Raw genomic sequence first — 106,939 nt, forward strand, 5'->3', positions numbered from 1 at the left:
GCTTATAGCTTATAGCTTATAGCTTATAGCTTATAGTTTATAGTTTATATAATTTTTAAAAATCTTTTTAACATATAGCGAAATTTTATAGCATTATAGAAACCAATGAAACTAGTTAATAATGCTATAGATTTTTTCTTTTTTAAATTTGATATAGGAACTTCAAGTCTAGTTATCGCATCTTTTGCTTCGTTGAATAAACTGGGATAATAAGCATCTATAAAGTCAACATAGCACTGCGCGAGTCCCTGTTTTAAATTTAAGTCTAAGTTAGCCTTAACATGCTTATGGTATAAATCATATGTTAGCAATATTGACTTCAAAGCTTCTTCTTTTCGAGAGTATGAGATTGAACCTTCTCCTGTGACTCTATAATATACTGAACTTTCTTCAGTGAAGACTATTTTATTAGCAATCGTCATACAACGACAAAAAAACTCACCATCTTGGTTTTTCAGGACCCTTTCGTCCCAAAGACCAGCTTCCTCAACAACGTTACGATGAACTAACCAAGTTGATGTTTGCCCCATTGAGTTATTATTCCATGAACACTTCAGCCAGTCGATTCCACTCTCGAACCCTCTATCTGTAGCTAAGTTTACCTTTCTTGCATTACTTATTTTGTCCTTAAAACGATAAAGGCTACATGAAGCAACTTCATAATAATTATTCAAATTTAATGATTTTAATTGTGCAGAAATTTTATTAGATGATAAACAATCGTCCGCATCAAGAAACTGAATATAAAGTCCTTTGGACTTTGAAAAACCATAATTCCTAGCGCTAGGCGCACCTGCATTTTCTCTAGTGAAGGCAAATATATTAGAGTGTTTATTTGAATACTCTAAAGCTATTTCAAAACTTTTGTCGGAAGAGCCATCATCTACAACAATTATTTCAATGTTTTTATATTCCTGGTTAATGCAAGACTCTAACGTTATTGGTAGATATTTATCGGAATTGTAGACAGGTATAATAACTGATACCAATGGTAGACTTGTCATGCTAATCAAAATCCTTAACTTTATAAAACATACTACATTAATCACTTTATTACTAAGCAAGAAACAACTTAAAATGTATAATTAAACCTTAAGCTGGTAAAGCTGGTTTACTCTACCATATCATTATTCTGAATTTATTATGCTTTAATTACTAGGTTCATTCTACTGGCTAGATCTTTATCATAACTAACAGGAAGGAACTTTATATAACCATTCCCTGGCGTAAAAGTTAATTCTCCAAAATATACTTTATCTTGTATATACAGATCCACCCTGACAAAAGAAAAATCTTTAGACAAAAGCTCAACCAATTCAACAGCCTCTTCAAATTTAGAGGGTTTAGGTGCAACTTCGCCTACAGCGTATTCTTCTCTTGATATATTTAACGGCTTCCAGTCTTTTGAGTAGTAATTATGCTTTGTCGCACCATTTTGCCTTTCACCTATTACTTGCACGAACTCAATAACACCGTCTATACAGTAAAACTTATAATCCTTTAAATCGCCTTTAGACTCAATATATTCCTCGCATAAGACGACCTGCTCTACACCTTTATACTGTCTTTCTCTGCTAGTTGAATAGAAATCGGACTGAAGCCAATGAGCCATTAATTCCCTAATTTCATTGTTAGAATATTGACTTTTATCTGTGACGACCAAATTAAAGCCACAACCATTATTTAATTTAATAACAAACTTTACAGGCATATCCGCTATATCAAAATCGTCGGTCGTCTTGCACACTTTAATCAATTTAGGTAGGTAATCAGCACCAGCTTTTCGATTTACAAAGTCTCTAACTTTGTACTTATCTACATATACAGAATAATCAGAGAGCTTTTTATCCATTTTCCAAGAAAATATTCTATCGCTAAAAGTTTCAATCCTATTTTTTGAAAATACTCGGCCAGTATATTTATAATATTCATATCTTATGTAGAGTGAAGTTGGTAACAACGGCCTAATAGATGATTTAATAAACTCATAATAATCTGCTAAATTCCTCATTTTAAGCTTCCCCTTCGTACCTTAATTTCTAATGCATTCCTCGTAACATAATAATAAGCCTCATTTCTAATAAGATGCATAGCAGCAAGCTCTCTGCTAAGAGCTTTAGGGCGGCCTAATACTTTATTCAAAAGCTCCCTGATAGTCCCTTTAACTGTTGTATCTATTGGAAAGTCGGTTACAGCACAGACTAATTGCTTTTTAAATTTATTGTAAGCTTCCATGACCATTACCTCGTGCTCTTGGTAGTAATTCTCATTTAATAGTTTACTAAGATAATCCAGGTCAATTTTTTTATTGTCTCTTGCTACATCAACTAAACCATTTGAAGTATAGTGGTAAACTGGTTCAAAACTTATGGGTAAATTTTTCTCAATCTTTAATAGTACGGCAAACGATTGATTCTCCGAGTTGGCAGAACGACCACCATCAAAATAGAAATTTCCTAAGCTATAAAAAATCAAGCTAGACCCATACTCTTCTATTCCTTGAGGAACATGAGGATGAGAACATATGATAGCATCCGCCCCTAAATCACAAAAATGCCTATAGCGCGCTCTCCATTCCTTCAAAGGAATTGGATAATTTTCTAAGCCAGCATGAGCAAAAACTAAAACAAAGTCACATATAACTTTCAAGTCCAAAATAGTTTGGTCTATTACTGGACTATTAACCCACGCAAAACCAGCTTCTGTAACTCTATCAAAATCATTAATTACACCAAACTGTGCTTCACAAGCGTTGATTATGCCAATTTTCATCCCGCCTAACTTTTTTATCATCGGAGCATAGGCTGACTCTTTATCAAGACCTGCTCCAATGGTTTCAAGTCCACATTTATGAGCTAAGTTAATTGTTGCATTTAAGCCTTCATAGCCATAATCAAAAATATGATTATTTGCTAGGAGAGCTAAATCAAACCCCTGCACCTTCAACCCCTCTAAAGTTTTTGGTCTTTGTGCATGATGAGGACCACTTTTTAGTTGAGGAGTACCAACCCCCTGGATGGGAGCTTCAAAATTAAAAACCGAGTAATCTGCAGCTTTTACTATTTCTTCAAGTTCAGGTGAAAGTAAAGAACAATTAACATTATTGTAATTAACAATATCTCCGCAAGCGAAAATTTTAATCATTTAAATATCTCCCTATATTAAATTTATGGCTTTTCCATAAAACGATAGTAATAATTGCTATATTGATTACTGCTCCTGTTATACTAAAAAGCATGACAGAAATCACATCACTCTTAAAAACAAAATAACCTACTAATAGGGCAATTAAACGAAGAAATATTGTAAAAAAAGTAAAAAACAAGTAAAACCCTTGGATTTCTAATATTGGAATAGCTTTATTACTAGGTGGATTCATAAACATGAAGTAAATCCACACAGATAACCACCTTGCATATTCACCAGCCAATACCCACTCTTCTCCAAAAACAAATCCAAATAACCACGGCCCAAATAGTATAACCGACATAAATGGTAAAAACCCTAGAGCAGCCAAAGCGAAAGTTGCTTTCTTTATCAGTTGATAGAGATTTTCGTTATTGTGGGCAGCTTCAGTTATTCGAGGATAAAACACATCGCCAACGGCTTTACCCACTAACGTTGATGGTATAGCCATTACTGTTTTAGCCAATGTATAAAACCCAGCAGATGCAGGGCCAAAAAAACTAGCTAACATAAGTATTGGTAAACTTTGTGAAAGTGCATTTATAAACTGTTGTGGGGCTCTATAAAGTGGAAAATCCCTATAAATTAACGCAACTTCTTTTACGCGCTTAAAGTCTATTTTTTTGTATGTGATCCTATCGTTAGGAGCTGTTGTTTTATAGGAGCCAATCCATAATTGAAACGCATAAAGAGCATTTCCTAAAGTAGCAAGTATTACTAGAACGAATCCTAGTGGGGAAAAATATCCAATTCCGACTTTACTGCTATTTAAAATTAGCGATTGACTGACAGCTACTCTTGCCATTATTTTAAACTGCTTTTTCCTAATTAGCCATTGCTGCATAACTTGTTCCGCAGCCGCAAAAAATAAAGCAAATGGAACCAATATTAGATAGTTCTCTATAGTCTGAATATTTAATAAATCTGCTATATCATTGCTAAATAAAATTATACTTACTAAGATAATTGTAGACACAAGCATTGATATATAAATACTCAGTTTTGCTATTGCTCTGGCGTAATCATCATTTTTTGGTAAAACTATAGCTATTGGATAAGCAAGCGCTGCAATTGGTACAAGAATAGCAAGAACTGCAGTAAATGTTCCTAATAGTCCAAATGCTTCAGCACCATAAAATCGAGTTATAATAGGAGCAAAAAGCATAGTGAGCACCTGAGCACCAGCTGTCCCAGAAACAACCATTATTACGCTACGGATAAAAGAACTTGTCGCAAACTTCTTATACATTATGTATTCCTTCAATCTTCAAAGTGATTCCTTTTATTTGAATTAATAAGTTTTACTTTATGTATTAGTTAGTAAATTTAAAATTAAATAATTCACTATGCATTAAACTACAAAAATACAACTAACTAACTTACATAGGCATTTTAACCTTTATTATTTAAGGTGTAGAACATAGCTAAAATCATTCTAAAATATTTTATTAATTAACGTCTCACCTAAAAAATTAGTAACTCAATCAATTTAAGACATTAATTTCAGCCATAATCGATTAAATAAAAACCATGTTCTAAATTAACTCCACAATATATTATTAATAGAAAATATAACTATGTGTATTTACTAACTCGGCCTTTACTAAATAGACCATAAAAGAAACCAACTCCGTGAGATAAATCACATAAGGAGTTCAATAATGAGCTCTTAGACGAAATTAAATGGTAAGGTAATAAACACAACCCTTTCGCCAAATATAGTAAACCTTTTATTATACAAGTTATATAGTTTTCAAAAGAGGTTCTCACTGCAGACTCAATCATAAAACCTGTAGCGCCAATTCTAAATGTTCTCCGCATGGCCCACGCAACTGACAAACGACTACTTGCAATATATTCGCTTACAACAGAACTTTCACTCCATATAATCTTGCCACCTAATTTATTAACCCTTAGAAACAGCTCTTTGTCCTCTCCGCCATTAATAAGTTTCGGATTAAAACTCAAGTTATTAATATTCATAAAATTTACATCTATCAGTACATTGTTAGTAGCTGACCATTTTATTTCTGCTCCATCAGCTAATTTTCGTTCTTGGTATACAGTAGCGTTACAATAAAATAAACTTGTCCCTTCAGGAAATATAGCTAATTGAGGACCAGAGGCAACATTAGAATATTTATTAGCATTAACCAGTGTTTCTATCCAGCTTGGGGAAGCAAAGGCGTCATCGTCAATAAAAGCCAAATAGGTATAGCCTCTCTGTTTTGCATATTTGAGTGCCGCATTTCTTGCACTTGGAATACCTTGCACTGGCTCTAATAAATGATTCACTCTTTTATCACTATTGTCATAGTTACTGATTATTTTCTTAACTTGATCATCAGGTTGTTGGTTATTCTCTACAACTAATATTTCTATTTGATATCCATTTATATTAGTTAACGCCTGCAAGCTTGCTAAACACTCGTTAAAGGTATTATTCCGGGCGCCAGTTGTTAAAGTTGTAACAATAATTTTATCCATGGGCATTTACTCTTCTATATTTTTTAGTAATTATTGGTATAATTTTAAAAAAGGACCTTTCATCTAAAACTATTAATATTAATTACTCTTAACAAATATGAAACTCAAAAAGTAACGAGGATTCAATTCGTTATATAACTACATTATCAAGCAAATAAATTCTTCATGCAAATTATTAAACTATCCTGATATTTATATTTTCGCATTAACCAACCAACTAACTTATTAAATAATTAATTCGGCTTTCCATTTTATCTACTATCCGCAATGTAAACTTATAATAAAGACAAAATAGCTACTCTGAGCTACTAATCCTTAAACACCTAGACTAATTTACTACTCATATACCCTCACGTAATCAATCAAAAACTGCTGTGGAAAAATAGTGTTATCTATTCCTTTTCTTCCTCCCCAGCCTCCGCCAATAGCTAAGTTAATTATTAAGTACATTGGTTGTTCAAATGGCCAAGAACTGATGGAATCACCTTCTTTTTGATAGCTAAAATGTAGTAAATCGTCAATATAAAAATCGATACGTTCAGAAGTTTGTTCGACACTATATATATGAAACTCATTTGCAAGATCATAAACTTTTATAGATGTATTGGCTGCATTGTTTTTTTTATGATTTCGAGTACCAGTATGGATAGCTGAATGAATTTTATTTGGATCAAAACCAACATATTCCATAATGTCAATTTCACCTGATTTCGGCCAACCAACTTCTTTTATATTACTTCCCAACAACCAAATTGCAGGCCAAACACCACGCCCCTGTGGTAGCTTAGCCCTGACCTCAATTCGACCATACCGAAATCCGGGTAAATGCTCTGTGGTTAAGCTTGCTGAGCTGTATCTATCTTTTGGCTGTTCATCAAACAAATACTGCCATAGACTTTCTGGTTTTTTAGCAGGTTGATAATGCGACTCTATTATTAAAAATCCATTTTCTATTCGGCTATTTGAGCTATTTGCTTTTTCATATCGTTGAGCTTCGCCATTACGAACATACCCTTGTTCGTAATGCCATTTACTACTATCAGGTAGCCCATCAACGTTAAATTCATCATTCCAAATTAAGCTTCCAACACTTGCAAACACGCTCTGTGAAAAAAAAAGACATACAAATAGTGAGGTAAAAAAACGGAAATTTATAAACATAATAGATTAATACAACTCAATATTTTTCACACCAAACAGCTTAGTTACCACCCCAAAATGTAAACACCCTCTGAGCAACCAGTTGTATCGTTTAACAGGGTGTAAGCAAAATAACACCATCATAATTAAGCAAAATGTAAACTTTGAGAATGCTTTAAACATAAGTTGAGTAATAAAAAACTTACTACTAGTCGCGTTAAATAGAGTAAGTGCATAAGTTTGACCTACCCTAAACTTACGTTTTATCAACCAGTTCAAAGTTGCTCGCTCACTTGGAACAGGCTCATGAACTATGGCGTTCTCAGCAAAAGCTAATTTTGCCCCTTTTTTGAAAGCTCTTGATAGATAATCTGTATCTTCGCCACCACTTTTACCAAGCGACAAATTAAACATTTCGTTTTCAAAATATTGAGAGCTTAATTTCAACAAGGTGTTTCCTGTGTACCCTGTTTCAATTACGCCATTAACAAATACAGGTTTAGTTGAATGGAAATCACATTTAACTATCCAATTTGGTGCGTTGCTTGGGTAAACCGATATTACTGGACCTAAAACAACATCGGCATTTTCATTTAATGCAGTTTTATATAATTCAGATAGCCACGTATTTGAGGCTGTTTCATCGTCATCAATAAAAACTAGCCACTGAGTTTCACAATTGATCAAACACGCATTTCTCGCAATGGATATATTTCGAGATGGTGCATGGATGTATGTAAGTGTAATATCTAAACTTTTAGCTGTTTCTTCGATGAGTTGACGCATAGTAGGCTCAACATCATTGTCAGCAACAACTACTCTTACTTGCATATCCTCAGGTAATACCTGTTCAGCTATTGAAGCTAATGTTTCTTTTATTTCTACACGCTTATATGTACAAATAGCAATTGTAATTTCAACCATCATGACTTACCCGTAACTAAAGAAAGTGAGTTGGTAATCAATTTTTTGCAAAACCCAATTGACCAACCAAAATGCATAGTAGCTGCAATAAATCCTGATAGAAGATTAGTTAATGAGCGGCTCTTTAAAGCGAGCAACGCTCCATAAGCTAAACACACGCTTAGCCAGCCAATAAAGGGAATAGTAAATACCCAGCTAATTGGAGCAAGTAAAAAAATTAACAAGCATGGAAATACTGATAAGGGTATTAACTGTCGTATTTTGGGGATTTGTTTGTGCTTTAAAGCATTACTCGCACGCCCTACACCATAACGATAATATTGAACAAATAGGCGATAAAAAGAATCGCGTGGGAAATATTTCATCTTTGTTTTCCCAGTTAACCAAATTCTATACCCTGCAGAAGTTAGCCTAAAATCAAGCTCTGCGTCTTCGTTTGCAATAAATGCATCATCATAGCCACCTACTTTTTGAAATGCTTCAATGTTCATTAGCGCATGATGTCCGTGAATAACCCACTTACCCTCATTATTATCATTGCGATGAGCAGATCCGCCATTACCTAATTTAGAGTTTTGTGCGCAGGCAGCAGCTTTTTGAAAACTATTTATTCCGACTGTATCCATGCTTATCACGACAGAATCTGCCTTGACTGCTAACGCTTCTTCATAAAGTGTTTTTAAAAAGCTTGACGGATATTCCCCATGTGCATCTACTCTTGCAAAATAAGTAAAATCGTTGCCAAATTTTTCTACAGCTAAATTAATTCCAGCACTTTGAATTTTTTTCGGGTTATTGATTAATTTTATATTTGGATAATTTTTACAATAACTATTAACAATAGCTAACGTGTTATCGCTGCTTCCACCATCAGCAACAACTATAAGCTTTGCCGATTCACTAGTAAGCTGCAGTAGCAATTTTTCTATATGCGCTTCTTCGTTTAAGCAAGGTATTACCACTAATAAATTTAATTCACTCACTTAAAGCTCCCATTAGTATCTTGGGCCCATTTAGCGAGTGCATTTTTAAGGCCATTATCAAATAACAAGCCTTCATCTTCGAGCCACTGGGGGTATACATCAGTGGAGTTTATTAGTTTTAAAATACGTTCAGGGTGAATACCTATATCTAGAAAGTTCACTGCTTTTAATAATGAAGCACCAGCCAACATTACACTTTTAGGAAATAGCATGGTTTTTACATTTTGAAAGTGCTGATCTTGAAAAGCATTTACAATATTCTCTAATGTATAGCGAGTGGTATACGCACCATTAAATAAAACAAAGTGAGTGTTTTTATTTCGGGCGTGTTCTATTGCATAAAGTAAATCATCAACGTAAATACATGATTTTATAGTGTCTTTTCTTCCAGGATATATAAAAAAACCTTTATCTAACAAGCTAGCAAGGCGGGTAAAGTTGCCCCCCTCACCCGGACCAAACACAACTGCAGGCCTAACAATGATCAGTTTTGAGCTTTTATTACGCTCATGCCATGCTTTATGAATTTGCTCTGCCATCATTTTAGAAAAACCGTAAGACGAAACGGGTGTTGGTGTTGATGCCTCAGTTTTTCTGCTCTCGCCTGCTCCATACACTGATATAGAACTAGTAAAAATAATTTCATTTATGCCATTATTTTCAGCAAACTTAGTTATCTCATTCGCACCCAAAATGTTAGTTTCATAATATTCATGGTGTTCATGGCCTGGGGTTGTATGTATAGCCGCAAAATTATAGATAGTGCTGATAATTTTACCATTAAGCGAAAACGCACTTAAATCCCTCACATCTGCATTTATATAAGTAACCCCATCAACATTTACTTTTGGTGGTTTTATATCGACTGAAATTATTGATGATATATTGCTCTCAACTAATTTATTAATAAGGTGTGAGCCAATAAAGCCAGAACCACCAAATACTAAAACGCCACTCATACATTCCACCTTAATTTTATAGACTTTAATTCAGTTGTTTGTTTTAAGTAAACCCATGCAGCACATATTAAAAAATGTGAAATTGTAAATTGTGAAAACCAACCTGCTTCCAAAAAGGTCTGCAAAAACATATACAAGAACACCATCAGTGCAAATCCTTCTTTACTACCAAGTTCTAATATTTTTTTGTTCGCTAATAACCGAATAAACTTGCCAAGTAACAAAATAAAAATAAAACCACCTAGTAGCCCCATTTCTACCGTTATATCGATATACATATTATGGAAGTTAAATCCGGCACCTGAAGGGACATGAGCAAATTCCCAAATTTCTTCTGCTAATGGGTTGCCTACATAAAAGGCACTTTGAAACCCCAATCCAAAAATTGGATTTTCAGTAATACTCTCTAACCCACGTGACCAAATAAATGTACGACCTGTTAATGTTGGATCTTTACCCAGATCGTACATAACATTATCAAATGTGCTGGTATTACCTATAACAATCAAACCAAAAACTAGCATTAAAAAACTTAATACTATTAGCCAATTAAACTGACTTCTTATTAACTTTGGTAACTTTATTTTTTGATAAAAAATATAAAACAAAGCCACTATCAACACTAAAGCTGTAGTTACAATTGAGCCTAGACTTTTAGTTTTGAGCAAAACTGATAATGATAAAATGACTAGCGTCAATCCAAATATTTTGTCTTTTTGCGTAAAGTTATGATTTAGATAAATAGCGACCCCTACAAAAACACTAAAAGCAGCATTCATTGATAAAAAGTTTTTACTATCAAAGATACCTATTAGATTGTACTCACCTGTTAAGCCATTTACGACATATCTGTCAGATATGAGGCATAAAAACATAGTTATAAAAAAGCATATTCCTGTTATTTTAATAAATAAATCAAAGCGCACTACCGCAGCAATAATCATTGCAAACACTGTCGTCAGTAACAGCTGAATTCCCCCCCGCAAAGTTAAAAGTGGGATATCGGACCAAATACTAGATACTATGGCTAATAATGGTATTGCTAAAAGCAGTTTGTTTTTAACAAGCAAGTCTAATAACTTATTTTCATACATTAAACAAAACAGTACACCACTAATTAAAAAGCTTAACGCGGCAATAGTACCAAATAAAATATTAAATAATATACCCATAAAAGATACTAACAATAAAATATTAACTACCTTTTGCTTACTTATTTTAAGCATTTAATTTCACCGCATTTTGAGTCATGTAATTAACCTTTATATATTAATCAACCATAAAAATAAGAAGTATAATCGCTTCATATCTAAAACTTGAAATTAAATTAATGTAAAATTAACCAGGTATAGTATTACGCCTTCTCTTTTCACCTAAAAAGAGCATGGACATCAAAGAATGCTTTTTCAGAATGGAGTTCAGCAGCATAGGTCCAACCAAACCAAATACTAAGCCGGTTAAAACATTAAATAAAGTATTATCTACCCCAATGTAATTTAGAATGACGCGTGACAAAACTAGAAAATATAGGTGGTACAAATATATAGTGAATGAAAAACCACCTATAAAAGCAAGAGTTTTAACTTTAATCTTACTGAAGTAAAATAATGAACACCCAAAAAAACCAACAAGTAAACCAAATATACTGATCCTACCGAAGTTATTACCTTCTTGAATACGAAAATACTTAAATACTAATAAGCAAATAAATACAAAAGTTAACCCTCCGATTAAAGCTAGGTTAACTTTCTCGTTGTGTTTTTCGTGCGAAGCTAATAATGTACCCAGGGCGAAATATGGAAGTAGAAAGAAGAAGCCTGATAAAGAGAAAAAAGTAATGTCTTCCGGCAAAAACATAGACAACACAGTTCCTATTACAAATAATAATAAATACGTTGTTTTTACTGTTAGCTGCAAAAATGATATTGCCCCATACAGAAAAAATATTAAAAACATTGCTTGTAGAAACCAAAAGTGAAATTTAGACTCCCAGAAAACAGAGATGTAATATAAATAACTATTAACCTCTACTGTTTGATTTGCCACAGGTGCATTAGCTTGAATAATTAAATAAAGAGGTCCGAGTATAATTAATGGAACTAAAAGGCGAAAAAACTTACCCTTCAAAAGTATATTAAATTGACTTGGTTTAATCCCCCTAAAGGAAAATATTATACCGCTTAAAAAAGCAAATAAAGGCATCCTGAAATTCTCAAGCATTGTATTAAACAAAAAATAGATATTTCCTTCAGGAAGCCTTAAGCCTGCAACAACAGGCATACCTACTAAGTGGTTAAGCACAAGTAAAAAACATGCCAATCCTCTCAACGTCTCCAGACTTTGAACTTTGTTTCCCTGCACTTTCATCCCTAAATACTTTTATTCAAAAAAACACATTAACTAGGCTATTTTATAACATTAAGTTCTTAGCTAACCTTGTAAATTCTTCACCCATATGACTTGACTGCATAGCATATTCAACATTGGCAAGCATATAACCTAATTTAGAACCACAATCATGCGACTTCCCTTTTAGGTGGTAGGCTTCAAGCGTTTCTAGGTGGCGCAATTGTAATAAGGCATCAGTAAGTTGTATTTCACCGCCAGCACCTGGTGGGGTGTATTCAAGTAAATCCCAAATTGCTGTAGATACAACATAACGCCCTGTAATAGCTAAATTACTCGGTGCTTCATCGTTATTTGGTTTTTCGACCATGTTTTTAATTGCAGCATTTTCGCCTGCATTTATTTTTTTACCTGCTAAATCAACCACACCATATTGATGCACCTGCTCTTGCGGTACGGGCTCCACCATTACTTGGTTGTAGCCCGTTTTGTCGAATCGGTCGATCATTTGGCTTAAATTATCGGTTTTTGAATTTGATTTATATTTATCAATAATTACGTCGGGTAGCATTACTGCAAATGGGTTATTACCAACAATTGGGCGCGCTGCTAAAACAGCATGGCCTAAGCCTAGTGGTGCCGATTGGCGAACCGAAATTACGGTTACATCTTTTGGTACTATTGAGCGAACCTCTTCTAGTAAACTACGCTTTACGCGCGCCTCTAGTGTGGCTTCTAGCTCAAAGCTTGTATCAAAATGGTTTTCAATTGAGTTTTTTGAAGCATGTGTAACAAGCACAATTTCTTTAATGCCAGCAGCTACAGCTTCGTTAACTACGTATTGAATTAAAGGTTTATCTACCAGAGGAAGCATTTCTTTAGGGATGGCTTTTGTGGCTGGTAACATACGCGTACCAAGACCAGCTACAGGTAATACTGCTTTTAAAACTTTCACTTTAATTCCTTTCATTATTTTTGTTAAACAACAAAAAAAGGAATTGCTAAGCTAAAATCCCTTTTTGAGCGCTTCACATGCCGTGTGAGCTTGCTATTATACACAACACAATAATGCACTCAATAATTAAAGAGTACTTTTTGATTGTTTTTTTGTTAACTTCATGTTGCACAACATTGGGTTGCATCGCACTATTTCAGTGCTCTCATACTTTTTAGTGATCTACCTTTTCAAAGCTACCAATACTATACTAGGCTTGTTTGGTTATTAAGGAACACAGACTTAAGGAACATTTGTGCGTTTAGGGTTTTACATTTTATTATTAGTGTCTTTTTTTGTATGCGCACAAAATACGCTTTTGTATTTACGCAATAGCGATATAATTGCGCGCGCTCAAAAACAGTATGGTGATGAAGGGCATAAACGTATAAAAAGTTGGCTAAGCTTTATAGATGAGTCTGCTGATAAAAGTGAATGGCAAAAAATCCATTTAGTGAATGACTTTTTTAATAAACACATTAAATACAAAACCGATGATGAGCTTTGGCACCAAAAAGATTATTGGGCCACCCCACTTGAAAGTTTAGGCGTGGGTATGGGGGATTGTGAAGACTACGTAATTGCCAAATACTTTACATTAATAGCACTTGGTGTACCCGAAGATAAAGTTCGTTTAATGTATGTACGCCAAAAAACAGTTAATCAACCTCATATGGTACTTATATATATTGAAACTCCAAATCAAATCCCCTTTGTTTTAGGCAATTTTAACACTAAACTACTGCCCGCTAATAAGCGCCCTGACTTAACACCTATCTATAGTTTTAATGGCCAAGGTTTATGGTTAGCCAAATCAAAAGGGTTAGGTAATAAAGTAAAAAATAGCCGTGGTGTTTCTGCCTGGAATACCATGCTAGAGCGAATTGAACAAGGTGAGCTTGCTCCCATTAAAAGTAACATTAAAGGAACTACCAGTTATGTCTCGACTTTTTAAAAACGGATTGAGTCTTAAAACCCAAGTTTACGGTTTAATAATCGTTGTTTCGGTTGTTTCATTTGTGGTTAGGATAGTTACAGATGTTGAAGCCACCCGCGATTACTTACAAACACAAATGGGTAGCCACGCGCAAGATACAGCAACAAGCTTGGGGCTTTCAATATCGCCCTACCTTGAAGAAGATAGCTTAATGATTGCCCAAACCATGGCAACCGCTATTTTCGACTCCGGTTATTACAAACAAATAAAATTTACTAACGCCGATAATAAAATAGTTTTTGACCTAACAAGCCCAAAACGCGTTGAATCTGTACCTAATTGGTTTATTACAGCAGTAAAGCTTAAAGCCCCTACTATGCAATCAGAATTAAACAATGGCTGGATTATGGCAGGAACCCTTGAAGTAACAAGCCATGTTGGGCAATCGTATTTAACGCTATGGGAACATACTAAACGCAGCTTTTATGGTTCTTTATTATTATTGGTAGCGTCGCTTGCAGTAGCATATTTAATACTACGTGCAGTGTTTAAACCTTTAAAGGCAGTAGAAAACCAAGCACACTTGGTTACGCGTAAACGCTTTACATTAAACGAAGAAATACCAGTTGCACGCGAGCTACGTACTGTGACTAAAGCCATTAACAATATGGTAATGAACTTACAAAGCACCTTTGACTCCTTAACAAAGCAAACACAAGCACTTACCGATGAAGTATATGTAGACTCACTCACGGGGCTGGGTAATCGCCGTTCGTTTGAGAACCACTTTAACTCAGTGGTTGACGCCATTACTAGCGACACTCCAATCACTGCAATGATGGTTACTCTCCCCTCACTTGCTAATATCAACCAAACTGTAAGTTACCAAGATGGTGACGAGCACGTACATGATGTAGGCGTTACTTTGCAAAATGTGTTTGGTGCTTTAACCAACTCTAAAATATTTAGACTTAACGGTAGTACTTTTATTGCTTTAGTCCCATTCGATATGCAATTTTTAAATAGAACACGCCTCGATATAAATGATGCTTTTAGTAAAAAGAAAAACAGCTTACACGTAAATGGTTTTGCTAACTTAGCGTTAGTAAGTGTTGATAAAGGCTCGTCTATTGGGAGTGTGCTTTCGGCGCTTGATACTGGCTGTACTATTGGCGATTCGGCTGTAAATAAAGTAGATAAAGATACTTTGTTTAGTGTTAAAGAGTGGCGTTCGCTTATTCAGTCAATTATTGCTACTGGTGAAGTTAGTTTTTCGGTGCAGCCAGTTAAACGCACTAACTCACAAAACAAGCAGTGCTACTTTGAGGTGTTTGCTCATTTTACGCATGAAGGCGAAAAGGTTAATAATGGCCATTTATTTGCTATGGCCGAAAAGCTTAACTTAACCGAAGAGTTAGACAAAAAGATAATTCGTAACTTTGTAAACGTTAAAGAGCAACACCCAGACGATACATTTGCGTTAAATATTAGTAAGGCTTCGTTGTATTCAACTGACTTTATTGAATGGCTTACTCTTTATGCACACACTAAACCAATTATTAAAACAAACTTGATTTTTGAATTGCATGAAATTAGCTTACTTTACAACGTACATGTTGCCTCTTTACATATAGATACAATAAAAGATATTGGCATAAATGTGTGTGTTGAACACTTTGGTACTAGTTTAACCTCGTTTAGATATTTACAAGGGTTAGACATTGAATATATAAAAATAGATGGTAGCTATATTCAAGATTTATTAGATAACACCCAAAGCCAATTTTTTATTCAAACAGTTAATAATATTTGTCATGGCTTTGGTATTAAAGTTTTAGCTTGTTTGATTGAAAAACCTGAAACTTTAAAGGTACTTGAAAGTTTAGGTTGCGATGGCGTGCAGGGTAATTTAATAATGCCGCCAACCAAAATAATAAAAACTAGTGATAATGGCGTAAATAAAGAGTTTACTTTTTGCACCGATGCGCTAAAATTTTGTAATTAATACTCTACCAAGGGACAAGAGATGAAATCATTTATATTAGCCGGCTTAATAGCAGGTGCATCTTCACTTACAGTTTTACCAAGTTATGCACAAACGGATACTGATGCAGTAGTACAAACTGAAGGCATGGCTAATTTAGTCAACGTTTTAAATAGCGCAACTGCTGAAACAGCTCCAGATCAGCTAAAGGCAGATTTAGTAGCAGCTATTAATGGCGTATGTACAAATTGTACTGCTGCTCAAGTTGATTCTATGATGAATGTAGTTGTGGATGCTGTGGGTGCCGATAGCCCACTTATTGCTGATTTTTTAGCTGCACTTGTAGCTGCTGGCGTTGACAGCGATACTGTTACACTTGCTGCTATTACAGCTGGCGTTGATGCCACTGTTGCCTCTGAAGCAACAGCAGCTGGCCCAGGTGGCGCACCAGCTCCTGCTGCTCCGGTAATTGTTACTTTACCAACAACTGCAGTACCGCAAGGTGCAGGCGGCACTGGTGGCGATGCAGGTATATCTGAAGTCGGTAACTAACCGTTAATAAAATAATAAAAACGCAGCCTTTTGGCTGCGTTTTACTTTATATGGCTTATTTGTTTAGCCCTTCTTTTAGGCTCTTAGTTTAGAGAACCCTGTGAATCGTTTTATATTTTTTTTACTCTGTGCAATTTTATTTTTGCTGCCCTTACCACTAGGTAGTTACCGCCCTTGGGCAATTTTAGCGATGGGGATATTAATTAGCGCTACTTTTTTCATCCATTTAGTTTACAGCAGTATTAATAACAAGCACCCTTTATACCCTCCGTTATATTCTTGGCCCTTATTTACTGTACTCGGTATAGTTGCGGGCGTATCCGCAGTACAAATATTTACCGTAAGTGTTGACCCTTTTCAGACCAAACAAATGCTTATTAAAACAAGTTTTATGATTTTATTTTGTTGGCTATTATTTATTTATTGCAATACTGAAAAGCGTATTAAAAATTTAATATATGCAATTATAAGTGCCGGCGTGTTTCAGGCTTTGTATGCCACTTATTTAAACCTATCGCCCGATATAATTAGTCCACTATTTGGCTATAAACATACCGACCGTGCTATTGGTACGTTTACTTACTCTAACTTTTTGGCTAACTTTTTAGCTTTATGTTTATGTTTAGGTATTGGTGTTTTAGTTAGCGAATTAAAGCGCTCTACTAGCGATTATAAACAAACATTAAAACAAACGCTTCGGGCGTGGACTGAGATACTTTTAAGCTCAAAAATAATTTTACGTATTTCGTTAATTATTATTATTGTTGCGTTAATTTTAACCCGTAGCCGAATGGGTAACTCTGCATTTTTTATTGCATTAATGGTTGTTAGCTTACTCGCGTTTTTTATTTACAGGCAAAAACCTAAAGCGTTTAAACTACTTATCATTAGTTTTTTTATAATCGATTTAATTATTATCGGCGCTATATTTGATGTAGAAAAAGTTAAACAGCGTATAAGCGAAACCAGTATTTCATCAGAAACCCGTGACGAAGTTGTACGTGATTCAATACCCCTCATTTTAGATAAGCCTTTGTTGGGCTCTGGTGGTGGTACATTTTATACTGCGTTTCCGGCGTATCAGTCTGAGCCTTATTCAGGTTACTACGATAATGCCCATAACGATTACGTACAGTTTGCAGTAGAGCTGGGTATACCCACAACAGCCGCACTGGGCTCACTTATACTTTATTGTTTATGGTTATGTATAGCGACTATGCGAAAGCGTAAAACAGCGTTGTTTCAGGGCGTTGCTTTTGGCTGTGCCATTGCAATTATAGATATGCTGCTGCATTCATTGGTAGATTACTCTTTACAAGCAGGTGCAAACTCAATGTTGTTTATGACTATTTTATGCTTGGCAATATTGAGTAGTAAGTTACCTGCGTCTAAACGAAGCAGAAAAGAGCATGGTTAAATACAAAGCCAAGTAATTAGCTAATATAGACTGATTAGAAGCTGCGCTTCTCACGCGAGCAAGCTCAGCGTCTACCGCCAAGGTTAAATTTACGGTTAACTTGTTGGCGTGACAAGCAAAGCCTTTAATAAGTAATTTATGCACTAAGAGGTTATGAGGCGCTGTGCTTTTAGAAAAGGAAATAAACACCAAACGCAGTTTTTATTAGTATTATGTCTTCTCATTTACTCCTCTTTCGCTTCTCTTTGTGCAAATAGATCTTTAGCTGGTTTTTAAATAAATTAAGCGTTGCTTTCGTAACAACCTTACCCCGTGTAAGTAATTTATTCACTAAGAGGGTATGAGGCGCTGCGCTTTTAGAGAAGGAAATAAACACCGAAACTGTATTATGATTGGTATTGTGTCTTCTCATTTACTCCTCTTTCGCTTCTCTTTGTGCAAATAGTTCTTTAATTGATTTATTGGTGAATAGACTAAATAATTTAAGCGTGGCTTTCGTAACAATCGAACCCGTTATAAGTGATTTTTTTACTAAGAGGTTAAGAGGCGCTACGCTTTTAGAGAAGAAAATAAACACCGAAACTGTATTCTGATTGGCATTGTGTCTTCTCATTTACTCCTCTTTCGCTTCTCTGTGTGCAAATAGATTTTTAATTGATTTTATTAGTAAATAGCTCAACAAACGAGTGACAACTTAATAAATTGCTTCATATAGCCTACAAGTATTCAATTTTATTATTTTATTTGTACTACACTTAAGTCTTATTTTAGAACTCTTTCTTAGTTGATTAAATGCTTGTAAATTAAGCAAAAGGATACCTATGGATACTGATACATTAACAAAAACAGTAATAGGTTGCGCTATAGAAGTACACAGGAATTTAGGCCCAGGGTTATTAGAATCGAGTTACGAAACTTGCTTAATATATGAATTAAGTAAAATTGGCTTATCTGCTAAAAACCAAGTTGAGCTGCCGATATATTATAAAGATCAATATATACATACAGGTTACCGGTTAGATATTTTATTACCTAATAAATTAATAATTGAACTAAAGGCGGTTGATAAGCTTCTTCCAATTCACTCTGCACAATTGATAACTTATATGAAACTTGCAGAAATAAGTACTGGTTTACTAATAAACTTCAATGTTCTAAAGCTAGTCGATGGTATAAAGCGCTTTAATGCATAAAAATTATTTACTTAGGTTTTAAGTCGTTATCCAAAGGGCTATAAGTAACTGTACATTAAATTTTTAAGCGATTTATTCACAAAGAGGTTATGAGGCGCTGCGCTTTTAGAGAAGAAAATAAACACCAAACGCAGTTTTTATTAGTATTATGTCTTCTCATTTACTACTCTTTGTGCAAATAGATCTTTAGCTGATTTTTATAAATAAATTGAATAATTTTAAGCATTGCTTTGTAACAGCAGCGCCTGTAATTAGTGATTTTTCACTAAGAGGTTATGAGGCGCTGCGCTTTAAGAGAAGGAAATAAACACCGAAACTGTATTCTGATTGGTATTGTGTCTTCTCATTTACTCCTCTTTTGCTTCTCTTTGTGCAAATAGCTCTTTAATTGATTTATTGGTGAATAGATTAAATAATTTAAGGGTGGCTTTCGTAACAATCGTACCCGTTATAAGTGATTTTTTCACTAAGAGGTTAAGAGGCGCTACGCTTTTAGAGGAAGTAATAAAACCGAAACTATATCCTGATTGGCATTCTGTCTTCTCATTTACTCCACTTTCGCTTCTCTTTGTGCAAATAGATCTTTAGCTGGTTTTTATAAATAAATTGAATAATTTTAAGCATTGCTTTGTAACAGCAGCGCCTGTAATTAGTGATTTTTTCACTAAGAGGTTAAGAGGCGCTACGCTTTTAGAGGAAGTAATAAAACCGAAACTATATCCTGATTGGCATTCTGTTTTCTCATTTACTTCTCTTTCATTTCTCTTTGTGCAAATAGATCTTTAGCTGGTTTTTACTGTAACAGCAGCGCATGTAATTAGTGACTTTTTCACTAAGAGGTTAAGAGGCGCTGCGCTTTTAGAGAAGGAAATAAACACCGAAACTGTATTCTGATTGGTGTTGTGTCTTCTCATTTACTCCTCTTTCGTTTCTCTTTGTGCAAATAGATCTTTAATTTATTTAATTAATTATTGATTAAAAATTACTGCTCTTCTAAATCGAACTCAGTTAAATGCCCTTCACCGTGTATAAGTTGATATCGGGCTAAATTCCCTTGCTCTAGTGTTATTAAACTAATAGCTGAGTCGCTTACTAAGTATTTTTGCCCTTCACCTATGGTTTGGTGTTTATCTACTTCCATATGCCAGCGTTTAGTAAAAAAGTTTAAAGGGCTTTTTGGGCCGTATAAAATTGAGTCGAGCTTATCGAGTATGTTTATTAATTTACGCGGGAACTCGTTTTTAATACCGCTGGCGGTAAGCTGCCAAATTCGATTGTGGTGATCGCCAAAACGCTTTTGCACCGAAAAGCAAAATGAGTAATGTACGTCTCCCGATAAAATAAGCGTTTCGTTTGGGGTGTCGGTGCGTCTAAAAGTATCGAGTAGCTTTTTGGCTGAGCCTTCGTGCGCCATCCAGTTTTCTACGTCAACCATAAGCGGTTGCCCGCAAATATTAAACATGGCTTGAATGGCTTCTATTGATTTAACACCAAATACAGGGGCTGGCGATACAATAATAACCTGATCGTGGCTTAATAGGCTTTCTTCAAGCTCTGTTAAACGCTCCCAATCAAGTAGACCTGAAGGCTCGTTAAAGTTTTGCTCATTTCGCCAACGGTGCGTACGTGTATCTAGCACCACTACTTTTGGGGTTGTAGTTAACTCATAATGCCAAAAACTAAAATCGTTTAGTGGTTTATCAAATGCTTTAAACTGCCACAAATTATTAGCTGTACGGCTTTGCTTAAAAGGTGTGAGTAGCTCGCCTGTTTTATTTAGTGCATCGTTCCCCATTCCTTGAAAAAGCCAATAACTAATTAAGCCGTTATTGATGATCCGTTTACTACTTGGGTTTTCATTTATAGCTTGCTCCCACCCAGCGGTGAGGTTCCAATCATCAGTTACATCGTGATCGTCAAACATCATTAGCGTAGAGACATTGGCAAACAACCGCTCTACTTCACCTAAGCCTTTTGCATAATCAATCAGTGCTGTTTTTTCAGCGTCAAAAATAGTTTTGTTTTGCTTGTTTTGACCTGAATACGTTGTGTTTTTTATATCAACGCATTGCCAAACAGCAGCACTAAAATTTAATAAATAAAGTGCTATATATTCTTCAAAATGGATAAGGTGATTGTAGGCTTTTACGCTTGAAAAATGAGGTTCGTCTTTTTTTAGCCAGTAACCAACACCTAACTTTGAGCGTTTTTGCCAAGGCGTTTTTGGTAAAAACAAATGGCGATTATAAAGTTGCTCATTTATATCGCCCGGTAGCTCAATGGCAAGTGGTTGCTCTTTATAGATACCTAAGACTTTAATTAACTGATGAATAGCTAATAACATGGGTCCTGCTACATCATCGGCGTAAACCTGGTCACCGCTCAGTAATAATAATTGTGCGCCTTGGCTATTATTACCGCGCTGAGTATTTTGCCACTGACTTGCAGACACTAAGCTGTCTTTTGCTGGATGATGTGCATTACGGCACGAGCCATGCAAAATATCACTCAGTTTGTTAGGAATTACAAATGCAGGTGTTGTTTGATTGCTATAGCACCAAGGCGATAAATCAATTATTGCATCATCAATGATGAGCTCATAACTTAATAATTTATCTACAGGAAACAGATTGTCTACTGGTTTTATAACAATAAAATGCAGGTATAAATACTGGCCTAAAGCAATTGTTTGTTGTTCGCTATAACACTCAGTATTTAATAAGTTTATTTGGCAGCTAGCAGATTTGGAGGTAGCAAACTGAATACAGACTCCAGTTTGCTCTGCACGGCGCACCATTGGCCCCATTAGTAAAATAGGAAGGTTTGCCGTGTGAGTAATCATGTATTTAGCCTTTAGCTGCTAATTTAAATAAAGAATAAAAGTTTTCGGTAGTCGCTTTAGCAAGTTCATTAAAGCTAATGCCTTTAAGTTCGCTAATGTAATAAGCTACATCTTCTACGTATGCTGGCTGGTTTGTTTGCCCACGATACGGTACCGGTGCTAAATAAGGCGAGTCGGTTTCTATTAATAATCTATCTAGCGGTATTTGCTTTACTACTTCTTTTAGCTCAATAGCATTTTTAAAGGTAACAATGCCCGAAATAGAAATATAAAACCCCATGTCTATGGCTTTTTTTGCCATATCCCAATCTTCGGTAAAGCAATGTAATACACCACCGCAGTTTTCGGCCTTGTGCTCACGCATTAAATTAATGGTATCGCTGCGGGCATCACGTGTATGAATAATTAACGGCTTTTGTAATTCGTTAGCCACTTCAATATGCCCAACAAAGCTTGCTTGCTGCACTGCGTGGGTATCTTTTGAATAGTAGTAATCAAGACCCGTTTCGCCAATAGCGACAACTTTTTCGTGTGAGGCTAAGTCGATTAGTTGCTGTTTATTAAGGGCGTCTTTTTGATCAAGTGGATGTACACCGCATGAGGCTGAAACATCGTCGTAATGCTTAATTTTATCAAGCATGCTTGGAAACTGATCAAGCGTTACGCTTACACATAAAAAGTGCTCTATTAGCTTTGCACGCGCTTTATCAAGAACTTGGTCAAGGTTTAAGTCTAGTTTATCAAAATCAAGACGGTCTAAATGGCAATGAGAATCTACAATCACTATAAGGCCTGTATTATGTTCAGGGTTTAAATTTGTTCGTTTAATTTATTATGTTAGTAATTAAAAGAACCCAATATAGGGCGGCGTTAATCTCAATGAAAAACCGACCCTATAACTACATGGTATATGTTTGATCGCCTGAGTTTAACATAGTCCCAAGCAGCTTTTCGATTTTAGCGTTTAGGTTTGTTTTATCGTCTAAAAAACTAATACCAATACCTGGAGGATTAGAGCTTTGTGCACCTTGTGGCGTGATCCACGACACTTTACCTGTCACTACGTCATCTTCTAAGGCATCGGGCAAAGTAACTCTAAGCGCTAATGAATGCCCTGCTTCGTAACGCATATTAGTGCGTACAAATAAGCCACCTTTTTTTAAGTAAGGCATATAACAACGGTATAACTCGTCTAAATCGTCTATGTCTACTAGTAGTTCTTGCATGATTAATCCTTTTAAGAATTTCGCAATGTGTATGCTAATCGTGATACAGCAAGCGATAAATTAAGGCCAAGTACTTGTGTGTTATTTTGTAAAAACTCGCCTAATGCATTTTGCGCACTTTGATAAGCGTCAAAACTCATGCCTTGCAGTAATTGCTGCTTTAGTTGCACGCTTAAAAACAAAGTAAATATACGAACAAGTTCAGGCTGTTTGTTTATTATATCGACTAACGCTTTGAAATTATGGCTTTGTTTAAACTCAGTTGCAAACTTATACAGTGTATCAATATTTTTTAGCTGGTCTTGCTGTTGCCAATGCTTTACTTGCAGCGGTTGGTTATAAAAAAGTGCTAACCAACTATAATTAGGAATATCTAATGTCTCTAGCCATTGCTGAGCAAGTGCTGTATTAGTTATTTTTACGTCACTTTTAGCGCATCGACTTAAAATAGTTGCAGGGAGCTGCTCTGGTTGGCTTGTGGTTAATATTAAAAAGCGGCTATTAGTTGGCTCTTCAAGTGTTTTTAATAATGCGTTAGCTGCTGCTGTGGTCATTTTTTCGCAATTTTCGATTATCGCGACTTTATTGCCATTTTGCGCTGCTGAGTGATTCATAAAATCACTAATGCCACGAATATCATCTACACCAATACTTTGCCCATCAACTTGCGTTAAACGTTTGTCGGGGTGAGTGCCAGCCAGGGTAAGTAAACAACTTTTACACTGTCCGCAAGGTTTTAGCACGCTGTTTTGCGCAGCTACCTGCTTAGCTATATTTTGGCATAACAAAGCATTCCCAAGCTCATCACTTAGCTCAAACTTACCTACGCCAACAGGCCCACAAAATAATTGCGCATGATGAAAACGCTCTGCGCGATAACTTTTCGCTAAACGTGCTTGAGTATCATGTAGCCAAGGCAATGGCATATTATTTTAAGCCTTCAAAAAATGAATGCAGTACATTGGTAATATCGCGATGTACTTTATCAATACTTTGGTTTGCATCAACGGTTTTAATTGTATTGTCGTCATTAGCAAGTTCAACATAACGCATACGTGTACGCTGAAAAAACTCAATGGCTTCTTGTTCAATACGGTCAAGCTCGCCACGCCCTTTTGCACGCTCAAGACCTGTCACTGGGTCAATATCAAGGTAAATAGTTAAATCTGGCTTTAAACCTTTTAACACCATTGACGAAAGTGAAGCTAATGTATTTGAGCTAATGCCACGCCCACCACCTTGATACGCCTGAGACGATAAATCATGACGATCGGCAAGTACCCATTGGCCTTTATCAAGCGCTGGGGTAATAACATTGTGCATTAGCTGCGAGCGAGCTGCGTACATAATAAGCAACTCGGTTTCAAAGGCAATTTCTTCTTCGTGTTCTGCTTTTACAAGCGTACGAAGCGATTCAGCCAGTGGCGTGCCGCCAGGTTCGCGGACGTTAATGAAGTCTATTTTTTGTTTGTTTAAAAAGTCTTGGCATAACGAAATAGCGGTTGATTTACCCGCGCCTTCTAGCCCTTCTATTACTATAAATTTTGGTTTCATAAAATATTAATTCTTTTTATTTAATATATACGTTTTAACTGCTGCGTTATGCTGTTTTAACGTGGTTGAAAATTGGTGGCTACCATCGCCTTTTGATACAAAGTAAACATATTCACTTTGCGGCGGATTAACTGCAGCTAAAATAGCGGCTTTTGATGGCATTGCAATCGGTGTTGGCGGTAAACCATTAATACGATACGTATTGTAAGGCGTATAATCGCGCAAATCTTTACGTTTAATATCACCATCAAAGTCAGCGCCTAGCCCGTATATTACGGTTGGATCGGTTTGCAGGCGCATATTAGTGTTTAATCGATTAACAAATGCTGATGCAATTAACGGACGTTCACTGGCAAGGCCTGTTTCTTTTTCGATAATTGAAGCCATTATTAGTGCTTCGTATGCTGTTTTATAGGGCAGATTAGCAGCGCGCTGCTGCCAAGCATCATCTAATGTTTGCTGCATTTTTTGTGCTGCACGTTTTAATACACTGCTTGCAGTATCGTTATTATGATAATGGTAAGTGTCGGGGAATAACCAGCCTTCTAAGTGCGTGTCATTACCCAGTATTTGAGTACTTAGTTCGTCAGCTTTTAAATCGTTTTGTAAATTATCAGCTTTTTTAATAGCACTTAGTACTTCACGTAAGTTTTGCCCTTCAATTATGGTAAAACTAAAACTAATTTGCTGACCTTGGTTAATTTTTTTTACGTTGTTAATAACACTATCGGGTGTTAGCTCGTAAAGCCCCGCTTTTAAGTCGGTAAGCGTGGGATCTAATTTGGCAATTACCTGATAACGCCAACAACTTTCCACCCAGTTATTAGCTTGCCATTGTTGGCATAACTTATTAAAGCCAGTGCCATGCTTAACTTCAAATTGTGTGTTTTGTGCTACCTTTAACGGGCTATTTATTGTTGCTTGTAATTGATGGTAACCAACAGCAGTGGTTATAACAGCTAAAAAAAGTACCGATAAAACAACTTTTAACACTCAGCCTCCTTGGCTAATAATTTAGTTAGTAATGCGTGGCTATCGTCTGTATTAAATACCTGTTGCTCAATACGTTTTACAGGTACTGCTCCCATTAAGCTATTACACACAAATACGGCGTCTGCTTGGGTTAAGTCTTCTACTTTCACGCGTTTAAATTCAACAGGCAATTTATCACATAACGATTGTAGATAAACGCCCTTTATTCCGCACTCATCAAGCAATGGCGTAAACACACACTTATTTTTAATCGCAAAAATATTAGCAGCTGAAGCTTCAATTACATTGTTATTGTAATCAAGCACTAATACATCGTCGCAGTTTTGCGTTTGCATTGCTTTTTTAACTAGTACTTGCTCAAGCCGGTTTAGTGTTTTAAGACCCGCTAAATAAGGCTGTGCTGCTAATTTAATTGGGCTTATTTCTAGATTTACACCCTTTTTAACAAGCGCTTCGTAATTATTAGGGTAATCTAATATGCTCAATAAAATAGTAATATTACACTCACTTGGCAGCCCATAGCCACGTCCGCCTTCGCCTCGCGTTACAAGTATTTTAAGCACGTTGAGTGGTGCAGCTTTTATATGCAAAGCAATTTGATTTTCAAGGCGATTAAAGTCTAGCTCAGGAAACCCCAGGCGCTGTGCGCATTCAATCAAACGCGCTTTATGATGAGCCCAATACTGTACTTGCCCATTAACAACTTTAGCCGTTGTAAAAAAGCCGTCACCGTAATTTAAGCCTCTGTCACGCGTGCTTAAAGTGCTGTTTTGATCTACTGCTATTATTGTTTGCATTTTATTTGGCATAAAAAAAAAGCCCAGTTAAACAACTGAGCTCTTATAATTTGATTCGTTGTTAAAAAAGATTATACCTTTTTAAATAGCAACGAGCCATTAGTACCACCAAAACCGAACGAGTTACACAGTGCAAAGTCTAATTTTGCATCACGTGCAGTGTGAGCAATATAATCTAAGTCACACCCTTCATCTGGGTTATCAAGGTTGATAGTTGGCGACACTTTTTGATCTGTCAGTGATAAAATCGAAATAATCGATTCAACCGAGCCTGCAGCACCTAACAAGTGACCCATCATCGATTTAGACGAGCCTACCATTACATCTTTAGCTGCATTACCAAAAATAGACTTAACAGCGGCAGTTTCTGCTTTATCGCCTGCATTTGTAGATGTACCGTGTGCGTTAATGTAACCAATTTGCTCAGCGTTTACTTGCGCATCATTTAGTGCGTTTTGCATTGCAAGGGCAGCACCCGCTCCATCTTCTGGTGGTGATGTCATGTGGTACGCATCGCCGCTCATACCAAAGCCAACAAGCTCAGCATAAATTTTAGCGCCACGTGCTTTAGCATGTTCGTACTCTTCAACTACAACAACACCTGCACCGTCAGAAAGCACAAAGCCATCGCGGTCTTTATCCCAAGGGCGAGAAGCCGCTTGTGGATCGTCATTGCGGGTTGAAAGTGCACGTGCAGCATTAAAGCCACCCATACCAATAGGCGTACAGGCTTTTTCTGCACCGCCAGCAACCATTGCATCTGCATCACCATAGGCAATCATACGCGCGGCATGGCCAATATTATGCAAACCAGTAGTACAGGCAGTTACAATTGAAATATTTGGACCACGAAGTCCATGCATCATTGATAAATGACCTGAGATCATATTAATAATGGTAGACGGCACATAAAATGGCGATAACTTGCGCGGACCACTATTTAATAACTTAATGTGGTTTTCTTCGATAAGCGTTAAGCCACCAATACCAGAGCCCACAGCTACACCTATACGTGTTGCGTTTTGCTCAGTAATTTCAAGGCCTGAATCTTTAAAGGCTTGAACACCCGCTGCAATGCCGTACTGAATAAACAAGTCCATTTTTTTAGTATCTTTCGCTGACATGTATGCAGTTGCATCAAAGTCATTTATTAAACCAGCGAATTTAGTACCAAATTTTGATGTATCAAAGTGGGTTATTGTTTGAATGCCACTTTTGCCATCTAATAAGCCTTGCCAGGTTGATTGAACATCATTACCTAGCGGCGTCAACATTCCTAAGCCAGTTACGACGACTCGACGTTTAGCCACGGTTTGCCTCCAATAAGGGATATTTTACAAGGGGATGATCATACCCAAGCTACCTCAAAGTGCTAGTCCCAAAATAGATTAAAAACGCATAACACAATCAAAATTAATTTTTAGCTAAAATTGAGCATTGAGGCTTAAGTTTTGAATCACGAACTTTGAGGTGGTTTGGATATAAAAAATTAAAGGCAGCGGATGCTGCCTTTAACGTGCGATTAATTACTCAGCGTGTGCTGTTACGTAATCGATAGCAGTTTGTACTGTAGTGATCTTCTCAGCTTCTTCATCTGGGATCTCAGTATCAAACTCTTCTTCAAGAGCCATTACTAGTTCAACAGTATCAAGAGAATCTGCACCTAGGTCATCTACGAAAGAAGATTCATTTTTAACTTCTTCTTCTTTAACACCTAGTTGTTCAATGATAATTTTCTTTACGCGTTCTTGGATATCGCTCATTCTTCTTTCCTTTATTAAAAACGCCGATGCGTTATTTTCAGATTGCCGCGTAGTTTACGCGGCATAATTCTCTGATTCAATGATTTGACCATAAATAATTGTCTGGTCAAACCTCTGAGTGTGTGTTTTGTCTTTTATCGCTTATTTTCGCAGCGATTTCAAGTATGTTTAAAGCAAGTTCACAAATAATTCAATGTTTTTGAGGTAACTTACTTAACTTTATTAGGTAACAATGTGGGTACAATGGTTATTAAACCATGTACATCGCGCCATTTACATGCAAAGTTTCACCTGATACGTACGCAGCCGCGTCAGATGCTAAATAACATACCGCAGCTGCAATTTCGTCTGGTTGGCCTAAACGCCCTGCTGGAACATTTGCAAGTGTTGCTGCTTTTTGCTCGTCAGTTAAATCATCAGTCATATCAGTTTGAATAAAACCAGGTGCCACTACGTTTACTGTAATACCACGTGATGCCACTTCGCGTGCAAGTGACTTAGAAAAACCAATTACGCCTGCTTTAGCCGCTGCATAGTTAGCTTGCCCTGCATTACCCATAGTGCCCACTACTGAGCCAATATTGATAATACGACCTTTCTTTTTCTTCATCATTGGACGAAGTACTGCTTTAGATAAACGGAAAATCGAGCTTAAGTTAGTGTCGATTATATCGTCCCACTCAGTCTCTTTCATACGCATTAATAGGTTATCACGTGTGATACCTGCGTTATTAACAAGTACGTCAATATCGCCAAAATCAGCTTTTATTGCGGCAAGTGTCGCTTCAATAGATGCAGGATCCGTTACGTTTAATGCATAACCTTTACCATTGTCACCTAAGTACTCGCTAATTTTAGCAGCGCCTGACTCGCTTGTAGCAGTACCTGCAACTTTTGCACCTTGCGCAACTAATGTTGTTGCAATTGCTTTACCAATACCACGGCTAGCGCCAGTAATTAGGACAATTTTGCCCTCTAAAGAAAATAAATTAGACATTTTATATACTCTTATTTAGCTGCAGCGATTGAAGCGGCATCGTTTACTGAGCCACAAACCATTGCTTTATCAATTCGTTTCGCAAGCCCTGTTAATACTTTACCAGGACCAAATTCGTAGCTTTGCGTTACATCTTGTGCAACCAAGGCTTGTACTGTTTCTGTCCAGCGAACTGGGCTGTATAGTTGACGTACTAGTGCATCTTTAATTGCATCAGCGGTCGATTCAGCTTTTACATCAACATTATTAATTACATCACACTTAGGTGTATTAAATGTTAAAGCGGCTAAGTCTACCGCTAGCTTATCAGCTGCTGGCTTCATTAGTTCACAATGTGAAGGTACGCTAACCGAAAGTGGTAATGCGCGTTTAGCACCAGCATCTTTACATGCTTGTGATGCTCTATCTACTGCCGCTTTATGCCCTGCAATAACAACTTGACCAGGAGAATTGTAGTTAACTGGAGATACAACCTCACCTTGCGCTGAGGCAGCACATGCCGCTTTTATTTCTTCATCGCCTAAGCCAATAATCGCAGCCATTGAACCTACGCCTGCAGGTACAGCTTCTTGCATGTATAAACCACGGTTTTCAACAAGCTTAACAGCTTCGCTCAAGCTTAGTACGTCGCTACATACTAGTGCTGAATATTCACCTAAGCTGTGCCCGGCCATAACAACGTCTGCATCTGGGTTTGATGCAAGCCAATCACGGTAAATAGCAACACTTGCAGTTAATAATGCAGGTTGTGTACGATGAGTTTGATTTAATTTTTCTTCTGGGCCATTAAGAACTAGCTCTGCTAAGTCGTAACCCAGTGCATCTGATGCTTCTGCAAATGTTGCTTTAACAATGTCAGAACTCTCTAGTAGCTCTTGTAACATACCAACGCTTTGCGAGCCTTGACCTGGGAATAGAAGTGCAATTTTTTGTGCCATACTTTGCTCTTTTTAATTAAACAAATAAATAATGAAATACACGGCACATCAATTATTGATTAACCGCCGTGTCTTTAGAATGTGTTTTTTCGAAAATAGCGGCTATTTTATCAGGAAGTTGACGTTCAACCTCTTTTACCGCTTCATCAATTGCTGCTTGAAATGCTTTAGCTGACGCATTTCCATGACTTTTAACGACAATACCGCGCAATCCTACCAGAGAAGCACCGTTATACTGGTCGGGGTTCACCCTTTTATAGAGTTTTTTTATTATTGGACGCAATATAAACGCCATACATTTATACAAAAGGTGCTTTTCGAGTGCAGCTGTAAACTTATTCATAATAAGCTTGGCAATGCCTTCGCATGTTTTAAGCGCCACGTTACCCACAAACCCTTCGCATACAATAACATCAGCCTTACCAGAAAAAATATCACTTCCTTCGCTATAACCAATGTAATTAATATATGGGCTTTGCTGCATTAATTGTGCAGCCTGTTTAATATCATCGTGGCCTTTAATGTCCTCAGCGCCAATATTTAATAAGCTAACGCGAGGGTTATCACAGCCAAGTGCTTGACCAGCAACTACAGAGCCCATAATGCCAAACTGATACAGCATTTGCGCATCACAATGCACATTAGCACCTAAGTCGAGTAAATATACTGGGTTTTGGCTTTCTGTAGGAACAGATGAAATGAGTGCGGCACGTTTAACACCTGGCAGCATTTTTAATACGTAGTGAGCCATAAAAAATAAAGCGCCGGTATTACCTGAGCTAACACACGCTTGTGCTTCGCCCGATTTAACTAAATCAAGGGCAACACGCATAGATGAATCTTTTTTTGAACGTACAGCAATCGCAGGTTCGCAGGCGTTAGTGACTATTTCACTACAGTGACGAATTATGAGTCTTGGATGAGATAAAGAATCGAGGGATTCGAGTTCTTTAGATATAACGTCTTCATTGCCACATAAAATGAGACTTAAATTGGCATGAGCGTTTACCGCATGAACGGCAGCAGGAATAGATGAACGGGGGCCGTAATCGCCCCCCATCATATCTAACGCTATGGTTAGATCTTTCAGCATATAAGTAATCTCTTATTTAGAAATTACTTGAACGCCTTTGTAGTAACCATCTGCAGTCACATGGTGACGACGATGAGTCTCACCAGATGTTTGATCTACAGTTAAAGTTGGACCACTGATCGCATCGTGTGAACGGCGCATGCCGCGTCTTGCACGAGACTTTTTGCTTTTTTGTACAGCCATAGTCTTCTCCTAAGAATCTTTCTTAAGTTGTTTCAAAATATCAAATGGATTAGGTTTATCATCTTCCGCCTTTAATACACCAAAGCTGGCAGGCTTTGCTGAATAACTGCATGAAGCTTCGTTGTGGGTAGCCACTAATGGAATTGCTAAAATTAGTTCGTCTTCAATTAAATCAAAAACGTTAACTTCACCATTTTCATCAAGTGCTACTTCGTCGTAGTCTTCAGGAAAAATATCTAACTCTGTATCTTCACCTACTGGTGAATATGCAAAGTCTTGAACCAAATCCAACCCTAAATCACCATTACAACGTTGACAAATGACAGTAACATGTGTGGACAAATTGCCTCTAATCACAGCGAAACCTTGATCATCGTTTTTGCAATGTATTTTTACCGCTATTTCACCTACTTCTTCCTGCACAACTTTCTCTAAACGAGTAAGTTTTTCAAGCGGTACAATTCCGTCATACTTTAAACGGTGCTGCGCTGCTTTGCCTGGATGAAGAGTGATGGGAATTTTCACCTTTTGCATAGGGGCTGCATCATATAGATAGTTAGTTTGTTAGTCAAAGTAAAAAACCATTTTTACTTGGTTTTTAACGTGTTTTACTCTCGGATCTGATTTATCCTAACTCAATCTGAATTATCGTAGGAAAACAGTCCATGAAGCTTCCACTCATTTTAGCGTCAAGCTCGCCTTTTAGGCAGTCTTTATTACAAAAATTTAATTTACCCTTTGATAAGTTTTCACCCGACGTTGACGAATCAGCACTTGAATGCGAAACACCTACTGAACTGGTTAAGCGTTTAAGTGAGTTAAAAGCCTCAGCAGCTAATAAACACTTTAAAAAAGGGTTAGCAATTGGATCAGACCAAGTCGCTGTGTTTAACAATCAAATTTTAGGTAAACCGCACAATAAACAAAATGCTCTAAAACAACTAAATTTATTTAGCGGTAATACTGTAACATTTTTAACTGGGCTTTGTGTTTACGATATTGTAACTGGAACAAAAAAAACCTGCGTAGAACCTTTTAATGTGACGTTTAAAACACTCAGTGATGCACAAATTAGTGCTTATTGCGATGCAGAGCAGCCTTATAATTGTGCTGGCAGCTTTAAAAGTGAAGGGTTGGGTATCTGTTTATTTGAAAAGCTAAGCGGAGACGATCCTAATAGCTTAATTGGATTACCATTAATTAAACTCAGCCAATTACTGGCTGAGTTTGGTATTGATGTACTTACTGCTCAAACAAGTTCTAGTTAAATAAATTAACCAAGCAAAACCTGTTGCAATTGCAGATAATTATCTACCGTTGCAACAGGGCTAAGCTCATTTAGCTGCTGTGCGTTATGTACACCCATTGTTACGCCGATTCTATCCATGCCTGCAGCTTTTGCCATTGTCATGTCTATTTGGGTATCACCAATCATTACAGCGTCTTGAGCGCTTATGCCAAGCTCTTCAAGTAATTGATACAGCATATCTGGAGAGGGCTTAGACAGTCCGTCATCGCTTGTACGTGTTGCACTAAAAAAATGTCTAAGTTGGCTTTGATCAAGCAAACGCTCTAATCCATCTCGACCTTTACCTGTTGCAACCGCTAAAACAATGCCCTGCTCTTTTAAGGCACCTAAAACGCTGACAACATTATCAAATACAGGAGTTGGCGTGGTATCAACACTATATTGGTGTTTATACCCTTTAATTAACGCTTGATGCTGCGCGGCATTATCGGGAAATAAAACATCAATTGCTTTTTCAAGCGACATACCAATAATGTTTTTAATTGCTAAATCACTTGGTGGCACTAAATTAAGTGACTCAGCACTACTACGAATACAGTTAACTATTTTAGTGACTGAATCCATAACGGTGCCATCCCAATCAAAAATGACGAGCTTATATTTTTTAATTGGCGTCTCTGCAATCACTGTTTTGCGTCTCGTAATTTTAGTAATGTATTTTTAAGCGTTTTATCAAGGGGCGCTTCAATACGCATCGTTGTTTCGTTTTTAGGATGATAAAAACTTAAATCGTGTGCATGTAAGAATAAGCGGTTTAACCCAACTTTACGCATAGATTCATCAAACCCCTGGTCACCGTATTTATCATCGCACGCGATAGGATGACCTTTACATTGCGTATGAACACGAATTTGGTGCGTACGTCCTGTAACAGGTGATGCTTGTACAAGTGAGCAATCGTTAAAACGTTCAAGTACTTTAAAACGCGTATGCGAAGGCTTGCCCTCAGTGTTATCTACACGTACTACGCGTTCACCCGATTTAAGTGTATTTTTACGCAGCCCTTCGGTCACGTTTTTAGTTTTAGAGTCCCACTGCCCTTCTACAAGTGCCCAGTAATTTTTTTCCATGGTTTTTTCACGAAGCTGTTCATGCAATGCGGTTAACACCGAACGGCGCTTCGCTATAAGTAAACAACCCGATGTATCACGGTCAAGCCTATGAACTAGCTCAAGGCTGCGCTCTTCTGGGCGAAGTGCGCGCAATGCTTCAATTAAACCATAACTTAAACCACTGCCACCATGAACAGCCATACCTGAAGGTTTATTTATGACAATAAGGTATTTATCTTCAAATAAAATATCGTCTTCTAGGCGAGTTACTTTGTCTAACTTTGATGGTACAAACTCTTCACGCTCAGCAACTCTGATAGGTGCAATACGCAGTACATCGTCAAGCTGTAGTTTATATACAGGCTTAATACGCTTTTTATTAACGCGTACCTCACCTTTACGCAAAAGTTTATAAATAGCGCTTTTAGGCACCCCTTTTAAATGGGTAATAAGAAAGTTATCAATACGCTGACCTAAATGGTCTTCATTGATCGTGACATAAGTTACTTGTAAGTCGTTTTTTTCTGACATTGCCTAATCACTAATTTAAGTAAAATAATTTAGTTGCTAACACTGTAATAATAGTGGGATAATCAGCAGCGCAAATATTTAGTATTTGCAAATAACAACGGTGCTTTTTAACACATTAAAACATTCGTGATGCACATTCTGGGTAGCCGATCATACAGATCCGAGTTAAGTTTTCCAAAGCTTTTATGCCTCCTCAGTTAACACGTGCGATCAATTAACGGCAATGCGCGTAATATATTGCTGGTTAAGTTTGAACATGAAGCGATTTTTAATGTGCTAGAGAAAGCAATGAACAGATAATTTGTCTGATAGTGACGACGTAAAAAACGTCGTTCAGCACTAGCTCAATTATTGTAGTACCGTACAGCAGCTTATTTAGAATTAAAAAAATCTAATAAATAAGCGTTCATTAACATCGGTAGCGATTTTTGCTCTTAAAACGGATATTAGCGATACATCAGTATGTATTGCTCACCAACTTAATGAGCCCTACGCACCTAATATGAATGATATTTAGTAAGATTAATATGACAGGCCGACTTCTGGGTAAAACTTGTAAACGTAGCTGAAAAGCCGACAGTTTTAGCACCATCAAGAATTTAATAGCGATAATAATCGCTATTGTTTGCCAGCATTTAAAATACTGCATACGAAATACAGAGCCGTTCCGTTAAAGACCCAGTCGTGAGGCTGCACATTCTAAAAATAGGGACAACTGAACAGGCGAGAAAAACATCGTCATGTCAGCGACATAAATAAGTAGAGTAACAATATGAAACGTATGCTAATCAATGCAACGCAGCAAGAAGAAATGCGCGTAGCACTGGTTGATGGCCAGCGCCTTTATGATTTAGATATCGAAAGCCCAGGTCACGAACAGAAAAAAGCCAATATTTATAAAGGCAAAATCACTCGCATTGAACCATCTCTTGAAGCAGCATTTGTTGATTACGGTGCTGACCGCCATGGTTTCCTTCCTTTAAAAGAAATTGCCCGTACTTACTTCCCTGCAGGTTACACTTTTCATGGTCGCCCTAACATTCGCGACGTAATAAAAGAAGGTCAAGAAGTAATAGTACAAGTTGATAAAGAAGAACGCGGCCAAAAAGGCGCAGCGTTAACTACTTTTATCAGTGTTGCTGGTAGCTATTTAGTGCTTATGCCTAATAACCCTCGCGCCGGCGGTATTTCTCGTCGTATTGAAGGTGATGAGCGAACTGAACTTAAAGAAGCATTAGGTCGTTTAGAACTACCTAAAGGTATGGGCTTGATTGTTCGTACAGCGGGTGTTGGCAAGTCATTTGAAGAACTTAACTACGATTTAAAAGCACTACTAGTACATTGGGATGCAATTAAACAAGCAGCCGATAGTGCTAAAGCACCGTTTTTGATTCACCAAGAAAGCAACGTGATTTTCCGCGCAATACGCGATTATTTACGTCGTGACATTGGCGAAATTTTAATTGATAAACCACGTGTTTTTGAAGAAGCTAAAGCGCACATTGAGCGTTTTCGTCCTGACTTTATGAGCCGTGTTAAGCTTTATCAAGGCGACACTCCTTTATTTACGCATTACCAAATTGAAAGCCAAATTGAGTCTGCATTCCAGCGTGAAGTACGTCTTCCTTCTGGTGGTTCAATTGTAATTGACCCTACTGAAGCACTGACATCTATTGATATCAACTCGTCTAAGGCAACTAAAGGCGGCGATATTGAAGAGACAGCACTTAATACAAACTTAGAAGCGGCCGATGAAATTGCACGTCAATTACGTCTTCGTGACCTAGGTGGTTTAATTGTAATCGACTTTATCGATATGACTCCTCCACGCCATCAACGTGAAGTAGAGAATCGTTTAAAAGATGCAGCGCGCCCAGACCGTGCTCGCGTTCAAATTGGTAAAATCTCACGCTTTGGTTTACTTGAAATGTCGCGCCAGCGTTTGCGTCCTTCATTAGGTGAAGCAAGCCAAGGCCCATGTCCACGTTGTAGTGGCCAAGGTACTATTCGTTCAAACGAATCAATAGCACTTTCAATTCTTCGCTTAATTGAAGAAGAAGCAATTAAAGACAATACAGCACAAGTAAATGCACAAGTGCCTGTTGCTGTTGCTGCTTATTTATTAAATGAGCAACGTCGTAGTGTTCATCGCATTGAAAAACATCATAAATGTGACGTAGTGATTATTCCAAATCAACATATGGAAACACCACATTATGAAGTTATGCGCTTACGTAAAGACGAAACACTTGAAACTGTAAGTTATGGACAAGTTGTTGCGCCGGAGCCTGAAGTATTTGAGATGTCAAAATCTCCTAGTGCACCAGTACGTGAAGAGCCAATGCTAAAAGGCGTAGTTATGCCTTCTACTCCAGCTCCACAAGCAGCTCCGGCTAAAGCAGTAGAGCCTGCAGCGCCAGTACAAACTAAAACTGAAGGTGGCTTACTAGCTGCTATTGGTAATTGGTTTAAGTCGTTATTTGTAAGTGAATCTGAAGAAGAGAAAAAAGAAGCTGTAGAAAAAGAGCAGCAAGAAACGCGCAATAATGCGCGTCGTGGTAACGATAATCGTCGTCGTAATAACAATCAACGTCGTCGTAATAATAACCCACGCACTAACAAGCCGCGCAATGAGCGTCCAGCCGCTGAAGAGGAAGCTAAAACTGACTCAGCAGCAAGCACCGAGACTCAAGAGAGAAGCGAGAACCGCAACAAGCGCCGTCGTAATCCTAACTCTCGTAAGCGCCCAGAGCATAAAAACCAAGAAAAAGATCAAGTTAAAACTGAAGCCCCTGCAAAGGCGGAAGTAGAAACTGATTCTAAGCCAGCACAAGCTGCAGAGCCAAAAGAGCAAAAGCCTAAAGTTCGCCGTCAACGTCGTAACATACGTAAAAAAGTACGTCTGCAAGATGAAAAAGCTGAGCAAGCTAACTCAACAGAGCAAGCACCTGAGCAAACGGCTGTAACTGAAACTCCACAAGTTCAAGAGCAAGCTCCTGCTGTAGAAAAGCAAAAGCAAACTCCGGCAGAAAAAACAGCTCACATTAAAGAAGAGAAAGTTGATGTTGTTGATTCTAACGATGAAACAGCAACTACTGAAGACGAACAAGAGCAAACACGTACACGTTCACGTCGTTCTCCTCGTCATCTTCGTGCATCTGGTCAACGTCGTCGTCGCCCTGAAGGTGAAGCAGAAGTTAAATCTGATGAAGCTCCTGCATTTATTCCAGTTGCTGATCAAGCTGCTGCAGAATACGAAGCAGAACTTAAAGCTAAATCAGAAGAAACACCGGTAGATGCGTCGCAACAAGTTGAACAAGCCGTTGCGGTTGAAGATTTAGCAAAAGTTGAAGCTGTAGAAGAGCCAGTAAAAGCTAAAGAACCGGCTAAAGCTGAAACGCCTGTGGTAACTGAAGAGCCAACTAAGGTTGAAGCGCCAGTAGCAACTGAAGAGCCTGCTAAAGCTGAAACGCCAGTAGTAACTGAAGAACCTGCTAAAGTTGAAACGCCAGTAGCAACTGAAGAGCCAGCTAAAGTTGAAACGCCAGTAGCAACTGAAGAGTCTGCTAAAGCTGAAACATCAGTAGTAACTGAAGAGCCTGCTAAAGTTGAAGCAAAAGTGAAAACTGAAAAATCAGCACCGCATGTTAAAACAGCAGTTACTCAAGGGTCAGCAAGTGCGCCAATGGCACAACCTACTCCTGTAGCTGATAGCGAAGTGAAACATACGTCTGTAGCAATGGATCACGATAAACGTGAACTAGTTCCAGACAGTGGTTTACGTGCAGGTTCAATCAAACCTGCTGGTCGTGCGAGCTCTGCAATGACTAAAACAATGAGTGTTGATTAATAACTAACATTCATTTAAAAGCCCCGCTATTTAATAAATAGCGGGGCTTTTTTGTTTATATGATTTGAATAATTATTAAAGTTTCTTCACGCCCACAATAAGCGATTTATTCACAAAGAGGTAAAGAGACGCTGCGCTTTTAGAGGTAGTAAAAAGGCTAAGTCTTGTTAATAAAGCACGACTTGTGTTTTCTCATTTACTCCTCTTTCACTTCTCTATGTGAAATAGATCTTTTAGTGGTTTTGTTAGCAAAGAAATTAAATAAACAGAAGCGGTGCTTCTCGTGTAAGCAAGCTTCACTACTTCAGCCGAAATTTAAAACCGAATAAGATTAACCTGTAGACGCACAACTTGTTGGCGTGACGGGCTCAAAGCCCGTAAAAAGTAATTTTTTCACAAAGAGGTTAAGAGACGCTGCGCTTTTAGAGGTAGTAATAAGGCTAAGCCTGTCAATAAAGCAAGACTTGTGTTTTCTCATTTACTTCTCTTTCACTTCTCTTTGTGAAATAGATCTTTTAGTGGTTTTGTTAGCAAATAAATTAAATAAACAGAAGCGTTGCTTCTCGTGTAAGCAAGCTTCACTACTACAGCCAAAATTTAACACAATGAATAAAATTAACCTGTAGACGCACAACTTGTTAGCGTGACGGGCACAAAGCCCGTAAAAAGTAATTTTTTCACAAAGAGGTTAAGAGACGCTGCGCTTTTAGAGGTAGTAATAAGTCTAAGTCTTGCTAACTATAAAAAGCCCCGCTAGTAAACCATCGCTTGTGTTTTCTCATTTACTCCTCTTTCACTTCTCTATGTGAAATAAATCTTTAAGGTTTTTTTCCGATGCAACGAATTTATATACCGATACAAAAAAGCGCGATATAGATACCGCGCTCTTAAATCAGATTTTTAACTTAACTTGTTAAATTTACTCGCTTTCACTTTCCATAAAACGTTGTAACTGATCTTTTAAGTTTGGCGGAATACCTTTAATTACAAGTGTGTCAGTTGCCTCGTTGTAAGTTACGCGCTCACCTAAGTGTTTACGTTCAAAGCTTACACTCACACCACCACCAAGACCTGAGAACTTAACCATGCTGGTTACGGTTTTCTTATCAACAGGGAAAGTTTCTTCTAAATCGTAACTTTGCTCTTTACAAAAACTATCAAACGGGCTGTCATCGCCTTTTGTAAGCGTTGCAGATAGCTCGCTTACGCTGGCATCTTCACCAGTTGTCACACAGTCATTACAGTAGTCAAAAACTTGTTTACGTAAATCGTCTTTTTCTGATTTATCAAATTGTTGCTCAGATAAATAATCCTCTACTGCGCTGAGCATTACTTGGCTTTGCTGTTTTGAATCAATACCCTCTTCACAACCTAAAAAGTCTAAGAAAAAGTCAGCAACTTTACGTCCAGCTCGCCCTTTGATAAATGAAATATAACGGTTGTCGTCAGCTTGTGTATCCCACGCTGTTAAATCGATACGAGCAGCAAGTTGCATGCGTGATATGTCTAAATGACGAGAAGCGGCTAAATCAAGCTCTGAGGTCATAGAATAATGCTCTTTGATGTTAATCATCGCAATTAGCATGTAATCAGTTGCAACGTACTGGTAATGACAAAATACTAAATAGCCTGTTTCACTAAATGCATACTTATCAAGCTCTTCTTTTAAAACCGTTGAGGCTTGCTCGGTCATATGCCAAAAGCCTAACTCATCGTTACGGTAACTTTGCATTGCAGATGCTACAACACTGTTTTTGTCACCACTGAAAGTACAATAACCTTTACCAGGTTTACCATTGTATGCATGATGTAATTGTTCGATAAAAACGGCTACTTTATCGTTAATTACCATCTCATCATTTCGAAGGTGAATTTGCGTATCGTCGTCTTTTTTGTCTACATAGTGAACGACTAATTTTTTAACGTCTGTTGTCATCTTTGTTTTTCACGCCTCTAGTGTTAAAATACGAGAATATAACTATTTTATTGAACCAACTAATGCCAATCTTATCAAAATACTCTAATGAAGAAGTAGAACAAATCGTCGATCAGCTTATTGATGTGCTAACTAAACACAATGCGCCGGTTGATTTAAGTCTCATGTGTTTAGGAAATTCTATCACGCATATCTTAAAAGAGCATGTACCAACAGGGAAAAGACAAGCTGTAACCGAGAACTTTGCAAAAGCGCTCGCGCAGTCGGTTAAGTAAAATTTATGAATTTATCGCAGCACAATCAATTTTCATCAAAAGCGAGTCAGCTGCTAAGTTGGGGGCATTGGTTTACCTTTGCCAATATCGGCTTAGCCCTACTTATTAGCTTAAGCTATTTATTTGCAGACTCGCCACCTACAAGCTTTTTAGGCATTACCTATATGCTAGTTACTTGGCTAAGCCACACTAGTTTTATAGCCTTTTTAGCGTTTGTGCTGACGGTATTTCCGCTTAGTTTAATATTCCCCTACCCACGACACATTCGTGGCATGGCCGCTGTAATAGCCACTGTAGGCGCATCATTGCTTACTCTTGATGCTTATGTGTATGTTAATTTAGGTTATCACCTAAGTATATCTGCCTTACCTGAAATCATTTCATTGTTGTGGCATCGTTTAACAAGCTCTCCTGCTTTAACAACAATTTTAGCCAGTGGTATTGTTGTTGTTATTTTAGGCTTTCAGCTACTTGTTAGTAATTACACATGGCACCACCTTGAGCGTTTAAAGCAATATAAATTTGCACGTTACGCAATTTCTTTTTTAATCGTGTGTTTTTCGCTTAGCCACAGTATTCATATTTGGGCTGACGCCAATTTAAACTTTGACGTAACAAAACAAGATAATGTTTTGCCACTTTCATACCCTACTACTGCTAAAAGCTTGTTAGCTAAAAATGATCTGCTAGATATAGAAAGCTACGAGCAAGCACACAACGTAAAAATTAATAACCAAAATATTAGTTATCAAATGCCAAGCCCGCTTGAAAAATGCGAGGACTACACACAAGCTAATGTAGATATATTTGTATTTGAAACTCAACAACAACTCGAAAAATTTGTTGCCGAGAATAAAAACATGCATAAAACAGAGCAGTTTTTACAGCCAACAAATCATGACGATACGCTATTTAGCTTAGTTTATGGTTTACCCGCTTTTTATAAAGCAGCAATTTTAACCGAGCAAACACTCCCTGTTTGGCAAAGTCAGCGCCGTAGCATTGAAGTAAATGGCATTGAAGAACTAAGCTTTATTAATGATCAAGCACATAGCTCTAGTGCTATTCGAGTAATTAAAGCGAGTGATACCCCTACTGTTCGAGATGATGAAACACAGGTTTTTGCTTTTAGTCTTGCCAATAACAAGCAAGAAGTAGTAACCACCTCAACTTTATACAGCTCTGACAAACGTATTTCTAAAGTAGATGGGTTAATTCAACCTAGCGATTTAATTGCAACAAGCGTTGGGCAATATTTAAATTGCAAAGCTATTGCCAAGCAAACAATGCTAGGCGTTAATCTATACAAGAAAAAAGACGATATGGGCGTGAACTACTCTCAGGGTGTTGTTATAGCCTATAAAAAAGATAGGATTACCTTAATAGATTCAGATGGTAACTTTAAAAACATTTCCGCCGCTGAAGGTTTTTCTATTGAACAAGGTTTAGATATACCATTTTTAGTACAGAGTATTAAAAAGCTCAAAACCTTTACCCAATAACAGTTATCCTAACCTAGCTTGATATACCACCAAGCTAGGTTATAGTTTTATATTGTTGTTAGATATAAAAACCAAGGATGACATGTATGTTTAAAACTTCTCGTTATATTCTCCATTCTAGCTTTTTACTTATCAGTTTTTTTAGCTTCAGCGATACCACTTACTACAAATGTGTAACAGAAAAAGGCACTGTCTTTTCTCAACTGCCGTGTGACGACGAAGCAACGACTTATAAAGTTAACACAACGGGTAATCAGTATTCTGGTCCTAAGGTTGACTACACTAAACAACTAAACGAACTTGAGCGTGAAAGGCTTCTATCTGGCTTACAGGCAGAGCTTCGCAGTAATAACAATAAACTAACAATACTTGATCGTAATAAAGAGCGTGCTGAATACAAACAACAAGAGCGGTTAAATCATATTTTAGCCATTGATGATAAAAAGCGTATTACTAAAGACATTACTAAAAAACTAAAAATAATCAATAAAACATATAAGAAAAACGTATCGGCTGTGACTAAAAAAATTAAAATTCTCGAAAAAAAGATAGCTCAATTCCAATAAGTTACTCTTAGTTAGTAAGTAACATTTATCTTGGTTTTAAACCTAAAATAACATACCCTTAACACAATAGAGTATAAACTCTAGGGACTTTTAAGGAGTGCAAATGCAACCTCGCCATATTGCTGAATTAATTTTAACGGGTTTTAAAAGGCACTATCAGTTATTTCAAAAGACAACAGCCAAAGCCCCTCTTGCCTTTGCAAAAAAAGATTGGCAAGCAATTAATGATATCAGCCGTTTGCGTATCAGCTATTATGATGATCGTGTTAACGAAACCACGCAAGCGCTAAAAAAAGAAACCCCAACCGAACAACTCGATGAAAGCCTATGGCTTGAAGTTAAAAAGGTATATCAGCATTTTTTATGTTTTCATCCCCAAGCAGAGCTCGCAGAAACTTTTTATAACTCTGTATTTTGCCGGCTGTACCATAGGCGCTATTTTCATAATGACTTTATATTTGTAGAAGCAACCTTAAAAGATGCTCCTTCAGTGCCTGTAGAAGCAGAATATAGAACATACTTTCCTGTAGTTGATGGCCTCAAACCAACAATAAAACGCATTATTAGTCATTTTGATTTTAAGGCCCCATTTGTAAATTTAGAGCGTGATATTCGCCTCCTTGTTAAAGCTTTTTATAAACAAGCCCCCGATACACATCACCAACCTTGGCAAATGCGCTTTGATATTTTACACACACCTTTTTATCGTAATAAAGCAGCCTATATTGTTGGTCGTGTTGTTTCAAAAAGTGGGGTTCAGCCCTTTATAATCGCTGTATTACACGATGAAGATAACGGATTATATTTAGATGCACTTTTAACTAAGTCATCTCAAATGCGTGTTATTTTTGGCTTTGCCCGCGCCTACTTTATGGTAGAGACTCACGCACCTTCAGCACTTGTTCGATTTTTAAATCAACTTATGCCAAACAAAACACTTGCTGAGCTCTATAATGCAGTGGGTTTTCATAAACAGGGGAAAACTGAGTTTTACCGAGAGTTTTTAAATCACTTATCTCACTCTGGTGATGAGTTTACAATTGCACCGGGGACTCCCGGTATGGTGATGATGGTATTTACCCTCCCCTCATTTGGCTATGTTTTTAAAGTAATAAAAGACAAATTTGGTGAGAGTAAACCCTTTGGCCGTGATACCGTATTAAAGCGCTATCAACTAGTAAAAAACCATGATCGCGTTGGCAGAATGGCCGATACCATAGAATATTCTAACGTCGTATTTCCTTTAGCGCGTTTTGATAGTAATTTACTTGCGCAATTACATAAAACAATTGGCTCATCAATGGTAATTGAGGGCGATTGGTTGATCATCAAGCACTTGTATATTGAGCGGCGAATGACACCTCTTAACTTGTTTTTAGAAAATGCTGATGAAGAAAGTGTCGCCGATGCGATTGAAGAATATGGGCAAGCCCTAAAAGAAATGATTGCTGTTAATATATTCCCTGGTGATATGCTCTTAAAAAACTTTGGTGTAAGTAAGCACAAACGTATTATTTTTTACGATTACGATGAAGTCCAATATCTAACCGATATGAACTTTAGAGCATTACCAAAAGCAAAGAGCTATGACGACTATTTAATGGATGAACAAAGTTACTCTGTTGCACCACAGGATGTATTTCCTGAGCAGCTTTGTACATTTGTAATGCCAAACCCTATGTATAAAAAGTTTTTCCTCAGCACTCATCCAGAGCTTATAGATGTTAGCTTTTGGAAGCAGGCACAACAAAATATAAAAAATGGTCAGGTAAGTCATATTTACCCATACCCGACAGCACAGCGCTTTATTCACCACTGGTAAGCGCTAAAGGACACACACAATGAATATAAGTAAAATAGATTTAAATTTACTCGTTTACCTCGATACATTGCTTCGAGAATGCAACGTAACACGCGCTGCTAATCAATTGAGTATAACGCAACCTGCAATGAGTAATGGCCTTAAACGTCTTCGTAACTTATTTAACGACCCTATTTTAGTTCGTACCAGCGATGGTATGGTACCTACCGAGCGTGCTTTGGAGTTACAACCCGTTATTCGTGGCATTTTAATGACCCTTGAAGAAACTCTAGCACCTAATCGAGAATTTGAGGCAAGCCAAAGTAAGCGTGTGTTTAGAATAATGGCCAGTGATTACGCTGCAAGTACGTTAGCGCCAAAGCTATTAAGTAAACTACACGAAGAAGCCCCCGATACTACTTTAGATATACTCACACCAAGTGATGTCACCTTTCATGATGTAGAAAACGGTAAAGTAGATATGGCAATCAACCGTTTTGAAAACTTACCTCAGTCTTTTCATCATAAACGTATTTGGAAAGACAGTTTTTGCTGCTTAGTTAAGGCCGACAACCCTATTATTGAAAACTTTAGCCTCGACAGCTACTTAAAAGCGCGCCATATATGGGTGAGTAAAACAGGTTTTGGTGTAGGTGTGGGCATGGACCCTAAAGATGTGCAAAAACTTGGTTGGGTTGACGAAGCACTTGCCCACTTTGGTAAACATCGTAACATTGCCACTTTTACGCGTAACTACCATGTAGCGATTCATTTAGCTAAAGAGAAAAATTTGATTGCGACCCTTCCTTCAAAAGCCGCAAATATATATTTAGATGATCCGGGGCTTAAAATTTTAGAGCCACCGTTTCCAATTCCTCCTTTTGAGCTTGATATGATTTGGAGCCCACTGTTACATCGCGATGCGAGCCATATCTGGTTACGCCAAAAAGTAGCTGAAGTAGCTGAAGAGCTAAAATAACTTTATTACACAATATAATGTAAAAATTGCTAAGTTAATACTTTCCTCATTAACTTAGCCCCTTTCTGAAACACAATTAAACTAATAAAATCAAACAACTACATAAAAATAAAAACGTGGAACATACATTGCTTTTATTAAATTGAACTATACATTCATTTAATTAAAGAGGTCATTATGAACACCCATCAAGGATCAGAAGTAAATCATATTACTGACATCATTCAAGTTATGAACAGCGGCATCGACTTTTATCAAAAAGCACAGGAAAAAGTTGAAGACCCTGCTATTGGCGCACTTTTTCAGCGTATGATAGATGCCCGAAAAGTGAGTGTTGAGCGCTTGCAGCCATATGCAATTAATGAAAAAGGCGAACGCGAAGATGGTTCATCTTTCGCAGTTGAAGCACGACGTGCATACACAGCCTTACTTACTACATTCACCTCACATAACGACAGCACGTATGTAAAAGAGCTTGAAGAAGTAGAAGATAAAACGCTTGTAGAAATTAAAGCCGCTATGGATAAACCACAACCGGCTGATTGCGAAGCTGCACTGGCTAAAACATTATTAACAATGCAAAGCTGCCATGCAGAAATGAGCCGTATGCAAAAGCATTAAGCTGACATAGCGCATAACTAGAACCCAGCCTCGAGCTGGGTTTTTTATTGCCTCTAATACCAATCTGCATAGTTTTTAAAGCAATTTAACGAATTGAATTACACTATAACGATGCTAAATAGATCCCATATTTAAGCAGATCGGTATAAACACCACCTTATTTCACCACATTTTAAAAACATAATTAGTACAAATATTTAATGTTATTAGAATGTTTATTTAACCACGCTTTATCTTTGCTGTGCTAATTTTGTTAATAGGTACCTAAAACCTTGCTGTGGCGCCGCAGCATTTAATTAAAAATAAGGTCCAATATGAAAAAACTAACCAAACTACAAAATAATGCCGATGTAGATATGACCCCGATGTTAGACATAGTGTTCATATTACTAATTTTCTTTATTGTAACTACATCTTTTGTAAAACCTGTGGCTATTGAATTAAACCGACCACTCGACAGCCCTCAAATAGATAAGCCTGTTAAAAATGCTTTATTTAGAATTGATGAAAGTAACGGAGTATATTTTTCTGGGAGGTTAATTGATTTAGAGCAAGTTGCGACTAATTTAGCTATGTTCGCGGCTGAATATGAAATAAGTTCGGTACTTATAACCGCAGACGAAAACAGTACACATAATACTTTAATGAATGTAATGAATAATATTAAGCAATACGATGATTATCCAATAAGTTTGATTTCTAAATAAAATCAGCCCAAGCTAAAACCAAAAAAAGGGCCTTACGGCCCTTTGAGTTAAATAACAAAAGGGAGGTTAGTAATTAAAAACGGTATTCTGCACCTACGTAGTAGTAAGCACCGTTAAATCCAAACGGAGCCGAACGACGTGAGTAGTCAAACACACCTGAGCTGCTAATTACGGTATTACCATTAGCATCTACAATAGTACCTGAGCGAGAGTTACCTATTTCATTTTTATCTGGGTAAACATCGAACAAGTTATTTGCACCAATATTTACTGATAAGTCTTCAGTAACGAAGTAGTTAACTTTAACGTCAGTTAAAATTTCTGCGCCATACGTTTGACGACCACCATCTTCTACTGTGTATTCACCAAAACGATTAAGTGAGAGGTTAACAGTCCAATCATCACGTTGATAAAGCGCACTTAAGTTAATACGGTCCTCTGGTTGCCACTCTTCTATAATAGAGATGTCTTCAGCTGAGAATATATCTTCTACTTTTACTGTCTCAAGGCTTGAGCCAGCAGGAGAGAACAACGATACAACATCTGTTTTGGTAAAGTTAGCTGCAAGTGTAAAATCAAGTGTGCCGCCTAAACCTTCAGTGTTCCACGTTGCTACAAAATCAACACCACGTGTTTCTGTATCAGCACCATTTAAGAAAAACTGCCCTACGCCAGCACCTGCACTATTTAGTGCTGCATCAAGGCTTGTAGATAACCCTTTACCTAAGCGATCACTAATTACAATACGGTCGTCAATATCAATCGAGTAGTAATCAACGGTTACATTAATATTATCGGTAACGTTATACACAATACCTAAACTACGGTTTTGTGATTTTTCTTCTTTAAGTTTTGGAATACCTAAACTTTGCGCAAGTGTTGAATCATTTCTAAATGTACCAACTTCTTCTGCAACTAAATTCCCATTAGTATCAACAACAAATTGTGTGCTTACGTTATTAAAGTAAAGCTGCTGCATTGAAGGCGCTCTAAATCCTGAGCTTAATGCACCACGTAATGAAATATCGTCGGTAATAGACCAGTTACCAGCAAGTTTAAAGTTTACTGTATCGCCAAAACCTTTGTAGTTATCGTAGCGAAGTGCACCAGATAAAATCACATCTTCAATTACATAAGATTCTGCATCTACGTAAAATGAAATTACATCACGTGACTCATCCACTGAAGACGCAGGTGATGAACCACCAAAACCTTGTGAACCACCCGATGCATCTTCAGAGCCAACACCGCCACTTAAACCGCTGTAAATACTTACACCATTTAATGTATCGTAATCGCGGTACGCATATTCATTACCTTCTAAAATACGGTATTCATCAGTACGTATTTCAGCACCCATTGCTAACGAATAATCATCAAAGTTTTGCGTAAAATCAATATTGATTGTTTGCAGTGATAATTCCATGCCGTAAGCGTACGCTTCACGTGGAATAGTTGTACGAATATCAGCTGCACTTAAGCCTTGGTCATAACGTAAAAAGTTAGCGTATGAGGCATTGATAGTGTCACTTGTAGTGTAATCAATGCTGTTCTCACCATAGGTGTAAGATAAATCAAGGCTTGCATCGTTATCAAATTCAGTTTTATAACCAAAGTTGTACGAGATATCGTCGATAGTTGTGTTGATTTTTGGTAAGAAACCTAGCGGAATCGTTGCATCGTTATCTTGTAGTACTGGGTTACCGCCTGCATTTGCATTATGACGGAAAAATGCAGCCGACTCATTTTCGCGTGTTGAGTAAGTAATAAAGCCGTAAAGCTCGCCATCACCTAACTCGTAACCGGTATTAATTGTTAAACCAAACTGCTGAGAATCAGCATCACCAATTCTAAAGGTATCACGATCGGCTGTCAGCTCACGCGGATCGCCAGCAAGTAAAGTGCCGTCACTTAGTTCTGTACAACCATAAAACTGACAAGAGCCATGTAAACCGGCACGGTTAGTCGGTGCACGGTCACGGTAATTGATAGTTGTATTTAAATAACCGTCATCACCTAGCGCAAAGCCTTTATTAAAATCAAGGTTAATGGTTTCGCCATCGCCTTCAGAATATTGACCGTAGTTAATAGCCGCTTTACCACCTTCGCTACCATCTTTAAGCACAATATTAATAACACCTGCAATTGCATCAGAACCATACTGAGCAGCAGCGCCATCACGTAATACTTCAATGCGTTTAATTGCAGAGGCTGGAATTGCATTCATGTCAGTACCTGCGGTACCACGCCCAACAGAGCCATTAATATGAATAATACTTGCTTGATGACGACGTTTGCCGTTAATTAACACCAATGTTTGATCAGGGCCCAAACCGCGAAGTGTCGCAGGTCTTAAAGCATCAGTACCATCACTAATTGCAGAGCTTGAAAAGTTAAATGAAGGGGCGATAGACTGTAGCATACGACCAACTTCTGTTTGGCCTGTATTTTCAAGCGCTTCTGCACTTAGGATATCTACTGGAACGGGTAAATCTTCAACTGAACGTCCTGCTACACGGCTACCGACAATAGCAATTTTTTCAATTTTTTCTTGAGCGACTTCTTCTGCTGCGTTTACACCTTGCGAATTTACTGCAAGTAAAGCTGGTAATACTGCTGCACTGACCGCTGAAAGCTTCATCATGTTGTTATCATTCCTGTTGATTTGTTTGAGTTTTATACTCAGTAAACCATTTTGATCAACAACCGCATCGAGCTCAGTCCCACCTAATAATGCCTCTAGGGCATCTAGCTGAGTGTAAAATCCATAAACTGAATTTGCGTCATACTGCTTTGCCAACTCATAAGAAAACACCACGGTTTGCTCTGTTTGTTTAGCATATTCAATTAAGGCTTTGTCTGCTCGCTGCGCTTTTATATCAAATTGCACCATTTGCCCAGTGGTTTGTGTTGCTGCTTGTACACTTAAACTAAAAATAGCCGGTGCAAGCACACTAAATCCACTCAATAAATGCGTTTGGTTACTGCGCAACTTATATAAACAGCTGACAAACAAAAATCCTCTATGGGTTTGTTTCTTTTTTTTAATGTTTTTTTTACGTTCAATCTTTATTGATGCAACTTTATCTAACATTAGTTTGATTTGCATAACGTCTACTTATGATTCTGTATGGTGTTTTAGCGTTACTACATGCTCACCTAAACGCTCATGATCAATCGAAAAGTTAGTTTGTAAACTTTCTAGTAAACCTTCGACGTCACCGGCTTTAAATACTCCAGCCACTTTAATACTGGCAAGCTCAGCTGATGAAAGCTCAAAACGTGTGGCTGTATAGCGGCTTACTTCATTTAAAGCATCGCTCAGCTCTTCTCCATTAAAAATAAGCATCCCGTTTTGCCATGCCAAATCGCGTTGTACGTCGTTCATTGAAAGCTGCGTAATTGGCTTTGTAACACTTTGCTCAATAACTGCTTTTTCGCCTGAGGTAACAATATTGGCATTAATTTGACGAATTTTTTGCGTGCTATTATCTGCAAGTTGATAATCTTTAAAGTCATTTGCATCAACCGCTACACTTGGGTCAGTGATCATCACTTTGCCTTCAGTAACCACCAGCTCTAAATCTGATGATGTATTGCGTTGTACATTAAATACCGTGCCTAACGCGGTAAAACTTTTATCGCCAGCCATAACACTAAACGGACGCGTGGCATCTTTTGCTACATTAAAGCGCCCTTCCCCACGACTAAGTAATAACTGCCTGCGGCCTTTACTATAAGCAACTTCTAGTAAGCTATTAGTATTAAGCTGCACTATGGTGCCGTCTGGCAATACATACGTTGCTTGCTCACCTACTTTTGTTTTGTAAATTTTAGTGTAATTAACTTTTGCAAGCTCTTGGTTGTAGCCATTTTCTAAGTTAATTAATAAGTAGCTGCATACCATTAACGCTGCAAACAAACTCGCTGCAATTGAGTAAGAAAACATCCACTTGTTTTTTGATGTTTTAGTATTGTTGCGCTGAGGAAATAAATGACTTAATTCGTTTAATACTGAAAGCTCATCCCAAAGCTGAGCAAGCTCGTATATAGACTCTTGATGTGCGGTGCTTTGCATCATCCATAATTTAAATTGCTCTTTTTCATCATCAGTTAAACCACGATCAATCGCGCTTATCCAATCACATGACTTTTCTAAGATTAAATCTTTTGAATTAAATTGATGAACATTACTCATTCTGCGACCCTCTTAACTGATATAGGATGTGCCTGAGCTTTAGGGTTCGTTTGAGGGCTTTGCTCATGTTCACGCATGTATAACATGGTTTGTAACAATCCTTTGGCAATGTGTTTTTCAACAGTGCTTTGGCTTAACTGCATTTGGTCTGCTATCTCTTTTTGGCTCATACCGTAAACTTTTTTTAATATAAAGCATTTACGAATCGATGAGCTTAGTTGCTCAGTAGCTCTACAAAAAAGTAAAAAACGCTCTTTAGATGTGTATTCGTCTTCGAGCTTCATTGATTTGAGTAATACGGGCAATTCGTTATCGTTTTCTAACGAATCATTAAATTTGTTGTCCCACTTAGCTATATGGTTAAGTGCTAGATGTTTTGCTGTTTTTAGCATATAACTGCGGGTAAACTGGATGTCTTGTTTTAAATCAGCTTCATAGCTTTTTACAAAAGTTTCTTGCACAATATCTTCTACATCGTCGGGTTGAACAATGCGCGATACAAAACGTTTGAGCTGTTTAGAAATATCAACAAATGTTGACGTGAACTTTACTTTTTTCGTCATCCTTAACATCCACCTGTTGTTATTTTTATTATTAGGGCGTGTTGGCCTTTCGTGGTTGAATTTGCAGCATAAATGCCAAACATGCGCTGCCCTTTGGGTTCAATCCACAAAGGTTAACACGCCCCAATAGATTACGAGTTTTTGATATAAAAACAAGCTCAAATGTTAATTCTGAGTTATTTAAATGCATAGGAAGATAAATGAGTAAACTTTTAGATTATATACGACTTAGTTTCTTTGCATTCGGTTTACTACTTGGGGTGCAAATTCCTGCATTTGTCAGTGACTTTGGCCAAGCATTATCAGCCCAATTAATTGAAGCTAGTAATGCCGTTGCGCCTTTTAAAAGCGACGCAGCTAAGTATTTTAACAACGATGTAAATAAGCTAATAAAACACTACCAAGATATTGATGATGAAATTGTCAATAAAGGGGCAAGTAATATCAGTACTCTTTACGAGCGACAGCAAGATTTACAGATTGCCGTAGATAGGTTTGAGAAGTCTCCATATATATTTACTATCATCAGTGGCATGAGCGATATAAAGCAACAAGTATGGCAACGCTTTGAAGGTCAAATCATTTTGAAAAAAGACTCTATTATAGCCGCCATTGTTGCAGCCATAATTGTTGCCTTGCTTGCAGAGCTTACTGGTTATTTGTTTTTAACTGGAGTAAAACGCTCATTTAAACGCTTATTCGCAGCTCAAAAATAGTGATTTCATAAAATCATAAAATACATCGGTTTTGCGGGTTGTTAAACTATTTTGCGGACGTAAAAACCAAACCGGTGCATCATCTTGTGCCATTACCCCAGGCATAACTTCAACCAAAATACCGTTTTTAAGATCTTCATTAATCGCTATTTTTGATTTAATAGCAATACCATGACCTGCAATGGCAGCTTGTGTCATATTATCGGAGTTTGAAATAGTAAAACGAGTTTTAGCATTAAAGGTATGTATTTTTTTGTGTTCGTCAAAAAGCTTTAACTGGCGTTGCCATGGCAGACAAACCCAATAATGCTCACTCAATTGCGTTAAATTTTCAGGCATGCCGTACTTTTCTATATAGCTAGGAGCTGCACACAGTATGCGACTATTGTTTACGATTTTACGAGAAAGTAATCCTGAGTCATTTAATTTTCCCACCCTAATTGCAACATCTTGCGCGTCATCAACCACATTTACAAAATGATCCGTTATTAAAAAATCAAGCTTTAGTTCAGGGTAAGCTTGCTCAAACTCATTGAGTTTAGGCATTACGTATTTTGAAAAAACCCAAGGCGGCATGGTCACGCGTAGTAAACCACTCACCGATGCGCTGCGCGCGCCAATACTATGTTCAGCATCGTGTAGAGCTTCTATTATAGCCCCCACACGCGTATAAAATATTTCACCTGCGGGAGATAACCGTACTCGCCTGCTATCTCTAAAAACTAGTACTGTAGCAAGCTCACGCTCTAGTTTACTTAAGCGATGGCTCACCGTTGCAGGCGATAAACGCTGCTCGTGGGCAGCAGCAAGCACGCCCTTATTTTCAACTACAGCTATAAATGTTTCTAGGTCGCTTAAATTATACATAAAGATGCCATTGTGCACTTTTCAATGTTTAATATTTTCGAATGAAGCTTTCAGTATTGCAATGTTTATTTAAATATCTAAAACACTATAATTGCAAATAGTTTAATTATTGAGGTTCAATCATGAGTTTAAAAGCGCAAATAGATGCCTATAACGTACAAAAAGATGCCAAATTACCGGCTGACGTTTTGGCACTAATGAACACTACAAACGAAGAGCTAATTGCACAGCATATTAGAGACAATGCATTGCAAATTGGTCAAAAAGTAGAAAATTTTAGCTTAGCCAACCATAACGGCGAAAACATTGAGCTTGCAGATTTATTAAAAAAAGGCCCGGTAATCATTAGCTTTTACCGTGGTGGCTGGTGCCCATATTGTAATTTAGAACTAAAAGCACTTAACGACTACTTACCACAATTTAAAACTCAAAGTGCTCAGTTAATCGCAATATCACCACAACTACCTGATGAAACTCTCTCAACTGCACAAAAAAACGACCTTGAATTTGACGTGCTTTGCGATGTGAGCAATAAAGTAGCTGAGCAATTTGGTTTATTGTTTACACTTGATGAGCGTATTCAAGCGTTATATACACAATTTGGTATTGATTTTGAACACTACTACGGCGATAAAAGCTTTAAATTACCGCTACCGGCCACCTATGTGATAAACCAAGAAGGTGTTATTACATACGCATTTTTAAGCGAAGATTACACCCTACGCGCAGAACCTATTGATGTTATGACAGCACTTGAATCGGAGAATAATTAATGTCTATTTTAAAATCGTTAAAAACACTTACTCTTTCGCTACTTGTGGGCACAAGCCTTGTATCTGGTTATGCAGTCGCTGATGAAACAAAAGAACAAGCAAAACCTAAAGTGCTTATTTTTGATGTAAACGAAACCCTACTTGATTTAACGTCAATGCGTACCTCTATTGGTAAAGCGCTAGGCGGACGTGAAGATTTATTACCACTGTGGTTTTCAACTATGCTGCATCATTCATTAGTAGATACTGTAAGCGGTAGTTATCACGACTTTGGGCAAATCGGTGTGGCGTCACTCCTTATGGTTGCTCAAAACAACAACATTAATATTACAAGTGAACAAGCTAAAACAGCTATCGTTACGCCTCTTTTAACGCTTCCTCCACACAGCGATGTTAAAGAAGGACTGGCAAAACTCAAAGCACAGGGCTATAAGTTAGTAAGCCTTACAAATTCTTCAAACAAAGGTGTAAAGGCACAGTTTGAAAGCGCTGGTTTAATGTCTTACTTTGATGCGCGTTACAGCATTGAAGATATAAAAATTTACAAACCAGACTTACGTGCGTATGAGTGGGTACTTAAAAAGCTAAACGTAGCACCAAATGAAGCAATGATGGTTGCAGCCCATGGTTGGGATGTTGCTGGTGCAAAAGAAGCTGGCTTACAAACCACTTTTATAGCACGCCCAGGTAAGGCACTTTACCCACTAGCTAAAAAACCAGATCACGTTGTGAAAGATTTACATGAATTAGCCGCTCTACTTAAATAAGTACACGCTGATGAATCAATACCCAAGCGGCCAATGTTAGGATGACATTGGCCGCTTTTTTATAACTAACCCTAAATATGTCTTAGTGTATTTATTTTCATAATTAGTATGTTAAAAATTGAATGTAAACAAAGCATTTAGCCCGCTATGCGTTATTTTATCTGCTAGCAATTTAGTACTCACAACGCTACTATTAAATAAATACGTGGTGGAGAACATAATGAATAGTGAAAGATTAGGTGAGTTTGAGCAGTACTTTCAAATTAATGAAAGTATAAGAGTAAATTTATTCCCCGTATCAACCGGACAAGTTCCTAAATCGCAGCTTGAGCTTGAAGACGACATTCCCCCACTATTTAGATTAGCAAATGAAGTAAGTGAGCTTGAGCAAAGCTCGTTACGCCCACTGCGTAACTTAGGCGATATAGCACAAGAGCTAGCTACATTTTTACAAGCGCAGTCACGTAAAATAGATTTAATAATGAGCCATATTTTGGCCTCAGAACAAGCCCAAGATAACGCAATACAATGTGATAGCTACGGCGGTGGCGGTATTCGTTTTACATCACCTGAAGTACACTCAATTGGCCAAGCATTTAGAACCAAACTATTTTTGCACCACGAGGCCTCTGCGGTTTATTGTTACACCGAAGTTGTAGCAGTAGAAAAACAAGATAGCGAACACTACCAATACACTATGCTCTTTACCGCAATTAGAACTACGGACCAAGAACTTATTGTTAGAGCGAGTTTACATGCTCAAACCCGCCAACTTAAAAAACGTCAAGAACTTGATCAAAACCAAGGCGACCTAAACAGTGATAATTAGCTGACATCTTTATGTAAAATGCTAAACTAGCGCCATCTTAATTAGTATATAAAATTCATGAACTTTAGACTTTTACCAGAATGGGCCGAGCAAGACGCTGTTATGCTTACATGGCCTCACAAAGACACCGATTGGGCCGACAACTTAGCGCGTGTAGAACCTGTATATATTGAACTTGCTAAACACATAACAACGCAGCAACAGCTTGTTATTGTGGCGCATAACAGTGCCTTAAAAGTGCATATTACAGCATTACTAAATAGTGCTAACGTCTCTCTTAATCGTGTTCATTTTGTAGTAACGCCTACTAACGATACATGGGCGCGCGATCATGGTCCGCTTACTTGCGCCGCTATTGATTCAACAGAACAATTAAAAGTATATGATTTTACTTTTAATGGTTGGGGCAATAAGTTTGAAAGCGCATTAGACAATCAAATTAATCGCACTTTGGTAAAAGAGCTAAGTAGTACAAACAACCAATATCAAGCGCTCGATATGGTACTTGAAGGTGGCGGTATTGAAATAAACGAGCACGGTGTGTTGCTAACAACCAGCGAATGTTTGCTTAATAAAAACCGTAACCCTGATTTAAACCCAAATGATATTGAAGCACTTTTAAAAGAGCACTTAGGCGCGACGAGTTTTTTATGGGTTGAACATGGCTATTTAGCGGGCGATGACACCGACAGCCACATTGATACTTTAGTGCGTTTTGCTCCAAATAATACCCTTGTATATGTGCAGTGTGACGATAAAACTGATGAGCACTTTAGCGCACTTGATGCGATGGAAAAACAACTAAAAACCTTTAAAACTGCCGATAACACCCCATATAACTTAATTGAGTTACCGTGGCCAAAAGCCGCTTATGACGATGAGCAAACACGCTTACCGGCTACCTACGCTAACTACTTAATTATTAATAATGCTGTGCTTGTGCCAACGTATAATGATGCCAATGATGAGCGTGCTCTTGCGCAAGTTCAAAAAGCATACCCACAACACACTATTATTGGCGTAAATTGCCAACCAATTATTGAACAATTTGGCAGCCTGCACTGTATTACAATGCAATTACCTCGTGGATTTTTAGCTGGAGCAGCACAATGACAAGCCCTGCAAAATTAACCGTTGCGTTAGTGCAACAAAGCAATACCGATAACGCTCAGGACAATATGGCAAAATCAATGAGTGCCATTCGTGAAGCCGCTCAAAAAGGTGCAAAACTGGTTGTACTCCAAGAGCTACACCGAAGCCTCTATTTTTGCCAAACCGAAAATGTTGACGTATTTGATTTAGCCGAAACCATTCCAGGCCCTAGCAGTAATGCCTTAGGTGAGCTTGCTAAAGAGCTAAGCATTGTTATTGTCGCGTCTTTATTTGAAAAGCGCGCTACGGGCCTTTATCACAATACTGCAGTTGTATTAGAGCAAGACGGCAGTATTGCAGGTAAATACCGCAAAATGCATATTCCTGATGATCCAGGTTTTTACGAAAAATTTTACTTTACCCCAGGTGATATCGGTTTTGAGCCTATTCAAACCTCGGTGGGTAAATTAGGCGTGCTAGTATGTTGGGATCAATGGTTTCCTGAAGCTGCACGTTTAATGGCAATGGCTGGCGCTGAGGTATTAATTTACCCAACCGCTATCGGTTGGGATCCTAACGACGACATTGCTGAGCAAACTCGTCAAAAAGATGCGTGGGTTATTAGCCAGCGTGCCCATGCTGTTGCCAATGGCGTGCCGGTAATTAGCTGTAACCGCGTTGGCCATGAAAGTGACCCTAGTGCGCAAAGCGATGGTATTTCGTTTTGGGGCAATTCGTTTATTGCAGGCCCACAAGGTGAACTATTAGCAGAGGCTAATAATACTGATGAGCAAATTTTAGTAGTAGAAATTGATCAAAAACGCTCAGAAAACGTAAGACGTATTTGGCCTTTCTTACGTGACCGTAGAATAGATCACTATAAAGACCTAACAAAAATATACCGAGACTAAGTAACCTTAACTCAAGATGGCTCTTACTTGCTAAGAGCCAACTATAAATGGAGTAATAAATGGCGTTTGAGCAATGGGCAGCCTTGCCTTGGGTAAAATCTCATAAAGATAAAATTCAATGGGGCCAGCTAAGCGGAAGTGGTTTAAGTATTGCTATTGCTGAAGGCGTTAAACAACAAGATAACTTAGTCTTAATTGTTACGCCTGATACACCAAGTGCACTGCGCCTTGAAACAGAATTAGAATATTTATTACCCGATAACCCAGTCATGGTATTTCCTGATTGGGAAACTCTGCCATACGATCATTTTTCTCCCCATCAAGATATTATTTCAGCCCGTTTGGCCACTTTAAACACCTTAAAAAAAGAACAACAAAGTGTGTTAATTGTGCCTGTATCTACTTTAATGTTGCGCACAGCCCCGGCCTCATTTATTTACGGTTCAACAATAAACTTTAAAGTGGGCGACAAACTAGACACTCATAACTTTCGTGACAACTTAGAGCAAGCTGGTTATTTAAATGTTCAACAAGTAATGGAGCACGGCGAATACGCTATACGCGGCTCTATCGTTGACTTATACCCAATGGGTAGCCCACACCCATTTAGACTCGACTTTTTTGATGACGAACTCGATAGCATTCGCTTATTTGATGTAGAAACACAGCGCTCTGATGAAAAAGTAGATAAAATTGAGCTACTTCCAGCGCATGAATTTCCTACTAACGACGCTGATATTGAACGTTTTAGAATAAGCTACCGTGAAAAGTTTGGCGCAAGCTCGCAGCAAGACTCAGTATACATGCAAGTAAGCAAAGGTAACTGGCCTGCAGGTATTGAATACTACATGCCGTTGTTTTTTGAAAAGCTCGCGACTATTTTTGACTACCTGCCAGATACAACAACCGTTATGCAGCTGGGTGATTTAGAGCATGCGGCAGATAACTTTTGGCACGATGTAAATGTACGCTATGAAAACCGCAGAGTTGATCCACTTCGTCCATTACTTGAACCTAATGCGCTTTATCAGCCAATTGAAGAGCTGTTTTCTAATTTAGGCAATTTTGCACGTATTAGATTATCCCTTGCAAAGCTTGGTACTAAAGCAGGCAATAAAAACTTAAGCGTTAGCGAGCTGCCTGCTATTCGAATCGACCATAAACAGCATGAACCTTATGGCGCGTTTATAAATTATGTAGCAGAGCAAAAAAAGAAAAAAGGCCGCATATTACTCAGTGTTGAATCGGACGGTCGTCGCGAATCATTGCTGAGCATTTTAAAGCCAAGCGGTTTAAAATTTAAAGAATTTGAAACACTCGAACAATTTATAAAAAGTGCAAGTGACGTAGGCTTAATAGTAAGCCCCCTCGAGCAAAGTGTCGTACTTGGCACTAAACCAAGCCTTTCTATTATTACCGAGCAAGAACTACTTGGCATAAAAGTATCTCAGCGCAGACGCCGCAAGCACAAGTACGAAGCCAGCCAAGATGCGCTAATTCGTAATTTAGCCGAGCTTAAAGAAGGTCAACCTGTTGTGCATCTCGATCATGGTGTTGGCCGTTATCAGGGGTTGCAAACAATTGATGCTGCAGGTGTAGTTACAGAGTTTGTGACAATTACTTATGCAAGTGAAGCTAAATTGTACGTGCCAGTGTCTGCATTGCATATGCTTAGTCGTTACTCTGGTGGTGAAGAAGCCAGCGCCCCACTGCATAAGCTTGGCTCAGATGCATGGGAAAAAGCAAAAAAACGTGCTGCTGAAAAAGTTCGCGATGTCGCCGCTGAATTACTCGACATTTATGCTCAGCGCCAAGCAAAACCTGGTAATAAATTTACTCTAGATGCCCCCGCATATCGACAATTTAGCGATAGCTTTCCGTTTGAAGAAACTGACGATCAGCGTAACGCCATAGAAGCCGTATTAGGTGATATGCAATCAAAACAAGCCATGGATCGCTTAGTGTGTGGTGACGTAGGCTTTGGTAAAACAGAAGTGGCCATGCGCGCTGCTTTTGTAGCAGTTAACGATGATAAACAGGTAGCCATTTTAGTACCAACTACCCTGCTGGCTCAACAACACTATGAAAACTTTAAAGACCGTTTTGCTGATTTTCCTATTGAAGTAGGTGTGCTTTCGCGCTTTAACTCCACTAAAGAGCAAAAAGACACACTTGAAAAAATGGCCAACGGTAAGCTCGATATAGTTATTGGCACGCATAAACTTATTCAACAAGACATTAAATTTAACGATTTAGGCTTGCTCATTGTTGATGAAGAACATCGCTTTGGTGTTCGCCAAAAAGAGAAAATTAAAGCACTGCGCGCCGATGTAGACATACTCACACTGACTGCAACGCCAATACCTCGTACACTCAACATGGCCATGAGCGGCATGCGCGATTTATCGATAATAGCAACGCCACCGGCTAAACGTTTAGCGGTAAAAACCTTTGTACGCCAACGCGATGTAGAACTAATACGCGAAGCGGTACTGCGAGAAATTAAACGCGGTGGCCAAGTTTACTTTTTACATAACAACGTAGAAACTATTGAGCGTGTTGCACAAGAAATTAGTGAATGGGTACCTGAAGCTAGTGTGACTACAGCCCATGGTCAAATGCGCGAGCAAGAGCTTGAGCAAATAATGACTGACTTTTACCATCAAAAATACAACGTGCTAGTATGTACCACGATTATCGAAACCGGTATTGATGTGCCTACGGCTAATACCATTATCATGGACAGAGCAGATAAACTCGGCCTTGCCCAGTTACACCAATTACGTGGACGAGTTGGTCGAAGCCACCATCAAGCGTATGCCTATTTACTAACAGGTGACCCTAAAGCCCTTTCTAAAGATGCGAGTAAACGCTTACAAGCAATTGAATCATTAGAGGATTTAGGTGCAGGTTTTGCCCTCGCTACACATGACTTAGAAATTCGTGGTGCGGGTGAGCTACTTGGCGATGATCAATCAGGCCAAATGCAAACCATCGGCTTTAGTTTATATATGGAAATGCTCGAACAAGCCGTAAATGCGCTGCGCGAAGGTAAAGAGCCAACGCTTGAAAACCTACTTCAGAAACAAACCGAAGTAGATTTAAAGCTCGCTGCATTATTACCTGATGACTACATACACGATGTTAATGCACGTTTGGGTATGTATAAGCGAATTGCAAGTTGTGCTAACCTTGATGATATGGATGAACTACAGGTAGAACTAATAGACCGCTTTGGTTTACTACCTGATGCTGCTAAAAACCTATTTAGCCTACAATTATTAAAAATGAAAGCTAGTAATTTAGGTATAACTAAAATTGAGGCAAACCCAAAAGGTGGTTACTTTGAGTTTAGCCAAGATACCAAGGTTAACCCTAGCTTCATCATTGGCTTGATACAAAGTGCGCCTAAGGTGTACAAAATGGATGGCGCAAATAAACTGCGCTTTGCAATTAGTGAGGCAAATGCCCGCGAACGCTTAAAAATGGTCACTGCAATGATTGCAGATTTCGAAAAAAAGGTTAGCCATTAATGTTGCTAAAAAAATCGCTTATTGTTTTATGCTGCTTATTTAGCAGCACTGCATTTGCAGAACGCTGGTTTGAGGTTGAGGTGCTTGTATTTAAACAGCGCCCTGCCCCGTATTTACAAGAAGACTTTAGCCTTAAGCACAAAGCTATTGAAGATAAAAATACGCTAGACTTACTGACCCCTCTTTACACTGAACAAGCAATGCAGGCCTGCATAGATGGCGATGAGCGTTTTCAAAAACGCACTTTTACTGATTCATTAGTTAATTCAAACCCGCAATCGGGTGTATGTGACAACAGTATTGACTACCTACAAAGCTACGATGAGCTACCTGTAACGCCTTTAGCAGTCGCTAAAGATGATATGCAGCAAACCTATTTATTAGCGCCGCAACAGCTGCAATTTAAAGCGCAATATAGGCAACTAGACCGCAAAGGCTTAACACCTATTCTACATACTGGCTGGCGCTTTGAAGGCGCAAGCAAGTCACGCGCCCCAAGCATGCATTTAATAGCGGGTAAGCATCTTAAAAATGAACCCAATGTAACACCTAGCTATTCAAACCCTGATTTTGTAAGTTTATTGAATTCACAACCGGCGCTATTTAACGACCCAGATCAATCAAAAGCAGAATGGGAACTAGACGGTTTATTTAAAATACATTTACGACATTATTTATACATAACAGCTAATTTTGATATTAGCCAAAAGCTAGAAAACGGCGATATAGAGTCAGCCCGTTTCTCTCAGTTTAGACGTGTAATTAGTGGTGAAGTACATTACTTTGACCATCCACGAATGGGCATGATTGTCCAGATCAGAAAATTCAAACATTAATTTTAAGTAGGATATAACAATGAAAAAACTCCTTATCATCGCAGCTACATTAAGCCTTGCGGCTTGTTCTAAGGTAAGTCTTGAAAATTATGAAAAAATTAAAGTAGGCATTGATAAGACTGAAGTTGAAACTATTTTAGGCAGTGCTGATAACTGTGTTGAAAAAACACTACATACTAACTGTGTATGGGGCGATGAAGCAAAAAATATCGAGATCACGCTAGTATCAGACAAAGTAACTTTGTATAGCAAACATGGCTTAGCTAATAAATAAAGTGACCAAATATTAGGGGCTGATTGTATCAGCCCCTTTTAAAATTAATTAAACTCATTTTTTGGAGTAGATAAGCTCAATATTAACGATTTTACTGCGATTTAACGTTATTTTATAGCGTTGATAAAGTGTTTTATCTTCCTCAGTTAGAACAAGTACCATGTTTAATTGATAACGCCTTTCTACAGCCTGCTTAGAAATTTTATTACTGTCTAAATGATATAGCTTCCCTTCACCACGTTTTAAATAACGTGCAAATGGTGCAAGATTAAATTGTAGCGTGTGCTGTAGTGTATCGTAGCCGGGCAAAAATTCTTTCGCACTAACACGTGTCTCACTTGCAAAGTGTAACCACTGCGCAGCTTGTTTATTTTGTTGACGACGTTTTGAAAAAATAGATTTCACTTCTTTAGGTATTTTCTTAAAGCGCATGTATTCAAGCCAAATTAGCTGACTCGCTACTTTGTCTTTGGTAATACTATTTTTAAAACTAAATCGCCACTTAGGTCGCCCTTGTACAATGGCTCGCCAAATCATACGTGTAATATCTTCTTTAAATATTTCACGTAACCCGTAAATAACCCCTAAAATTAAAATAAGCGTCGCGGTGACTTCAGTAAACGTTGAGCGAGCATTGAGTATTACAACCATCACAAATGCCATGATAACGGCTGTAACAGTGCCTTTAACTAATCGCTTAAGGTAGCTGTTAAGAAACCGCGTCTGACGCTGTAATATTACGCCGTGCTCAATTAAGCGTTGTAACAAGCGCATTTTATTTGTTATTCGATTTGCGTCTTGCATGGTTGTTTCAGAGTTGTAGCTTTTCTCTGCTCGATACGTATTTTCGCTTTTACAAAACTGCAGTAAATCGTTACGCTCTTTTGCATGATCGCTACTACGTGGGCCTTCATCTAAAAGCTTTAAAAAAGATTGCTCAACATGCCAACTTAAATAGTTATCAGCATTGGTAAAAAATGGCAGTAGTTTTTCGTCATCTGGTGTGTAGCGACGCAGCTTTTTTAAAAGCCCTTCGCTTTGCTCATATACCTCGTTAGCACGTTTATAAAAATCTTCTGCTTCATCAATTTTTAACGCGTCTTTTATATCGGCATCAAGGGCTAAACGTACTTGGTAACAAAATAAATTAAGGTTTTGCCGGTAATCTTGTTGCTCACCTTTGTTTTTACTAACAAAACGGCTTCGCACTAAAGGCAAGTGTATATTATTAGCGTTATACGCTAAGTGTGATTTAAAGTGGTTATTAAAATAAGATTCTTCGGTAAGTGTTTGCGGATTGATACCCATTTCATTAGGGATAGAAAAATACAGATCTATGCGCTGTTCAGAACGAGGTGTTAGTTCTGGTTCAATGACAAAAGATAAGTTTTCATCTTGTTTTAACAATCAGTTCTCCTTCTAAAATATCGTTTTAGTGTACTTGTCTCCTTTATTTTGTTCAATAAAAAAGGCTCAGTAAATACTGAGCCTTAATAAGATTAATGTGCTAGTTAAAATTTAACGTTTACACCAGCAAATACACGACGGCCAAGTACATCATATGTGTACGGGTCAGTATTAGAATCGTTGTTACCTGAGTAGTATGGTGGTTGCTTATCGAATAAGTTATTTACACCTGCAGTTAACGAAACCATGTCACTGATAAAGTAAGAACCGCTCACATCATGGTAAACAACAGATGGTGTTGTTGGTGCATAACATGTAGATTCTTTACCTAAACAGCTGTAGCTATCCATTCCTGCAATGTAACGTGCTTTGTAGTTAGCAGACCAAGCATCACCTTTAACATCTAGCTCGAAGTTTGCTTTTACGTCAGCATAACCACCTATACCAGAAGTAATTAAACCAGCGTAATCAATGCTTGATTCAATAACATCAACAGTGTACTCGTCAAGGTAAGTGACATCTAGTGACGTATTCCAAGCAAGGCCAGCTAAATCAAATTTGTAATTTAAGTTTAAGTCATAACCTTTTGTTTGCTCATAACCTACGTTTTGTAGTTGGTTATTAAACGCGATACGACCTGTGCTTTGGTTAAAATCGATATTTGCTGAACTACAAAGTGCTGTTGATTGATTCGCTAAAGAGCCATCTGTTGCAAGACATGAATCAACAATGTATTGGTTGTTTACTGTAGCAATAGCGTTTTCGATTTCAATGTCGTAGTAATCTAACGTCATTGAGAAACCTTCAAACCATTCTGGTTCGTAAACTACACCAACGGTAACTGTATCAGCTAATTCAGGTGTTAATTGGTCATTACCACCAACGGTTACTTCAGCCTGATCTTGTGCACCGGTGAAGCTAACTTGCTCATAAGATGGAGAATCACCTGAGTATAGCTCAGCAACTGTAGGAGCACGGAAAGCTGTAGAACGAACACCACGAAGCATTAATTCGTCGTTTACACGCCAAGTTAAACCAAGTTTCCACGTTTCATCAGAACCAAATGTACTGTAATCAAAAGCACGGATCGCAGCGCTTAATTCTACATTTTGTGCAAGATAAGCATCTGCAACTAAAGGAATAGCCAGCTCAAGGTATGCTTCGTTTACATCAAAACGACCGCTTGTTGCATCAACGCGTGGGTCATTTGCAAGGCCTTGTGAAGTGATCGAATCTGGTGTGTACCACGCTTTTTCTTCACGGCGTTCAAGACCTGCAGCAAAACCTACAAAGCCCGCAGGTACTTCCATTAACTCACCAGAAAGCGCAGCTGTAATCATAAATAATTGACTGCCGCCTGAGTTTTGCTCAGTGTAAACATAATCACTAAAGCTACTGCTTGACCATGAAGCTTGTGAAAGTGGGTTAAAGTTACCAGCTTCAATTTCGCTTTGAATTGAACCCATATTGTGAAGGTTGCTTAAGCGATCTACTGAGTCATTACGACCAAAAATTACTGATGTATCCCACTCTAAACCGTTATCTAAATAACCTGCAGCACCGATAACAGAACGAACTGTATCAACTACTTGAGATGAATCACGTGTACCAGTGTCAACCATACGACGGCCGTAAGAAACTTCATCACCGTAATTAATATTTTGGTCGATTAAAGAATCACCCATCCACTCAGCGTAGTCAAAGTCGAACCATACTGGTTGAGGTGCTAATTGCTGCTCTGACCAACGTTTTGAGTATGTAAATTCAGAGTATAAACGCGTGTCATCAGTTAAATCAAAACTACCAATACCTGTAAGGTTTAAACGACGCATTGGCGTGTATAAGTAGCTAGATTGCGAATAGTTGTAAGCATCACTAGTACCAAAGTCGTGCCAACCATTATCAGCTTGACCTTGTAAAGATTCATCACCTGACCAAACATGGCCATTAGGAGTATAAGAAGAACCAGAACAGTACGGAGCACTGCCATCGCCATCTTCAGTTAATGGACAATCAGAAAAGCTACGATCAGCCTGAGAAGCATCGCCACGGTCTGTGTACTGCAAACCGATTACAACGTTACCACGACCGAAGTTACCACCCATTGTAATATCAAAAGATGTTTCATCTGCGTCACCTTCAGTAGTGATTGCTGATTTAACATTAAGGTCTAGGCCTTCAAAGTTATCTTTTAAGATAATATTTACAACACCCGCAACAGCATCAGTACCATAAACAGCAGATGCGCCATCTTTAAGTACTTCAATATGCTTGATCATAGATACTGGGATAGTATTTAAATCAACTGTAGAAGCTGCGCCTGTACCTGAGTTGATCATACGGCGGCCGTTTACAAGTACTAAAGTACGTTGTGAACCTAAACCACGTAAATCAATTGATGCATTACCACCAGAACCATTATTGATACCTGGGTTTGTCATTGCGCCGCCTGTAGCGGTCATTTTTTGTAGTACAGAATCTACTGATACTGCGCCAGAAGCAGCAATATCGTCAGCACCGATAATAGTAACTGGGCTAGCGGTTTCCATATCTGCGCGCTTAATGCGAGAACCCGTTACTTGAATTTTTTCGATTGCTTGTGCTGAGTCTTCAGCAGCAAGAACTTGCACACTTGAGAACATTGGAAATGCTGCGATTACAGCTAAACCAAGAGTTGATTTTTTCATGAAAGAACCCTACTTGTTGGAAATTTACCTTTATTGGTAATGCTCACTTTTTATTAGAATAGTGAGTCAGGTGGGCAACTTAGGCGCTTTTAACTGAACGAAAACTTAACGACAGCTCAATTTATATCAAGAAATAAAATGGAATAACTATAGTAGGTACATAGGTTACATTATGTTTCAGTGTTAATTAATAAATACACTTTAAAAACAATGCCTTGAAAAAACAAGGAAACATTAGAAACACACCTGAAACCAAAGTGATTCACTTTGTAATCAAATGTAATTAACTGAGCTACGTACCAAAAACAGACAAATTAACAACTTAATCACAGCACATTATTAAAACCGCAAAACTAAATGTTAATTAATAACCATATTTATGCATACTTGGTACTTAAATAGTCTTATTTAGCCCCTTTGGAAGGTTTTTTGATTAGATTTTTTATTCAGTCGTAATTAAAGTTGAACTTTTAGAGAGCACTTATTCACTATTGAAGTTTTGTCAGTATTAAAACCTAAAAAGGCAATTTTATTGATCTTGTCACTCAAATAATCGTATGTATAAGAAAACGAACTCACATCAAAAATGTAAGCTGTATACAAGAGCTTGTAGTCGCGACTTTAATACGTTACGTAAAAAGAGTAATTGAGTGTTTGTATTACAGAGGTGGCATTATCTTTAATGGTTAGTTCTAAATTCCAAAGCATATTTTGCTCTGAACAAATACCAACCATAGTATTACTTTGCCAAAGATTATTATGTTTTTTAAATTTTTGGGGAATGTAACCCATGTACATAGTGATGCCTTTAAGCTTGGCATCTTCAATTGTAACGTTTGCAGGTAAGTCACTAAAGATAGTAAATGGGGTTTCGGGGGAAAGGGTTTTCTCGCTTAACCATACTTTAACATCATTTGAAAAGGTACAAGGCAAATTGGCTTCGCACTGGGCATTTTTAAGAAATTTTTCATCTGTATTTTTAGAAAAATCACACGCTGTTAATAAAAAAAACACCACAGTGAATAAACTTAACCTATATATAAGCATAACAATTTCGCACTAAAGAAAAGCAAATACTAATAATCGTGACTGTAAATAACAAGTGCGAGTGTTACTATTAGGCCAAATTAGGCACAAACTGTATCAAAAAATAAACAACAAGCTCACAAAGTTTGATTGATGTCATAATTTTATGTAATTGACCTATCTTTTTTAGGCCAAAAAATTTATCATTTCACCCGCAAAAAATAAGGGTTTCTCAAGTTTTTTTTCTGAAGTTTTCATGTATTGAAAGTTTTAGGTAACACGCTTGAGGAAAATAGTAGGCCCCACTTTTAATAGTGGGTAATTCATTTCTAAACGCATTTATTGCAGCGGAAGCCAGAAAATGAGCCAAACAGTAGCATCACAAACTGAGTATAACTATAAGGTTGTACGCCAATTCGCTATTATGACAGTGATTTGGGGCATCGTTGGCATGAGTATTGGGGTTCTGATTGCTGCCCAATTAGCTTGGCCAGCACTTAACTTTGATACACCATGGTTAACTTACTCTCGACTACGTCCGTTACACACGAACGCAGTAATTTTCGCATTTGGTACTAGTGCACTGTTTGCGACGTCTTATTACGTCGTACAACGTACTTGTCAAACGCGTCTTTTCTCAGACAAACTCGCCGCCTTTTCATTTTGGGGCTGGCAGCTAGTTATTGTATTAGCAGTAATTACATTACCACTTGGTATTACTAGCTCAAAAGAATACGCAGAACTTGAATGGCCAATCGATATTTTAATCGCTGTGGTTTGGATTGTTTACGCTATTGTATTCTTTGGTACTTTAATCAAGCGTAAAGTGTCGCACATTTATGTTGCTAACTGGTTCTATGCTGGCTTTATTATTACTGTTGCAGTACTACACATTGTAAACAGCATGGCAGTGCCTGTGTCGTTAACTAAATCATACTCAATCTACGCAGGTGCTGTAGATGCTATGGTTCAGTGGTGGTACGGTCATAACGCTGTAGGTTTCCTATTAACTGCAGGTTTCTTGGGTATGATGTATTACTTTGTACCAAAACAAGCAGGTCGCCCAGTTTACTCATACCGTTTATCGGTAGTTCACTTTTGGGCATTAATTTCATTATACATCTGGGCAGGTCCTCACCACCTTCACTACACTGCGCTTCCTGATTGGACGCAAAGTTTAGGTATGGTTATGTCTATTATCCTATTCGTACCGTCTTGGGGTGGTATGATTAACGGTATTATGACCCTATCAGGCGCATGGCATAAACTGCGTACTGATCCAGTACTACGCTTCTTAGTTGTTTCATTGTCTTTCTACGGTATGTCTACGTTCGAAGGCCCTATGATGGCAATTAAATCTGTAAATGCGTTATCCCACTACACAGATTGGACAATCGGCCACGTACACTCAGGTGCACTAGGTTGGGTTGCTATGATTTCAATTGGTGCTATTTACCACTTAATTCCTGCGTTATTTGCGCAAGGTCGTATGTATAGCGTTAAATTGGTTAACACCCACTTCTGGTTACACACTGTAGGTGTTGTTTTATACATTGTTGCAATGTGGATCTCTGGTGTAATGCAAGGTCTAATGTGGCGTGCGGTAAATGCCGACGGTACATTAATGTACAGCTTTGTGCAGTCTTTAGAAGCGTCACATCCTTTCTACATTATGCGTTTTGTAGGCGGTGTATTCATCGTAACAGGCATGTTAGTTATGGCTTATAACGTTTTCCGTACAATTTCAGCTGAGAAAGAATCTCTGAAGTTAGACGCGCAAGCACAATTAGCATAACGGAGTGAGATGATGAGCAATAAAAATTCACAAAACAAACATGAAATAGTAGAAAAGAACGTTGGCCTTATGGCTATTCTGACTGTTTTTGCTATCAGCTTTGGTGCATTAGTTGAAATTACTCCGCTAATGTTCCAAGACGACACAACTAAACCAGTAGAAGGCCTACGCCCTCTTACTGCTTTAGAAATGGAAGGCCGTGACATATATGTACGTGAAGGTTGTTATAACTGTCACTCACAAATGATCCGCCCTTTTCGTGATGAAGTTGAGCGTTACGGTCACTACTCTGTAGCAGGCGAGTCAGTATGGGATCACCCTTTCCAATGGGGTTCTAAACGTACTGGTCCTGACCTTGCTCGCGTTGGTAAACGTTACTCGGACGATTGGCATTATGCTCACTTAGTTGACCCACGTGCTGTGGTTCCTGAGTCGAATATGCCAGGTTTTCCTTGGTTAGCAGAGGATAAGGTAGATACAAGCCTGACTCTGAAAAAACTACAAATTTTCCGTGATACTTTTGCTATTAACCCAGAAAACCCTAAACACCCGGGCCTAGGTTATGGCAGCGATGAAGAACTTAAAGCTGATGTTGAAAAAGTTAACGCTATGAATAACGGCGAAGGCGCAACAGAAATCCAAGCTCTAATCGCGTATTTACAGCAACTTGGTACCCACTTGAAGTAAATTATTATGGATTACGGAACATACAGAGGCATTTTGACTCTGGTAATTTTAGTATTGTTTATTGTGATTGTTGTATGGGCATACAGCAAGCGTAGCAAAAATCGTTTTGATAGCGCTGCTAATGCCATTTTCGAAGATGAAAAAAAACATAACAACACACTCTCTAACGAGGAAAAGGAGTCTGAAAAATGACTAGCTTTTGGAGTATTTGGGTTATTGTATTAACCCTTGCATGCTTATGCATCATCTTTGGCCTATTAGTTTGGAACTTAAAAAACTATGCTGGCGTAAAAGAAGGTGAAAGCTGTGGACATGAATTTGACGGCATTGAAGAGCTAAATAATCCACTACCAAAATGGTGGACTTACATGTTTTTCGCAACTTTTATTTGGTCAGTATATTACCTTGCAGCTTACCCAGGTTTAGGCAATTGGGAAGGTTTAGGTAAATGGACTAGCTCTAACCAAGGTATTACGTCTTTAGCTGAATCTAAAAAAGCAGTTGCAGAGGCCAAAGCAGAAGGTCGTTTTGTTAAACTTGATAAAGAGTATGAAGCTGCAGAAGAACGCTTTGGTCCTATTTTTAATCGACTTGCACAAGTGCCGGTTTTAGATTTAGTTAATTCTAAGTTTGAAGGTGACGCAGCGCAGCAAGTTGCTCTAGAAAATGGTGACAAACATGAACAAACAGATGGTCAATTAGCCATCGAAATTGGTCAGCGTTTATTCTCACAAAACTGTGCGCAATGTCATGGCTCTGATGCACGTGGTGGAACCGGCTTCCCTAACCTAACTGATAAAGATTGGTTATATGGCGGTACACCAGACAAAATTAGAGAAACACTGCTTAATGGCCGCATAGCTGCAATGCCAGCTTGGGGCGATGCTCTTGGTGAGCAAGGCGTTAAAGAAATGACTGCACATGTGCTGAGCCTTTCTGGTCGTACTGTTAACCAAAAAGATGCTGCCGCAGGTAAAGCTAAGTTTGCAATGTGCGCCGCATGTCACGGTGCTGACGGTAAAGGGTCGGTTGCACATAACCTACCATTTGGCGCGCCTAACCTGACTGATAACATTTGGTTATACGGTGGTTCTCAACGTGCTGTTGAAGAAACACTTAACCACGGCCGTGCTGGTGTAATGCCTGCTTGGAAAGACATTTTAGGTGAAGATAAAATTCACTTATTAACAGCCTACGTTTACAGTTTATCGCAAGATAAATAAGCACGTGGTTAATAAAATGTTTATAAATTAATTTATTTAATTCAATAGATTAATCCAGATCAAAAAAGCCTCCACTGTGAGGCTTTTTTTTAGTCTTTTACGTATAATTCCTATAAAATAACGCTTCCTAAACTAATTTTAGAGACACTATGCAACCTACTCCGTGGTATAAAAATTTTTGGCCTTGGTTTTTAATCTTTTTTCCGTTAGTTGCCATTATTGGCTGTATTAGCTTATTTATTACGGCAATAGGTAACGGCCCAGATATGGTTGTTGACGACTACTACAAAAAAGGCAAAGCAATAAACTTAGAACTGACTAAGTTTGAAAAAGCAAAAGCACTTTACTTACATGGCGAATTAAATGTTACCAACGAGCGTGTAAGCTTTAAGTTTACAAAAGGTGACAGTAGCAACGTACATGTTTTAAAACTTTCGTTTTACCACCGTACTATTAAAGCGCATGACTTTGAGGCCACACTAACACCTAATGCCAATCAAGAATTTACTGCATTACTTGATAAGTATACGCCAGGTGCATATTCTGTATTTATTGAGCCAATTGATGGCAGCTGGAAACTAAAAGAAAACATTGTTCTACCGACGGCTGAAACCGTTTTAGTTACTCCTAACTATAAGTAATCATTACTATGTCTCACTCTTGCTTTCATTGCCTTGAAAGTGTGCCAAACGGATTTAGCGCAAACGTTATAATTGACGATATAGCCCAGCCAATGTGTTGCATTGGCTGCCAAGCAGTTGCGCAAAATATTGTTGAACAAGGTATGACTGATTATTATAAATACCGAACTGTTCGCGCAGGCAAGGTTGAGCAACTGGTACCTGAGCAACTCGCATTTATAAAAAGTTATGACAACGAAGACATTCAAGACGAATTTATAGCTACTAACGATAATATCTCAGAGGTATTGTTGAGTGTTGAAGGTATAACCTGCGCAGCGTGTGCATGGCTTATCGAAAAACAACTCTTAAACTTAAATACTGTAAAACGGGTTGATGTAAATACATCCACCAACCGCGCGATGATCCAATGGGATAAAACCAGCACCCCATTGAGTGAAATTATTACTTCCTTAGCCAAAATTGGTTATAAAGCCTACCCATTTCAATCAGATATTGAAGCTCAACAAAAGCAACAAACTGCCAAAGCCTATATTCGCCGCTTAGGTGTTGCTGGCTTAATGACCATGCAAGTTATGATGTTTGCGTTTGCCATGTACTTTGGCATGTTTTCAGGAATGGACAGCAATTTTGAGCAGTATTTTAGATGGATCAGCTTAGTACTTGCCTCTCCGGTTATTTTGTACAGCGCACTGCCATTTTTAACCAACGCCATAAATGGCTTAAAAGCAAAACAGCTCAATATGGATTTACCTGTATCGCTGGCTATTTTTGGTGCGTTTGGCGCAAGTTGTTATGCTACATTTATGCAAGTCGGCGAAGTATATTTTGAATCTGTGTGCATGTTTACCTTTTTACTTTTATTAGGTAAATATCTTGAATTTAGAGCGCGTTTAAAAGCGAGCGAATTTACTGCCAACTTACAAAAATTATTGCCATTAACAGCCCGCACTATTAATGATAGTGGTGAAGAACTTATAATTGCAGCCAAAAAACTAAAACTTAATGACGTAGTACTCATTAAAGCGGGTGAAACAATCCCTGCCGACGGCGAGCTTATTAGGGGTAAAACTACGGTTGATGAATCAATGATGACGGGCGAACACCAACCCGTTACAAAGTTTATCGGTCACAATGTCTACGCCGGTTGCGTTAACCACGACGGTGTTATTGAAATAAAAATCAATAAAATTGGCCAAAATACCCTTTTAAATCAAATTATCCGCTTGCAACACAACGCATTAACTAAACGCCCTAAACTGGTTGAAATTACAGATAAAGTTGCGCAATGGTTTATAGCGTGCCTGCTTATATTTGCTTCACTTACAGCTATTGGCTGGTACCAAATTGACCCTGAACACGCATTTTGGATCACCATTTCGGTTTTAGTTGCTACCTGCCCATGTGCCCTGAGTTTAGCCATACCAACCGCACTTACATGCGCGGTTGCAACCTTGACCCGTAAAGGCGTATTAATAAAACAAGCGCATGTGCTCGAAACACTCTCACAAATTACGTTATTTGCCTTTGATAAAACAGGCACACTCACCCAAGGTAAATTTAGCCTTGATGAAGTAGATATACTCGATAAGCAATACACAAAAGCGCAAGTGCTAGATATAGCAGCTATGTTAGAGCGTTATTCTGAACACCCTATAGCCAGCGCATTTGATGAAATTACTCCTGCTCACCACAATTTTGATAACGTTGAAGTACATCCAGGTCTAGGAATTAGCGCACAAGATGCAAACAATCATTATGCAATTGGTAAAAGTGGTTGGTTTAATAGCAAAAAATCAAATGCACAAGCAAGCTTGTATATAAATAAGCAGGTTGTTGCACGTTTTTACTTTATTGATAAAGTAAAAAACGATGCTAAAAAGCTTATAGACTCACTTCAATCGCAAAATTTAACGTGCCATATGTTAACCGGTGACGCATCAGATGCAGGGCAAAAAGTAGCTAAACAACTCAACCTTGAAAGTGTGCAATCTGGGTGTTCGCCACAAGATAAACAAACAGCCGTTGAACAATGGGCGTCACAAAACGAAGTTGTAGCAATGGTCGGGGATGGCGTAAACGACAGCCCTGTATTTGCCAGTGCGCATTTATCCATTGCAATGGAAACCGGTGCTGACATATCAAAAAATAGCGCCGATGTAGTGCTTCTTAATAGCGATTTAGCTTCAATTGATCATTTACTCAATGTGGCAAAACAAACCAGACGTATTATTAAGCAAAACCTTGCGCTGTCTTTATTGTATAATGCGTCCATATTACCATTGGCAGCACTGGGCTTAGTTGCTCCGTGGATGGCTGTTATTGGCATGTCTGCCAGCTCAATTATTGTGATTAGTAATTCACTAAGGCTATTAAAGTTATGAGCATAATTTACATTTTGATCCCCATTGCCATTTTATTTGTCATTATTGCTATAGGCGTTTTCTTTTGGGCCGTAAAAAGTGAGCAGTTTTCTGATTTAAATAAGCAAGGTCATAGTATTTTGTTTGAAGACGACAAAGAGCAACATAACAAAAGTAATGATTGATCCTCTTTACACCAGCGCATTTTTAATGGGGCTAATAGGCAGCGGTCACTGCATTGCCATGTGCGGCGGTATTGCAAGCTCATTACAACTGGCAAGTGATAAACGCAAAACATTTACCTATTCATTTGCCTATAATACCGGGCGTGCACTGAGCTACATGGTAGCAGGTGCACTTGTTGCTGGTATTAGCAGCCAATTTGCTAGGCAAAACACATCTTTTTCTTTAGCACTTTCATTCATTGCAGCTATTTTTATGCTCCTAGTCGGCGTGTATATAATGCGCTTAGGCCCTACGTTGCAATGGTTAGAAAAAATTGGTAAAACCTTAGTGTGGCAACACATTGTTAAGCTAAATAAATACTTAATGCCTATTAACTCGCCTTTTAAAGCTCTAGGTTACGGTGCTTTGTGGGGATGGCTTCCATGTGGACTTGTTTACTCAGCACTTACATGGGCGATGACTAGCCCAAGTGCTCTAGACGGTGCTTTAGTGATGCTTTGTTTTGCTTTGGGTACTTTCCCCGCAATTATCACGTTAGGCGTTACCGCACAAAAACTAAATAGTATTATTAACCACCCGTGGACCCGAATTGTATTGGGCAGTGTTATAATCTGGTATGGTATCTACTTATTGATAATTGCAACTGACAAGCTGATACAATAACCTATTCGCAGTATTAACCTTTTATGGTTATTTTGCAGTCGTGTGTATAAAAATTTAAACGGATTAAATTATGGATTTCTCTCAAAGTCGCGCTAAAGGTAATTGTGCTATTAGCTGTAATAACTGCAGTATTAGTCAATTGTGCTTGCCATTTTCTCTCAATGGCCAAGAAATGGATAAGCTAGACGAAATTATTGAGCGAAAAAAACCACTCCATAAAGGCGACTACTTATTTGAATCAGGCGCCCCTTTACAAGCTATTTATGCAGTACGTTCAGGTTCATTTAAATCGTACACATTATCAGAGCAAGGTGATGAGCAAATAACCGGATTTCATTTAGCGGGCGATTTGGTGGGCTTTGACGCGATAAGCAAAATGGCGCATCAGAGCTTTTCGCAAGCACTTGAAACGTCAATGGTGTGCGAAATTCCATTTGATACACTTGATGAACTTGCTGGTAAATTACCAAAACTTCGTCAACAAATTATGCGTTTAATGAGCAGTGAGATTACATACGATCAAGAAATGCTGTTATTACTTAATAAAAAATCAGCAGAAGAACGCTTAGCTAGTTTTATTTATAACCTGTCAGAGCGTTTTGGCGAGCGTGGTTTTTCGCGTAAAGAATTTAGATTTACCATGACTCGTGGTGAAATAGGTAACTACTTAGGCCTTACCGTAGAAACTATTAGCCGCTTATTAAGCCGTTTTCAAAAAGCTGACTTAATTAAAGTAGAAGGTAAATTTATTACAATTTTAGATAATGATGCCTTAGCTAAAACGGCAGCAATCGTTAAGCCTCGCTAAATTAAATAGTTTGATTTAGAACAACAATTTATATGCTACCCCTTTAACTGTTTTATATTTGCGTTACACTAATTGTACACCCGTTAGGCAAATGGAGTAGCATATGAACACTATTAAACGCATTATTGCGGTTATTGACCCTACCAAAGACGATCAACACGGTTTATCACGTTCAATAGATTTGGCCAAAAAATCTGGCGCAAGTATTACCGCCTTTATGACGGTTTACGACTTCTCTTATGAAATGACAACGATGCTATCTGGCGATGAACGCGAAGCAATGCGTGATGCCGTACTAAAAGATCGCCAGCTATGGCTTAACGATTTGGTTTCACCTTACAAAGATATAAATATTGACACCCAAGTGGTTTGGCATAACCGTCCTTATGAAGCCATAATCGATACTGTAATTGATCAAAAGTACGATTTAGTAATTAAAGGCACACATCAACATGGTGCACTTAAATCCGTTATTTTCACCCCTACCGACTGGCATTTAGTACGAAAATGCCCTGCCCCGGTGTTGTTTGTTAAAGAAATGGCATGGCCAGAAAACGGTAATATTTTAGCTGCTGTGAATGCGGTTAGTGAAAACGAAGAACATGTAGCACTTAATAAACGGGTAATTAAAGACGCACAATTTTTATGTGAACTTGCCAACGCAAAGCTTAATTTAGTTAATGCTTATCCTGCAACGCCCATAAATATAGCAATCGAAATTCCTGAGTTTAACCCTGGACTTTATAACGAATCAGTTAAAAAACACCACATTGAATCAACCAATGCACTTGCTGCTGAGTTTAATTTAAGCCAAGAGCAATGTTTTATTGAAGAAGGCCTACCAGAGGATGTAATCCCTGATGTAGCTAAGCGGTTAAATAGCGAATTAGTTGTTATTGGTACCGTTGGTCGTACAGGCTTAAGTGCCGCTTTAGTAGGTAATACAGCAGAGCATGTAATTGATAGCCTTGACTGCGATGTACTGGCACTCAAGCCCGATGGTTACGTAAGCCCGATGGCAAAGAAACTAGATTAATTAAAAATTTAGCAAGTAACGAACTGGATATTACTTGCTAAAAATACCGTGTTTAATTACATCCTAAACTCGCATATTCAGGTGGTTTGGGTATAATACGCCCCTTTATTTTTAGCAAATAACTTTGCTGTATTGTTTTACTAGGGGGCGTAATTGTCACACTCAGATCAAGCTAAAGCTCAATTTAACTTAAATAAGCTACAAAAGCGTTTACGTCGCCAAACTGGTCAAGCCGTTATGGACTTCAATATGATTGAAGAAGGTGACCGTATAATGGTGTGTTTATCAGGTGGCAAAGACAGCTACACAATGCTTGAAATGCTTCAACATTTAAAACGTGTAGCACCTATAAAGTTTGATCTCGTTGTTGTAAACCTAGATCAAAAACAACCAGGGTTTCCTGAGCACGTTTTACCCCAGTATCTTGATAAATTGAATGTAGAATACAAAATTGTAGAAGAAGATACCTACAGCATTGTTACTGACATTATTCCTGAAGGTAAAACAACCTGTTCACTTTGCTCACGACTGCGTCGTGGTATTTTATACCGCACAGCAAATGAGTTAGGCGCAACTAAAATAGCCCTTGGCCACCATCGTGACGACATGATTGAAACGTTGTTTTTAAATATGTTTTACGGTGGAAAACTAAAAAGTATGCCGGCTAAATTAATGAGTGATAACGGCGAGCATATGGTTATTCGCCCACTTGCATACTGCAAAGAAAGCGATATAAGCCAATACGCATTTGCACAAGGTTATCCAATTATTCCGTGTAACCTATGTGGTTCGCAAGAAAACCTACAGCGTAAACATACAAAAGCAATGCTCGCTAAATGGGATGCTGAGCACCCAGGCCGTATTGAGAGTATTTTTACAGCAATGCAAAACGTCGTGCCTTCACACTTAGCTGATGCTGATTTGTTTGATTTTAAAAACTTACAAACCGGTGAAGTCATTGATGGTGGCGATATAGCTCTTGATAAGCCAGACATTCCTAAAGTGCCTGTTACAAATGAGCTTGATGAACAAGAAGCGCCAAGTGTAGTTACTATAAATCTAAGCTAACATATCTAGGCTAACAAATTTAAGGGGGTTGTATTTATGTACAACCCCCTTGAATTTACCAATTCAGCCTTACGTTGTCTTTTTAACTCTCAGCTAGGCCTTGTAAAAACTCTAAACTTAACTTTTCTTGTGCATTAGTCTGATACGGCAACTGCTGTAAACTGTCGTACGAGAAATCGTTTATATCAAAATGGCTTATTTCACTATTCCCAAAGCTGTTACGCTCACCTGGGCTTGGCGACATTCTTTCTATTACAAAGTCACTTAAGCGCATATCGGTAACGCCCTTAGGTAATACTGACCAATGAGCTTTTAAGTCTACGGTTTGGCTCCCTTGTGTTAAGCGTTCCTTAGATACCAAATGAGCAAGTGGTGTATCACCACTATATAAATTCGCCCTAACACGATACAAACCACTTTTTATCACCGTTAAATTAGCTGGCATAATCATGTTTTCATTTTGAGCATAAGCAATTTCAAAACCTGTCAAAGTAGCACTTGGCGGCATATATTGAATTTGCGCAACTACGGGTACTTTTTTGCCGTCAACATCGCCCTGCACATACACTTGCAAACTACGAGGGTAATCTTCATCTTCTTTAAATGTAATAATTGCCTCACCTTCACGCGCATTGCCCGTATGGGTATTAAATACTTCCTTTGTATCAGTATTTGCAAGTTCAACGACCACTTTACCAAGCCCTTGAGCGCTTACCTTTAATGTTATTTCTTCTGGATATACAAAACGATATTGTTTGAGGCTTACCGTTAAAGCATCGCCGCTTTCACCTATGGGGCTCGACACAGGATAAAATTGATTTGGCTTTAATCGATCTTCATCTAAAGGACTTAGAGGTTGAGAATAAGGAGGAAACTTAAGTGCACTTTCGTATTGCATCACCACTTGCTGCGCTGCTTTTGTTAGGTCTTCATTAAACGTAATTTGCTTTTTTGATTGTGGTTTTTTAGCTTTAGGCACATCTATAGGGATCACTTTTACAGGCGATAAGTCAGGTGCGTTCGCGCTGTGTTTAATCTGTGGTTTTATTGGCTCAGCAACTTTATGAGCATCATTTTTACCAGTCAACCATAGCGAGAATAAAATAGTGCTAATACTTAAAGCAACGACATAAAATTTTTTCATTTTTATATTTCAATCTTTTATAAGGCGTATAGTTTTTAACTACACGCCTTCTATGTTATGGAATCACATTATAAATAAGTGCTGATGCACTTAAATTATTTGAATCCTTAATATAACGATATTGTTTTTTCCAAAACCAACTACCTGTAGTTTTATCAAACGTATTAAACCCTACGTTATTACCTTCAACATTTACGTTATTCATGGCTATTGTGACATTACCTTTACGCTGCGCGTTATGTATTTCGTTATGGCTATAACTGTCACTCATCATCATTGGATAATGATTTGGCATAAAGCTACTAACAGCATCACCTTGCGATTTTAAATGGCCATCTGTATCAATACTGCTGCTACAACTTCCAAACGAGCCAGCCGAACTTGCACCACATGAAGAGTGCGATGCTACAACCGAATCATCATTACCTTTTAAAAATCCACCTGTTAAACCTAAATACGCATTACCATCTGCCACAAAGCGTAAACGAGGTGTACGTGCATCAGGAAATGGCGATATTTTACGGGCATTATTCACTTTTAAATCGTGTAATACACCAACAGCTTCGGTTACATCGCTCCCTAGCCACCATTTGAGTGCTGCATCGACCGCAAAGTTCCATGATGCGCCAGTTAAAGCACTAACGGCTACATCTGCAAGCTCACTTCCACCACCCGCGCCTGCTAAATCAAACGTCGCAACAATATTAAGCGGCTGTAAGCCTGCGTTTTCTAACCAGTTTTCTTGGTTATCAATAATATGGCGTGCAACTAAGTCGCCTGTTGAATGTGTTACAAATACACAGCCATCACTGCATAAATTAGAGCGTGAAATTTGCTTTAACTTTGGCCACACCCAATCGGTAGCAATTTTATCTTCAATTCGCTCATAAGCAGGCCAATCAATTCGCTCATCTGCACGATTATTCCAGTACGATTGCCAATATGTTTCACCGTCATTAATTACATCACTACCCGACTTATTGGTTATTTGCGAAGTTTGTAACCCGTGAATTAATATAATTTTGTAGTCTTTACTCGCAGCAGAAAAGCTCATTAGCATAGCAAGCCCAGCACCAATTAGGTGACTTGGTTTAATTAATGTGTGTGTGCGCTTAGTGTTGTTCATACAATTCCTTAATGTTGTGTACGTAATATTTTATTATCATTTAAGGTATTCATACTAGGGCTTGTCAGCCTTGGCGTTCATCAGTATTAGGAACAGAGAACAAAAATGCAACAATTTATTTTCATTTAAAAAGGTAAAGAAACTTATTACTTGTTATTTAATGGGTTATTAAAAAATAATTGTTAAATTTAAAATTATCAGGGATGTTTCGAGAGTAATATTGAGGGGGGTTGGGTTGAGCGGGTACCGGTAAAGGTACCCGCTTTAGAATAAGGACGTAACTAATCTAGCCGTTAGCTTTGAGTTCACTGGTAAATTGCCCAATCGCATTTACAACTTCTTGTGCGCCTTGCTGAATTTCCTGCATCACATCACCCGACTCTTTAGATAGTGCTAAACCTTGCTCTGCTTTTTCTTTACCTTTTTCTATTACAGCCACCGTATTTTGGGTTTGTGATTGGTTACGCTGTACTACTTCTACAATTTCTTCTGTTGCTTTTGATGTACGAGATGCAAGCAATCGAACCTCGTCTGCAACCACAGCAAAACCTCGACCTTGCTCGCCAGCCCTAGCCGCTTCAATTGCGGCATTTAATGCTAACAAATTGGTTTGCTCTGCAATACTACTAATACTTTGTACAATACTCGATATTTGTTGCGACTGCTGATCAAGCGCTGAAATTTCACTTGCCGCTTGCTCCATGTTAATAGCCAGCTCGGTCATTACTGCAACTGTATCTTGTATAACGCTCGCGCCTTGCTCTGCTTTTTTATCCGTTTGGGTTGAGGTGCTATAAGCAATTTCGGCAGCCTTAGATATCGCAATTTCTTGATTTACTTGCTCTGTAATAACTGTTGCAAACTTCATTACTTTATAAAGCTCATTCACGTCATTTGAGATTGGGTTATATGACGCTTCTAACCATACAACATTGCCGTATTTATCAACACGCTTAAAGCGCTCCGCTATAAACTGTCCTTCTCTTAATTTAGCCCAAAACTGTTGATACTCTTGGGAATTATACTCTGAAGCTTCACAAAATGTGCGATGGTGTTTTCCTATTAATTCACTTTCTTGATAACCCATTGCTGATAAAAACTGCTCATTTGCTTTTAAAACATGGCCTTCTAAATCAAATTCAATTACTGCCATAGAGCGATATATTGCTTTGATAGTGTCGCTTTGCTCGCGGGAAGCCGTAATTGTTTTTGTAAGCACACTCCCGAATATAGAAAAATAGAGCAACTGATCTTGCTCCCCTTTTACAGGATGTACTATTAAACGTAACCATTCAGCTTTACCATCACCGCGCGCAATTTGTAATGCACCGCCCCAATGTCCTTCTTTTTTTATAGCTTGCTGTAGGCTTTTAAATTCTGAAGATTGACGAGATGACTCAGTAATAAAATCATCAAAAGAGTTATTAGTAAGATCGTCTTCGTTGTAGCCTAAGTTTTCTAAAAACCTATCATTGGCGTGCGAAATTCTGCCATCATAGAGAATGTTCAGTACTAACATCTCTCGGTAAAGCCCTTCCCACACTTGTTGTAACGGATAGAGTTCTGCTTTTAAAGAGGCTATCTCATTTTGCTTATTTTTAGAAAAAAACATTAATATCCTTACTAGGGAGTGTTGACCTTTGTGGATTGAAATTTGTTCAATCTAGGGGCGATTAAATCACGGCGCGAGGTTTGTAACCTAGTGGGCTCGATAACTGCTCCTGCGTTATTCTAATGGCTTACATCCATGTAAGAATAAGTAAAAACCGAGCAAAGCTACCGCGTCCTGCTCACGCCCCTTACCTACATCCATGTAGGTAACAAAGAGTTAATCGTCCCTAGAAAGAACCCAAAGGGCAGCGTATGTTTGGTATTTATACTACGTTATCGCCTATTTATGGGGAATACCACACTACATAGGCTCTGCCTTGCCTAAAAACCAAACACACTGCCGCAAATTCACCCACCAAAGATCAACACGCCCGAATACATTCAATATAAAATTAATTTTAGTATAGAAGACATTTATAATAACGCGATAAATAACAAGCAGTTTGAAGCTAAATTATTAATAAAAAATTCAAATTAAGCTTAAAATTGTAACCTTTCATATAAACCAGATGCTCTTGATACGCTTTTATTCATTGCTAGTTGCAGTACTTTTTTGTCAGCCACCAGCTCAAACTTATTTTTAGCGCGGGTTATTCCCGTATACACTAATTGCCTGTTAATACCCATGCGCGCTTGTATTAGCGGTGGCAGTACCATAGCGGTGTAACTAAACTCTGAGCCTTGTGATTTATGAATAGTCATTACGTATACTTTATCGTGTGCAGGGAGTCGTGCTGGCGAAAATGCTCGTTGATTACCTTGCTCATCAATAAATATGGCTTTGAGCTGATTACTTTCATCGGGCATTAAAATACCAATATCGCCGTTAAATAACTTAAGCTGGTAATCGTTTTGGCTCACCATAATGGGCATGCCTGTATAATGATGAGTATTAGGGCTAACTGTTATTAAACCTTGCTGTTGCAATACGCGCTCTATTCGCTGATTTAAGCTATGCACACCATAATCGCCCTCTCGTACCGCAGCTAAAAGCTGATAACTCGCAAAAGCAGCATGCACCTGTGCAACATCTGCACCTTGGGCAATTAAGTTAAGGTATTTTGCATAATGACTTGCTGCACTTTTAACAAGCTTTTCAATTGGTTTCGCTACAAAGTCGTAATCTAAAATTACATCGTTAAAACGCCCTTCAGTACTTTCTTGCTCAACGTAATTTAAAATGCCGGTGTTATTTGTGTTTACCGCAAGTGCGAGTTGACCAATGCCACTTTGTGCATCAAATCGATAACTGTGCTGTAAAAAGGCAACGCAATCTGCGAGTTTAAATTCACTCACGCTTTGCGCTACGAGCTTAGGCTCATTATTAAAACATAAGCTATTTAGCTCATCACAACGTGCTTGCGAGTAGCGTGGCGTTTGCCCAAGTGTTAAACCTTGGCATAAATCGCTCATTACGCTGCCAGTATCTACCGAGGCCAGCTGGTCTTTGTCACCTAGGAGTATTAATCTCGCATGCGCAGGCAGTGCTTCTATTAATTTAGCCATCAGCGATAAATCGACCATACTGGCTTCATCAATAATCAGCACATCTAAATGCAGTGGATTGCTTTTGTTATGTCTGAATTTATTAGTAAACGGTTTTACGCCTAATAAGCGATGAATAGTTTGAGCGTTTTGCGGTATCAGCGTTTTTATATCATCAGGAATCGTTGTGAGCTTATTTTTAGCGCCTAAAATAGACTCACTTAAACGTGCAGCGGCTTTACCTGTCGGTGCCACCAGCTTAATACTAAGTGGTGCGGTTTTATAAAGTGACTGCAAAATAGCCAACAACTTAGTCACTGTGGTAGTTTTACCGGTACCTGGACCACCCGTGATCACGCTAAAGCCTTTGGTGGCAGCAATCGCACACGCCACTTTTTGCCAATCAGTTTCAATTGCAGAATCAGCAGGAAAATAGGTATTCAAAAGTTCAGCCAATATTTCATTATTAATATTGAGCTTTCGCTCGCTCATGCTTAATAGTCTATCTGCGAGTGTTTGCTCATAACCGGCAAGGCGCGCAAAATAAAGTCGCTCTTTAAACAGTTGCAGTGGTTTATTTTCGCCCACGCTTTCATGGTTTTGTAAATAACTGAGCGCTGTATGTACATTAAAGTCATCACTAAACGGGCTTAGCGTACTGGGTACATTGCCATCGAGTTTATTAAAGTCGCTTTTGCGCAAGTTAAAAGGATTACTCCAATCAACCTCATTTAAAGTTAGGCAGCTATGCTGGCTTTGCTGCGATAAGCACAGTAATAAAATAATATAAAACAGCTCATTGTGAGTTTGCTCAATGTCATTAGCACACAGTAATTCAGCGAGCTTCACATCAACTACACGCAGTCGGTTTTGCGCTAATAAATACTCAAGTAACGGGACTTCGGTAATCGTATTATTTAACACAATGTCCTCTAATGGGGCATCTTGTGCTACATTTTTTGAAGTAAGAGGCTCTACGGCTTCATTATTAAGTGTCTCGTCTATATCGTCAAACAAGCCAGGTTGCTCATTTAAATCGCTCATAGCATGGCTCCTTGGCTAAATAAGCCATCTAAAATAATCACCTGTTCTTCAGTTAGCTTTTTAAAGTACACGCCTTGCCCTGCGGGCATTCCTCGTAAAAATGTGTAATACACGCCGCCTAAATGAGTTTCTATTGAGTAATCAGCTATACGTTGTTTTAATAAACGATGCAGCGCTACCGTGTAAATTAAATACTGCAAATGATACTGATGACTGCTCATCGCTTGCTCAAGCATGTCGCTCTCGTAATCAGCTGGCGTGCTACCTAAATAATTAGACTTATAATCTAAAATATAATATTTGCCTTGGTAGCAAAATATTAAATCGACAAAGCCTTTTAACAAGCCCTTTACTTGCGAAAATTCAAGCTTACTTTGCGTAAAACCAAAATGTTTAATTAGCATTTCGTTTAGCTTAGGTGCACTTAAGCTCTCAAGAGGTAAATTAAATTCCATTTCGACTAGGCAGTCACCTGGTGTAAGCACACCTAATGAAAGAAGCCCGTTTTCTAAAGAGCTGTTATCTAGGGGACACGCAAGAACATCAAGCACCCATTTTTCAGCCACCTCTTGCCATTGATCACCTATGTGATACTTTTCAAGGCTGCGCTTAACTACCTCAGATAAGTTTTGCTCGGTATTAGTTGGGTGAACTATTGGGCTAGTAAAATCTATTTGTTCAAATATTTCGTGTAAACAGCTACCAGGCTTTGCCCCTTTAGGAAAACTATAAGGTGATGGTATTTCGTCCTCTTGCACTGCAAACTCGTCTTTTTCGTGATCTTCATCACTTCGCCCTGGGGCTAATTGGTCGCTGTGCTTTTTAAAGCTCAATGCACTAAAGCTAGTTGCTCGCCAGTTACGCTCAATATTTGCCGTTACTTTATTAACACTTAACGTTTGCTGCGCACTTTCACTGTTATTAAAACAAAGTGTTCCCTGCTCTAATAATGTGTGTGAGGTAAATTGCTGATAGCTCATCGCGCTGTTAGCGTCGCAAAACTCACTTAAATGCGTGCGCCATGTTTGGCTACTGGCAAGTTCAAGCCCTGCAAATAAAACATGCCCAAGTGCACTACTTTGCATAGCCAAGCGGCTACTTTGTCCTTGCCCTATATTATAAACACCAAGCGCACAAAAATGTACGGCGCGAGTAAGTGCTACATAAAGCAGGCGTAAATCTTCAGCTAGGCGTTCTTGTTCTGCTTTTTGAAGGGCATCTTCGTCTTTACTTAAATCGTAAACTAGCTTGCCATTATTATGATAAAGCGCTTCTTTTGTTTCGCGATAGCCACTGGCAAACGGCATAAATACCAGTGGATATTCAAGCCCTTTTGAGGCATGCATAGTGACAATTTTAACTAAGTTGGCGTCACTTTCTAGGCGTACTTGTACTGTTTCACCGTCTTGTTGGCTTACCTTTTGTGCAAACCATCGCAGTAAACGCAGCGTACCTTCAAGCTCTATTTGTTTTTGCTGAAATATTTCGCCCAAGTGCCTAAAGTCCGTCAGCCAACGCTCAACGTTATATCCTAACCCTTGCCATTTAGCGCTAAGCTGGTTATGGCTCATTAAGCGCTCAAGCATGGCCATAGCGCCTTGCTTGTTCCAAATGTGGCTAAGTTGTGCAAAAAAGTTTAAATGCTCTTGCCATTTATTTTCATCATCAGCGAGTGCATGTATTTCGTTATAACTTAAACAAAATAACGGGCCAGCTAAAACACCGCGCAGCAATGACTCGTCATATTGACCATGCAGCGCTGTTAAAAAGTTAAGTAGGTGATGGCTAAGCTCTTGGCTAAAAACGCTTTCTCGCGATAAATACACGCTGGCAATTTTGGCATCATCTAGCGCTTTTTTCATTATTTGCGCTTCAACACGGTCGCGCACTAATATACAAATATCGGCAGCGCTTACAGGGCTACTGCCAATACACGCATCCCCTTGTTTTGCTTTTTCAAGCAGGGTAACTATTTTATTAGCAAAGTGAGTGGCTAAATGTGCTTGCCCTACACCTTTGTTGGTTGGTTTGTTTTTTTCGTCTGCGGCTTCATCCACAAATACATTAAATTCGAATGCGGTCGCGGGTTTGCCATCAATTAAAAAAGAGTCTTCCGCTTTTTTACCTTTAGCAGCTACTGCGTTAAAGGGGATGGCGTCGTTATAAATAAAGCTGTTAGCGTGTTTGCCAAATAAACTATTAACGCTATTTACTATATCGGTGCTTGAGCGAAAGTTAGTCCCAAGCGTAAATTGCTGATCAGTCTGTACAGCTTCTTTTGCGCCAATGTAGGTGAAAATATCTGCCCCCCTAAAGCCATAAATAGCCTGCTTGGGGTCGCCTATCATGGCAAGCGTGGTGTTTTGTTGCCCATAAATTTTACTAAAAATACCGTACTGAATCGGATCGGTATCTTGGAATTCATCAATCATAGCAACCGGAAACAGCTGCGCAATTTTTTGCGCTAGTACGTCGCCTTGCTCGTTATTAAGCGCACTATGTAAATTAGTCAATAAGTCATCTGGGGTGATAACGCTTTGCTCTTGCTTGCGCTTAACTATTGCGGCTTTTACCCAACGTGCTGCATGTTGTACAACTGCTATTTTGAGCCCTTGGTTTATGGTGTTATTAAGTGCGGCAAGCTCGTCAAACTGACTCAGTAATGGATGCACAAATAATGGCTGATTTTTTTTATAATTGCTCACATCGCTTAAGCTTTCTGTACTCCACACTTCAAACGAATACTTGTTAGTGCCAAATTCAAAAAACAAATCGCCGCCTAAACAAAATGCCTCAAGCGCACCAAGGCTGCCTTTTCGTGCTGGCGTTTTAGACCCGCTTAAACCCGAGCTTTTAATAGCACCGATAAACTCTTGCTCTAACACCGCTTTTTTAAATGCAGGCACACGGGTTATGTACTCGTCACGGGCTTTCCATACATCATCTAAATTTATTTGTGGTGTAATGTGCGCATTAGCTTTGTTTAAAATGCTCGCCACTTGAGCGAATAAAGCCTCGGGTGCGGCAAATACATCTAAAATAGCATCGGTGCGTTCTTTATTAAGTGGGTATACAAACGCACGCCAAAAATCTTTAATAGTTTCGAGTAATATGTCGCGCTCATCTAAAATAAATTCGAGATTAAACGCCACACCCGACTCAAACGCATGTTGCTTTAGCATCCGCTGACAAAAGCCATGAATAGTAAAAATAGCGGCTTCGTCCATTGATTTAGCAGCTGCATCGAGCAAATCAAAGGCGCGGTGCTTATCATCAATTTTGGCAATTACGCCTTCAATGAGTTCGTCGTTTGGGTCTTGCCCAAGCAATGCGTCGCGCGCAGCAATAATTCGGCTGCGTACGCGGTCTTTAATTTCTTGGGTGGCAGCGTCGGTAAAGGTTACTACCAAAATTTGCTCAACACTGAGCGGCGTACTTAACTCACCTTCTATTTGCATACCTAGTAAGTAACGTAAATACAGCCCCGTAATGGTATAAGTTTTACCAGTACCCGCACTGGCTTCTATTAAACTTTGACCAATGAGCGGCATAGTAAGAGGATTAAGCGCTTGCATGGTCACTCTCCTTTGCGTGTTCAAATAAAGGCGTGAGCAATTTATCACTCCATTTTATAAATTCTTCTTGGCAGTCGTTTAGCGATTGCACCGTTAAGCGAATATACGGATTTTCGCCCTCGCCTCGCCCTATGTATTGCGGGCTAAATTTGCTCATTGCTTTTGTTATATCGCCGCCGCTTTTAACGTATTCATAACCACTTACTGGAAAGAACGGCACAGGCTCCGCGCGCAGCGCTTTGTATAACTCAAACCAATCGGCTAATAGTGCATTCGCATCAGCTTTATTAATTGGCGCAAAGGTAATTTGCTTATCAAGCCCAAGTAACAATGTTTCTACTTGTTGATCCATACTTTGCGCTGCGAGGTGATAAATAAAGCCTTTAATTAAATCTTTCGCTTTAATACTCGCACTGCGGTAAAACACTTGTTTTTGCAAATACACATGATTGAGCCAGCCCTCTATTTTAGTGCCTTCAATGGTAAGCAAAACTTCTATTGGCTCACTTTTTCCGCCTTTAATGTGCTCTTTAACTTGCCCTGCAAGCGCATCAACTCGGTGCTCCATACTCTCAAATATGAGGCTGCCTACATTGGCTTGAGGTAACTCACCTCGCTGCAGTATTTGCTCGGTACTCAGTGGTTGCTCGTTTATATTGGCTTTAAGTATTTCATCAAGGTAAAAATAACGGCGCAGTGCATCTAGGCTAAAGGGTTCTTCGTCTTTTGCTACTTCGTTAAATTGTGGTAGGCGTAAGCCCAATGTTTGTTGATAAAAGCTCTCTTGTGCGCTGCACACACTTCTAATAAACACATCGAGATCTAGCTGTTCTGGCACAGTCACATCAAGTGCAATAACCGGCTGTGGTTTAATTGACTCACTTGGCAGCCAAATTGGATTGTAACTGTGGTTGCTCAGCACAGTATTGGCTTGCTCATCGGCTAAATAGTAATGGCTATTAAAGGGCTGTAAATGCTGCTGATTAATTAGACATGCGGGCAGCGTTTTTTCACTCTTTTTGTTTAATACAAAACTACGCCCAATATATTCTAACAGCTCACTTACAAGGGTTGATGGCATGCGCGGTTGGTTATCAAAACATGAGCGACCAATGTAACTCATGTATAAGTTGTCGCGGGCACTCAGTAGCGCTTCTAAAAATAAGTAGCGGTCATCTAATTTACGTGATCGGTCACCTTTTTGCTTTTTAGAATAAGGCACCAAGTCAAAACCAATAGGTTGTACGTTACGCGGGTAGTCGGCATCGTTTAAGCCCAGCATGCATACCACTTTAAATGGTACGGCGCGCATGGGCATAAGCGTACAAAAGTTTACTTGCCCAACCAAAAACCGCTGCCCTACGCCTTTTTCTTGAATGCCTTGTTTAACTAAGTAACTAACAATACGCTGCGAAACCGCTTTACTGTAATCACCGTTATCGTGGTGTTTTTGTAACTCTTCGAGCACGTTTTGCAGTACTAATAAATCCCAGCTGTCGTCGCTTTCACTTTCGTATATGGCGCTTAATAGCTCGCTTAAAACATGCGCTTTATTAGTGAGCGTATCATCGGGCGTTAGCTGCTCTTTAAAGCTTTGCAGTACATCAATAAAATGCACGAGCTTGTTGAGTGTATCAAGCGCCATGCCTTCTACTTCATCAGCGCTGTAAATACCGTTAAACGGGCATTGTTCGTCGCGCATGGCTATACCAAGCAGTAAACGGTTGAGCCCATGTTGCCAGGTATTTAAATCGATAGCGGGTAAATCAAAGCTGCTTTTATGCGCTGCGTTTATACCCCATTTTACCCCTACACGTTCAAGCCAATATTGAATTTGCTCGTATTCGTGCGCTTCAAGCCCAAACTTTTCGGCTATTTGCGTCACTTGTAATAAATCGAGAATATCCGATACACCAAAGCGCGAAAACGGTAAGTTAGCTAAACTCGCAAATGAACTAAGGACAGGCTTTTCTTGCTCTATGGCTAAATCGGCCAATGCGTAAGGAATGAAGCGGCTGCCTTGTGCCCCGCCAAATACGGCTTCAATGTAGGGGCTGTAAGTGCCTACATCGGGCATCATGACAATTATGTCTTTGGGAGTAAGCGTTGGGTTTTGATTAAATAAGTTAAGTAAGTAGTCGTGCAAACGCTCAACTTCTCTGAGCGGTGTATGGCAATCGCTGAGCGTAATGCTGGTGTCGGTTGCGCTGATTGGTAATTTACCTTCGTCGTTTATAAACCACTCTTTGTTATCGGTAAGAGACTCCCCCTTAAACGCAAGCTGATAAATCTCGCTTTGTACTTGCCCTAGTAACGTGTCGTCAAACACATCAATAAAACCATCAATCCAACGGGCATCTAACTGTACAAGTTGTTCAAAATAGTCGCGACCTAATTTACCCCACGACGATAACAATGGATTACCAATAAAGTAGTATTCTTCATCTGGATTGGTTTGTTTTTTTTGTTGTGCTTCCACCAGCGGCATTTTGGCGTATTTAGCGCTTATTTTAGCTGCTGTTTTTTCATCTATAATATCGCCCCAGTAATGCTCACTTGGGTTAAAAAAGAATAATATAACCTCGGTTTTTTTACTCAGTGCTTCAAATACGTCTAGCTGGGAGCTGGCAATCGCCGATATACCAAATAAACTAATGCGTTGTGGCAGTAAGCTATTGTCCATGGTCTCAAGTGCTGCAAGTAATTGTCCTTGCATATTAGCGCGATGAAATTGGCTTTGCCCAAGCTCTTGGCTTAGTTTTACAATGCGTCGCCATAAATCAGGTTGCCATGGGGCAATGGCTACATCTACGTCATCAAGCTCATCTTTGCCGCTATCCCATGTGGCTATCCAGTGCGGTCGGTACATTAAATATTGGTCGTACACATCGGCTATTTTTTCACATAGCGCAAAGGTTTTTTGCCCGTCAATATCGCCCTCTAAATAGGTTTTTAGCGGCAAATAAAGCGGTTCATCAATGCAGGTTGGTAAAATTGCAAACAGTTTCCAAGCAAGGTTGGGCTTATTAAATGCCGACTCTTTAGGGACATTTGGCAGTAATTGCTGATACAACTGCCAAATAAAGCTCGACGGCAGCGGAAAATCTACCTGCGCTGCAACCCCTAAGTTTTCACTCAAACCTATTTTTAACCACTGCGACATACCCGGCGATTGCACTAGCACTACTTCTTTGTCGAACGGGCTTTGCAATGGGTTTACTTTTAACAGCTGGTGGAACTGCGCTTGCAGGGCTTCCATCCGGTTTGATTGAATAATATTTAGCATATAACACTGACCTTGCTTGAGATAAAACCAGTGTAAGATATTTTCAATATTAGGGGTAGTTATTCACTGAAATTGATTCTAATAAATCAATAAGTTAGTCATTAAACAGTCAAAAAGCCCATCGGTGATGGGCTTTGCTTTAATTCAATTGTTAATCCTACACTTTAACTTAAAAGTCAGCGGTCAATGTAACTGCTGCGGTGCGTGGCGCGCCAATGTAATAAGTAGCGCCGTTACCAGTACCACCTGCTAAGTAGCTTTTGTCAGTAACGTTATAAACAACAAACGATACGTCAATGGCTTTAAACGGGCCGGCATCTACGTCAGTTGAATAACCTGCATTAAAATCAAGTACGGTGTAGCCGTCTACTTTATTACGCGTGCGAGTGTCTTCGTCTTGCCATGCACCTAAGCGCTCACCGGTGTATTTAGCCGATAAACCAACACTAAAGCCATCGCTAAAGTAATCGGTAGATACCACAAATAAATCTTCTGATGAATCTATTATGCTGTCGCCTTTTCTAAAGCTCGGTGCTACCTCATTACCACTTTCATCTCTTAATATTACACCCTGTGAATCGTATGCATTTGGATCATCAGATGAATACTCAGAACTGCTATTTGTATACGACGAGTACACACTCCAGCTTGGTGTTAATATATAGCTTGCTGCAAGCTCAAGCCCATTTGAGTCAATACCCCCTACATTTACGTACGAGCCATTTGTACCAATGGTGTAATCAATGCCGTCTGTGCCACTACCAGGGGCAATAAAGGTAATGCGGTTATCAAACTTAACACTGTAAGCCGTTGCTGTAAGGGTTAATCTGTCGGCTTGGTAACGTACACCAAAGTCGATGTTGTCGGCAGTTTCTGGCTCTATGTTTGTAAGTGTTGAGCTATCTCGCTCAAGCACACCGTCTTTTATTGCTGAAAAATTCTCGCTGTAACTAGCAAATAATTCTGTGCTGTTATTTACCTGATACAATACACCACCGCTAAATAACACGTCTGAGTCGCTATCTACTTTATCTGATCTTTCGTTAGCAAAGTGGTCGTATTTTTGTAATTCAACTAAATATTGTTTTGCACCAATATTTAATGTTAAGTCACCAAAATTAATCGAGTCTTGTAGGTACCATTTGAATGTATCGGTATCAAAAGTGTTTTTGTATTGTGTCCAGTAAGGCGTGCTATCAAAGTGATGATAAATACGCGCGTCAATTACTTTGTGCCAATCACGCGATTCATCACGTTCGCTTTGCTCATACCAAAAGCCCGCTTCGATATCGTGATCACCAAATGTAGCTTGGTAATTTGCCGTTACACCTAAACGATCTTTGTTGTAATGCGTATGGCGGTAGGACATAACAGGCGTTGCTGTTGCATCGTAACACGCAGGATTTAAACCAGGACCCGACTCCCATGGCCAGCTCAAACTTTGCGTACAATCGGCATTGGGTGCAAGCGGGTTGCCTTCACTATCAGCAAAACCATAAGAGCCTGCATTAGTGCCACCTTCGGTTGTTGGGTCGCCATTTTCATCAACCGGCGTTGTTAAATAAGGTGGGATCCAATCGCCGCGACCTGAATTTTTATGATAATAAGGACTAACGGTTAATAATGAAGTTGGCGAAATCGCGTATTCAAATTTTAAATAGCCTAAGGTATTTTCACGAAGCGTTCCCCAACCTTCTGCAAACATTTGGTCAAAGTGCGGAACTCCCGTCCAATTCCATGTTAGCTGATCCCAATCGGGTGTTTGTTCAAACTGCTCAAGGCTTACGCTGTTATAGTTTGTCTCGCTTACATCATCGTAAGATAAACGACCAGAGAGCGTTAAATCATCAAAATTAGATACAAATTTAAGCTCAGCGTGTTGGTTGTCTTTGCCCCCATTACTGCCTGAACCAATCCAGCGGCTTGTATCTGTTTGCGAGTAACTTACGTACGCTTGTGTGTTATTAAAAACAGTGCCTGTTTCGTGTTTCATATAATAACGCGTGGCATCGTGGCTGCCTGATGTATAAGCAAAGGTAGTGCCTTTTTCAAGGCTTGGGTCTTTACTTACAAAGTTAAATGTCCCGCCTAGTGCTTCAAGTGAAGCCGACTTAATATCAGAGGTACCTTGACCTACTTCTACCGTTGCTAAGTTTTCACTCTCCAAGTAACGGTTAGCTTTAGCACCACCGCCGTAATTAGAGCCACCATTAGGAATGCCATCAACGGTCATTCCTAATTGTTGTTGGTTTCCATCAATACTAAAACCACGCATAGTGATTGTAGTAGACCAATCGTCGCCACCAAATGCATCACCTTCGTTTATGCTAATACCTGGTAAGTTATCAATAACCGATAATATGCTCGATACCGAACTTTGCTGCTCAAGCATTGCAGGCTCAATAACATTGTTAGCGTAGCTCGTTGGTTTAGCTACAACGGTTACTTCTTCTATGGTGCTGTCGTTAGCATAAGTAGATGTTGATACAGCCATGGCAATAGCCATGCTCAACAGCGATTTGTTTTTTAAAGCGTACATTGTTGTCCCGTTTAGTTTTAATTATGTAATATGAAAACGAGCACAGTATGAATTTTAAATATGACAACGAGGATGAACTTTATTTACATAAAGGTTAAACAAATATGGAAGATTTATGGCGGGAATATGTACAAAAAAAGACACCCAAAGGTTTAGCTTAAGGTGCCTTAATCACTAAATATAATATTTAGCTGTTACTTTAATTCAGCTAGCATTTCATCGCTGTATGGTACTAACTCTTCACCGTTTGCAATTTTGCTAATGTAATCTGGGTTTGCGATAAGTGGGCGACCAATCGCGATTAAATCAAACTTAGCATCGTTAATTGCCTCTTTTGCTGACTCAAAAGTATAGCTGCCAACGCCTACTAATGTACCTTTGTAGCCTGCACGTAAAAATTCAGACGTTGTTTTACCTTCAAGCGAATCAAACGTTGTACTGTCGTCAAAAATACCGCCATGTAAATATGCTAAATCTCTCTTCTCAAGCTCTGGTAATAAGTAATCGAATACCGCTTTATCACGGTTATCTTCGCTCATATTAAAATAAGCACCCGGTGTAACACGTAAAGCAGTACGCTCATTACCTACAGCGGCGATAACTGCATCGGTTACTTCAAGTGCAAAACGCGACATATTTTCAGGTGTTTGACCGTATTCGTCGCTGCGTGTATTTGCAGCGTAATGTAAAAACTGGTCAATCAAATACCCGTTAGCACCGTGAATTTCTACCCCGTCAAAACCCGCTTCAATCGCATTTTCTGCCGCTTTTGCGTAATCAGCTACTAGGCCCTTAATGTCATCTATAGTCGCTGCTTTTGGTGTGATATATGTAAGCTCACGCATACGAGGGACAGAGCCTTCAACGCCAATTGCCGATGGTGCCAGTACATCGCCATCAAAAAAGTGAGGATGTGCAACACGGCCAACATGCCAAAGCTGTGCAAACATTTTGCCGCCATTAGCGTGCACTGCGTCTGTTACTTTTTTCCAACCTTGAATTTGCTCACTGGTAAATAAACCCGGTGTATTTGGGTAACCTTGCGCATCTGGACGAATAATAGTTGCTTCGCTAATAATTAAACCGGTTTCGGCACGGCGAGCATAATATTCAACCATATCTTGTGTTGGCACTAAGTTATCGTCAGCCATACAACGCGTTAATGGTGCCATAAGTACGCGGTTTTTAAGCTCAATCGTGTTATTTAGTTTAAACGGAGCAAGTAGATCAGTAGTCATTTTTCAATCCTTCATTAAGTATATGCTTACTACAATGTGGCCTTTTTACAAACATTCAAGCTTATTTTGAATGAACGCTCAAATTAGTTGTGACCTATACTGCTCAATATACAAATTAGATCTGCATTGCTGAAATTAAATATCAACTTTTCAACACTCTGTCATATAACTCGATATACTTGTGTGCATATAATTTAGATATAGTAATTAAGAGTGAGCTAATTATGACAACGCCAAATTTAAGCGAAGAACAAGCAGTAATTTTAGGGCTTGGGGCAAAAAAACGCCTAGCCTATATGTTCGAAACCGTACAACAATTTAAACAAGTATGGATTTTAAACGACGATGATGGCTGCGTTATGCTTGCCAACGAAGATGACGACTGCGTACCAGTTTGGCCAACTCGTGAATTTGCAGAAGCATGGGCAACCGGCGAATGGGCTGGCTGCAGCGCTAAAGCAATCCCGCTTGCTGACTGGTTTAGTCGCTGGACACCAGGCCTTGAAGAAGATGACTTACTTATTGCTGCTTTCCCTACAGAGGAAGACGACGGCACGATATTGTTTTCAGACGAGTTTGAAAAACAATTAAAAGCACCAAAGAAAAAATATTAAGGTTCAAAGCCTAAATGCTCAGAGTTATTAATTTATAAACGCGGCACTTAATTTAGTGCCGCGTTTTTATTGGCAATTTCTAAAATCCAAATAAGCCTGCGTAATAGCATCTGGACTTTCTACTTGCGGATAATGCCCAAGCTCTACAAACTCTTGTACGCGCGCATTGGGAGTAAGCTTTTTATAATGCTCAATCATGTGCTTACCAGAGATGGGATCTTCTGCGCCTGCTATAAACGTAAGTGGTATATTGCTATTTATGATGGCACCAACCCAGCGTTCTCGGTTTTGCTGCCTCTGCTTTATATAACTAATGAGTTTAGGCATAACGGCTAAACCATCTTTATAAATTAGCAACTCCCAAAGTGTGTCTACCACTTGTTTTGAAGGCGGTGTACTTTTACTAAAAATAGTCACTAAATTATTGGCAAATTTTTGTTTATTCATTAATTTTGGCACTATCCAACCTAGCTTTGAAAGTAAAAGCTTTTGTATAAATAATGGTTTATGCACCTCAGGAAATAACCCACCATTTAAAAAACACACGCTGTTTATTTTAAAGTCACTTTGGCTAACCACTTGCCTTGCTAATAACTCTTGAGCCACAGTATCGCCATAGTCATGAGCTAAAATATGTACATCATTAATATTTAACGTTTTTAAAAATTGGGTATATAAGTCGGATTGTTCGGTAATTTTATAAGTAGCGTTTATTGGTTTATCTGACAAACCAAAACCTAGCATATCGAGTGTAATTACAAAATAATGTTCACTAAGGGTTTGCCACATACCTTCCCAGTCCCAACTAGCACTTGGAAAGCCATGTATTAAAAGCAGCGCAGGCTTAGTTATATCACCAGCTGTTTTAGTAAAAATTTGATGGCCACTAATTTGAGTAAATTGACCCTGTGATTGCCACTGTTGAAGAGAAAACATATATTAGCTTTATTTTTATTATCTATTTGTTAGTTTTATCATAGTGGTAATTAATAAAGGAAATAAAGCCAATGCATAAAATTTGCATTGGCTTATTAAAAGTCATGTTAAAATTTAATAGTGTAATCTACATAAACTCGATGGTCGGCTCTGTCGCCTTTAACACCATCAACACTGCCTGATTTTTCGGTTGTATAATCTACAAATAACCAACGTAAGCTTAAGCCTTTTATTTTCTCAACTTTATAGCGAGTATCTACAGCCCAATATTTTTCGTCGGCTGTACCACCTAACTTACCCAATGCAGAGTTTTCAGCATCGCTGCCGTCTGTGTAGTAAAATTTAGTTGTTAAGCCAGGCGATACTGCTTTTAAATCAATGCCAAAACGTGCCTGCCACGTTGCCTCGTTTTGATTTGTTAAATCGGCACCAATCAATGAGCGAGTTGGAAATGGGTTTGTACCATGATCGCCACTAAAGTTATCTTCAATCCAAGCATCACTTACTTTAGTAAATGCCGCACCTACACTCCAAATATCTTTTTTCCAATCAGCATCTAAGTAATAGGCAAATCCATCGTTTTCACTTTTAGTTAAACCTGTTAATGCACCAGGTGCATCTTCATCATCTAAATCGCCGCCCTCTGCGCCTGTTACAAATAAATCACCATCATCTTGTGAGGTAAATATGCCAGTTGAAAGGGTTAACTTACTTTGCTCAAGTTTAATGTCGTAACTGATTTTTAATCCCATTTTACTTAGATAATTGTGGGAATTTAAATATTCAGCCTCTAATGTTATGTCGTCTTTTTTATGCGTAGCACCTACGCCCCAAATTACGCTAATGGCGCCAGGTGCCGATTGGTCGGTAGAAAAATCTTCCCATCTATCATCATGTCGACGGCTCCATTTATCGTATACGTAACCATATAATTTAGTGTTGCCAATTCTGTAATCGCCAAAAACGCCTCTAAAAGTATTAGGAATAGCACGGCTGCCTGAGCTTTTTAAAAGCATACTTTTGGTTTTTTGCCCACCTACTTTAACGTGACCGTTGTTGCCCAATTTAAAATCTAAAAAATATTGACCAAATTTAGAAAAGCTATCGTCTACTCCACCACTCTCATTACCTGCTGGTAAAATATTACCTGCGGCTGAACCTGTAGAGTTAATATTCATTACGGTGTAAGTCGACACACCCACACTCAATAAATCATTTATATAACCCGATGTGTAATTGAGCTCTATACCTTGAGCAAAAGTTGAATCGTCACTTGCGTCGTTATCGTAGTCACGGTCGAAATAAATTGATCTAAGTTTTATATTAAATTCATCTTGTTCTGTCAGCCCATTAACAGCAGCATACGTAGGGATAGAAATACATGTTAATACTGCGCCTGTTGCCGCAAGTAATTTAGATACTCGGTGAGCCATAGTTATCTCCGTTACCTTGTTTTTTAAGTTTTTACTGTGCAGCACATAGGAATATGTATGCTTTTGACCTACACGGCAAACATGTCATAAGGTAATTACATTTCTTTCATGCTAATAAATATAGAACAATATAAATTTATAATGTTTTAATTTTTATATTATAAAATAGTAAGAGTTTGTTTTATTACGGATGAATTGTAAAAACTGGTAAAGATTACCTCTTGCTCACTCGTATCTAAGTCGCTAATTTTATTTAAAAAAGCCTCATAATATTAATTGAATTTTACTTGATTAAAACTTACCTAAGTAAAGTTATGAGCAGCTGATTTCTTCTAAAAATCAATAAGCACAAAAACCAGCACCTTTTGCTACTACTTTTGTTGGTATCTATAAAGTGATGCAAAATTTATAAATTATTATATTTATATGCACTTTAATTTTATCTTGAGGCTTAAAATCAACTTTTTAGACTTCCCCTACTCTAAACCTCTATAAAATATATACATTCCAATTAATAACAAAGTTGTGTCTTGAATAATAGGTGCTATATTTATCACGTTATTAAAATAGAAACACACTTACTGTGGCTCATGAAAAAGGATTAATTAATGATTCAAGCACGACCGGTTAATAAAGGGTTATTAATCTCACTGCTTCCTCACGTCATTTTATTAATTGCGGGCATTATACTTACCTACTTTGCTCATATTAAACACCAAGAAGCCATAAAAAATAAAATAAACAATGCGCTTGATAACCGCCTATCCTCGCTTTCTACAGGTATTAACAGTAGGCTCGATTTGTATCAATATGGGCTATTTGGTTTAAAGGGCTTTGTACATGGGATAGGTGCAAATAACTTAAACTATCAAGCCATAACTAACTACTCTGGGAGCCGTAACTACGCTAAAGAATTTCCTGGAGCTAATGGTATTGGCTATATAAAAAAAGTTGGCGTTGAGCAATTAAATAAATTTTTGAATGATGCAAAAAACGATAGACCCGATCAGACATTTAATTTGAATACACTCGTAGCGACTAGTGATGAGCATTTTATAATTCAATATATTTTTCCTGAGCAAAAAAACTTACAAGCAATTGGATTAGATATTGGATCTGAGAGCATGCGCAAACAGGCAGCACTGAATGCTGCCATAAATAATACAACCCAATTAACGGCGCCACTGACTTTAGTACAAGCGAATAAACTCTCGCAACAAGGCTTTTTAATATTAGTGCCAATATATAAAACCATTACTATTTCTGATAATAAAAAACAGCGCCTTAATGAGCTTTTAGGTTGGGCATATTCGCCGTTGTTAATTGATAAAATTTTAGACTCACTTTCACACCTTGACGAAAATCAACTAACGATAAGTGATATCAATAACAATACTGAGACTGATTTTTTTAGTTATGGCATAAAAAGCAAAACTAACGATTATCAATTAACTAAAATTATAAAATTAATGGGTAGAACGTGGAAAATTACCATTGATGCCTCAGACGCCTTTATTTATAACCTTCATCTTCCTAGTCGGTATCAAGCCATTGTTAATGGCTCTTTCGCCACTATTGGCTGTATGTTTGTAGTTTTTTTAATGCAATTGTTTATTTTTAGAAGAAACCAAAGAATTAAGAGAAAAACACTTCAGGCTAAAAAAAATAAACTCGCATTGCAGCAAGCAAATTTAAAACTAGAAAGCGAAGTTAAACAACGTACTCAAGAAATAGCCGATATGAACATGCTCCAACAAAGTATTTTAAACAGTGCTAGTTATTCAATTATTGCGACCGACACTAACGGCTTAATCACTCTATTTAATCCCGCCTCTGAAAAGTTATTAGGCTACAAAGCGCAAGATGTTATTGGCATTAAAAACCCTGGCATATTTCATTTAAAAGAAGAAATTATAACAAAGGCTAAACTACTTAGTGCTGAATTAAATAAACCTGTACCCCCTGGTTTTGAAGTATTTATCCTAAAAGCAACAGCAACAGAGCCAGATATTAATCAATGGACATATATTTCTTCTACAGGCGAGCAAATACAAGTTAATTTAAGCGTCACTTCGTTGTTAAATAACGAAGGAGACACCGTTGGCTACTTAGGTATTGCTTACGATTTAACAGAACAAATTGACCACGAGCAAGCCCTTGGTCACTCAAAAGAACTTGCTGAGCAAGCATCGCAGGCAAAGTCTGAATTTTTAGCAAATATGAGCCACGAAATACGAACCCCGATGAACGGTATACTTGGCACATTACAACTATTACAAGAACAGCCGCTTAATGAAAAATCAAAAGAGTATTTAAAAAAATCACTGTATTCAACTCGAGCACTCACCACCATTATTAACGATATTCTTGATTTTTCTAAAATTGAGGCTGGCAAGCTCTCATTAGAGCATAAGCCTTTTGACTTTTTTGAACTTATTCATCACTTAGAGTCAGACTTAGGTGTGCAAGCAACAGATAAAAACATTTACCTTAAATTTGTGATTGATATTGAGCACAAGCATTGGGTGGGCGACCCAGTTAGACTCAGACAGGTATTTTTAAACTTAATATCTAACGCGATTAAGTTTACATCTCAAGGTGGCGTTACAGTAACCTTTAGGCTAACCGACGAAAAAAAAATATGTTGTTGTATATCAGACACCGGAATTGGAATTTCTGAGCAAGCAATTGATCGATTGTTTGAGCGCTTTGAACAAGCTGAGCAATCAACCACGCGTGAATATGGTGGTACGGGCCTCGGCTTACCCATCACTAAATCATTAATAGGCCTGATGAATGGCGAAATTAAAGTAACAAGCCAGTTAGGTTCAGGGAGTCAGTTTTATGTGTACTTACCATTAAAACAAGCGCAGGGGGATGACAGCACATTAACAACCAAAAATATTGAGTTTCCTGACCTATCTGGAAAAATTATTTTATTAGCTGAAGATAATAAAATAAATCAGCTCGTTGCAGCTGCGATGCTTGAACCAACTAAAGCCACTATTATTATTGCCAACAATGGTTTAGAAGCGATTTCATTATACGAGTTACACAAACCAGACATTATTTTTATGGACATTCAAATGCCAAAAATGGATGGTCTTCAGGCATGTAAAAAAATTAAGGCGCTTAATAGCGAACAAATTGTTATTGCATTAACTGCTAATGTTTTTACAGAACAAAAAGAAATATACAGGCAGTTATTTGATGGTTACGTTTCAAAACCAATCGAAAAACATGAACTTGTCGGCATGTTATCGACACTTAGCTTAGTAAGTAATTAGTCATACTGAAGGCATTAAAAAACCCAGTTATTGTTACCTTTCGATATTAATAACTGGGCTCTAAGAATAATGGTGGAGGAAGAGGGATTCGAACCCTCGTTAGGGATAAACCTAAACACACTTTCCAGGCGTGCGCCTTCAGCCACTCAGCCATCCCTCCACGGTGCTGCAATTGTGTAATGCAACAGCGCGCTATAGTATGAAATAGACCCTTAAGGTGCAAGGCATTTTTAAATTTGGGCCTTTAAATGCTTACTAATCAAGCAACACATACCTATAGGCACAAAAAAACGGCTAAATCTAAGACTTAACCGTTTTTAATTTATACCTTAGAAGTTACTTAGCCATGCTCGCAGTAAACTCAAGCATGCGATTTAAGGATTTAAGTGCGCCTTCGCGTAAATCCATATCAACGAATACTTCTTTACCTTTAGGGCTTATGAGGGCTTCCTTAATCGCTTTTAAGCCATTCATTGCCATCCAAGGGCAATGTGCGCAACTTTTACATGAAGCGCCCTCACCTGCCGTAGGAGCCGCAAAAAACTCTTTATCTGGACATAGTTGCTGCATTTTATAAAAGATGCCGCGATCAGTTGCTACAATAAACTTTTTATTGTCCATTGTTTGCGCTGCTTTGATTAATTGGCTCGTAGATCCAACCGAATCGGCAAGAGCAACTATTTCTGCTGGTGACTCAGGATGAACTAATACGCCTGCATCTGGGTGCAGCGCTTTCATGTCTTTAAGTGCTTTTGTTTTAAACTCGTCATGTACAATACATGCGCCATTCCACATAAGCATATCAGCACCGGTATTTTTTTGAATATAACTACCAAGGTGCTTATCTGGGCCCCAAATGATTTTTTCGCCTTGCTCATCGAGGTGCTCTACTATTTCAAGTGCACATGATGAAGTTACAATCCAATCTGCACGTGCTTTAACAGCCGTAGAGGTGTTTGCATATACAACTACTTTACGATCTGGGTGCTGATCGCAAAACGCAGAGAACTCGTCTATCGGGCAACCAATATCTAACGAACATGTTGCTTCAAGCGTTGGCATAACAACCGTTTTATTTGGCGTTAAAATTTTGGCTGTTTCGCCCATAAATTTTACGCCCGCAACAATAATCATATCTGCATCGTGACGTGCGCCAAAACGCGCCATTTCTAGCGAGTCGGCAACACAGCCGCCGGTCTCTTCAGCAAGTGCTTGAATTTCAGGATCGGTATAATAATGGGCAACAAGTACTGCATTTTTATCTTTTAGTAACTGTTTTATACGCGCTTTATATTCGCCTTGCTCGTCTTGTGTTAACGGTGCTGGCTTAGGGGGAAAAATATAACCTTCAGGCATAATAGTTTGAGCTAGACTCATGTTCTCGACCACTTATCTACAGTGCATTAATTAGGGCGAATTATACGAGAATATGAAAGCAAATAACAGTAAACTAGTAAGGCTGTTTATAAAAAATAAAGTGGGAAATTAAAAAAGAATATAAAGGAAAGTATTAGAGAGTGGTGGGTCATGATGGATTTGAACCATCGACCAATTGATTAAAAGTCAACTGCTCTACCAACTGAGCTAATGACCCGCTCTAATATAAATCTGCTTTGTAAAAAGCTGCGTAAATCCGCCGATTAAACTGTCATAGAATGGTGGGTTATGATGGATTTGAACCATCGACCAATTGATTAAAAGTCAACTGCTCTACCAACTGAGCTAATAACCCAATCTATGCGCTTATTCAATTATGAATGAAGCTTACGTATATCCGCCGATTGATGCCAAACACTATTCATAAGGAATAAAGAATGGTGGGTCATGATGGATTTGAACCATCGACCAATTGATTAAAAGTCAACTGCTCTACCAACTGAGCTAATGACCCGCTCTTATATAACTTTTCATAGAATGGTGGGTTATGATGGATTTGAACCATCGACCAATTGATTAAAAGTCAACTGCTCTACCAACTGAGCTAATAACCCGCTCTATGCACTTATTCAATTATGAATGAAGCTTACGTAAATCCGCCGATTGATTCCAAACCGTATTCACAAGGAATAAAGAATGGTGGGTCATGATGGATTTGAACCATCGACCAATTGATTAAAAGTCAACTGCTCTACCAACTGAGCTAATGACCCGCTCTATTGTTACGTTTAAATGCAACTTACTACTTTGCGTAAATCCGCCGATTGGAACCAGTCATTATTCACAAGGAATAAAGAATGGTGGGTTATGATGGATTTGAACCATCGACCAATTGATTAAAAGTCAACTGCTCTACCAACTGAGCTAATAACCCATTCCAGATGCTAACTTATTACTAAGTTAAAGCTTACGTAAATCCGCCGATTGATGCCAAACCGTATTCACGAGGAATAAAGAATGGTGGGTCATGATGGATTTGAACCATCGACCAATTGATTAAAAGTCAACTGCTCTACCAACTGAGCTAATGACCCGCTCTGACGTTGCGTTTTATAACAACTTAGTATTGTACGTAAATCCGCCGATAAAAGACCATTCAAAGAATGGTGGGTTATGATGGATTTGAACCATCGACCAATTGATTAAAAGTCAACTGCTCTACCAACTGAGCTAATAACCCGCTCTTTTTGTCGCATTTCGAGTGGGGTAACCATTCGTTTGCTGCGGGCGCTTATAATACTTATTTATAAAATGAGTGCAACCGAAATTGTCTCTTTTTTTAAGTTTTTATGTCTAGATGCACAAAATTAAACCGTTTGTGCTCAAACTACATGCAAATCCAAGATTCTTCGAGAATTTCCATGTAGTTTGCTCGCCTAAAATAGAAATTTAATCGCTGGTGAACTTTAGTTTCCTAAACGATCAGTTGCTAGTTTTGCAGCGGTAGTACTTGGGTATTGATTGATAAGATCGCTCAATATTTTTTGTGCTTGCGCCGCTGAACCTTGATCTTGTAAAAGTGTGCCTAACTTTAGCATTGCATCGGGGCGTTTATTAGAATTTGGAAATTCGTTAACAACCACTTTAAAATGCTCCACCGCTTTTACGCCATCATTTTTAATAGTAAGCAACTGCCCTAACCAATAATGCGCGTTAGACGCATATACAGAGTTTGGATAGGTAGTTAAAAACGTTTGAAATTCAGGAATCGCTTGATCATAACGTTTATCTTTCATTATTAACGCAACAGCACGCTCGTACGCTTCATTTTCAGATAAGTCACTGCTGTAGCTCTGTGCATCGTTTGGCTGCGCCTGTTCGGCTACTGGAGCTACTGTTGGCTGTGTATAAGCCTGGCTCACGCGGTTTTCAATTTCTTGATATAACTCACGCTGACGCTGCAGTACTTTTTCAAGTTTGTAGCTTTGCTCTTCAGTTACACCGCGAATTTGACTTACTTCGTCTTGTAACAAGTTAAGTTGTTGCTGTAACTCTACTTGTAAAAAGTTACGCGACTGCATCATATTCTCAAGCGACGCTAATCGCTTCTCAATACTTGATTGTGAACTTGCAGCTTCTGAAACAGGAGCGGGAGCAGCCATTAACTGGGTGCTCCCGCTCAATATCATGGCTGCCAAAATAATTTTCGGCTTCATAATATCTCTTATCTTAGTAAACTAGTACCGCACGGCGGTTTTTAGCGAAAGCTGATTCAGTGCGAGATTTAACCATTGGCTTCTCTTCACCGTAGCTTACCACTGACATTTGGCTAGCTGAAACACCTAAGCTTAATAGGTATTTTTCAACTGCTTGGCCACGGTGCTCACCTAGTGCGATGTTGTACTCTGGAGTACCGCGCTCATCTGCGTGGCCTTCAATTAGTACTTTAACTGATGGGTTTTGAACTAAAAACTCAGCATGTGCACGAAGTAAATCTGCGTACTTACCTTCAACAGTCGCTTTATCAAAGTCAAAGTAAATTACTTGCTCTTGACGAAGTGCTTCGTACTTTTGACGAAGTTGCTCTTCTGCTTGTTGCTCAGGAGAGATTGTAGCTACTTCAACTGTATCAGTGTTAGTTGATTGCTCAACAACGCCTTGATTTGATTGGTTTGCAGCGCCTTCATCAATATCAGAAGATGAGCTACAAGCTGCTAATGTCATTACTGGCACAGCAATTAGCAGGCCTTTAAGTATTTTGTTAAGTTGCATTGAGTAGATTCCTATTTTGAGTAAACCAGTAATATTACTGTAAGTATGGCGACCAAGCTGGCGCCTTTACTTGTCCGTCTAGCACAGGTAACCGTGCTTTAAAGCGGCCGTCCATCGATACTAGCGCAAGTACCTGTTTATTATTATGGAGCGTGCTGTATATAATCATCGAACCATTTGGCGCTATGCTCGGTGATTCATCTAGGCGTGTTCTCGTTAATACTTGAAACGCACCTGTAGCCAGCTCTTTCTTAGCAAGATGGTACTGCCCGTTGGTACGGTTAACCATCACTAATTCTTTTCCATCTGGTGTTATAGAACCAGCAAGGTTCATATCACCATCAAAGGTGAGTCGTTGTGACCTACCTGTTTTTAAATTTAACTTATAAATCTGAGCATTACCACCCCTTTCAGATGTAAACACAATATCTTGGCCATTAGGGTGCCAAGATGGCTCAGTATCTATGCTACGATGATTTGTTAAGCGTGTTTCTTTACGTGTAGCAAGGTCAAGCATGTAAACTTCTGTCGCACCCGTCTTATCTTTAGAAAGCACTAATAATAGCTTTTTGCCATCTGGCGAAAACTGCGGTGCACCATTAATACCACGGTAGCTTGCTATTATTTCACGCTTACCTGTGTATATATCTTGAATGTAAATTTGGCTTTGACGGTTTTCAAACGTTACATACGCTAGTTTAGTACCATTTGGTGACCATGCTGGCGACATTAATGGTTCTTTTGAACGAAGTAATACCTGTTCGTTAAAACCATCGTAATCAGCAACGACTAGCTGATAAGGTTTAGGTTCGTTATCACGTACTATTACATAGGCAATTTTAGTTAAAAACGCGCCCTTTTCACCCGTTAGCTTTTCATAAATAACATCACTGATTCGATGAGAGTAACGGCGAAAACCACTCTCGCCAATAACACTTTCACGCGCTTCTAAAATATGATCTTGGCTTTTAACTAACTTACCGTTACTCATCATTTGCGTATTGCCACCGGTAATTTGGCCGCGAATCACATCAACTAATTCATAACGAACTAAATAACGCCCATCAGTTTGTTGTTCAACCTCACCAACAAGAACAGCTTCAACACCTTTATTAACCCAAGACGCATAATCAATATCGCCATCTTTACTTGGCTGTTGCGGCATTTGCGCCACATCAACAGGTTTAAACTTACCACTGCGCATTAAATCCGCAGCAATAACACCACTTAGCTTTTCAGGAATTGGACCAACACCTTGGTATTTAAAAGGTACAATGGCAATAGGCCTTGCACCGTCTACACCTTCTGTTATTACAATTTCAAGCGCTGCATTAGCAACACCCGTAAACCCAAACAGTAAAACTAAACAGGCTATTTTTATTTTGTTGAACATATCATTCCTTTAAAATTCTGGCTTGATTGTTAAATTAATATTCTTAAGTTTTTCGAATACGTCTTTATCTTTAGATACCGGTAATGTGTCAGCCATTCGCACTGCTCTTAATGCAGCTTCACATACTAACTTGTCTCCACCTAATGATTTAACTTGCGTTACTAAACCATTAAAGCCCAAACGAATATTAACTCGGCACTGTTGGTTTTTCATTTTTTCATCAATCAGTAAGTTTTGCTGAATACGCGCCATAATTAATGCACGGTACTTATCAACTTCGCTCACGACTTGTTGCTGACGTATTTTACTACGGGCAGCCTGCTCTTTGGCAAGTTGCTCTTGTAACATTTGCTCTTGCATTGCTTGCTGGCGTTTACGTTCGGCCTCAGCAGCACGCTCTTTTGCTTCCTCTTCACGCTTTTTGCGCTCAGCTTCTGCTTTTTTAAGCGCTTCTTCTTCAGCTTTGCGTTTGTCAGCTGCAGCTTTTGCTGCGTTTTCAGCTTCTTGCTTTTG

88 protein-coding genes and 9 tRNA genes are annotated in these 106,939 nt (G+C 38.5%); 36 read left to right on the forward strand and 61 right to left on the reverse strand.

The window, feature by feature from the left end:
- Positions 1–44: 44 nt before the first annotated feature.
- The 12 genes from H5120_RS14665 to galU form a co-directional block, all read right to left on the reverse strand.
- Positions 45–1,004: a glycosyltransferase gene (locus H5120_RS14665; RefSeq protein WP_182675288.1), complete on the reverse strand. Its 960-nt coding sequence runs from the start codon at positions 1,002–1,004 to the stop codon at positions 45–47.
- 137 nt (positions 1,005–1,141) lie between these two features.
- Positions 1,142–2,011, reverse strand: a complete 870-nt coding sequence (locus H5120_RS14670) for an ATP-grasp fold amidoligase family protein (protein ID WP_182675290.1) — start codon at positions 2,009–2,011, stop codon at positions 1,142–1,144.
- Positions 2,008–3,144, reverse strand: coding sequence for a CapA family protein (locus H5120_RS14675; protein WP_182675292.1), 1,137 nt, complete (start codon positions 3,142–3,144; stop codon positions 2,008–2,010). Before H5120_RS14675 ends, H5120_RS14670 begins: the two co-directional genes overlap by 4 nt.
- On the reverse strand, positions 3,137–4,435 hold the full coding sequence (locus tag H5120_RS14680) for a lipopolysaccharide biosynthesis protein (protein ID WP_182675294.1): 1,299 nt from the start codon (positions 4,433–4,435) through the stop codon (positions 3,137–3,139). Before H5120_RS14680 ends, H5120_RS14675 begins: the two co-directional genes overlap by 8 nt.
- Positions 4,436–4,761: 326 nt before the next feature.
- Positions 4,762–5,673 carry a glycosyltransferase family 2 protein gene (locus H5120_RS14685; RefSeq protein ID WP_182675296.1) on the reverse strand — a complete coding sequence of 304 codons (912 nt, stop codon included), beginning with the start codon at positions 5,671–5,673 and terminating at the stop codon, positions 4,762–4,764.
- Between the two features lie 336 nt (positions 5,674–6,009).
- Positions 6,010–6,774 carry a glycoside hydrolase family 16 protein gene (locus H5120_RS14690; RefSeq protein ID WP_182675298.1) on the reverse strand — a complete coding sequence of 255 codons (765 nt, stop codon included), beginning with the start codon at positions 6,772–6,774 and terminating at the stop codon, positions 6,010–6,012.
- Between the two features lie 66 nt (positions 6,775–6,840).
- Entirely contained in the window at positions 6,841–7,740 is a 900-nt protein-coding gene (locus H5120_RS14695; RefSeq protein ID WP_182675300.1) for a glycosyltransferase family 2 protein, read from the reverse strand.
- Positions 7,737–8,720, reverse strand: a complete 984-nt coding sequence (locus H5120_RS14700; RefSeq protein ID WP_182675302.1) for a glycosyltransferase family 2 protein — start codon at positions 8,718–8,720, stop codon at positions 7,737–7,739. Before H5120_RS14700 ends, H5120_RS14695 begins: the two co-directional genes overlap by 4 nt.
- Complete coding sequence (locus tag H5120_RS14705; protein ID WP_182675304.1) at positions 8,717–9,679, reverse strand: NAD(P)-dependent oxidoreductase; 963 nt, start codon at positions 9,677–9,679, stop codon at positions 8,717–8,719. The genes H5120_RS14700 and H5120_RS14705 overlap by 4 nt, the downstream gene beginning before the upstream one ends.
- Positions 9,676–10,905 (reverse strand): O-antigen ligase, encoded by a 1,230-nt coding sequence (locus H5120_RS14710; protein ID WP_182675306.1) that lies wholly within the window; start codon positions 10,903–10,905, stop codon positions 9,676–9,678. Before H5120_RS14710 ends, H5120_RS14705 begins: the two co-directional genes overlap by 4 nt.
- A gap of 112 nt (positions 10,906–11,017) precedes the next feature.
- Positions 11,018–12,040 carry an acyltransferase gene (locus tag H5120_RS14715; protein WP_182675308.1) on the reverse strand — a complete coding sequence of 341 codons (1,023 nt, stop codon included), beginning with the start codon at positions 12,038–12,040 and terminating at the stop codon, positions 11,018–11,020.
- Between the two features lie 49 nt (positions 12,041–12,089).
- Positions 12,090–12,980: a UTP--glucose-1-phosphate uridylyltransferase GalU gene (gene galU, locus H5120_RS14720; protein WP_182675310.1), complete on the reverse strand. Its 891-nt coding sequence runs from the start codon at positions 12,978–12,980 to the stop codon at positions 12,090–12,092.
- A gap of 295 nt (positions 12,981–13,275) precedes the next feature.
- Here galU and H5120_RS14725 point away from each other — a divergent pair, with 295 nt between their 5' ends.
- The 4 genes from H5120_RS14725 (at position 13,276) to H5120_RS14740 (ending at position 17,909) form a co-directional block, all read left to right on the forward strand.
- Positions 13,276–13,974 (forward strand): transglutaminase-like cysteine peptidase, encoded by a 699-nt coding sequence (locus H5120_RS14725; RefSeq protein WP_182675312.1) that lies wholly within the window; start codon positions 13,276–13,278, stop codon positions 13,972–13,974.
- Positions 13,958–15,961, forward strand: a complete 2,004-nt coding sequence (locus tag H5120_RS14730; RefSeq protein WP_182675314.1) for an EAL domain-containing protein — start codon at positions 13,958–13,960, stop codon at positions 15,959–15,961. The genes H5120_RS14725 and H5120_RS14730 overlap by 17 nt, the downstream gene beginning before the upstream one ends.
- 21 nt (positions 15,962–15,982) lie before the next feature.
- Entirely contained in the window at positions 15,983–16,492 is a 510-nt protein-coding gene (locus tag H5120_RS14735; RefSeq protein ID WP_182675316.1) for a hypothetical protein, read from the forward strand.
- A gap of 100 nt (positions 16,493–16,592) precedes the next feature.
- The gene (locus H5120_RS14740) at positions 16,593–17,909 is read left to right on the forward strand and encodes an O-antigen ligase (RefSeq protein WP_182675318.1); all 1,317 of its coding nucleotides are present in this window, start codon (positions 16,593–16,595) and stop codon (positions 17,907–17,909) included.
- A gap of 412 nt (positions 17,910–18,321) precedes the next feature.
- Here the strand turns inward: H5120_RS14740 and H5120_RS14745 are convergent, their stop codons facing one another.
- The gene (locus tag H5120_RS14745) at positions 18,322–18,522 is read right to left on the reverse strand and encodes a hypothetical protein (RefSeq protein ID WP_182675320.1); all 201 of its coding nucleotides are present in this window, start codon (positions 18,520–18,522) and stop codon (positions 18,322–18,324) included.
- Between the two features lie 208 nt (positions 18,523–18,730).
- On the opposite strand from H5120_RS14745, the gene H5120_RS14750 reads away from it, so the two are divergent.
- Positions 18,731–19,102 carry a GxxExxY protein gene (locus tag H5120_RS14750; protein ID WP_182675322.1) on the forward strand — a complete coding sequence of 124 codons (372 nt, stop codon included), beginning with the start codon at positions 18,731–18,733 and terminating at the stop codon, positions 19,100–19,102.
- 982 nt (positions 19,103–20,084) lie between these two features.
- Here the strand turns inward: H5120_RS14750 and H5120_RS14755 are convergent.
- From H5120_RS14755 to yceD, 14 genes are all read right to left on the reverse strand, one after another.
- Positions 20,085–21,944 (reverse strand): alkaline phosphatase D family protein, encoded by a 1,860-nt coding sequence (locus H5120_RS14755; RefSeq protein WP_182675324.1) that lies wholly within the window; start codon positions 21,942–21,944, stop codon positions 20,085–20,087.
- Positions 21,945–21,948: 4 nt separating this feature from the next.
- On the reverse strand, positions 21,949–22,728 hold the full coding sequence (locus tag H5120_RS14760; protein ID WP_182675326.1) for a TatD family hydrolase: 780 nt from the start codon (positions 22,726–22,728) through the stop codon (positions 21,949–21,951).
- Positions 22,729–22,843: 115 nt separating this feature from the next.
- Positions 22,844–23,170, reverse strand: coding sequence for a PilZ domain-containing protein (locus tag H5120_RS14765; RefSeq protein WP_002962367.1), 327 nt, complete (start codon positions 23,168–23,170; stop codon positions 22,844–22,846).
- 11 nt (positions 23,171–23,181) lie between these two features.
- Positions 23,182–24,096: a DNA polymerase III subunit gene (locus tag H5120_RS14770; RefSeq protein ID WP_182675328.1), complete on the reverse strand. Its 915-nt coding sequence runs from the start codon at positions 24,094–24,096 to the stop codon at positions 23,182–23,184.
- Position 24,097: 1 nt separating this feature from the next.
- Positions 24,098–24,724: a dTMP kinase gene (gene tmk, locus H5120_RS14775; protein WP_182675330.1), complete on the reverse strand. Its 627-nt coding sequence runs from the start codon at positions 24,722–24,724 to the stop codon at positions 24,098–24,100.
- Between the two features lie 6 nt (positions 24,725–24,730).
- Positions 24,731–25,717, reverse strand: a complete 987-nt coding sequence (gene mltG, locus H5120_RS14780) for an endolytic transglycosylase MltG (protein ID WP_182675332.1) — start codon at positions 25,715–25,717, stop codon at positions 24,731–24,733.
- Positions 25,711–26,526 (reverse strand): aminodeoxychorismate lyase, encoded by an 816-nt coding sequence (pabC, locus tag H5120_RS14785; RefSeq protein WP_182675334.1) that lies wholly within the window; start codon positions 26,524–26,526, stop codon positions 25,711–25,713. Before pabC ends, mltG begins: the two co-directional genes overlap by 7 nt.
- 59 nt (positions 26,527–26,585) lie before the next feature.
- On the reverse strand, positions 26,586–27,824 hold the full coding sequence (gene fabF, locus H5120_RS14790; RefSeq protein ID WP_002962376.1) for a beta-ketoacyl-ACP synthase II: 1,239 nt from the start codon (positions 27,822–27,824) through the stop codon (positions 26,586–26,588).
- A 216-nt stretch (positions 27,825–28,040) separates the two neighbouring features.
- Positions 28,041–28,277: an acyl carrier protein gene (gene acpP, locus H5120_RS14795; protein ID WP_002962377.1), complete on the reverse strand. Its 237-nt coding sequence runs from the start codon at positions 28,275–28,277 to the stop codon at positions 28,041–28,043.
- A 250-nt stretch (positions 28,278–28,527) separates the two neighbouring features.
- Entirely contained in the window at positions 28,528–29,274 is a 747-nt protein-coding gene (gene fabG, locus H5120_RS14800; RefSeq protein ID WP_002962378.1) for a 3-oxoacyl-ACP reductase FabG, read from the reverse strand.
- A gap of 11 nt (positions 29,275–29,285) precedes the next feature.
- Positions 29,286–30,212, reverse strand: a complete 927-nt coding sequence (gene fabD, locus H5120_RS14805) for an ACP S-malonyltransferase (RefSeq protein ID WP_182675336.1) — start codon at positions 30,210–30,212, stop codon at positions 29,286–29,288.
- 52 nt (positions 30,213–30,264) lie between these two features.
- Positions 30,265–31,305, reverse strand: a complete 1,041-nt coding sequence (gene plsX / locus H5120_RS14810; RefSeq protein WP_182675338.1) for a phosphate acyltransferase PlsX — start codon at positions 31,303–31,305, stop codon at positions 30,265–30,267.
- 12 nt (positions 31,306–31,317) lie between these two features.
- The gene (gene rpmF / locus H5120_RS14815; protein WP_002962381.1) at positions 31,318–31,488 is read right to left on the reverse strand and encodes a 50S ribosomal protein L32; all 171 of its coding nucleotides are present in this window, start codon (positions 31,486–31,488) and stop codon (positions 31,318–31,320) included.
- A 9-nt stretch (positions 31,489–31,497) separates the two neighbouring features.
- Positions 31,498–32,022, reverse strand: coding sequence for a 23S rRNA accumulation protein YceD (yceD, locus tag H5120_RS14820; RefSeq protein WP_007375269.1), 525 nt, complete (start codon positions 32,020–32,022; stop codon positions 31,498–31,500).
- A gap of 131 nt (positions 32,023–32,153) precedes the next feature.
- Between yceD and H5120_RS14825 the strand changes: the two genes are divergently transcribed.
- On the forward strand, positions 32,154–32,756 hold the full coding sequence (locus tag H5120_RS14825) for a nucleoside triphosphate pyrophosphatase (protein WP_182675340.1): 603 nt from the start codon (positions 32,154–32,156) through the stop codon (positions 32,754–32,756).
- A 5-nt stretch (positions 32,757–32,761) separates the two neighbouring features.
- On the opposite strand, the gene H5120_RS14830 is transcribed toward H5120_RS14825, so the two are convergent.
- Positions 32,762–33,424: an HAD-IA family hydrolase gene (locus H5120_RS14830; protein WP_182675342.1), complete on the reverse strand. Its 663-nt coding sequence runs from the start codon at positions 33,422–33,424 to the stop codon at positions 32,762–32,764.
- Complete coding sequence (gene rluC, locus H5120_RS14835; protein ID WP_165742892.1) at positions 33,421–34,380, reverse strand: 23S rRNA pseudouridine(955/2504/2580) synthase RluC; 960 nt, start codon at positions 34,378–34,380, stop codon at positions 33,421–33,423. The genes H5120_RS14830 and rluC overlap by 4 nt, the downstream gene beginning before the upstream one ends.
- Before the next feature lie 772 nt (positions 34,381–35,152).
- Here rluC and rne point away from each other — a divergent pair.
- Positions 35,153–38,230 carry a ribonuclease E gene (gene rne / locus H5120_RS14840; protein WP_182675344.1) on the forward strand — a complete coding sequence of 1,026 codons (3,078 nt, stop codon included), beginning with the start codon at positions 35,153–35,155 and terminating at the stop codon, positions 38,228–38,230.
- Between the two features lie 919 nt (positions 38,231–39,149).
- Here rne and yejK read toward each other — a convergent pair.
- The gene (yejK, locus tag H5120_RS14845) at positions 39,150–40,166 is read right to left on the reverse strand and encodes a nucleoid-associated protein YejK (protein ID WP_182675346.1); all 1,017 of its coding nucleotides are present in this window, start codon (positions 40,164–40,166) and stop codon (positions 39,150–39,152) included.
- Between the two features lie 62 nt (positions 40,167–40,228).
- On the opposite strand from yejK, the gene H5120_RS14850 reads away from it, so the two are divergent.
- The 7 genes from H5120_RS14850 (at position 40,229) to H5120_RS14880 (ending at position 46,617) form a co-directional block, all read left to right on the forward strand.
- Positions 40,229–40,441: a DUF1414 domain-containing protein gene (locus H5120_RS14850; RefSeq protein WP_002961475.1), complete on the forward strand. Its 213-nt coding sequence runs from the start codon at positions 40,229–40,231 to the stop codon at positions 40,439–40,441.
- A gap of 5 nt (positions 40,442–40,446) precedes the next feature.
- Positions 40,447–41,943, forward strand: a complete 1,497-nt coding sequence (locus tag H5120_RS14855) for a DUF3413 domain-containing protein (RefSeq protein ID WP_182675348.1) — start codon at positions 40,447–40,449, stop codon at positions 41,941–41,943.
- Between the two features lie 86 nt (positions 41,944–42,029).
- On the forward strand, positions 42,030–42,509 hold the full coding sequence (locus H5120_RS14860) for a DUF4124 domain-containing protein (RefSeq protein WP_182675351.1): 480 nt from the start codon (positions 42,030–42,032) through the stop codon (positions 42,507–42,509).
- A 103-nt stretch (positions 42,510–42,612) separates the two neighbouring features.
- Complete coding sequence (aceK, locus tag H5120_RS14865; RefSeq protein ID WP_182675353.1) at positions 42,613–44,331, forward strand: bifunctional isocitrate dehydrogenase kinase/phosphatase; 1,719 nt, start codon at positions 42,613–42,615, stop codon at positions 44,329–44,331.
- Positions 44,332–44,350: 19 nt separating this feature from the next.
- On the forward strand, positions 44,351–45,289 hold the full coding sequence (locus H5120_RS14870; RefSeq protein WP_002961484.1) for a LysR family transcriptional regulator: 939 nt from the start codon (positions 44,351–44,353) through the stop codon (positions 45,287–45,289).
- A gap of 177 nt (positions 45,290–45,466) precedes the next feature.
- Positions 45,467–45,910 (forward strand): PA2169 family four-helix-bundle protein, encoded by a 444-nt coding sequence (locus tag H5120_RS14875; protein WP_024594386.1) that lies wholly within the window; start codon positions 45,467–45,469, stop codon positions 45,908–45,910.
- Positions 45,911–46,224: 314 nt separating this feature from the next.
- On the forward strand, positions 46,225–46,617 hold the full coding sequence (locus H5120_RS14880) for a biopolymer transporter ExbD (protein ID WP_182675355.1): 393 nt from the start codon (positions 46,225–46,227) through the stop codon (positions 46,615–46,617).
- 73 nt (positions 46,618–46,690) lie between these two features.
- Here the strand turns inward: H5120_RS14880 and H5120_RS14885 are convergent, their stop codons facing one another.
- From H5120_RS14885 to H5120_RS14895, 3 genes are read right to left on the reverse strand one after another with little or no spacing between them, the layout of a single operon-like run.
- Positions 46,691–49,726 (reverse strand): TonB-dependent siderophore receptor, encoded by a 3,036-nt coding sequence (locus H5120_RS14885; RefSeq protein ID WP_182675357.1) that lies wholly within the window; start codon positions 49,724–49,726, stop codon positions 46,691–46,693.
- Between the two features lie 9 nt (positions 49,727–49,735).
- Complete coding sequence (locus H5120_RS14890; RefSeq protein WP_182675359.1) at positions 49,736–50,815, reverse strand: FecR family protein; 1,080 nt, start codon at positions 50,813–50,815, stop codon at positions 49,736–49,738.
- The gene (locus H5120_RS14895; protein ID WP_002961494.1) at positions 50,812–51,378 is read right to left on the reverse strand and encodes an RNA polymerase sigma factor; all 567 of its coding nucleotides are present in this window, start codon (positions 51,376–51,378) and stop codon (positions 50,812–50,814) included. The genes H5120_RS14890 and H5120_RS14895 overlap by 4 nt, the downstream gene beginning before the upstream one ends.
- Positions 51,379–51,578: 200 nt before the next feature.
- Between H5120_RS14895 and H5120_RS14900 the strand changes: the two genes are divergently transcribed.
- Complete coding sequence (locus H5120_RS14900; RefSeq protein ID WP_182675361.1) at positions 51,579–52,094, forward strand: DUF2937 family protein; 516 nt, start codon at positions 51,579–51,581, stop codon at positions 52,092–52,094.
- On the opposite strand, the gene H5120_RS14905 is transcribed toward H5120_RS14900, so the two are convergent.
- Positions 52,074–52,961 (reverse strand): LysR family transcriptional regulator, encoded by an 888-nt coding sequence (locus H5120_RS14905; protein ID WP_182675363.1) that lies wholly within the window; start codon positions 52,959–52,961, stop codon positions 52,074–52,076. The genes H5120_RS14900 and H5120_RS14905 overlap by 21 nt on opposite strands.
- 122 nt (positions 52,962–53,083) lie before the next feature.
- Here H5120_RS14905 and H5120_RS14910 point away from each other — a divergent pair, with 122 nt between their 5' ends.
- The 8 genes from H5120_RS14910 to H5120_RS14945 all read left to right on the forward strand — a co-directional run bounded on the left by H5120_RS14910 (position 53,084) and on the right by H5120_RS14945 (position 61,976).
- Positions 53,084–53,734: a peroxiredoxin-like family protein gene (locus H5120_RS14910; RefSeq protein WP_182675365.1), complete on the forward strand. Its 651-nt coding sequence runs from the start codon at positions 53,084–53,086 to the stop codon at positions 53,732–53,734.
- Positions 53,734–54,501 carry a haloacid dehalogenase type II gene (locus H5120_RS14915; RefSeq protein WP_182675367.1) on the forward strand — a complete coding sequence of 256 codons (768 nt, stop codon included), beginning with the start codon at positions 53,734–53,736 and terminating at the stop codon, positions 54,499–54,501. Before H5120_RS14910 ends, H5120_RS14915 begins: the two co-directional genes overlap by 1 nt.
- Positions 54,502–54,721: 220 nt before the next feature.
- Complete coding sequence (locus H5120_RS14920) at positions 54,722–55,330, forward strand: PilZ domain-containing protein (protein WP_182675369.1); 609 nt, start codon at positions 54,722–54,724, stop codon at positions 55,328–55,330.
- Positions 55,331–55,387: 57 nt separating this feature from the next.
- Positions 55,388–56,443 carry an agmatine/peptidylarginine deiminase gene (locus tag H5120_RS14925; protein WP_165723941.1) on the forward strand — a complete coding sequence of 352 codons (1,056 nt, stop codon included), beginning with the start codon at positions 55,388–55,390 and terminating at the stop codon, positions 56,441–56,443.
- Complete coding sequence (locus tag H5120_RS14930; RefSeq protein WP_033028301.1) at positions 56,440–57,333, forward strand: carbon-nitrogen hydrolase; 894 nt, start codon at positions 56,440–56,442, stop codon at positions 57,331–57,333. The genes H5120_RS14925 and H5120_RS14930 overlap by 4 nt, the downstream gene beginning before the upstream one ends.
- Positions 57,334–57,392: 59 nt before the next feature.
- Positions 57,393–60,866 carry a transcription-repair coupling factor gene (gene mfd / locus H5120_RS14935; RefSeq protein WP_182675371.1) on the forward strand — a complete coding sequence of 1,158 codons (3,474 nt, stop codon included), beginning with the start codon at positions 57,393–57,395 and terminating at the stop codon, positions 60,864–60,866.
- Positions 60,866–61,702: a peptidoglycan binding protein CsiV gene (locus H5120_RS14940; RefSeq protein WP_182675373.1), complete on the forward strand. Its 837-nt coding sequence runs from the start codon at positions 60,866–60,868 to the stop codon at positions 61,700–61,702. Before mfd ends, H5120_RS14940 begins: the two co-directional genes overlap by 1 nt.
- A gap of 19 nt (positions 61,703–61,721) precedes the next feature.
- Positions 61,722–61,976 carry a DUF3862 domain-containing protein gene (locus H5120_RS14945; protein ID WP_182675375.1) on the forward strand — a complete coding sequence of 85 codons (255 nt, stop codon included), beginning with the start codon at positions 61,722–61,724 and terminating at the stop codon, positions 61,974–61,976.
- 54 nt (positions 61,977–62,030) lie between these two features.
- Here the strand turns inward: H5120_RS14945 and H5120_RS14950 are convergent, their stop codons facing one another.
- The 3 genes from H5120_RS14950 to H5120_RS14960 form a co-directional block, all read right to left on the reverse strand.
- A complete protein-coding gene (locus tag H5120_RS14950) occupies positions 62,031–63,383 on the reverse strand; it encodes a hypothetical protein (protein WP_182675377.1) in 1,353 nt (450 codons plus the stop codon).
- Between the two features lie 104 nt (positions 63,384–63,487).
- Entirely contained in the window at positions 63,488–66,070 is a 2,583-nt protein-coding gene (locus H5120_RS14955; RefSeq protein WP_182671753.1) for a TonB-dependent receptor, read from the reverse strand.
- A 621-nt stretch (positions 66,071–66,691) separates the two neighbouring features.
- A complete protein-coding gene (locus H5120_RS14960; RefSeq protein WP_182675379.1) occupies positions 66,692–67,117 on the reverse strand; it encodes a hypothetical protein in 426 nt (141 codons plus the stop codon).
- Positions 67,118–67,457: 340 nt separating this feature from the next.
- Between H5120_RS14960 and ccoN the strand changes: the two genes are divergently transcribed.
- From ccoN to ttcA, 11 genes are all read left to right on the forward strand, one after another.
- Positions 67,458–68,891 (forward strand): cytochrome-c oxidase, cbb3-type subunit I, encoded by a 1,434-nt coding sequence (ccoN, locus tag H5120_RS14965; protein WP_002961515.1) that lies wholly within the window; start codon positions 67,458–67,460, stop codon positions 68,889–68,891.
- A gap of 12 nt (positions 68,892–68,903) precedes the next feature.
- The gene (ccoO, locus tag H5120_RS14970) at positions 68,904–69,578 is read left to right on the forward strand and encodes a cytochrome-c oxidase, cbb3-type subunit II (RefSeq protein WP_182675396.1); all 675 of its coding nucleotides are present in this window, start codon (positions 68,904–68,906) and stop codon (positions 69,576–69,578) included.
- Between the two features lie 6 nt (positions 69,579–69,584).
- Positions 69,585–69,770, forward strand: a complete 186-nt coding sequence (locus H5120_RS14975) for a CcoQ/FixQ family Cbb3-type cytochrome c oxidase assembly chaperone (protein ID WP_024597380.1) — start codon at positions 69,585–69,587, stop codon at positions 69,768–69,770.
- Positions 69,767–70,801, forward strand: a complete 1,035-nt coding sequence (gene ccoP / locus H5120_RS14980) for a cytochrome-c oxidase, cbb3-type subunit III (RefSeq protein ID WP_039490091.1) — start codon at positions 69,767–69,769, stop codon at positions 70,799–70,801. The genes H5120_RS14975 and ccoP overlap by 4 nt, the downstream gene beginning before the upstream one ends.
- Before the next feature lie 149 nt (positions 70,802–70,950).
- Positions 70,951–71,442, forward strand: a complete 492-nt coding sequence (locus tag H5120_RS14985) for a FixH family protein (protein ID WP_002963075.1) — start codon at positions 70,951–70,953, stop codon at positions 71,440–71,442.
- Positions 71,443–71,450: 8 nt separating this feature from the next.
- Entirely contained in the window at positions 71,451–73,826 is a 2,376-nt protein-coding gene (locus H5120_RS14990) for a heavy metal translocating P-type ATPase (protein ID WP_182675381.1), read from the forward strand.
- Positions 73,823–73,990 (forward strand): cbb3-type cytochrome oxidase assembly protein CcoS, encoded by a 168-nt coding sequence (gene ccoS / locus H5120_RS14995; RefSeq protein ID WP_002963071.1) that lies wholly within the window; start codon positions 73,823–73,825, stop codon positions 73,988–73,990. Before H5120_RS14990 ends, ccoS begins: the two co-directional genes overlap by 4 nt.
- The gene (locus tag H5120_RS15000; protein WP_182675382.1) at positions 73,983–74,654 is read left to right on the forward strand and encodes a sulfite exporter TauE/SafE family protein; all 672 of its coding nucleotides are present in this window, start codon (positions 73,983–73,985) and stop codon (positions 74,652–74,654) included. Before ccoS ends, H5120_RS15000 begins: the two co-directional genes overlap by 8 nt.
- Before the next feature lie 70 nt (positions 74,655–74,724).
- Positions 74,725–75,462, forward strand: a complete 738-nt coding sequence (locus H5120_RS15005) for an FNR family transcription factor (RefSeq protein ID WP_002963069.1) — start codon at positions 74,725–74,727, stop codon at positions 75,460–75,462.
- A 103-nt stretch (positions 75,463–75,565) separates the two neighbouring features.
- A complete protein-coding gene (uspE, locus tag H5120_RS15010) occupies positions 75,566–76,498 on the forward strand; it encodes a universal stress protein UspE (RefSeq protein WP_149602858.1) in 933 nt (310 codons plus the stop codon).
- A gap of 153 nt (positions 76,499–76,651) precedes the next feature.
- Positions 76,652–77,566, forward strand: coding sequence for a tRNA 2-thiocytidine(32) synthetase TtcA (ttcA, locus tag H5120_RS15015; RefSeq protein WP_002963067.1), 915 nt, complete (start codon positions 76,652–76,654; stop codon positions 77,564–77,566).
- Between the two features lie 82 nt (positions 77,567–77,648).
- Here ttcA and H5120_RS15020 read toward each other — a convergent pair whose 3' ends face one another.
- The 8 genes from H5120_RS15020 to H5120_RS15055 all read right to left on the reverse strand — a co-directional run bounded on the left by H5120_RS15020 (position 77,649) and on the right by H5120_RS15055 (position 94,614).
- Positions 77,649–78,710, reverse strand: a complete 1,062-nt coding sequence (locus H5120_RS15020) for a hypothetical protein (protein ID WP_182675383.1) — start codon at positions 78,708–78,710, stop codon at positions 77,649–77,651.
- A 55-nt stretch (positions 78,711–78,765) separates the two neighbouring features.
- Entirely contained in the window at positions 78,766–79,836 is a 1,071-nt protein-coding gene (locus H5120_RS15025) for a hypothetical protein (RefSeq protein WP_002963298.1), read from the reverse strand.
- Between the two features lie 286 nt (positions 79,837–80,122).
- Positions 80,123–81,448, reverse strand: coding sequence for a PAS domain-containing methyl-accepting chemotaxis protein (locus H5120_RS15030; RefSeq protein ID WP_024596440.1), 1,326 nt, complete (start codon positions 81,446–81,448; stop codon positions 80,123–80,125).
- 479 nt (positions 81,449–81,927) lie between these two features.
- A complete protein-coding gene (gene recD, locus H5120_RS15035) occupies positions 81,928–83,976 on the reverse strand; it encodes an exodeoxyribonuclease V subunit alpha (RefSeq protein ID WP_182675384.1) in 2,049 nt (682 codons plus the stop codon).
- A complete protein-coding gene (recB, locus tag H5120_RS15040) occupies positions 83,973–87,551 on the reverse strand; it encodes an exodeoxyribonuclease V subunit beta (protein WP_182675385.1) in 3,579 nt (1,192 codons plus the stop codon). The genes recD and recB overlap by 4 nt, the downstream gene beginning before the upstream one ends.
- Entirely contained in the window at positions 87,538–90,837 is a 3,300-nt protein-coding gene (gene recC / locus H5120_RS15045; protein WP_182675386.1) for an exodeoxyribonuclease V subunit gamma, read from the reverse strand. Before recC ends, recB begins: the two co-directional genes overlap by 14 nt.
- A 169-nt stretch (positions 90,838–91,006) precedes the next feature.
- Complete coding sequence (locus H5120_RS15050) at positions 91,007–93,376, reverse strand: TonB-dependent receptor domain-containing protein (RefSeq protein ID WP_182675387.1); 2,370 nt, start codon at positions 93,374–93,376, stop codon at positions 91,007–91,009.
- A gap of 194 nt (positions 93,377–93,570) precedes the next feature.
- Positions 93,571–94,614: an alkene reductase gene (locus H5120_RS15055; RefSeq protein ID WP_182675388.1), complete on the reverse strand. Its 1,044-nt coding sequence runs from the start codon at positions 94,612–94,614 to the stop codon at positions 93,571–93,573.
- Between the two features lie 224 nt (positions 94,615–94,838).
- On the opposite strand from H5120_RS15055, the gene H5120_RS15060 reads away from it, so the two are divergent.
- Positions 94,839–95,228 carry a DUF2750 domain-containing protein gene (locus H5120_RS15060; protein WP_002962412.1) on the forward strand — a complete coding sequence of 130 codons (390 nt, stop codon included), beginning with the start codon at positions 94,839–94,841 and terminating at the stop codon, positions 95,226–95,228.
- Positions 95,229–95,294: 66 nt separating this feature from the next.
- On the opposite strand, the gene H5120_RS15065 is transcribed toward H5120_RS15060, so the two are convergent.
- Together H5120_RS15065 and H5120_RS15070 are read right to left on the reverse strand one after the other, a co-directional pair.
- Positions 95,295–96,164 (reverse strand): alpha/beta fold hydrolase, encoded by an 870-nt coding sequence (locus H5120_RS15065; RefSeq protein WP_182675389.1) that lies wholly within the window; start codon positions 96,162–96,164, stop codon positions 95,295–95,297.
- Between the two features lie 107 nt (positions 96,165–96,271).
- A complete protein-coding gene (locus tag H5120_RS15070) occupies positions 96,272–97,597 on the reverse strand; it encodes an OprD family outer membrane porin (RefSeq protein ID WP_182675390.1) in 1,326 nt (441 codons plus the stop codon).
- 608 nt (positions 97,598–98,205) lie between these two features.
- On the opposite strand from H5120_RS15070, the gene H5120_RS15075 reads away from it, so the two are divergent.
- Positions 98,206–100,884, forward strand: coding sequence for a CHASE domain-containing protein (locus H5120_RS15075; protein ID WP_182675391.1), 2,679 nt, complete (start codon positions 98,206–98,208; stop codon positions 100,882–100,884).
- Positions 100,885–100,954: 70 nt separating this feature from the next.
- On the opposite strand, the gene H5120_RS15080 is transcribed toward H5120_RS15075, so the two are convergent.
- From H5120_RS15080 to tolA, 14 genes are all read right to left on the reverse strand, one after another.
- Positions 100,955–101,044: transfer RNA gene (locus tag H5120_RS15080), tRNA-Ser, on the reverse strand.
- Positions 101,045–101,220: 176 nt separating this feature from the next.
- Positions 101,221–102,261: a quinolinate synthase NadA gene (gene nadA, locus H5120_RS15085; RefSeq protein WP_182675392.1), complete on the reverse strand. Its 1,041-nt coding sequence runs from the start codon at positions 102,259–102,261 to the stop codon at positions 101,221–101,223.
- A 141-nt stretch (positions 102,262–102,402) separates the two neighbouring features.
- Positions 102,403–102,478 (reverse strand) — tRNA-Lys (locus H5120_RS15090).
- A gap of 62 nt (positions 102,479–102,540) precedes the next feature.
- A tRNA-Lys gene (locus H5120_RS15095) sits at positions 102,541–102,616 on the reverse strand.
- Positions 102,617–102,699: 83 nt separating this feature from the next.
- A tRNA-Lys gene (locus tag H5120_RS15100) sits at positions 102,700–102,775 on the reverse strand.
- Between the two features lie 24 nt (positions 102,776–102,799).
- A tRNA-Lys gene (locus H5120_RS15105) sits at positions 102,800–102,875 on the reverse strand.
- 83 nt (positions 102,876–102,958) lie between these two features.
- Positions 102,959–103,034: transfer RNA gene (locus H5120_RS15110), tRNA-Lys, on the reverse strand.
- 85 nt (positions 103,035–103,119) lie between these two features.
- A tRNA-Lys gene (locus tag H5120_RS15115) sits at positions 103,120–103,195 on the reverse strand.
- A gap of 84 nt (positions 103,196–103,279) precedes the next feature.
- Positions 103,280–103,355 (reverse strand) — tRNA-Lys (locus tag H5120_RS15120).
- Between the two features lie 70 nt (positions 103,356–103,425).
- Positions 103,426–103,501, reverse strand: a tRNA-Lys gene (locus tag H5120_RS15125).
- A gap of 226 nt (positions 103,502–103,727) precedes the next feature.
- Positions 103,728–104,477, reverse strand: a complete 750-nt coding sequence (gene ybgF, locus H5120_RS15130; RefSeq protein WP_182675393.1) for a tol-pal system protein YbgF — start codon at positions 104,475–104,477, stop codon at positions 103,728–103,730.
- Between the two features lie 13 nt (positions 104,478–104,490).
- Positions 104,491–105,033, reverse strand: a complete 543-nt coding sequence (gene pal, locus H5120_RS15135) for a peptidoglycan-associated lipoprotein Pal (protein WP_002960636.1) — start codon at positions 105,031–105,033, stop codon at positions 104,491–104,493.
- 34 nt (positions 105,034–105,067) lie between these two features.
- Positions 105,068–106,426 carry a Tol-Pal system beta propeller repeat protein TolB gene (gene tolB / locus H5120_RS15140; RefSeq protein ID WP_182675394.1) on the reverse strand — a complete coding sequence of 453 codons (1,359 nt, stop codon included), beginning with the start codon at positions 106,424–106,426 and terminating at the stop codon, positions 105,068–105,070.
- Between the two features lie 9 nt (positions 106,427–106,435).
- Positions 106,436–106,939, reverse strand: a 504-nt coding sequence (tolA, locus tag H5120_RS15145; RefSeq protein ID WP_182675395.1) for a cell envelope integrity protein TolA, incomplete at its 5' end; no start/stop codon positions are given.

Origin of the sequence: Pseudoalteromonas sp. SR43-2, from assembly GCF_014163885.1 — a bacterium.
Lineage (GTDB): Bacteria > Pseudomonadota > Gammaproteobacteria > Enterobacterales > Alteromonadaceae > Pseudoalteromonas > Pseudoalteromonas distincta.

Excerpts from the sequence above, each read along its gene's own strand:
- rpmF (WP_002962381.1), bottom strand. The coding sequence starts at position 31,488 with ATGGCTGTACAAAAAAGCAAAAAGTCTCGTGCAAGACGCGGCATGCGC.
- H5120_RS14920 (WP_182675369.1), top strand. The coding sequence starts at position 54,722 with ATGAATAGTGAAAGATTAGGTGAGTTTGAGCAGTACTTTCAAATTAAT.
- H5120_RS14885 (WP_182675357.1), bottom strand. The coding sequence starts at position 49,726 with ATGCAAATCAAACTAATGTTAGATAAAGTTGCATCAATAAAGATTGAA.
- H5120_RS14895 (WP_002961494.1), bottom strand. The coding sequence starts at position 51,378 with ATGACGAAAAAAGTAAAGTTCACGTCAACATTTGTTGATATTTCTAAA.
- H5120_RS14925 (WP_165723941.1), top strand. The coding sequence starts at position 55,388 with ATGAACTTTAGACTTTTACCAGAATGGGCCGAGCAAGACGCTGTTATG.
- H5120_RS14730 (WP_182675314.1), top strand. The coding sequence starts at position 13,958 with ATGTCTCGACTTTTTAAAAACGGATTGAGTCTTAAAACCCAAGTTTAC.
- H5120_RS14900 (WP_182675361.1), top strand. The coding sequence starts at position 51,579 with ATGAGTAAACTTTTAGATTATATACGACTTAGTTTCTTTGCATTCGGT.
- yceD (WP_007375269.1), bottom strand. The coding sequence starts at position 32,022 with ATGCAAAAGGTGAAAATTCCCATCACTCTTCATCCAGGCAAAGCAGCG.
- H5120_RS14745 (WP_182675320.1), bottom strand. The coding sequence starts at position 18,522 with ATGAGAAGACACAATGCCAATCAGAATACAGTTTCGGTGTTTATTTTC.
- recC (WP_182675386.1), bottom strand. The coding sequence starts at position 90,837 with ATGCTAAATATTATTCAATCAAACCGGATGGAAGCCCTGCAAGCGCAG.
- H5120_RS14915 (WP_182675367.1), top strand. The coding sequence starts at position 53,734 with ATGTCTATTTTAAAATCGTTAAAAACACTTACTCTTTCGCTACTTGTG.
- H5120_RS14910 (WP_182675365.1), top strand. The coding sequence starts at position 53,084 with ATGAGTTTAAAAGCGCAAATAGATGCCTATAACGTACAAAAAGATGCC.
- H5120_RS14755 (WP_182675324.1), bottom strand. The coding sequence starts at position 21,944 with ATGATTACTCACACGGCAAACCTTCCTATTTTACTAATGGGGCCAATG.
- plsX (WP_182675338.1), bottom strand. The coding sequence starts at position 31,305 with ATGCTGAAAGATCTAACCATAGCGTTAGATATGATGGGGGGCGATTAC.
- H5120_RS14855 (WP_182675348.1), top strand. The coding sequence starts at position 40,447 with ATGAATTTATCGCAGCACAATCAATTTTCATCAAAAGCGAGTCAGCTG.
- H5120_RS14985 (WP_002963075.1), top strand. The coding sequence starts at position 70,951 with ATGCAACCTACTCCGTGGTATAAAAATTTTTGGCCTTGGTTTTTAATC.
- H5120_RS14695 (WP_182675300.1), bottom strand. The coding sequence starts at position 7,740 with ATGATGGTTGAAATTACAATTGCTATTTGTACATATAAGCGTGTAGAA.
- H5120_RS14940 (WP_182675373.1), top strand. The coding sequence starts at position 60,866 with ATGTTGCTAAAAAAATCGCTTATTGTTTTATGCTGCTTATTTAGCAGC.
- H5120_RS14665 (WP_182675288.1), bottom strand. The coding sequence starts at position 1,004 with ATGACAAGTCTACCATTGGTATCAGTTATTATACCTGTCTACAATTCC.
- H5120_RS15050 (WP_182675387.1), bottom strand. The coding sequence starts at position 93,376 with ATGTACGCTTTAAAAAACAAATCGCTGTTGAGCATGGCTATTGCCATG.
- rne (WP_182675344.1), top strand. The coding sequence starts at position 35,153 with ATGAAACGTATGCTAATCAATGCAACGCAGCAAGAAGAAATGCGCGTA.
- H5120_RS14770 (WP_182675328.1), bottom strand. The coding sequence starts at position 24,096 with ATGCCATTGCCTTGGCTACATGATACTCAAGCACGTTTAGCGAAAAGT.
- H5120_RS14680 (WP_182675294.1), bottom strand. The coding sequence starts at position 4,435 with ATGTATAAGAAGTTTGCGACAAGTTCTTTTATCCGTAGCGTAATAATG.
- H5120_RS14905 (WP_182675363.1), bottom strand. The coding sequence starts at position 52,961 with ATGTATAATTTAAGCGACCTAGAAACATTTATAGCTGTAGTTGAAAAT.
- mfd (WP_182675371.1), top strand. The coding sequence starts at position 57,393 with ATGGCGTTTGAGCAATGGGCAGCCTTGCCTTGGGTAAAATCTCATAAA.
- H5120_RS14825 (WP_182675340.1), top strand. The coding sequence starts at position 32,154 with ATGAAGCTTCCACTCATTTTAGCGTCAAGCTCGCCTTTTAGGCAGTCT.
- recB (WP_182675385.1), bottom strand. The coding sequence starts at position 87,551 with ATGCAAGCGCTTAATCCTCTTACTATGCCGCTCATTGGTCAAAGTTTA.
- uspE (WP_149602858.1), top strand. The coding sequence starts at position 75,566 with ATGAACACTATTAAACGCATTATTGCGGTTATTGACCCTACCAAAGAC.
- H5120_RS14710 (WP_182675306.1), bottom strand. The coding sequence starts at position 10,905 with ATGCTTAAAATAAGTAAGCAAAAGGTAGTTAATATTTTATTGTTAGTA.
- H5120_RS15075 (WP_182675391.1), top strand. The coding sequence starts at position 98,206 with ATGATTCAAGCACGACCGGTTAATAAAGGGTTATTAATCTCACTGCTT.
- tolB (WP_182675394.1), bottom strand. The coding sequence starts at position 106,426 with ATGTTCAACAAAATAAAAATAGCCTGTTTAGTTTTACTGTTTGGGTTT.
- H5120_RS14685 (WP_182675296.1), bottom strand. The coding sequence starts at position 5,673 with ATGGATAAAATTATTGTTACAACTTTAACAACTGGCGCCCGGAATAAT.
- aceK (WP_182675353.1), top strand. The coding sequence starts at position 42,613 with ATGCAACCTCGCCATATTGCTGAATTAATTTTAACGGGTTTTAAAAGG.
- nadA (WP_182675392.1), bottom strand. The coding sequence starts at position 102,261 with ATGAGTCTAGCTCAAACTATTATGCCTGAAGGTTATATTTTTCCCCCT.
- H5120_RS14890 (WP_182675359.1), bottom strand. The coding sequence starts at position 50,815 with ATGAGTAATGTTCATCAATTTAATTCAAAAGATTTAATCTTAGAAAAG.
- H5120_RS15060 (WP_002962412.1), top strand. The coding sequence starts at position 94,839 with ATGACAACGCCAAATTTAAGCGAAGAACAAGCAGTAATTTTAGGGCTT.
- acpP (WP_002962377.1), bottom strand. The coding sequence starts at position 28,277 with ATGAGCGATATCCAAGAACGCGTAAAGAAAATTATCATTGAACAACTA.
- H5120_RS14670 (WP_182675290.1), bottom strand. The coding sequence starts at position 2,011 with ATGAGGAATTTAGCAGATTATTATGAGTTTATTAAATCATCTATTAGG.
- H5120_RS14960 (WP_182675379.1), bottom strand. The coding sequence starts at position 67,117 with ATGCTTATATATAGGTTAAGTTTATTCACTGTGGTGTTTTTTTTATTA.
- H5120_RS14880 (WP_182675355.1), top strand. The coding sequence starts at position 46,225 with ATGAAAAAACTAACCAAACTACAAAATAATGCCGATGTAGATATGACC.
- H5120_RS14930 (WP_033028301.1), top strand. The coding sequence starts at position 56,440 with ATGACAAGCCCTGCAAAATTAACCGTTGCGTTAGTGCAACAAAGCAAT.
- H5120_RS14765 (WP_002962367.1), bottom strand. The coding sequence starts at position 23,170 with ATGCAAGAACTACTAGTAGACATAGACGATTTAGACGAGTTATACCGT.
- fabG (WP_002962378.1), bottom strand. The coding sequence starts at position 29,274 with ATGTCTAATTTATTTTCTTTAGAGGGCAAAATTGTCCTAATTACTGGC.
- pal (WP_002960636.1), bottom strand. The coding sequence starts at position 105,033 with ATGCAACTTAACAAAATACTTAAAGGCCTGCTAATTGCTGTGCCAGTA.
- fabD (WP_182675336.1), bottom strand. The coding sequence starts at position 30,212 with ATGGCACAAAAAATTGCACTTCTATTCCCAGGTCAAGGCTCGCAAAGC.
- H5120_RS15000 (WP_182675382.1), top strand. The coding sequence starts at position 73,983 with ATGATTGATCCTCTTTACACCAGCGCATTTTTAATGGGGCTAATAGGC.
- H5120_RS14990 (WP_182675381.1), top strand. The coding sequence starts at position 71,451 with ATGTCTCACTCTTGCTTTCATTGCCTTGAAAGTGTGCCAAACGGATTT.
- tmk (WP_182675330.1), bottom strand. The coding sequence starts at position 24,724 with ATGAAACCAAAATTTATAGTAATAGAAGGGCTAGAAGGCGCGGGTAAA.
- ccoS (WP_002963071.1), top strand. The coding sequence starts at position 73,823 with ATGAGCATAATTTACATTTTGATCCCCATTGCCATTTTATTTGTCATT.
- recD (WP_182675384.1), bottom strand. The coding sequence starts at position 83,976 with ATGAGCGATTTAAATGAGCAACCTGGCTTGTTTGACGATATAGACGAG.
- H5120_RS14705 (WP_182675304.1), bottom strand. The coding sequence starts at position 9,679 with ATGAGTGGCGTTTTAGTATTTGGTGGTTCTGGCTTTATTGGCTCACAC.
- H5120_RS14850 (WP_002961475.1), top strand. The coding sequence starts at position 40,229 with ATGCCAATCTTATCAAAATACTCTAATGAAGAAGTAGAACAAATCGTC.
- H5120_RS14735 (WP_182675316.1), top strand. The coding sequence starts at position 15,983 with ATGAAATCATTTATATTAGCCGGCTTAATAGCAGGTGCATCTTCACTT.
- H5120_RS14860 (WP_182675351.1), top strand. The coding sequence starts at position 42,030 with ATGTTTAAAACTTCTCGTTATATTCTCCATTCTAGCTTTTTACTTATC.
- ccoN (WP_002961515.1), top strand. The coding sequence starts at position 67,458 with ATGAGCCAAACAGTAGCATCACAAACTGAGTATAACTATAAGGTTGTA.
- rluC (WP_165742892.1), bottom strand. The coding sequence starts at position 34,380 with ATGTCAGAAAAAAACGACTTACAAGTAACTTATGTCACGATCAATGAA.
- H5120_RS15005 (WP_002963069.1), top strand. The coding sequence starts at position 74,725 with ATGGATTTCTCTCAAAGTCGCGCTAAAGGTAATTGTGCTATTAGCTGT.
- pabC (WP_182675334.1), bottom strand. The coding sequence starts at position 26,526 with ATGCCAAATAAAATGCAAACAATAATAGCAGTAGATCAAAACAGCACT.
- H5120_RS14955 (WP_182671753.1), bottom strand. The coding sequence starts at position 66,070 with ATGAAAAAATCAACTCTTGGTTTAGCTGTAATCGCAGCATTTCCAATG.
- ccoP (WP_039490091.1), top strand. The coding sequence starts at position 69,767 with ATGACTAGCTTTTGGAGTATTTGGGTTATTGTATTAACCCTTGCATGC.
- H5120_RS14975 (WP_024597380.1), top strand. The coding sequence starts at position 69,585 with ATGGATTACGGAACATACAGAGGCATTTTGACTCTGGTAATTTTAGTA.
- ybgF (WP_182675393.1), bottom strand. The coding sequence starts at position 104,477 with ATGAAGCCGAAAATTATTTTGGCAGCCATGATATTGAGCGGGAGCACC.
- H5120_RS14945 (WP_182675375.1), top strand. The coding sequence starts at position 61,722 with ATGAAAAAACTCCTTATCATCGCAGCTACATTAAGCCTTGCGGCTTGT.
- H5120_RS14875 (WP_024594386.1), top strand. The coding sequence starts at position 45,467 with ATGAACACCCATCAAGGATCAGAAGTAAATCATATTACTGACATCATT.
- ccoO (WP_182675396.1), top strand. The coding sequence starts at position 68,904 with ATGAGCAATAAAAATTCACAAAACAAACATGAAATAGTAGAAAAGAAC.
- H5120_RS15030 (WP_024596440.1), bottom strand. The coding sequence starts at position 81,448 with ATGTTTTTTTCTAAAAATAAGCAAAATGAGATAGCCTCTTTAAAAGCA.
- H5120_RS15065 (WP_182675389.1), bottom strand. The coding sequence starts at position 96,164 with ATGTTTTCTCTTCAACAGTGGCAATCACAGGGTCAATTTACTCAAATT.
- H5120_RS14750 (WP_182675322.1), top strand. The coding sequence starts at position 18,731 with ATGGATACTGATACATTAACAAAAACAGTAATAGGTTGCGCTATAGAA.
- H5120_RS15020 (WP_182675383.1), bottom strand. The coding sequence starts at position 78,710 with ATGAAAAAATTTTATGTCGTTGCTTTAAGTATTAGCACTATTTTATTC.
- H5120_RS14675 (WP_182675292.1), bottom strand. The coding sequence starts at position 3,144 with ATGATTAAAATTTTCGCTTGCGGAGATATTGTTAATTACAATAATGTT.
- H5120_RS15055 (WP_182675388.1), bottom strand. The coding sequence starts at position 94,614 with ATGACTACTGATCTACTTGCTCCGTTTAAACTAAATAACACGATTGAG.
- H5120_RS14870 (WP_002961484.1), top strand. The coding sequence starts at position 44,351 with ATGAATATAAGTAAAATAGATTTAAATTTACTCGTTTACCTCGATACA.
- yejK (WP_182675346.1), bottom strand. The coding sequence starts at position 40,166 with ATGACAACAGACGTTAAAAAATTAGTCGTTCACTATGTAGACAAAAAA.
- H5120_RS15025 (WP_002963298.1), bottom strand. The coding sequence starts at position 79,836 with ATGAACAACACTAAGCGCACACACACATTAATTAAACCAAGTCACCTA.
- H5120_RS15070 (WP_182675390.1), bottom strand. The coding sequence starts at position 97,597 with ATGGCTCACCGAGTATCTAAATTACTTGCGGCAACAGGCGCAGTATTA.